At 40.9% G+C, this 115343-nt stretch carries 101 protein-coding genes, 4 tRNA genes and 5 pseudogenes (1 of these 110 running past the window's edge); 84 read left to right on the top strand and 26 right to left on the bottom strand.

The features are described 5' to 3' along the window. The 5 genes from carB to secF form a co-directional block, all read left to right on the top strand. On the top strand, positions 1-2041 hold the 3' portion of the coding sequence (gene carB / locus HNW13_RS08935) for a carbamoyl-phosphate synthase large subunit (protein ID WP_192115821.1). Its footprint begins 1181 nt before the window's first position; the window shows 2041 of its 3222 coding nt (coding positions 1182-3222); the start codon falls outside the window, past its left edge; it ends in the stop codon at positions 2039-2041. A 231-nt stretch (positions 2042-2272) separates the two neighbouring features. Beyond that, entirely contained in the window at positions 2273-2749 is a 477-nt protein-coding gene (greA, locus tag HNW13_RS08930) for a transcription elongation factor GreA (RefSeq protein ID WP_101085763.1), read from the top strand. A gap of 458 nt (positions 2750-3207) precedes the next feature. Beyond that, positions 3208-3924, top strand: coding sequence for a hypothetical protein (locus tag HNW13_RS08925; RefSeq protein ID WP_192115822.1), 717 nt, complete (start codon positions 3208-3210; stop codon positions 3922-3924). A 136-nt stretch (positions 3925-4060) separates the two neighbouring features. Beyond that, positions 4061-5872, top strand: a complete 1812-nt coding sequence (secD, locus tag HNW13_RS08920) for a protein translocase subunit SecD (protein ID WP_192115823.1) — start codon at positions 4061-4063, stop codon at positions 5870-5872. A gap of 4 nt (positions 5873-5876) precedes the next feature. Next, complete coding sequence (secF, locus tag HNW13_RS08915; RefSeq protein WP_192115824.1) at positions 5877-6800, top strand: protein translocase subunit SecF; 924 nt, start codon at positions 5877-5879, stop codon at positions 6798-6800. 67 nt (positions 6801-6867) lie between these two features. Here the strand turns inward: secF and yhbY are convergent, their stop codons facing one another. Then, a complete protein-coding gene (gene yhbY, locus HNW13_RS08910) occupies positions 6868-7167 on the bottom strand; it encodes a ribosome assembly RNA-binding protein YhbY (protein ID WP_011636455.1) in 300 nt (99 codons plus the stop codon). Between the two features lie 90 nt (positions 7168-7257). Here yhbY and rlmE point away from each other — a divergent pair, with 90 nt between their 5' ends. The 15 genes and pseudogenes from rlmE to HNW13_RS08835 all read left to right on the top strand — a co-directional run bounded on the left by rlmE (position 7258) and on the right by HNW13_RS08835 (position 21620). Then, positions 7258-7887 (top strand): 23S rRNA (uridine(2552)-2'-O)-methyltransferase RlmE, encoded by a 630-nt coding sequence (rlmE, locus tag HNW13_RS08905; protein WP_101085754.1) that lies wholly within the window; start codon positions 7258-7260, stop codon positions 7885-7887. Between the two features lie 45 nt (positions 7888-7932). After that, the gene (ftsH, locus tag HNW13_RS08900; protein WP_101085752.1) at positions 7933-9906 is read left to right on the top strand and encodes an ATP-dependent zinc metalloprotease FtsH; all 1974 of its coding nucleotides are present in this window, start codon (positions 7933-7935) and stop codon (positions 9904-9906) included. Between the two features lie 69 nt (positions 9907-9975). Beyond that, a complete protein-coding gene (folP, locus tag HNW13_RS08895; RefSeq protein ID WP_101085750.1) occupies positions 9976-10809 on the top strand; it encodes a dihydropteroate synthase in 834 nt (277 codons plus the stop codon). Positions 10810-10863: 54 nt separating this feature from the next. Beyond that, positions 10864-12201 carry a phosphoglucosamine mutase gene (glmM, locus tag HNW13_RS08890; RefSeq protein WP_192115825.1) on the top strand — a complete coding sequence of 446 codons (1338 nt, stop codon included), beginning with the start codon at positions 10864-10866 and terminating at the stop codon, positions 12199-12201. Positions 12202-12340: 139 nt separating this feature from the next. Continuing rightward, positions 12341-13123 carry a triose-phosphate isomerase gene (gene tpiA, locus HNW13_RS08885; RefSeq protein WP_011636460.1) on the top strand — a complete coding sequence of 261 codons (783 nt, stop codon included), beginning with the start codon at positions 12341-12343 and terminating at the stop codon, positions 13121-13123. A gap of 4 nt (positions 13124-13127) precedes the next feature. Further along, positions 13128-13463, top strand: a complete 336-nt coding sequence (gene secG, locus HNW13_RS08880; RefSeq protein WP_059746473.1) for a preprotein translocase subunit SecG — start codon at positions 13128-13130, stop codon at positions 13461-13463. A gap of 13 nt (positions 13464-13476) precedes the next feature. Then, a tRNA-Leu gene (locus HNW13_RS08875) sits at positions 13477-13563 on the top strand. 81 nt (positions 13564-13644) lie between these two features. Continuing rightward, positions 13645-13720 (top strand) — tRNA-Met (locus HNW13_RS08870). A gap of 169 nt (positions 13721-13889) precedes the next feature. Continuing rightward, entirely contained in the window at positions 13890-14345 is a 456-nt protein-coding gene (gene rimP / locus HNW13_RS08865) for a ribosome maturation factor RimP (protein WP_041413431.1), read from the top strand. 31 nt (positions 14346-14376) lie between these two features. Next, positions 14377-15876, top strand: coding sequence for a transcription termination factor NusA (gene nusA, locus HNW13_RS08860; RefSeq protein ID WP_101085745.1), 1500 nt, complete (start codon positions 14377-14379; stop codon positions 15874-15876). Positions 15877-15901: 25 nt separating this feature from the next. Continuing rightward, a complete protein-coding gene (infB, locus tag HNW13_RS08855; RefSeq protein ID WP_162022527.1) occupies positions 15902-18547 on the top strand; it encodes a translation initiation factor IF-2 in 2646 nt (881 codons plus the stop codon). Between the two features lie 66 nt (positions 18548-18613). After that, positions 18614-19045, top strand: a complete 432-nt coding sequence (rbfA, locus tag HNW13_RS08850) for a 30S ribosome-binding factor RbfA (RefSeq protein WP_101085742.1) — start codon at positions 18614-18616, stop codon at positions 19043-19045. Next, the gene (gene truB / locus HNW13_RS08845) at positions 19045-19998 is read left to right on the top strand and encodes a tRNA pseudouridine(55) synthase TruB (RefSeq protein WP_192115826.1); all 954 of its coding nucleotides are present in this window, start codon (positions 19045-19047) and stop codon (positions 19996-19998) included. The genes rbfA and truB overlap by 1 nt, the downstream gene beginning before the upstream one ends. 142 nt (positions 19999-20140) lie before the next feature. Further along, the gene (rpsO, locus tag HNW13_RS08840) at positions 20141-20410 is read left to right on the top strand and encodes a 30S ribosomal protein S15 (protein ID WP_011636467.1); all 270 of its coding nucleotides are present in this window, start codon (positions 20141-20143) and stop codon (positions 20408-20410) included. 202 nt (positions 20411-20612) lie between these two features. Then, positions 20613-21620, top strand: a pseudogene (locus tag HNW13_RS08835) (IS3 family transposase). A 46-nt stretch (positions 21621-21666) separates the two neighbouring features. Here the strand turns inward: HNW13_RS08835 and HNW13_RS08830 are convergent. Beyond that, positions 21667-22191 (bottom strand): GspH/FimT family pseudopilin, encoded by a 525-nt coding sequence (locus tag HNW13_RS08830; RefSeq protein WP_192115827.1) that lies wholly within the window; start codon positions 22189-22191, stop codon positions 21667-21669. A gap of 128 nt (positions 22192-22319) precedes the next feature. Beyond that, positions 22320-22841, bottom strand: coding sequence for a GspH/FimT family pseudopilin (locus HNW13_RS08825; RefSeq protein WP_347813082.1), 522 nt, complete (start codon positions 22839-22841; stop codon positions 22320-22322). Between the two features lie 424 nt (positions 22842-23265). Here HNW13_RS08825 and glnB point away from each other — a divergent pair, with 424 nt between their 5' ends. The 3 genes from glnB (at position 23266) to HNW13_RS08810 (ending at position 25911) form a co-directional block, all read left to right on the top strand. Next, positions 23266-23604 (top strand): nitrogen regulatory protein P-II, encoded by a 339-nt coding sequence (gene glnB, locus HNW13_RS08820; protein WP_101086390.1) that lies wholly within the window; start codon positions 23266-23268, stop codon positions 23602-23604. Between the two features lie 78 nt (positions 23605-23682). Beyond that, positions 23683-24969 carry an NAD(P)/FAD-dependent oxidoreductase gene (locus tag HNW13_RS08815; protein ID WP_101086391.1) on the top strand — a complete coding sequence of 429 codons (1287 nt, stop codon included), beginning with the start codon at positions 23683-23685 and terminating at the stop codon, positions 24967-24969. A 240-nt stretch (positions 24970-25209) separates the two neighbouring features. After that, a complete protein-coding gene (locus HNW13_RS08810; RefSeq protein ID WP_011638325.1) occupies positions 25210-25911 on the top strand; it encodes a SapC family protein in 702 nt (233 codons plus the stop codon). A gap of 157 nt (positions 25912-26068) precedes the next feature. On the opposite strand, the gene HNW13_RS08805 is transcribed toward HNW13_RS08810, so the two are convergent. Both HNW13_RS08805 and HNW13_RS08800 read right to left on the bottom strand, forming a co-directional pair. Then, positions 26069-26144: transfer RNA gene (locus HNW13_RS08805), tRNA-Thr, on the bottom strand. A gap of 6 nt (positions 26145-26150) precedes the next feature. Then, positions 26151-26226: transfer RNA gene (locus HNW13_RS08800), tRNA-Phe, on the bottom strand. 1036 nt (positions 26227-27262) lie between these two features. On the opposite strand from HNW13_RS08800, the gene HNW13_RS08795 reads away from it, so the two are divergent. Continuing rightward, positions 27263-27820: a cytochrome b gene (locus HNW13_RS08795; protein ID WP_192115828.1), complete on the top strand. Its 558-nt coding sequence runs from the start codon at positions 27263-27265 to the stop codon at positions 27818-27820. Between the two features lie 117 nt (positions 27821-27937). Then, entirely contained in the window at positions 27938-28513 is a 576-nt protein-coding gene (locus HNW13_RS08790) for a YceI family protein (protein ID WP_192115829.1), read from the top strand. A 90-nt stretch (positions 28514-28603) separates the two neighbouring features. On the opposite strand, the gene HNW13_RS08785 is transcribed toward HNW13_RS08790, so the two are convergent. Together HNW13_RS08785 and mutY are read right to left on the bottom strand one after the other, a co-directional pair. Further along, complete coding sequence (locus HNW13_RS08785; protein ID WP_101086395.1) at positions 28604-28882, bottom strand: oxidative damage protection protein; 279 nt, start codon at positions 28880-28882, stop codon at positions 28604-28606. 34 nt (positions 28883-28916) lie between these two features. Continuing rightward, complete coding sequence (gene mutY / locus HNW13_RS08780; RefSeq protein WP_192115830.1) at positions 28917-29990, bottom strand: A/G-specific adenine glycosylase; 1074 nt, start codon at positions 29988-29990, stop codon at positions 28917-28919. 234 nt (positions 29991-30224) lie between these two features. On the opposite strand from mutY, the gene trmB reads away from it, so the two are divergent. The 5 genes from trmB (at position 30225) to HNW13_RS08755 (ending at position 34863) form a co-directional block, all read left to right on the top strand. Continuing rightward, positions 30225-30941, top strand: coding sequence for a tRNA (guanosine(46)-N7)-methyltransferase TrmB (trmB, locus tag HNW13_RS08775; protein WP_101086397.1), 717 nt, complete (start codon positions 30225-30227; stop codon positions 30939-30941). A gap of 35 nt (positions 30942-30976) precedes the next feature. Then, entirely contained in the window at positions 30977-31303 is a 327-nt protein-coding gene (locus HNW13_RS08770) for a YggL family protein (protein ID WP_101086398.1), read from the top strand. A gap of 6 nt (positions 31304-31309) precedes the next feature. Further along, entirely contained in the window at positions 31310-32224 is a 915-nt protein-coding gene (gene glsB / locus HNW13_RS08765; protein ID WP_101086399.1) for a glutaminase B, read from the top strand. 474 nt (positions 32225-32698) lie between these two features. Further along, complete coding sequence (locus HNW13_RS08760) at positions 32699-33511, top strand: YggN family protein (protein ID WP_192115831.1); 813 nt, start codon at positions 32699-32701, stop codon at positions 33509-33511. A 410-nt stretch (positions 33512-33921) separates the two neighbouring features. Then, on the top strand, positions 33922-34863 hold the full coding sequence (locus HNW13_RS08755; RefSeq protein ID WP_192115832.1) for a LysR family transcriptional regulator: 942 nt from the start codon (positions 33922-33924) through the stop codon (positions 34861-34863). Between the two features lie 454 nt (positions 34864-35317). Here HNW13_RS08755 and HNW13_RS08750 read toward each other — a convergent pair whose 3' ends face one another. The 9 genes from HNW13_RS08750 to HNW13_RS08710 all read right to left on the bottom strand — a co-directional run bounded on the left by HNW13_RS08750 (position 35318) and on the right by HNW13_RS08710 (position 43808). Next, positions 35318-37174 carry a DUF885 domain-containing protein gene (locus HNW13_RS08750; RefSeq protein WP_192115833.1) on the bottom strand — a complete coding sequence of 619 codons (1857 nt, stop codon included), beginning with the start codon at positions 37172-37174 and terminating at the stop codon, positions 35318-35320. 201 nt (positions 37175-37375) lie between these two features. Continuing rightward, positions 37376-38515 carry a radical SAM family heme chaperone HemW gene (gene hemW, locus HNW13_RS08745; RefSeq protein WP_192115834.1) on the bottom strand — a complete coding sequence of 380 codons (1140 nt, stop codon included), beginning with the start codon at positions 38513-38515 and terminating at the stop codon, positions 37376-37378. Further along, entirely contained in the window at positions 38516-39202 is a 687-nt protein-coding gene (gene rdgB / locus HNW13_RS08740; RefSeq protein WP_192115835.1) for an RdgB/HAM1 family non-canonical purine NTP pyrophosphatase, read from the bottom strand. A 230-nt stretch (positions 39203-39432) separates the two neighbouring features. Continuing rightward, positions 39433-39831, bottom strand: a complete 399-nt coding sequence (locus HNW13_RS08735) for a DUF4426 domain-containing protein (RefSeq protein WP_242445147.1) — start codon at positions 39829-39831, stop codon at positions 39433-39435. 113 nt (positions 39832-39944) lie between these two features. Beyond that, a complete protein-coding gene (yggU, locus tag HNW13_RS08730; RefSeq protein ID WP_101086406.1) occupies positions 39945-40244 on the bottom strand; it encodes a DUF167 family protein YggU in 300 nt (99 codons plus the stop codon). A gap of 20 nt (positions 40245-40264) precedes the next feature. Then, positions 40265-40813 carry a YggT family protein gene (locus HNW13_RS08725; RefSeq protein WP_101086407.1) on the bottom strand — a complete coding sequence of 183 codons (549 nt, stop codon included), beginning with the start codon at positions 40811-40813 and terminating at the stop codon, positions 40265-40267. Between the two features lie 235 nt (positions 40814-41048). Beyond that, positions 41049-41867, bottom strand: coding sequence for a pyrroline-5-carboxylate reductase (gene proC, locus HNW13_RS08720; RefSeq protein ID WP_192115836.1), 819 nt, complete (start codon positions 41865-41867; stop codon positions 41049-41051). A 404-nt stretch (positions 41868-42271) separates the two neighbouring features. After that, positions 42272-43021, bottom strand: coding sequence for an IS5 family transposase (locus HNW13_RS08715; protein ID WP_124011573.1), 750 nt, complete (start codon positions 43019-43021; stop codon positions 42272-42274). A 100-nt stretch (positions 43022-43121) separates the two neighbouring features. Further along, the gene (locus HNW13_RS08710; RefSeq protein ID WP_192115837.1) at positions 43122-43808 is read right to left on the bottom strand and encodes a YggS family pyridoxal phosphate-dependent enzyme; all 687 of its coding nucleotides are present in this window, start codon (positions 43806-43808) and stop codon (positions 43122-43124) included. 27 nt (positions 43809-43835) lie between these two features. On the opposite strand from HNW13_RS08710, the gene HNW13_RS08705 reads away from it, so the two are divergent. The 48 genes and pseudogenes from HNW13_RS08705 (at position 43836) to HNW13_RS08470 (ending at position 97759) form a co-directional block, all read left to right on the top strand. Continuing rightward, positions 43836-44873, top strand: coding sequence for a type IV pilus twitching motility protein PilT (locus tag HNW13_RS08705; RefSeq protein WP_059744125.1), 1038 nt, complete (start codon positions 43836-43838; stop codon positions 44871-44873). A 12-nt stretch (positions 44874-44885) separates the two neighbouring features. Continuing rightward, positions 44886-45998, top strand: coding sequence for a PilT/PilU family type 4a pilus ATPase (locus tag HNW13_RS08700; protein WP_192115838.1), 1113 nt, complete (start codon positions 44886-44888; stop codon positions 45996-45998). A gap of 281 nt (positions 45999-46279) precedes the next feature. Then, positions 46280-47383, top strand: a complete 1104-nt coding sequence (locus tag HNW13_RS08695; protein WP_192115839.1) for a hypothetical protein — start codon at positions 46280-46282, stop codon at positions 47381-47383. Positions 47384-47510: 127 nt separating this feature from the next. Next, complete coding sequence (locus tag HNW13_RS08690) at positions 47511-48044, top strand: glutathione peroxidase (protein WP_101086412.1); 534 nt, start codon at positions 47511-47513, stop codon at positions 48042-48044. 302 nt (positions 48045-48346) lie between these two features. Further along, complete coding sequence (hemH, locus tag HNW13_RS08685) at positions 48347-49360, top strand: ferrochelatase (protein ID WP_192115840.1); 1014 nt, start codon at positions 48347-48349, stop codon at positions 49358-49360. A 274-nt stretch (positions 49361-49634) separates the two neighbouring features. Continuing rightward, positions 49635-49964: a stress response translation initiation inhibitor YciH gene (gene yciH, locus HNW13_RS08680; protein ID WP_059744130.1), complete on the top strand. Its 330-nt coding sequence runs from the start codon at positions 49635-49637 to the stop codon at positions 49962-49964. A gap of 33 nt (positions 49965-49997) precedes the next feature. Further along, the gene (locus HNW13_RS08675; RefSeq protein WP_101086414.1) at positions 49998-50558 is read left to right on the top strand and encodes a YqgE/AlgH family protein; all 561 of its coding nucleotides are present in this window, start codon (positions 49998-50000) and stop codon (positions 50556-50558) included. 269 nt (positions 50559-50827) lie between these two features. Further along, positions 50828-52383, top strand: a protein-coding gene (locus HNW13_RS08670; RefSeq protein WP_192114312.1) for an IS3 family transposase whose coding sequence is annotated in 2 segments (ribosomal slippage) — positions 50828-51281 and positions 51281-52383 — 1557 coding nt in all. Because the reading frame shifts where the segments join, the coding sequence is not laid out codon by codon here. A gap of 300 nt (positions 52384-52683) precedes the next feature. Beyond that, positions 52684-53103 carry a Holliday junction resolvase RuvX gene (gene ruvX, locus HNW13_RS08665; RefSeq protein ID WP_192115841.1) on the top strand — a complete coding sequence of 140 codons (420 nt, stop codon included), beginning with the start codon at positions 52684-52686 and terminating at the stop codon, positions 53101-53103. Between the two features lie 1256 nt (positions 53104-54359). Continuing rightward, the gene (locus tag HNW13_RS08660) at positions 54360-55220 is read left to right on the top strand and encodes an HAD-IIB family hydrolase (RefSeq protein WP_192115842.1); all 861 of its coding nucleotides are present in this window, start codon (positions 54360-54362) and stop codon (positions 55218-55220) included. 1 nt (position 55221) lies between these two features. Then, entirely contained in the window at positions 55222-56442 is a 1221-nt protein-coding gene (locus HNW13_RS08655) for a glycosyl transferase (protein WP_192115843.1), read from the top strand. Between the two features lie 27 nt (positions 56443-56469). After that, the gene (locus HNW13_RS08650) at positions 56470-58215 is read left to right on the top strand and encodes a sugar phosphorylase (protein WP_192115844.1); all 1746 of its coding nucleotides are present in this window, start codon (positions 56470-56472) and stop codon (positions 58213-58215) included. A gap of 616 nt (positions 58216-58831) precedes the next feature. After that, a complete protein-coding gene (locus HNW13_RS08645) occupies positions 58832-59389 on the top strand; it encodes a DUF4136 domain-containing protein (RefSeq protein WP_192115845.1) in 558 nt (185 codons plus the stop codon). A gap of 575 nt (positions 59390-59964) precedes the next feature. Then, a complete protein-coding gene (gene rfaH / locus HNW13_RS08640; RefSeq protein ID WP_192115846.1) occupies positions 59965-60477 on the top strand; it encodes a transcription/translation regulatory transformer protein RfaH in 513 nt (170 codons plus the stop codon). An 821-nt stretch (positions 60478-61298) separates the two neighbouring features. After that, positions 61299-64031: an SLBB domain-containing protein gene (locus tag HNW13_RS08635; protein WP_192115847.1), complete on the top strand. Its 2733-nt coding sequence runs from the start codon at positions 61299-61301 to the stop codon at positions 64029-64031. A gap of 182 nt (positions 64032-64213) precedes the next feature. Further along, positions 64214-64591, top strand: a complete 378-nt coding sequence (locus HNW13_RS08630) for a four helix bundle protein (protein ID WP_192115848.1) — start codon at positions 64214-64216, stop codon at positions 64589-64591. A gap of 393 nt (positions 64592-64984) precedes the next feature. Further along, positions 64985-65908 (top strand): Wzz/FepE/Etk N-terminal domain-containing protein, encoded by a 924-nt coding sequence (locus HNW13_RS08625; RefSeq protein WP_243756252.1) that lies wholly within the window; start codon positions 64985-64987, stop codon positions 65906-65908. Between the two features lie 261 nt (positions 65909-66169). Beyond that, positions 66170-67255 (top strand): dTDP-glucose 4,6-dehydratase, encoded by a 1086-nt coding sequence (gene rfbB, locus HNW13_RS08620; protein ID WP_192115850.1) that lies wholly within the window; start codon positions 66170-66172, stop codon positions 67253-67255. A 51-nt stretch (positions 67256-67306) separates the two neighbouring features. Further along, complete coding sequence (gene rfbA, locus HNW13_RS08615) at positions 67307-68176, top strand: glucose-1-phosphate thymidylyltransferase RfbA (protein ID WP_192115851.1); 870 nt, start codon at positions 67307-67309, stop codon at positions 68174-68176. A 2-nt stretch (positions 68177-68178) separates the two neighbouring features. Then, entirely contained in the window at positions 68179-69054 is an 876-nt protein-coding gene (gene rfbD / locus HNW13_RS08610; RefSeq protein WP_192115852.1) for a dTDP-4-dehydrorhamnose reductase, read from the top strand. Beyond that, a complete protein-coding gene (rfbC, locus tag HNW13_RS08605) occupies positions 69055-69603 on the top strand; it encodes a dTDP-4-dehydrorhamnose 3,5-epimerase (RefSeq protein WP_192115853.1) in 549 nt (182 codons plus the stop codon). A gap of 9 nt (positions 69604-69612) precedes the next feature. Continuing rightward, positions 69613-70017 carry an FdtA/QdtA family cupin domain-containing protein gene (locus tag HNW13_RS08600; protein ID WP_192115854.1) on the top strand — a complete coding sequence of 135 codons (405 nt, stop codon included), beginning with the start codon at positions 69613-69615 and terminating at the stop codon, positions 70015-70017. Continuing rightward, a complete protein-coding gene (locus tag HNW13_RS08595) occupies positions 70017-70478 on the top strand; it encodes an acyltransferase (protein WP_192115855.1) in 462 nt (153 codons plus the stop codon). The genes HNW13_RS08600 and HNW13_RS08595 overlap by 1 nt, the downstream gene beginning before the upstream one ends. A gap of 1 nt (position 70479) precedes the next feature. Then, the gene (locus tag HNW13_RS08590; protein WP_192115856.1) at positions 70480-71592 is read left to right on the top strand and encodes a DegT/DnrJ/EryC1/StrS family aminotransferase; all 1113 of its coding nucleotides are present in this window, start codon (positions 70480-70482) and stop codon (positions 71590-71592) included. Positions 71593-71611: 19 nt separating this feature from the next. After that, positions 71612-72544 carry a glycosyltransferase family A protein gene (locus HNW13_RS08585; RefSeq protein ID WP_192115857.1) on the top strand — a complete coding sequence of 311 codons (933 nt, stop codon included), beginning with the start codon at positions 71612-71614 and terminating at the stop codon, positions 72542-72544. Next, complete coding sequence (locus HNW13_RS08580) at positions 72541-73785, top strand: oligosaccharide flippase family protein (protein ID WP_192115858.1); 1245 nt, start codon at positions 72541-72543, stop codon at positions 73783-73785. The genes HNW13_RS08585 and HNW13_RS08580 overlap by 4 nt, the downstream gene beginning before the upstream one ends. After that, positions 73779-74951, top strand: a complete 1173-nt coding sequence (locus HNW13_RS08575) for a glycosyltransferase (protein WP_192115859.1) — start codon at positions 73779-73781, stop codon at positions 74949-74951. The genes HNW13_RS08580 and HNW13_RS08575 overlap by 7 nt, the downstream gene beginning before the upstream one ends. Next, positions 74952-75839: a glycosyltransferase gene (locus HNW13_RS08570; protein WP_192115860.1), complete on the top strand. Its 888-nt coding sequence runs from the start codon at positions 74952-74954 to the stop codon at positions 75837-75839. It abuts the gene before it with no gap. Then, the gene (locus tag HNW13_RS08565; RefSeq protein WP_192115861.1) at positions 75839-77044 is read left to right on the top strand and encodes a hypothetical protein; all 1206 of its coding nucleotides are present in this window, start codon (positions 75839-75841) and stop codon (positions 77042-77044) included. The genes HNW13_RS08570 and HNW13_RS08565 overlap by 1 nt, the downstream gene beginning before the upstream one ends. A 177-nt stretch (positions 77045-77221) precedes the next feature. After that, entirely contained in the window at positions 77222-79000 is a 1779-nt protein-coding gene (locus HNW13_RS08560) for an acyltransferase (protein WP_192115862.1), read from the top strand. A gap of 580 nt (positions 79001-79580) precedes the next feature. Continuing rightward, a pseudogene (locus HNW13_RS08555) lies at positions 79581-80498 on the top strand (ISAs1 family transposase); the annotation flags it as partial. A gap of 560 nt (positions 80499-81058) precedes the next feature. After that, positions 81059-82309 carry a group II intron reverse transcriptase/maturase gene (ltrA, locus tag HNW13_RS08550; protein WP_192115081.1) on the top strand — a complete coding sequence of 417 codons (1251 nt, stop codon included), beginning with the start codon at positions 81059-81061 and terminating at the stop codon, positions 82307-82309. Positions 82310-82391: 82 nt separating this feature from the next. Further along, positions 82392-82577 (top strand): annotated as a pseudogene (locus HNW13_RS08545) (ISAs1 family transposase); the annotation flags it as partial. A 222-nt stretch (positions 82578-82799) separates the two neighbouring features. Beyond that, entirely contained in the window at positions 82800-83933 is a 1134-nt protein-coding gene (locus tag HNW13_RS08540) for an NAD-dependent epimerase/dehydratase family protein (RefSeq protein WP_192115863.1), read from the top strand. Positions 83934-83959: 26 nt separating this feature from the next. Further along, complete coding sequence (locus HNW13_RS08535) at positions 83960-84964, top strand: lipopolysaccharide biosynthesis protein (RefSeq protein WP_192115864.1); 1005 nt, start codon at positions 83960-83962, stop codon at positions 84962-84964. 8 nt (positions 84965-84972) lie between these two features. Beyond that, on the top strand, positions 84973-85923 hold the full coding sequence (locus HNW13_RS08530) for an NAD-dependent epimerase/dehydratase family protein (RefSeq protein ID WP_192115865.1): 951 nt from the start codon (positions 84973-84975) through the stop codon (positions 85921-85923). Next, complete coding sequence (locus HNW13_RS08525) at positions 85920-86468, top strand: sugar transferase (protein ID WP_192115866.1); 549 nt, start codon at positions 85920-85922, stop codon at positions 86466-86468. The genes HNW13_RS08530 and HNW13_RS08525 overlap by 4 nt, the downstream gene beginning before the upstream one ends. A gap of 299 nt (positions 86469-86767) precedes the next feature. Further along, positions 86768-88702, top strand: a complete 1935-nt coding sequence (locus HNW13_RS08520; RefSeq protein WP_192115867.1) for a nucleoside-diphosphate sugar epimerase/dehydratase — start codon at positions 86768-86770, stop codon at positions 88700-88702. A gap of 98 nt (positions 88703-88800) precedes the next feature. Next, the gene (gene galU, locus HNW13_RS08515; RefSeq protein WP_192115868.1) at positions 88801-89688 is read left to right on the top strand and encodes a UTP--glucose-1-phosphate uridylyltransferase GalU; all 888 of its coding nucleotides are present in this window, start codon (positions 88801-88803) and stop codon (positions 89686-89688) included. 220 nt (positions 89689-89908) lie between these two features. Next, a complete protein-coding gene (gene glmM / locus HNW13_RS08510; protein ID WP_192115869.1) occupies positions 89909-91258 on the top strand; it encodes a phosphoglucosamine mutase in 1350 nt (449 codons plus the stop codon). Between the two features lie 254 nt (positions 91259-91512). Next, on the top strand, positions 91513-91755 hold the full coding sequence (locus HNW13_RS08505) for a type II toxin-antitoxin system RelB/DinJ family antitoxin (protein ID WP_192115870.1): 243 nt from the start codon (positions 91513-91515) through the stop codon (positions 91753-91755). Next, positions 91745-92029: pseudogene (locus HNW13_RS08500) on the top strand (type II toxin-antitoxin system RelE/ParE family toxin). Before HNW13_RS08505 ends, HNW13_RS08500 begins: the two are co-directional and overlap by 11 nt. Positions 92030-92414: 385 nt before the next feature. Further along, complete coding sequence (rfbB, locus tag HNW13_RS08495) at positions 92415-93494, top strand: dTDP-glucose 4,6-dehydratase (protein WP_192115871.1); 1080 nt, start codon at positions 92415-92417, stop codon at positions 93492-93494. An 83-nt stretch (positions 93495-93577) separates the two neighbouring features. After that, positions 93578-94456 (top strand): glucose-1-phosphate thymidylyltransferase RfbA, encoded by an 879-nt coding sequence (rfbA, locus tag HNW13_RS08490; RefSeq protein ID WP_192115872.1) that lies wholly within the window; start codon positions 93578-93580, stop codon positions 94454-94456. A 2-nt stretch (positions 94457-94458) separates the two neighbouring features. After that, the gene (rfbD, locus tag HNW13_RS08485; RefSeq protein ID WP_192115873.1) at positions 94459-95337 is read left to right on the top strand and encodes a dTDP-4-dehydrorhamnose reductase; all 879 of its coding nucleotides are present in this window, start codon (positions 94459-94461) and stop codon (positions 95335-95337) included. After that, the gene (rfbC, locus tag HNW13_RS08480) at positions 95334-95882 is read left to right on the top strand and encodes a dTDP-4-dehydrorhamnose 3,5-epimerase (RefSeq protein ID WP_192115874.1); all 549 of its coding nucleotides are present in this window, start codon (positions 95334-95336) and stop codon (positions 95880-95882) included. The genes rfbD (HNW13_RS08485) and rfbC (HNW13_RS08480) overlap by 4 nt, the downstream gene beginning before the upstream one ends. Before the next feature lie 328 nt (positions 95883-96210). Then, on the top strand, positions 96211-96537 hold the full coding sequence (locus HNW13_RS08475) for a helix-turn-helix transcriptional regulator (RefSeq protein ID WP_192115875.1): 327 nt from the start codon (positions 96211-96213) through the stop codon (positions 96535-96537). Next, positions 96530-97759 (top strand): type II toxin-antitoxin system HipA family toxin, encoded by a 1230-nt coding sequence (locus HNW13_RS08470; protein ID WP_192115876.1) that lies wholly within the window; start codon positions 96530-96532, stop codon positions 97757-97759. Before HNW13_RS08475 ends, HNW13_RS08470 begins: the two co-directional genes overlap by 8 nt. Positions 97760-97813: 54 nt before the next feature. Here HNW13_RS08470 and HNW13_RS08465 read toward each other — a convergent pair whose 3' ends face one another. Further along, on the bottom strand, positions 97814-99049 hold the full coding sequence (locus HNW13_RS08465) for a type II toxin-antitoxin system HipA family toxin (protein WP_192115877.1): 1236 nt from the start codon (positions 99047-99049) through the stop codon (positions 97814-97816). Continuing rightward, positions 99049-99306, bottom strand: coding sequence for a helix-turn-helix domain-containing protein (locus tag HNW13_RS08460; protein ID WP_192115878.1), 258 nt, complete (start codon positions 99304-99306; stop codon positions 99049-99051). The genes HNW13_RS08465 and HNW13_RS08460 overlap by 1 nt, the downstream gene beginning before the upstream one ends. 484 nt (positions 99307-99790) lie before the next feature. Between HNW13_RS08460 and HNW13_RS08455 the strand changes: the two genes are divergently transcribed. The 3 genes from HNW13_RS08455 (at position 99791) to HNW13_RS08445 (ending at position 102805) form a co-directional block, all read left to right on the top strand. After that, a complete protein-coding gene (locus HNW13_RS08455; RefSeq protein WP_192115879.1) occupies positions 99791-101140 on the top strand; it encodes a HipA domain-containing protein in 1350 nt (449 codons plus the stop codon). Then, on the top strand, positions 101137-101418 hold the full coding sequence (locus HNW13_RS08450; protein ID WP_192115880.1) for a helix-turn-helix transcriptional regulator: 282 nt from the start codon (positions 101137-101139) through the stop codon (positions 101416-101418). Before HNW13_RS08455 ends, HNW13_RS08450 begins: the two co-directional genes overlap by 4 nt. 205 nt (positions 101419-101623) lie before the next feature. Continuing rightward, the gene (locus HNW13_RS08445) at positions 101624-102805 is read left to right on the top strand and encodes a J domain-containing protein (protein WP_192115881.1); all 1182 of its coding nucleotides are present in this window, start codon (positions 101624-101626) and stop codon (positions 102803-102805) included. A gap of 127 nt (positions 102806-102932) precedes the next feature. Here HNW13_RS08445 and HNW13_RS08440 read toward each other — a convergent pair whose 3' ends face one another. From HNW13_RS08440 to HNW13_RS08420, 5 genes are all read right to left on the bottom strand, one after another. Beyond that, positions 102933-104099, bottom strand: a complete 1167-nt coding sequence (locus tag HNW13_RS08440) for a DUF3596 domain-containing protein (protein WP_192115882.1) — start codon at positions 104097-104099, stop codon at positions 102933-102935. Between the two features lie 326 nt (positions 104100-104425). Further along, positions 104426-105682: a hypothetical protein gene (locus HNW13_RS08435; RefSeq protein WP_192115883.1), complete on the bottom strand. Its 1257-nt coding sequence runs from the start codon at positions 105680-105682 to the stop codon at positions 104426-104428. 12 nt (positions 105683-105694) lie between these two features. After that, complete coding sequence (locus HNW13_RS08430; protein ID WP_192115884.1) at positions 105695-108574, bottom strand: site-specific integrase; 2880 nt, start codon at positions 108572-108574, stop codon at positions 105695-105697. A gap of 4 nt (positions 108575-108578) precedes the next feature. Beyond that, on the bottom strand, positions 108579-110162 hold the full coding sequence (locus HNW13_RS08425; RefSeq protein ID WP_192115885.1) for a site-specific integrase: 1584 nt from the start codon (positions 110160-110162) through the stop codon (positions 108579-108581). Beyond that, positions 110159-110608: a hypothetical protein gene (locus HNW13_RS08420; protein ID WP_208062840.1), complete on the bottom strand. Its 450-nt coding sequence runs from the start codon at positions 110606-110608 to the stop codon at positions 110159-110161. Before HNW13_RS08420 ends, HNW13_RS08425 begins: the two co-directional genes overlap by 4 nt. Before the next feature lie 1303 nt (positions 110609-111911). On the opposite strand from HNW13_RS08420, the gene HNW13_RS08415 reads away from it, so the two are divergent. Next, positions 111912-112700, top strand: a complete 789-nt coding sequence (locus HNW13_RS08415; protein WP_192115887.1) for a hypothetical protein — start codon at positions 111912-111914, stop codon at positions 112698-112700. 456 nt (positions 112701-113156) lie between these two features. On the opposite strand, the gene HNW13_RS23490 is transcribed toward HNW13_RS08415, so the two are convergent. Genes HNW13_RS23490 through HNW13_RS08405 form a run of 3 tightly spaced genes read right to left on the bottom strand, consistent with a single transcriptional unit; the run spans position 113157 to position 113975 of the window. Then, entirely contained in the window at positions 113157-113399 is a 243-nt protein-coding gene (locus HNW13_RS23490) for a hypothetical protein (RefSeq protein ID WP_243756272.1), read from the bottom strand. Next, a complete protein-coding gene (locus HNW13_RS23485) occupies positions 113300-113602 on the bottom strand; it encodes a group II intron maturase-specific domain-containing protein (RefSeq protein WP_243756227.1) in 303 nt (100 codons plus the stop codon). The genes HNW13_RS23490 and HNW13_RS23485 overlap by 100 nt, the downstream gene beginning before the upstream one ends. A gap of 28 nt (positions 113603-113630) precedes the next feature. Beyond that, entirely contained in the window at positions 113631-113975 is a 345-nt protein-coding gene (locus tag HNW13_RS08405) for a reverse transcriptase domain-containing protein (protein WP_208062838.1), read from the bottom strand. Between the two features lie 523 nt (positions 113976-114498). On the opposite strand from HNW13_RS08405, the gene HNW13_RS08400 reads away from it, so the two are divergent. Then, positions 114499-115029, top strand: coding sequence for a mobile mystery protein A (locus HNW13_RS08400; protein WP_243756226.1), 531 nt, complete (start codon positions 114499-114501; stop codon positions 115027-115029). Next, positions 115026-115343, top strand: a pseudogene (locus HNW13_RS08395) (mobile mystery protein B); the annotation flags it as partial. The gene HNW13_RS08400 and the pseudogene HNW13_RS08395, both read left to right, overlap by 4 nt.

Here is a 115343-nt window from a genome sequence, read left to right as displayed (position 1 = left end):
ATTACAAAAAGCGTTACGTGGCCTTGAAGTGGGTCGTAACGGTTTTGATTCTCTGGTTGATTTACAATCACCAGAAGCCATGCAACGTATCCGTCATGAATTAAAAGAGCCAGGTTGTGACCGTATTTGGTATATAGCCGATGCATTCCGTGCTGGTTTAAGTCGTGATGATATCTTCACTCTGACTAACGTTGATCACTGGTTCCTCGTTCAAATCGAAGATTTGGTTACCCAAGAAGCGAAAGTCGCTGAGCTTGGTATGTCAGGTTTAGAGCAAAACTACTTACGTCAATTAAAGCGTAAAGGTTTCTCTGATTTACGTTTAGCTGATGTGTTAGGTGTGAGTGAAGGCGAAATTCGTAAACTACGTCATCGCCATGAAATTCATCCGGTATACAAGCGTGTAGATACGTGTGCTGCTGAATTCTCAACTGACACGGCTTACATGTACTCAACGTACGAAGAAGAATGTGAATCTAACCCATCGAACCGTGACAAAATCATGATTTTGGGTGGCGGCCCTAACCGAATTGGCCAAGGTATTGAGTTCGATTATTGCTGTGTCCATGCTGCATTAGCATTACGTGAAGACGGTTATGAAACCATCATGGTTAACTGTAACCCTGAAACGGTATCAACCGACTACGATACATCTGACCGCTTATACTTTGAACCTGTAACGCTAGAAGACGTACTCGAGATTGTGCGTATCGAAAAGCCAAAAGGTGTAATCGTCCAATACGGTGGCCAAACTCCGCTTAAACTCGCGCGCGAATTAGAAGCCGCAGGCGTACCGATTATTGGTACCAGCCCTGATGCGATTGACCGTGCAGAAGACCGCGAACGTTTCCAACAAGCCATTCAACGTTTGAACATGAAGCAGCCAGAAAATGCGACAGTGACAACTGTTGAAAGTGCTGTGATAGAAGCGGAAAAAATAGGTTATCCGTTGGTTGTACGCCCGTCTTATGTGTTGGGTGGACGTGCGATGGAAATCGTATACGACAAGCAAGATTTACTACGCTACTTCAATGAAGCGGTTAAAGTATCTAATGCATCACCAGTATTACTTGATCACTTCTTAGATGATGCGATTGAAGTGGATATCGATGCAGTGTGTGACGGTGATACTGTGGTGGTTGGCGCCATTATGGAGCATATTGAACAAGCAGGAGTTCACTCTGGTGACTCAGGTTGTTCATTACCACCTTACACCTTGAGTGCTGATATTCAGGCCAGAATGCGTGACCAAGTGTCTAAACTGGCTTTTGAATTAGGCGTGATCGGTTTAATGAACGTGCAGTTTGCGGTAAAAGATAACGAAATCTATATGATTGAAGTTAACCCGCGTGCAGCTCGTACAGTACCATTTGTGTCTAAAGCGACAGGCGTGCCGTTAGCTAAAATTGCAGCTCGAGTGATGGCTGGCCAAAGCTTAATTTCGCAAAACTTTACTAAAGAAGTGATTCCACCATATTTCTCGGTAAAAGAAGTGGTATTACCGTTTAATAAGTTCCCAGGTGTTGACCCGCTATTAGGCCCAGAAATGCGCTCAACCGGTGAAGTCATGGGCGTGGGTGATACTTTTGCTGAAGCCTATGCCAAAGCACAGCTTGGTGCTACATCTGAAGTGCCTAAATCGGGCCGTGCGTTATTATCTGTGCGTAACAGTGATAAAAAACGCGTTGCCGATTTAGCTTCTAAGCTGATTGAGCTAGGTTATGAAATTGATGCCACTCATGGTACCGCGATTATTTTAGGTGAAGCAGGGATTAATCCTCGCTTAGTTAACAAAGTGCATGAAGGTCGTCCACACATTCTTGATCGTATTAAAAATGGTGAATATACCTACATTGTTAACACCACTGAAGGTCGTCAAGCCATTGAAGACTCACGTCAGATCCGTCGTGGAGCATTGCGCTATAAAGTGAATTACACTACGACATTAAATGCTGCCTTTGCGACGTGTTTAGCGCATTCTGCAGATGATCGTATCAAGGTGACGTCTTTACAAGAGTTACACAAACGCATCAAAAGCTAATTTTTATGGTGCGTTAACGATTAAGGTCGCCTTTTGGCGACCTTTTTTATGACATTTTGATGATGGATGACTAGCAAGTCTGTAAAAGCTTAGGTAAGCTGTCTGCCATCATCGAAAAGATGCATCCTAGATACGCACGCTAAGTCGATTGCGTACTTCCAACTGAATTTTTACTGTGTTGACTTATCGTCAGCACGGGATGCTTTTGTTTTTAAAGGAGACAAAGACATTATGAGTAAGGTCCCAATGACTGTAGTTGGCGCTGATCAATTACGTAAAGAACTTGAATTGTTAAAGTTCGATCGCCGTCCAAAAATTACTGAAGCAATTGCTTCAGCACGCGAATTAGGCGATTTAAAAGAAAATGCTGAATATCATGCAGCCCGTGAAGATCAAGGCATTTGTGAAGCACGTATTCGTGACATCGAAGGCAAGTTATCTAACGCTCAAATTATTGACGTCACAAAGTTAGAAAATACTGGCCGAGTCATTTTTGGTACAACAGTAACTATTTTGAACATAGATACTGATGCTGAAGTGACGTATCGCATAGTCGGTGATGACGAGGCGGATATTAAGCAAAATTTAATTTCTGTTAATTCACCTATTGCACGTGGATTAATTGGTAAAAGTGAAGGCGATGAAGTATCGATTACCACTCCAGGTGGATTGACTGATTATGAAATCATAACGGTTAAATATCTTTAAGTATTGTGAATAATCGAGTGTGCCTTTTTCTTAACCATTTGTTTTAGTTATTGTATTAAACTAACTGCTTAAGCATTTATCATACTTTTATGCACAACCCAATACCGATATAATGGCCACTAGCCAGACATAGCACTAAATAGAATACTGTTTAGTGCTTTTTTATATCCATCGTAGAGTTAATGCATGTGCTAGATATGATAGAACATGTAAAAAAATTCATTTGCAGATTAAAGGTGCAATAGATATTATCGTTTAAGTTTACATTGTTGTTACATTTTACCGTATGAGCAATAATATTCTTTGAACAATCTGTTAGAAAATCGTTTAAAAACTAATTTGTTAGATTACTTTATTAGGCAGTGTTGTTAGATGATTTTATTAGATAGTGTTTTTGACATGTTAATTTTAGAATTTTGAATTTTAGAAATTGTGTAGCTTGATTAAATAAGGTCATTATGACGTTTCCATGGGCTCGTATACTACTAATGCTGGTAATTGTGGGGTTGTGTTCAATCTTCCTCCTCAATAGCCGTGTGTTAGTTTTAGCATCGATGCCATTTGCTTCGTCTACTTCTTATTCTTGTTCATATAATGTGGATTCGCTGACAGATGATCGAATTTGTGAACAACCAATAAGTTCAGCCCCTGTTAATATCACCTTGGCGTCAGTTAAATCAATAGACAGTTCAATCGACAATTTAGCCAATAATTTAGAAAATAATTTAGAAAATAATTCAGCAGATAGCACAATTGATACTCTCGTTAACAGTCCAGTAGATTCAAATCAACTAACTGCGTTAACCAATACGCTTATTGATGTTAATAGCACATTGTTGGGCTACGTTGGCGAACCTTCATCAACCAACCCAGTCTCTGAAAAATCTGTCTCTGAACGTTCGGTTTCTGAGAATTCTAGTTCAAACGATATTCATTTTGTTCCTACCTATTCAGCGCGTTACCTCAGTATTGTTCAATATCAATCGGATGAATCAAAACCTAATTATCTATTGGCCTATGAATTTGTTTCTCCGCCAGTACCGAGTTTAACCATAGGTTATCAAATTAACTTTAGTCCGCAATTGGACTGGGTATTATCAACAGCTTCAGCCCCTTCAAGACTTTCCGCTTGGAAAGAGTCTAATTTACTTTTCGTTCACGCTCACACCTGTTAACTACATTATATTGATTAAAAATGTCATTAGCCTTGCTAATGAGTTTTGCTGTGGGTAGATGAATTAGGTCAATGCCTATCATCACTCACATACATTTTTATCGAGGTTTTACCCCGATGTAGTGAGATCAAGTGTTATGAAATCAAAATCGAATACCAAACCGTTAAATCAATATGCTCAGTGGAAATACTGGCTATTAATTTGCACACTCATCATCTTATTTATGAGTGCATTGCCATCTTGGTATGGTGAAGACCCTGCCGTACAACTTGCCGTTAAACCGACCCAATCATTAACAGTGGAACAAATTCACCATGTGCTACAACAAGCGGGCATAAATAGTAAGCGTATCGAACAACAACAAGATAATTTACTTGTGGTGTTAGATGATCCCGATATGCAAACCCAAGCTAAAAAGACCTTAGCACAACAGTTTGAACATCAGGCTCAAGTGACCTTAGCGTTAGCTCCAGCGGCCCCAGATTGGTTATTAAATTTAGGCGTTAAACCGATTAAACTTGGTTTAGATTTACGCGGTGGAGTGCAGTTTCTACTGGATGTGGATCTTGATTTAGTGTTTCAAAACCAAGCCGTATTCGTGAGTGATGCTGTAAAGCAATTTGTCAGAGAGCAGCATATCAGCGGTGTAATGGTGCGTTTTGGCACTGGAGCGGAACTGACGGTTAACAGCGCCAGTGATGATGCTCGTGGTCAAATAAGACAATTTATTGCTCAGCAATACCCTCAATGGCAAGTCACAGGGCATCAACAAACTTTGAGTATCAATCTTTCCCAAAGTGAACAGCTCAAATTAACCAACTTAACTGTACAGCAAAACTTGCAAATTATGCGCAGCCGTATTGAAGAACTTGGTATTACCGAAGCGCTAGTTCAACGTCAAGGAGAGAACCGGATTAGGATTGAGTTACCAGGAGTGCAAGATCCTGCCACCGCTAAAAATGTTATCGGTGCAACCGCTAGTTTGGCATTTTATCCAGTGGTGCAAGCTGACTCTCTTTATGCTGTTGTGATGAATGATGAGCAGAATAAGCCTGTCTATGTGTCAAAAAAACCAGTACTTGGTGGTGATCACATTATTGATGCTCGAGCCACTACTGGCGATTTTGGTATGGCGAAAGTCAATATCAGTCTTGATGCGGAAGGTGGCAAGTTAATGTCAGATTTTTCGCGAGATAATATCGGTAAACCTATGGCAACAGCTTATAGCGAATACAGCCGTGATGAACAAGGTAAAGCCAAACAAACCACTAAAATTATCAGTGTTGCAACCATTCAGAGTCAACTCGGTAACCGCTTTGAAATCACTGGAGCAGGTAGCCATCAAGAGGCGCAGCAATTAGCTTTGTTATTAAGAGCTGGCTCTATGACTGCACCTGTAACCATAGTGGAAGAACGTACTATTGGGCCTAGTTTAGGGGCCGAGAATATTGTTAATGGTTTTGCTGCTCTAGCCTTAGGTTTATCGGCTACATTACTGTTTATGGCTTGTTGGTATCGCCGTTTAGGTTGGGTTGCAAATGTAGCGTTAATCGCCAATTTGGTGATGTTATTTGGATTGTTAGCGCTCATTCCTGGAGCGGTATTGACCTTACCAGGTATTGCCGGGTTAGTGCTTACTGTCGGTATGGCAGTCGATACTAACGTACTTATTTTTGAGCGAATAAAAGAAAAGCTTGCGGAAGGTCGTAGCTTTGCCAATGCGATTGATGTGGGATTTGATAGTGCGTTTTCAACCATTTTTGATGCTAACTTCACCACGATGATCACCGCAGTGGTGTTATTTTCGATTGGTAATGGCCCTATTCAAGGCTTTGCGTTGACCTTAGGTTTGGGGTTATTAACCAGTATGTTTACCGGTATTTTTGCTTCACGCGCATTAATCAACTTAGTTTATGGTCGTGACACTCGTCGCGCTATTAAGGTGTAATTTTATGAACTCAACTCAAACAAATTATTCAACAGACAAGCTCAAATACTTAACTAAGTGGCGTTATGCATCGAGTCTGATTTCGATTGTATTAATGCTGTTATCGTTAACCGCGATAGGAATAAAAGGGTTTAATTGGGGCTTAGATTTTACCGGCGGTGTGGTCACAGAGATTCAAGTGGATCATCACATCACTGCCAGTGAAATACAGCCATTAATGACTGCAGCATATCAACAAGAGATCAGTGTTATTTCAGCTAGTGAACCAGGCCGTTGGGTATTACGATATGCCAATATACCTGATGAGAATCAACGCCCAGAACTGGGTGAAGTATTGGCGCCATTAAAGACTGACATCAACGTGTTAAATAGCAGTATCGTCGGACCACAAGTAGGCCAAGAGTTGGTTGAACAAGGCAGTTTAGCTTTATTAGTCGCCATGCTATGTATTATGGGGTATCTAAGTTTTCGTTTTGAATGGCGTTTAGCGTCAGGTGCACTGTTTGCTTTGGTACATGATGTGGTATTTGTGTTGGCTTTTTTTGCGTTAAGCCAAATGGAATTTAATTTAACTGTATTAGCCGCAATAATGGCAATTTTGGGGTATTCACTCAATGATTCAATTATTATTGCGGACAGGATCCGGGAGCAGTTAGTGGCTAAACCACAGTGGAATATAACTGACATTAACAACTTAGCAATTAAATCAACCTTTTCCAGAACTATGGTCACTTCAGGAACTACATTGATAACGGTTGTGGCTTTATGGATTCTGGGTGGGGCACCGCTTGAAGGTTTTTCTATCGCGATGTTTATTGGTATTTTAACCGGTACTTGGTCATCGATTTCAATTGGTGCTACCTTGCCTGAGTTTCTAGGCTTAAAGGCAGAGCATTATCAAGTTATCCCAATACCTGATCATCCCTGATTAACGATAATTCATCTCCAATAAAAAAGCCGCTGTAATCAGCGGCTTTTTATAAAAGGGTGCGAAATTATTTGGCTTTAGGCAAAGCAATTTTCATTTCAGCCGAATGACGGAAAATAACTAACACATGACCGATAAGTTGCACTTTCGTAGACTGGGTTTCACGTACAATGGCGTCAACGATGGCATTTTTTAGCTCTCTGTCTGCAGAGGCTACTTTCACTTTAATCAATTCATGATGTGTAAGAGCGCTATCAATTTCAGCCAGAACACCTTCAGTTAGTCCATTGCCACCAAGCAGCACCACTGGTTTTAGACTGTGCGCCAGACCTTTTAAATGCTGTTTTTGTTTGGTTGTTAAGTTCATTTGTACCAACTTTTGCTGAGTTACTGTTGAAAAACGGGTATTCTACCCTTATATAGAGCTTATGTAACTCTGAATCGTTGCGGAATTTAAATGACAACCAAAAAACGTACGGCGAGCTCAACTCGCTGGATGCAAGAACACTTTGATGATCACTATGTGAAATTAGCCCAAAAACGAGGCTTACGTTCACGAGCAGCATTCAAGTTAGAAGAGATCCAACAAAAAGATCACTTAATAAAACAGGGTATGACAGTAGTTGACTTAGGTGCTGCTCCCGGTGGTTGGTCACAAGTGGCTGTTAAACTTACTGGCGACAAAGGTAAAGTGATTGCTTGTGATATTTTACCGATGGATCCTATTGTTGGCGTTGATTTTCTTCAAGGTGATTTTAGAGAGGATAAAGTACTGCAGGCATTGCTTGAGCGAGTAGGTCAAGATAAAGTGGATGTGGTACTATCAGATATGGCTCCGAACATGAGTGGTTCGGGTGCTGTAGATCAGCCAAGAGCTATGTATTTAGTTGAATTAGCGCTAGATATGTGTCATCAAGTGTTGACGCCTAACGGCTGTTTTGCTGTTAAAGTCTTTCAGGGGGAGGGCTTTGACGACTACATAAAAACAGTCAAACAGGCATTCAAAGTAGTAAAAACCCGTAAACCAGACTCCTCTAGAGCGCGCTCTCGAGAAGTCTATCTAGTGGCGACTGGTTACAAGTTGTAGTAGTCTAAAGTTAATAATCGCAGGACTGTTAAGAGGTCGAGTAATTTGAGTGACATGGCTAAAAATTTAATACTCTGGGTTGTCATCGCTGTTGTGCTGATGTCAGTTTTCCAGGGTTATTCCCCCTCTTCTTCGAATTCGCAGAAGATGGATTATTCCGCCTTTTTGGACAATGTTCGAAATGGTCAAGTTAACAAGGTCGAAATAAAAAGCGATCAACGAACTATTGAAGGGACTAAACGTACCGGCGAGAAGTTCACCACAATTATGCCTATATATGATCAAGATTTAATCAATGATCTTCAAACTAAAGGTATTGACTATAAAGGCCAAGAAGCTGAAGAATCTGGTTTCTTAACTCAAATCTTTATTTCATGGTTCCCAATGTTACTGCTAATTGGAGTATGGATATTCTTCATGCGTCAAATGCAAGGTGGTGGCGGTAAGGGCGCAATGTCATTTGGTAAGAGTAAAGCCAAATTGATGAGCGAAGATCAAATTAAAACCACTTTTGCAGACGTCGCTGGTTGTGATGAAGCAAAAGAAGAAGTGAAAGAACTGGTTGATTATTTGCGTGACCCAACTAAGTTCCAAAAATTAGGCGGCCGTATTCCTACGGGCGTGTTAATGGTTGGGCAACCAGGTACAGGTAAAACCTTGCTAGCGAAGGCTATTGCTGGTGAATCTAAGGTGCCATTCTTTACTATTTCAGGTTCTGATTTTGTGGAAATGTTTGTCGGTGTTGGTGCATCTCGTGTGCGTGACATGTTTGAACAAGCTAAAAAATCTTCTCCTTGTATCATCTTTATCGATGAAATTGATGCTGTAGGCCGCCAACGTGGCGCTGGTGTTGGTGGTGGTCACGATGAGCGTGAGCAAACATTAAACCAGTTACTGGTTGAGATGGATGGTTTCGAAGGTAATGAAGGCGTTATTGTCATTGCGGCAACTAACCGTCCAGACGTACTCGATTCTGCATTACTTCGTCCAGGTCGATTTGACCGCCAAGTCGTCGTCGGTTTACCAGACGTGCGTGGTCGTGAACAAATCCTTAAAGTACACATGCGTAAAGTACCTTTGTCAGACGATGTTAAAGCAAGTGTTATTGCCCGTGGTACCCCAGGATTTTCTGGTGCAGACTTAGCAAACCTTGTTAACGAAGCTGCGTTGTTTGCTGCTCGTGGTAATCGTCGTGTAGTCGGTATGGAAGAGTTCGAGCGTGCTAAAGATAAAATCATGATGGGTGCTGAGCGCCGTTCTATGGTGATGTCTGAATCGGACAAAGAGATGACGGCTTATCATGAAGCCGGACATGCTATTGTTGGTTGCTTAGTGCCAGAACATGACCCTGTACATAAAGTGACCATTATTCCGCGCGGTCGTGCATTAGGTGTGACGTTCTTCTTACCTGAAGCTGATGCTGTTAGTCAAAGCCGTCGCAAATTAGAATCACAGATTTCAGTTGCTTACGGTGGACGTTTAGCCGAAGAGCTTATTTACGGAAGCGAACAAGTCTCTACCGGCGCTTCGCAAGACATTAAATACGCGACATCAATTGCACGTAACATGGTTACGCAATGGGGTTTCTCTGACAAGTTGGGGCCTTTACTCTATGCAGAAGAAGAAAACGAAGTTTTCTTAGGTCGCAGTATGGGTAAATCAAAGGCTATGTCAGGTGATACTGCGTCATTAATTGATTCAGAAATCAAAATGTTTATCGATAAAAACTATCAACGTGCACAAACCATGTTGACAGAAAATATGGATATCTTACATGCGATGAAAGATGCACTGATGAAGTACGAAACGATTGATTCGTTGCAAATTGACGATTTAATGCATCGCCGTGAAGTGCGTATGCCAGCTGAATGGCAAAAAGATGAATCATCTGACGATAAAGATAATGGCAATACCACGCCCAAATCTGAAATTGAAACGCCAGTAGATGACGCTAAAACCGACGCTAAAGTCGATAATAAAGCTGATACTAATGATGCGGATGAATCACCAGCTAAATAAATAATTTAGTGAATAAAGAAAACCCCGCAAGGGGTTTTCTTGTTTTTAATCTACTGTAGGAAAATACCATTGTTTCAATTAACTCATGCCAATAAAACGCTCGACTTGTCAGCCCCTGTAGTAATGGGAATTGTAAACGTGACACCAGATTCGTTTTCTGATGGTGGCGAATACATCGATTTCGAACAAGCTTGTCGACATGTTGATTATATGGTTGAACAAGGTGCATTAATTATAGACGTCGGCGGTGAGTCTACTCGCCCTGGAGCAGCAGAGGTTTCTGTTGAGCAAGAGCTTGCACGGGTTATTCCTATTATTGAATATACTGCAAAAACACACGACGTATGGATTTCGATAGACACTAGTAAACCAGAAGTGATGGAACTGGCGGTAAATGCCGGTGCTAATTTGATTAATGATGTGCGCGCATTACAAATGCCTGGGGCTTTAGCAATGGCTGCGACGTTAGATGTGCCAATTTGCTTGATGCACATGCAGGGCGAGCCAAAAACAATGCAAGATAAACCTGAGTATCAGGATGTAATTGATGAGGTTGCCGCTTTTTTTGAATTGCGTATAGCTTACTGCGAAGCAGCCGGAATTGAGCGCGAACGCTTAATTCTTGATCCAGGTTTTGGCTTTGGCAAAACTTTAGCGCATAATTACCGCCTGTTAGCTGCGTTGCCAAAATTGCATGAGTTTCACTTACCTTTACTGGTGGGCTTATCACGTAAAAGCATGATGGGTGACCTGTTAGCGCGTGATACCGATCAACGTCTTGCGGGGAGTCTCGCAGGGGCATTGATTGCTGCTCAGCAAGGTGCGCATATTATACGTGTCCATGATGTACCCGAAACTGTCGATGTACTTAAAGTGATGTCAGAAACAATGGCCTACTTGTAGTGGCAGCGGCACAATAACGTTATAAGTACAGTGAAATCACTTAAGTAGGGATCTGTGAAACAAAGAAAATTTTTTGGAACCGATGGTATTCGCGGCAGAGTCGGGGCGGGTAAAATGACCCCTGAACTGGCATTGAAGCTCGGTTGGGCTGCTGGACGAGTATTGTCTCGAAATGGCACTCAAAAAGTGATTATTGGTAAGGATACCCGTATTTCAGGTTACCTATTTGAATCGGCGTTAGAAGCTGGATTATCAGCTGCTGGATTAAACGTGTTATTACTTGGCCCAATGCCGACCCCAGCAGTGGCTTATTTAACTCGTACTTTTCGTGCAGAAGCTGGTGTGGTAATTAGTGCTTCGCATAATCCTTACTATGACAACGGTATCAAGTTCTTCTCTACCGATGGCAGTAAGCTTGATGATGCAATTGAATTAGAAATTGAGGCTGAACTTGAAAAGCCGTTAGTGTGTGTTGAATCTCACTTATTAGGCAAAGCTCGTCGAATTGAAGATGCTGCAGGGCGTTACATCGAATATTGCAAAGGCAATTTTCCTGCCGACCAAACTCTTGAGGGCTTAAAAATTGTCGTCGATTGTGCTCATGGTGCAACGTATCATATTGCCCCTAATGTATTCCGTGAATTGGGTGCTGACGTGGTTGCTATTGGCGATAAACCCGATGGACTCAATATCAATGATAAAGTCGGCGCAACATCAATGGCTAAGATTTGTGAGACTGTATTGGCTGAAAAAGCTGATTTAGGGATTGCATTAGATGGTGACGGCGATCGTATTATGATGGTTAATCGTCATGGTGAAGTAGTCGATGGTGATCAGATCCTGTATATTTTAGCGGTAGATGCTCAAAAACGTGGTATTTTAAAAGGTGGAGTGGTCGGCACCTTAATGTCTAATTTAGGTTTAGATTTAGCGTTGCAAGCACTTGATATTCCTTTTGTTCGCTCTAAAGTCGGTGACAGATATGTCATGGAAATGCTGAGGGAGAATGAATGGCGTATAGGTGGTGAAAACTCTGGTCATATTCTCAACCTAGATCATGGTACTACCGGTGATGGTATTGTTGCAGGTATTTTAGTGTTAGCAGCGATGCGTCGTCAAAATGCGTCGCTTGAACAATTAACAGAGCCGATGAAGATGTTGCCTCAAGTATTGGTTAATGTCCGCTTTGAAGGGGACTCTAATCCGTTAGATACCGATGCGGTGAAAACTGCGCAAGCTGAGGTTGAGTTGCAATTAGGTGCTCGCGGACGGGTTTTATTACGAAAGTCGGGTACCGAACCGTTAATCAGAGTGATGGTTGAAGGTGATGATCATCCGCAAGTGCTTGCACATGCAAATCGTATTGCTGACGCGGTAAAGGCAGCATGTTAATCATTTGAATATTCAGATATGTTGTTGCTCGCTTAAAAAGTAGACGCTTCGACACTTTATGTGAAATATTCCCCTTTTAGCTCTTGTAACTTGATAAGTGGTTCGCTACTATTCACGCCGCTTTCAGAGGAGACAGTGAATGGCACTCAGACGTCCTATGGTCGCTGGCAACTGGAAAATGAATGGTAATTCAGCACTAGCAGAAGAACTATTTAAGAAGTTTGCTACAAAGCTCCAAAATGATTCCGCTGAAGTGGTTTTATGCCCGCCTTCAATTTATCTTGAAAGTGTTAGGCAGCTGCTTGAAGCCAATAAGCAAACCTTAGATGGTGCGCTTGTTAGAATGGGTGCACAAAATCTTAGTCAACATGATTTTGGTGCATATACCGGCGAAATATCCGGGCAGATGCTAAAAGATTCTGGATGTCGATATGTTATTATCGGCCATTCCGAACGTCGCCGTATGTACGGAGAGACGAGTAATATCGTGGCAGAGAAGTTTGCCGCAGCACAAAAATATGGTCTGACACCGATTTTATGCGTAGGTGAATCAGGGCCAGCTCGTGAAGCAAGACGTACCTTTGAGGTGATTGCGGAAGAGCTTGATATAGTAATTGAAAAAAACGGTACCATGGCTTTTGATAACGCAATTATCGCCTACGAACCTTTATGGGCTGTAGGGACAGGTAAAAGCGCAACACCAGAACAGGCACAAGAAGTACATGCGTTTATTCGCAGTCGCCTCTCTGAAGTATCTCCCTTTATTGGTGAGAATATCAGAATTCTATACGGTGGTAGCGTCACCCCAAGCAATGCGGCAGATATATTTGCCCAGCCTGATGTTGATGGTGGTCTGATTGGCGGTGCAAGTTTGAACTCAAGTGAGTTTTTAAGTTTATGTACCATAGCAATGAGCGCGTAATTATATGTACGAAGTTCTGATAGTTGTATACTTGGTGGTAGCTTTAGGTCTTATTGGCTTAATTTTAATTCAACAAGGAAAGGGTGCCGATATGGGCGCATCTTTCGGAGCCGGTGCCTCAGGCACTTTATTTGGCTCAAGTGGTTCAGGTAATTTCCTGACTCGCAGTACTGCAGTATTAGCCATTGGCTTTTTTGCATTAAGTTTAGTGATTGGTAATTTAAGTGCTAATCATACTGAGCAAAATGATCAGTGGAAAGATTTAGGTCCAGCAGCAGAGCAAATCATTGATGATGCGCCCGTTCAGACCGAACAGTCAGAAACGAAAATTCCTGACTAGTATACCAGGTGTCGCCGAGGTGGTGGAATTGGTAGACGCGCAGCCTTGAGGTGGCTGTGTCTTAACGGACGTGCGGGTTCAAGTCCCGCTCTCGGCACCAGATTTAAACTAACAAATCATGGATTGAGTTTGATTAGTTATTGCAAGATATAGTGTAAATCAATATACTTGCATCAGTTGACGCGGGGTGGAGCAGTTGGTAGCTCGTCGGGCTCATAACCCGAAGGTCGTCGGTTCAAATCCGGCCCCCGCAACCAGCTCCTTGTGATTTAATTTCGTAAGAGAATAAATCACAATTTACAGGTTTTATAATAAAATAACCTCGTGATTACGGGGTTTTTTGTTATATGAACTTTTAAATATCCGTGTTAGATGCGGGTTGCAATGGGGCTATTAGCCCTTTTTTTGTTTTTTTGGGGGTCATTTTTGGCAACAATAGAATCCAAGCTAGTTGAAATGTTAACAGTACCTGTTGAAGCTCTAGGCTTTAAACTATGGGGCATTGAGTATATTCAAGCTGGTCGTCACTCAATTCTTCGTGTGTTTATTGATCACGAGAATGGCATCAATATTGAAGATTGTGCAGAAGCCAGTCGTCAAGTTAGCGCAGTTATGGATGTTGAAGACCCTATTTCTACAGAATACACATTAGAAGTATCTTCACCTGGCGTAGATAGACCGTTATTTACCGCCGAGCAATATAGAGCTTATATAGGTGAAGAAACAAAAGTACAATTGACTATGCCTGTTGCCGGTAGTCGTAATTTAAAAGGCGTCATCAGTAGTGTTGATGGGCAAATGCTCACTATCACCGTTGATGGTAAAGACTTGATTGTTGCTTTGGATAATATCCGTAAAGGCAACGTTATAGCTAAGTTTTGATAGTTTCAGGTGAAGAACGAGGCAAGACCAAATGAATAAAGAGATCCTGCTAGTCGCAGAAGCGGTTTCCAATGAGAAAGGCCTTCCGCGCGAGAAAATTTTCGAAGCGCTAGAAATTGCACTGGCTACCGCAACAAAGAAAAAATATGAAGGCGATATCGAAGTTCGCGTTGCTATTGATCGTAAAACAGGCCATTACGACACTTTCCGTCGTTGGATGGTAGTTGACGATAAAGGCGAAGCTCTGGAAAATCCATACAGCGAAATTACGTTTGAAGCCGCTCGTTATGAAGAACCAGAGATTCAAGTGGGTGAGTTTATTGAAGATCAAATCGACTCAGTTGCATTTGACCGTATCACCACACAAACCGCGAAACAAGTTATCGTACAAAAAGTACGTGAAGCTGAACGTGCACAAATTGTTGAACAATTTATTGAACGTGAAGGTGAGATTGTTACTGGTGTTGTTAAGAAAAGCACCCGTGAAAGCGTAGTTGTTGATTTAGGTAACAATGCTGATGGCGTGTTATTTAAAGAAGATTTAATCAGCCGTGAATCTTTCCGTCCTGGTGACCGTGTGCGTGCATTATTGTACTCAGTACGTCCAGAGGCACGTGGTGCGCAGTTATTTTTAACCCGCAGTAAATCTGAAATGTTAATTGAACTGTTTCGGGTTGAAGTACCAGAAATTTACGACGAATTAATCGAAGTAATGGGTGCCGCTCGTGATCCAGGCGCTCGTGCTAAAATCGCTGTGAAATCAAATGATCGTCGCATTGACCCTATTGGTGCTTGTGTTGGTATGCGTGGCGCACGTGTACAAGCCGTATCAAACGAATTAGGTGGCGAGCGAGTCGATATCGTGTTGTGGGATGATAATCCTGCACAATATGTGATCAATGCCATGGCGCCAGCTGATGTTGCATCTATCATTGTGGATGAAGACAACCACTCGATGGATATTGCTGTAGAAGCTGACAGTTTGGCACAGGCTATTGGTCGTAATGGCCAAAACGTACGTTTAGCCACTCAACTTACTGGTTGGGAACTAAACGTAATGACAGTTGAAGACATGAACAAAAAACACCAAGCCGAAAGTGCAAAAGTGATTGATTTGTTTGTAGCTTATCTGGATGTAGATAAAGATTTTGCAGCCGTATTGGCTGATGAGGGATTCACTTCGCTAGAAGAGATTGCTTATGTCCCAGAATCTGAACTATTAGCAGTAGAAGGTTTCGACGAAGGAATCGTTGAAGCATTACGTGAACGTGCAAAGGCGGCAATCTCTACAAGAGCATTAGCGTCGGAAGAAGCGTTAGATGGTGCAGAGCCAAGTGATGATTTACTAGCATTGGAAGGATTAGAAAGACATTTAGCTTATGTTCTTGCGAGCAAAGGCGTAGTGACTTTAGAAGACTTGGCCGAGCAAGGTATTGACGATTTAATTGATATTGAAGAATTAACAGAAGAAAAAGCAGGCGAGCTCATCATGGCTGCCCGCAATATCTGTTGGTTTGGCGAAGAAGCATAAGTCGATCAACAGGGGGATCTAATTGATGGCAGATACAAGCGTAGAAAAATTAGCAGCGGAAGTGGGAAAATCGGTTGATCGATTAATCGAGCAATTCTCACAAGCTGGTATGAACAAAAAACAACTCGATACTGTTTCAGAAAAAGAGAAGCAACAACTTCTTGATTATCTAAAAAAACAGCATGGTGCAGATTCAGTTCCGACTAAAATGACATTGCAACGTAAAACGGTGTCTACGTTAAGTGTTGCAAGCACTGGCGGTCAGTCGAAAGACGTGAAGGTAGAAGTACGTAAAAAACGTACTTTTGTTAAGCGCGATGATGCAGAATTAGCAAAACAAGCTGAATTAGAAACTCAAGCAAAAGCCAAAGCAGAAGCTGAAGCCCAAGCAAAAGTGGAAGCTGAAGCAAAAGCAGCTGCAGAAGCGAAAGCGAATGCAGAAGCGAAGAAAAAAGCGGAAGCAGAAGCCAAATTGAAATCAGAAAAAGTAAAGTCTGAACCTAAAGTAACTAAAGTTGCTGACCCAGAAACTGCAGCAGCAAAAGTTGAAGCAGATCGTTTAAAAGCGACTCAAGAAGCAGTGCTTACTCAAAAGCAAAAAGATGAAGCCGCTAAAGCAGCTGAAACTGCACGCCTCCTTGCTGAAGTAAACTCAAAGCGTTGGGCTGAAGAAGAACGCCAACGTTTAGATGCTGAAAAGAATGGCGATCACCACATCACAACCTCTAAAGTTGCTCGTGCAGCAGAAGACAGTTCAGATGCTGATGATGAAAAACGTGGTCGTCGTGCGCGCAACAAAAACGCCAACAAAAAACGTGGCGGAAAAGATGCTCGTGACGGTCGTGAAAAACACATGCGTAACCGCAGTACAGCACCTGAATCTATGGCACACGGTTTTAATAAACCTGCTGCAGCTGTTAGTCGTGATGTGCGTATCGGTGAAACCGTAACCGTATCAGAATTAGCGCATTTAATGGCAATTAAAGCCACTGTTATCATCAAGCAAATGATGAAAATGGGCACTATGGTAACGATTAACCAAGTACTTGACCAAGAAACAGCCCAAATGGTTGCTGAAGAATTAGGTCATAAAGTGGTGCTTATTCGTGAAAACGAACTTGAGCATCAAGTACTGAAAGATCGCGATGACAATATCCAACTAGAGTCTCGTGCTCCAGTTGTGACTATCATGGGTCACGTTGACCATGGTAAAACGTCATTACTTGATTATATCCGTCGTGCGAAAGTTGCTGCTGGCGAAGCCGGTGGTATTACTCAGCATATTGGTGCATACCACGTTGAAACTGAAAACGGCATGATCACTTTCCTTGATACTCCTGGTCACGCGGCGTTTACGTCAATGCGTGCTCGTGGTGCTAAGGCGACTGATATTGTTATTTTGGTTGTTGCTGCCGATGATGGCGTAATGCCACAAACGATTGAAGCGATTCAACATGCTAAAGCGGGTAACGTACCGTTAATCGTAGCTGTTAACAAAATGGATAAGCCAGATGCTGATCCAGAGCGCGTTAAGAGCGAACTGTCTCAACATGGTATCATGTCAGATGATTGGGGCGGAGATAACATGTTCGTTCACGTTTCAGCCAAAACTGGTATGGGCGTTGACGAATTGTTAGAAGGTATCTTACTTCAATCTGAAGTATTAGAACTTAAAGCAATACGTGATGGTATGGCAGCGGGTGTTGTTATAGAATCAAAACTTGATAAAGGTCGTGGCCCAGTGGCTACTGTCTTGGTTCAAGAAGGTACGTTACGCCAAGGTGATATCGTTTTATGTGGTTTAGAGTACGGTAAAATTCGTGCGATGAAAGACGAAAACGGTCACGCTATTACCGAAGCTGGTCCATCTATTCCAGTAGAGATTTTAGGTCTTTCTGGTGTGCCTTTAGCTGGTGATGAAGCGACAGTTGTACGTGATGAACGTAAAGCTCGTGAAGTTGCATTGTATCGCCAAGGTAAATTCCGTGACATTAAGTTAGCGCGTCAGCAGAAGTCTAAGCTAGAAAACATGTTTGCGAACATGGAAGAAGGCGAAGTACAAGAGCTGAATATCGTACTTAAAGCTGATGTTCAAGGTTCTCTTGAAGCGATTTGCGAATCTTTAGCTAAACTGTCTACAGATGAAGTTAAAGTGAATATTATTGCTCGTGGTGTAGGTGCATTAACCGAAACCGACGCAACATTAGCAGCAGCTTCAAATGCGATTCTTGTTGGTTTCAACGTCCGTGCTGATGCACAGGCTCGTAAGACCATTGATTCAGAAAGTGTTGATTTACGTTATTACAGCATCATCTACAATCTAATTGATGAAGTTCGTGCTGCAATGACAGGTATGTTAGCGCCTGAATTTAGACAAGAAATTATCGGCCTTGCAGAAGTTCGTGATGTGTTTAAGTCACCTAAAATCGGCGCTATCGCTGGTTGTATGGTTACCGAAGGTATTGTTAAACGTAGCGCACCAATTCGTGTACTACGTGATAACGTGGTTATCTTCGAAGGTGAACTTGAGTCATTACGCCGCTTTAAAGACGATGCACAAGAAGTCCGCAATGGCATGGAATGTGGTATCGGTGTGAAGAATTACAATGACGTCCGAGTGGGCGATCAAATTGAAGTCTTCGAAATAGTCGAAATTGCTCGCAGCTTATAAGTACCAATGGAAGGGCGGCTTTAGCCGCCCTTTTTGATTGTAGACCTAACGATATGGCATATCATCATGGCAAAAGAATTTAGTCGTACCCGCCGTATTGCACAACAACTCCAGCAAGAACTGGCAATGGTGTTGCAACGCGATATGAAAGATCCTCGCATTGGTTTTGTCACAGTAAATGACGTCGACGTCTCTCGTGATTTAAGTTATGCAAAAGTTTATGTGACTTTTTTTGAAGAAGACACTGAACTTGTTCAACAAAAAATTGATGCGCTGACTGTAGCCGCGCCTTATGTACGTACTTTAGTTGCTGGACGTATGAAATTACGTGTTATGCCTGAATTACGTTTTATTTATGATAGTTCGCTAGTAGAAGGCATGCGTATGTCTAACCTAGTCACACAAGTCATAAATAAAGATAAAGCCAAACAGCAGCAATTTACGCCTGACGCACCTGATAACAGCGAGTCTGTTGATGGTGAAAAGGAGCAAGATTAATGGCTCGTCGCCCTAAAGGTCGCTTCATCGACGGAATCGTATTACTCGATAAAGATACTGGCATGAGCTCTAATTTTGCCCTGCAAAGAGTGAAGCGTTTTTTTAATGCCAATAAAGCTGGCCATACAGGTGCTTTAGACCCGTTAGCAACAGGTATGTTGCCTATTTGCCTCGGAGAAGCGACTAAGTTCTCTCAGCATCTATTAGATTCGGATAAGCGCTACCTGGTGACCGCTAAATTGGGTCAACGTACTGATACGAGTGACTCTGATGGGGAAGTCGTGCAAACGCGCCCTGTGAATGTGACTCAAGCATTACTAGATGAAAAGCTCGCGTTTTTTCGAGGAACCACTCAGCAAATACCGTCAATGTATTCGGCATTAAAATACCAAGGTCAACCTTTGTATAAATATGCCCGTGAGGGGATTGAAGTTCCACGTGAGTCACGGCCAATTACCGTATTTGAGCTAAATTTTATTAAGCTTGAAGGTGATGAACTAACCCTAGACATTCATTGTTCTAAAGGGACTTACATACGTACCATTATTGATGATTTAGGTGAAATGCTTGGATGTGGAGCACATGTTATTATATTGCGTCGTACTCAAGTTGCCGAATATCCTTATGAAAAAATGGTTACCTTAGCGCAATTAGAAGCACTACTTGAACAAGCTCATAGACAAGATGTTGCTCCTCAGACCCTAATGGATCCGTTATTGTTACCAATGGACACTGCAGTGGCTAAATTTGCTGAAATTAACTTGCCTGAGGCGATGTTATATTACGTCATGCAAGGACAAGCAATTCAAGCTGCGGGACTTAAGCCTGATGAGTTAGTTCGTATCACTATTGGCGATGAACGTCGATTTGTTGGTATGGGTATCATGAATGATGATGGTTTATTAGCGCCAAAACGTTTGATTGTAATCCACGATAATGATACTGCTGAGTAGTCGAGTCGGTTTCGTCGTTGGCTTTTTCAGATAAATAATCGAATTTTATTGCGGTTAACTAACAATCTGGTTAGAATATCGCGCTCACTCTGGCTGAGTTAGTGATCGGCTAGAGATACATTTACTTTTTTTGGAGATACACATGTCACTAAGTGCTGAAACAAAAGCAAAAATTTTGGCTGATTTTGGTCGCTGCGAAAACGATACTGGTTCAACTGAAGTTCAAGTAGCTTTGTTAACTGCTCAAATTAATCACCTTCAAGGTCACTTTAAAGAGCACATCCATGATCACCACTCTCGTCGTGGTTTATTACGTATGGTTAGTGCACGCCGTAAGCTTTCTGCTTACTTAAAGCGTACTGACGTAGCTCGTTATACTGCTATGATCCAGAAGTTAGGTTTACGTCGTTAATTCGACATCTGCTTACTTTTGTAAGTAGTTTAACCGTAAAGAGGGAGGCCATAAGCCTCCTTTTTTTATTGCCTAAAATAATGAACTCGCCTCAAAATATTGCCAATCTTGTATCTATCAGTTGTCTTTGTAGTGGCATAGTTATTTTGGTCACCTAAGTAGAGGTGATATTATTACCTCGTAGATGACTTCAGGTGAACACATAAGATCGACAACCAGAAAAACATTTAGTGCTGAATTCAAACTTGAAACAGCCCAATTAGTCCTCGATAAAAACATAGCATCATCGAAGCTGCAAAGGCGATGATCGTGGGTAAATCCACCATGGATAATTGGCCAGACAGTTAACACTAGAACGCCAGGGTGGCACTCCAAAAGCCTCTCCCATAACCCCTGAACAAATTGAAATTCGTCAGCTTAAAAAACAAATAGCTCGTCTTGAGGAGCATAATCTTATCCTAAAAAAGGCTACAGCTCTCTTGATGTCAGACTCGATGAACAATTTTCGCTAATCAGCGCACTCAAGCAGAGCCACTCTATTCTCACAATTTGTAATGCATTCAAAGTGCATTCAAAGTGCATCTAAGTAGCTATAAATATTGGCTAAAAAGGAAAGAACATATTAATGCGGACTTTGCCATTTTTTACAGTGAGGTGAAGGCCGCGCATCGTATTAGTAATGGCTCTGCCGGTGCTCGAACGATAGCGCAATTAGTGACTAATAAAGGGATTGGTCTCAGTCGTTATCGAGTGCGTAATCTAACGGAAAAGCTAGACTTATTTTATCGTGAACCTGTGGGATGGGCGTTGTCATTATCGCCAAATAGCGAGCTGACGTGCAAAGCCTTGAATTTGGCGTTTGAGTTAAGGGGTAAACCTGATAATGTGATCTATCACAGCGACTAAGGTTCACATTACACAAGCTTGAAATTCAGACAATTATTATGGCGTCTTCAAATTGAGTAAAGTATGAGCCGTCGCGGGCATTGCTGGGATAACGCATCAATGGAGCGTTTCTTTTTGAAGTTTGAAATATGAATGGCTACCCGCCAGTGGTTATGGGGATTTTACCGAAGCAGACAAAACGATCACAAATTACATCACTGGATATTACAGTGAAACTAGACTCCTTTGTAATGATGGGTTAACGCCAAATGAGTCAAAATGTTTATATCGGAATGGCTCTAAAACCGTGGCTAATTTAACTTGACCACGACACATCAAATAAAAAGATATTACCAATGTAAGTCTTTTTACTAACTGCAAGTAACGGTGGTGCTAACTTTAGACATTCTGCCTGACGAATTTATATTTACGGCCTCAGATGAACTACTGTCCGCGCTGCCAGGGCAATATCGAAAAATGCCATTGAGACCATTAGCCATCATTCCATCAGGATTAAAAGTATACCGCGTTAGATCTGACTTTATAATATCGTTACTATTAAATGCATCCACTTTACGTAAGATCACATCAGCAATTCCATTGGTTGTATCCATTGTTCCAGTAACGCCATTATCGATGAATATACTAAAACCCTGGGCCCAATTACTGCCACAAGTTGTAGATGTCATAGGGCAAATAGAAACTCTGCTACCGTAACTAACCGCTTGGCTGCGGGCAAAGACAAACGATGAATCAATAGTGCTTATCACACTTCTCGCTCTAATGCCTTCATAAAGCGACTTAAATGCGGGAACTGCAACGGTCATGAGTATTGCTGCTATCACAACAGTGACCATCACCTCTATTAAAGTAAACCCAAACGTTAATTTTTTCATGCATAAATCCTCTGCTATATAAAGCAGAGTATAACTAAGCGCAGCATGAATTACAGTGTTTTATTGACCATTTTGACCGAACTACTGATTTGATATTTATTCAAATACCCTATTTAATTCCTACTTTGTTAAAGCTTACATTTAATATTTTTCTTTTTCGACATTCTTACCCTTCCTGCTTGATTTACAATGACGGCTTTTGAGTATTTACTGTCAAATTTTCCTGGGCAGTACGTTAATGTGCCATTAGTACCAGAAGCTAATCCATCGGGTTGGAATCTAATCGCTGCACGATTGTAATCAATATAGTCATTTTCATGAAAAGGAGCCGTTTGTTGAAGTAAGCGATCATTGGCATCAAGTTGATTTTTTTGCCCATGATCAATAAATACGCTTAATCCAATACTCCAATCTGCTGAACACAGATTATCGATTAAAGGGCAAACCGTTACTCTAGAACCATAACTTATGGCCATATGTCGACCTAACTGTATCGTCTGTTGAATAACTTGAATATTACTCTTTGCTCGTACTTGTTCAATTACTCCAGAAAAAGAGGGGATTGCGATGAGTGACATTATTGCGGCAATCAATGTGGTGACTATAACTTCAATCAGGCTAAAGCCTTTTGCTTGGATAGGAAATTTCACTGTTGTTCATCCTTAAACGTCGTTAGCTGCGTCCTGCAGTAAGATTAAATTAGTATAGAAAATAACCAGTAGCTTTGCTGAGAAATATCTTTTCATAAATACGTAAAATAGCCGCGACAATTAGCTTCGCTTTCAAGTAAGATATTTGGACGATGTTAGCGAGTATATAAATTGCAATGAGGACATGTGCTTAATCAACTTCAGTATGGGGTTATCAATGGTGATTAAATTGCTTTTGTCCTGTTTATTGTCGTGGATTGTCTTGCAATAGGCACCATATTGACGTGCAAATGTGACTTGTTAGTAAAACAAATGGCAAATTCGATATTGCAGATTTGAAATAAACCATTTTCTTATCGATTTATCCCATCTCTTATCCCGAGTTGAGGTTAATCAAAAACTTAGCCGATGACAGGAGTATTTAATGAAAAAAGTCGAAGCGATTATTAAACCGTTTAAACTTGATGACGTGCGTGAGGCACTTGCTGAAATTGGCATTACTGGTATGACGGTATCAGAGGTTAAAGGCTTTGGACGTCAGAAAGGCCACACAGAGCTTTATCGTGGTGCAGAATATATGGTTGATTTTTTACCTAAGGTAAAAATTGAATTAGTGATCCAAGATGACATTCTGGAACGTGCGATTGATGTTATCGTTGATATAGCCAGAACAGGTAAAATTGGTGACGGTAAAATATTTGTAACTGATATCGAACGCGTGATTCGTATTCGCACTGGCGAAGAAAATGAAGAAGCAGTATAAGGCCCATAAGGGCCTTTTTTTATAACTGTAAATATTGTGTGATTATGTTGTTGGTATAAGGTAATTCCGAGGTAGTGTATGGTGCAACGAATTGTTATCGTGGGTGGTGGGGCTGCAGGGCTAGCATTGGCTTCAAAATTGGGCCGGAAATTTGGTAAAAATCCGTTAATCGACATTAGTTTGATTGATAAAAATACCGTCCACATATGGAAACCTAAATTACATGAAGTCGCTGTTGGTGTAATTGATCAATCAATCGAAGGCCTACAATATCGAGATCACGGATTAAAGAATGGTTACCGTTATATTCGAGGTGCCATTGAGCAATGCGATCCGACGACTAAGAAAATTCAACTTGCTCCTGTGTATAACGATGAAGGCGAGATGATCATTGCCGCGCGCAATATTGAATACGATACTCTTGTTCTAGCCTTAGGGGGCGTATCAAATAGCTTTAATACACCAGGAGCCGAAAAACACTGTATTTTTTTAGACAGTCTAGACAGTGCTAATCTGTTTCATCATAAGCTGATGGATGCACTGTTACAGCTTAATGAAACCCAAGATCAATTAGGTATCGGCATTGTTGGTGCGGGTGCTACAGGTGTCGAGCTTGCCGCTGAGCTCCATCATGTTATTGAATCAGTAAGAGAGTACGGTTATCAAAACATCTCTAAAGATCATTTAGATATAAATTTAATAGAAGCATCCCCAAAAATACTCCCTCAATTGCCAGAGCAAGTCAGTACAAGAGCGCAAACTGTACTGTCAAAATTAGGGGTTAAATTGCATTTAGGTGTGCAGGTTAAAGAAGTAACCAAAGAAGGCTTTGTTACTGCGACAGGGGAGACGATAAAAGCCAATATCAAAGTGTGGGCGGCAGGTGTTAAAGGTCCCAAAGTATTTGAAAATTTCACTCAACTTCCCGTCACACCACGTAATCAAATTGATGTAGATGATTGCATGCGTGTAAAAGGCATTGATGATATTTATGCTTTAGGCGACTGTGCTCAATTAATTTTACCATCAGGTAAGCCGGTACCACCAAGAGCCCAAGCCGCGGCTCAAATGGCAGATCGTCTCTATGCCAATATTTGTTTGAAGATGAAACAGCAGCCAGAAAAGCCTTTCGTATATAAAGACTATGGATCACTAGTATCACTGAGTCGTTTTTCGGCGGTTGGGAACTTAATGGGAAGCCTCCGTTCAGGAGATTTTTTTGTTGAAGGACACATTGCTCGTTTGATGTACATCTCTCTGTATCAGCGTCATTTAGCCAGCTTGTATGGCTGGTTCTCGGCTTCTGTATATCGTATTGCCCAAAAGCTACTGCGCTGGCAACGTCCTAAGCTCAAGTTACACTAGGCGAGTAATCACATAGAGAGTTGAGCTACTATCAATATAAACGAATAGGCTTTGTTAAACACAAAGCCTATTTTGCACAAGAATTGGTCATTTGACGTTTATTGACGCAATTTAACTTAAATCTACTTGAATTTAAGATTTAACTTGGTAGTTTCAGTTATTAATTATTTGTTAACACAACGTATGACAATGATGTTGTACTTATACCATAAAAGATAATCAGTGCTTCAAGGAGCCAAGATGCCTAACCAGATTACATTATTAGAACAAACCAAGCATGGTGATTTAAAACTGACTCCAAGTGATTTTTCTCACGTGGCGGAGCAGCACATTGTGCCGGTTACCTTGCACGAAATTAACCGTGCTGCCACTGAGTATCCAATCGTATTTGTTAAAAACAGTGACACTAACGAATTTCAATCAGTTGCGATGTTAGGTCTAAAACCAGGTCAAAATCTAAGTGTGAAAGATGGTAAGTGGCAAGGTTTGTATATTCCAGCTGTTGTTCGTGACTATCCCCTTGGTTTAGTGGTTAATCCAGACGTTAAAGATAAAGTATGGATTGGTATACGCGAAGATGCCAAAGAAGTGACTAAAACAGACGGCCAAGCATTATTTGAAGATGGTAAAGAAACTCCATTTTTAGAAGCGCGTAAGCAAGCTTTGATTAGCCACTATGAACAAGATCAAGCGACTCGCGGTATTTTAGGGTTTCTAGATGAAAAAGGGCTGTTGATTAATCAGACTCTCACTGTTGATGTAGCGGGTGAGAAGCGTAATATCAATGGTTTATACCTTATTGATGAAGCTAAATTAAATGCACTAAGCGACGAAGAGTTTATCGAGCTTAAAAAGCGCGGTCTACTAGGCCCAATTTATGGCCATTTGGGTTCTTTAAACCAAGTTAATCGTTTAGCCCGTGTTGAAGTACTCGGTAGATAGTCTTCGGGCTTCCCCAAACAAAACCGGCACTCAATTGAGTGCCTGTTTTGTTTGGGGAAGTTAAACTCAATAAATACAATATCTGAATTAAGATGTTTAGATTTGACTAAATAGCAGATGCAAAAAAGCCACTCATTGAGTGGCTTTTTTGTTTTTATGGTGCCGGCACCAAGAGTCGAACTCGGGACCTACTGATTACAAGTCAGTTGCTCTACCAACTGAGCTATGCCGGCTAAATATGGTGCCCGAACCCGGAATCGAACCAGGGACACGAGGATTTTCAATCCTCTGCTCTACCGACTGAGCTATTCGGGCAACTAACTAAGCGTTAGTTAATCACTGCAGACTAGGTATTAACTTGGTAATCAATGCCCGTCTCGTCTGGAGTGCGCACATAGTATAGTGATGGTTTTTATCGTGCAAGTGGTTTTTCAAATGTTTTTACTCGTTCGGCTAGTTAATGTGCAAACTGGTGGTTTTTTATCGATTTTCATCATTAAAAGTCGTTTATAAGCGCTAATCGACAAAAATAAAGTCATAGAAGTTTGTTGACGATTAAATAAAATAACTAAAGAGAAACCAAAAAATGAATTCGTCATTTGTTTTTTGCTCAGCACTAGACCCGTTTGATTTTTAACTTATGGTTAGTGTCCTAGTTTTAATTGCAAGTTCAAGAACGGTAAGCTTGAGTTGTTAGGCTGATGAATAACTTATTTACATGTAAATGAGTGAACTTTTTGTAGCGTCGTTTATCTTAATTTATGTGAGCTGAAATGCTAGGGCATTTACTCAACGGGATAGAGGTGCTTCGGATATGGTTATTTAAGGCCATACGATCTTTCAAGCTCAATTTTACCGTTAACTGTGGTGACTATTGATACCAGACAGAGCTATGGTATGTCGTTATTCGTTATTCGTTATTCGTTATTCGTTATTCGTTATTCAGTAAGCATTAAGCAGTAAACAGTAAACAGTAAGCGATAACGTCGTAGAAAGAAGCCACAAACGCTGCCCGAAGAGTTCAGTTCAATCTTTATAGAATATGTTTGTTACAGTGCATAAGCGTAGTTAGAGACTTAATGTCTAACACTGCGCTGTCTTTTAATATAAAAAACTAAGCCGTTTATCTTGAAAATATTTAGCCAAGAAAGATCAATACATCCTAGATGCTATTTGATAATTAGTGACTACAATTGAGACATGTTTAATAAGTAGTTGCTTAATTATTTGGTTGTTCTCTATTTTAATACCTGTTACTTCTATTTTATAGAACGATTTTGGCTATTTTTACTGATTTTCTTTCCTAAAATTAACGTTAAAATGTTGTGACTTTTTTAGAGGAAAGTAAGACATGTTAAAAAACACTTCAGCTGGCTATGGCTTAGTAACCATTTTTTTCCATTGGTTGTCCGCCATCGCAGTTATTGGTCTATTTAGTGCTGGTTATTGGATGGTAGATCTTACCTACTACAGTAGTTGGTACCAAACTGCGCCGCATCTGCATAAAAGTGTCGGTTTGCTTTTACTTGGGTTAACGCTATTAAGGCTAGCTTGGCGAGGGATATCACACACTCCGAGCCCATTATCGAATCATCAGCCTTGGGAAAAACGCTTGGCAAAGTGGGCACATACTGTTCTTTATACGCTAATGTTACTTATTATGAGTTCAGGAATTATGATTTCGACAGCCGATGGTCGAGATATTTGGATTTTTGACTGGTTTGCCGTGCCATTTCCTAATGCTTTTATTGATGATCAAGCTGATATAGCGGGGTTAATACATCAATACCTTGCCTATAGCTTAGTTGGTTTGGTTATGTTGCATGCAGCTGGTGCGATTAAGCATCATTTTATTGATAAAGATAACACCCTTAAAAGAATGCTGATGCCAAATCGTATTAGCAAATAATCGAATTGTTTAACCGTTGAATTGTTAACCGTTGAATATATTAACCGTTATGTTTGATGAATATCTCAATACCTCTTTATATATCTACTTGTTATTAACTTAAAGGAATAAAAAACCATGAAAAAACACCTTATAGCAGCACTTATCAGTACAACGTTTATGTTACCTGTTGCTGTTAATGCTGCCGACTATGTTATCGACACTCAAGGTGCGCATGCATCAATTCAATTTAGTGTAAGCCATTTGGGTTATAGCTTTGTGGTTGGGCGCTTTAATGAGTTTTCTGGCGACTTCAGTTTCGATGCTGACAAAGTCGCAGATGGCAAAGTGAATGTTAACATTAATACTAACAGTGTTGATTCTAATCATGCCGAGCGTGACAAGCATTTACGCAGCGAAGACTTTTTAAATACCAGTAAATTCCCTGAAGCCTCTTTTTCATCAACCTCGATTGTTGATAAAGGCAATAACCAGTTTGTGATTAATGGTGACTTTACCTTAAATGGTGTGACAAAGCCGTTAACCATTGATGCCGTTGCTATTGGTGAAGGTAAAGATCCATGGGGTGGATATCGTGCTGGTTTTAGCGGCACAACCACTTTTGCGATGAAAGATTTTGGTGTCAAAATGGATTTAGGTCCAGCTTCTGCTAACGTTGAATTAGCATTGGTAGTGGAAGGCGTTAAACAATAAGCTGTCGGATTTAGTCATTGATAACCAAAAACAAAGCCGCTAAGTTAAGCGGCTTTGTTGTTTAATATAGTTATCTATTATATTACTAGGTTATTCATCTTCAGCAGGTGGAACATAGCCTTCAATTTCAACGTCTTTACCTTCAAATAAAAAGTGAGTCATTTGCTCTTCAAGAAATTTGCGGTCATCAACATTCATCATATTGAGCTTTTTCTCATTAATGAGCATGGTTTGTTTCTTTTGCCATAAGCCCCAAGCTTCTTTACTGATATTGTCAAAAATACGCTTACCTAATTCGCCTGGGTAAAGCTGAAAATCTAAGCCGTCAGCTGATTTGTTTAGGTGTTGACAGTGAACTGTGCGAGCCATGATGATTCCTTACTAACTTTAATTACACTAAAAACTAATATGTCGCGAAAAGTACGGCTAAATTAGCCAAAATACGTTCTGTGGCGGCTGCCAACCCGACTTTCGCAGGTTGCTCTATGTTATACCAGAGAGCCGAGGTTTGTTCCATGATGCCTGTTGCTTGATCGACAGATAGTTCAACTAATACTGGTTGAATATCAAGATGGAAATGACTGAATGTATGCCTAAACCCTGCAAGCCCTTGTTCTGACTCTGTCAAATTATGCAGCGTTAAATAATCTTCTAATTCTGCTTGCTGTTCAAATTGCGGAAAACACCATAACCCCCCCCAAATACCTGCTGGTGGGCGTTGGATAAGCTGAACTTTTACAGAATCTCCGCTGTTGTCGACTAATACCAGCATAAAAGCTGATTTTTCTGGCGTCACTTTCTTAGGTTTTTTACCGGGATATAGACTTTGATGACCCGTCTGTTGAGCCACACAATCAATTGCTACAGGGCAGGCTGCGCAATTAGGTTTACTGCGAGTGCAAACACTTGAACCAATATCCATCATTGCCTGGTTAAACTTTTCAACGTTTTTGGCAGGTGTGAACGTATCGGTTAATTGCCACAATTGTTGTTCAACGTTTTTTTGCCCTGGCCAACCTTCAATAGCACCATGTCGGGCCAATACTCGTTTTACATTACCGTCTAAAATAGGGTGGTGTTGACCGAGCGACAAGGATAATACTGCGCCAGCAGTTGATTTACCGATTCCAGATAACGCGAGCACATCATCAAACTGAGTAGGAAACTCGCCATTAAAAGCATCACGAATATGTTGGGCTGCTTTATGTAAATTGCGTGCTCTGGCGTAATAACCTAGGCCAGTCCACAAATGCAGCACCTCATCTTGATGAGCATTAGCAAGATCTACCACGCTGGGGAAAAGCGCCATAAATTTTTCATAATAGGGAATAACCGTCGCGACTTGGGTTTGCTGGAGCATGATCTCCGACACCCAAACACGGTAAGGCGTTTTATTGATCTGCCAAGGCAGTGATTTACGACCATGTAGGTCATACCAAGCGATGATACGCTCAGAAAATGGAGTCAGATTTTTCATGGGCGCAGTGTAGCCATAGCCATTTTATTACACAAGTGGCACTGCTATTTTAAATCACACGTTTGCACTAAATTAGCGTAAACATGTGCAATGAGTTTAGGTATAATGCCCAACTGATTTTAAAATTGATCTATTACAGATAGCAAATGCGTAATGTGTTGATAAATAGTGGCTGCTTAACGGTTAGACATTTAGTAACACAGCACAACAAAGTACGCAGACAATGAGGCAAAGATGAGCGACGTTACCACAGCTGAATTTAACGAAGACGGTAAGTATATTCGTAAAATCAGAAGTTTTGTTTTACGCGAAGGCCGTTTAACCAAAGGCCAATCTCAAGCAATTGAAGCACATTGGCCAGCAATGGGACTTGATTATACCCCACAAGCATTGGAGTTAACTCAAGTGTTTGGTCGCGATGCTGATACCGTGTTAGAAATCGGTTTTGGTATGGGGGCATCATTAGTCCAAATGGCAAAAGCTGCCCCAGAGCAAAACTTTATTGGCATAGAAGTTCATAAACCTGGTATTGGTACGTGTCTTTCTGATGCAGGTGCAGCTGAAGTGACTAACTTACGTGTATATCATCATGATGCAATGGAAGTGCTAGAGCACAGCATTGTTGATGGTTCACTTGAGCGCGTACAATTGTTTTTCCCTGACCCATGGCATAAAAAACGTCATCATAAGCGCCGGATTGTACAAGCTGAATTTGTACAACTTATCCGCCGTAAGCTTAAAATTGGTGGTGTATTTCATATGGCAACCGATTGGGAAAATTACAGCGAGCATATGTTAGAAATAATGAATGCAGCAGAAGGTTATAAAAATCAATCAACAACTGGTACAGTTGTCGAACGTCCAGAGCATCGTCCGCTTACCAAGTTTGAAGCAAGAGGCCACAGACTCGGTCACGGCGTATGGGATATCATGTTTGAGCGTACTGCTTAATCACAACTACACTTTCAGCAATCGGAGAATACACCATGGCGCAAAATCGTAGTCGTCGTTTACGTAAAAAATTACGAGTTGATGAGTTTCAAGAATTAGGCTTTGAAATCAACTGGACTTTTGATGAGTCGGTATCTGAAGAAGATATTGATAACTTAGTTGATCAGTTTCTTGTTGAGGTCATTGAACCTCGTCAATTAGGTTTCCACGGTGGTGGACACAAGCAATGGGAAGGTATTATTGCTACCCAAGCTATCGGTAAATGTACTGATGAAGATACCGCAGCAGTGAATGCATTCTGGAAAGACAAGCCAGTTTCTAACCTCGAAGTGAGTGATTTGTACGATATCTGGTGGGGTTAAGCTAAATTGCCTGAGCAATTATTACTTCAACAAGCCGTCGATAAAGTAAGATCGCTATTGGGTAAAGGCAAGGTTGCAGGATATATTCCTGCGCTTGCCTGCGTTGACCCTAACAAAATAGGGATTGCCGTTACTACCCTTGATGGCCAAACAATTGGTGCCGGTGATTACCTTGAGCCTTTTTCAATTCAAAGTATTTCTAAAGTCTTTAGCCTTACTCAGGCACTTAATTTATATACTGAAGATGAAATTTGGAGTCGTGTGGGTAAAGAACCCTCAGGGCATTCATTTAACTCGCTGGTACAGGTCGAATTAGAACGCGGTAAACCTCGCAACCCTTTTATTAATGCCGGTGCGCTAGTTATTGCTGACTTGTTGCAAGCCCGTTTAGGGGCGCCTAAGCATCGTATGCTTGAGGTTGTGCGTCAATTGAGCCAGAACCCGACGTTAGCCTACGATAAAGTTGTGGCGGATTCTGAGTTCCAGTTCAGTGCACGTAATGCATCTATTGCCTATTTAATGAAGTCATTTGGTAATTTTGAAGGCGACGTCAATACCGTACTTAAAAGTTATTTTCATTATTGTGCATTAAGAATGAATTGCGCTGACTTGTCCCGTGCGATGTTCTATTTGGCTAATCGCGGTAAGACACTCGATGGTGACAGCTTAGTGTCACCAGTGCAAACTCGGCAACTCAATGCATTACTGGCGACATCTGGATTATACGATGGCGCAGGAGAGTTTGCTTATCGAGTAGGTATGCCCGGTAAAAGTGGCGTGGGGGGCGGCATTATTGCGGTTATTCCTGGTGATATGTCTATTTGTGTGTGGTCACCTGAGCTAGACAATAATGGTAACTCGCTTGCGGGCACAGCCATGTTAGAACATTTAAGCCAACAGTTAGGCCGTTCAATTTTTTAGTTTATACAAGGGCTAATCTTTCGCGGTTAACGTTGTTCGACCTTAACGTACTCACTCTTTGTATATCAAATCTGAATCTATAATATTGACTCAAAACGTTTAAAAGTCATTTTACTGCCCACTTGGGCAGTTTTAGTGGCTTCTTTTCGCCTAGGTTATTGCTTACTTATCTAGAACAATCACACGTCGTATACGCTTACTTGTCTAGCAAAATACAAACTGCAGTAAAATTCATCCTGAAGCTCAGCGGGCCCTAGATAGATTAATTATTATTGAGATTGGTAAAATAGACTATTTATTGGTTTATTTTACGAATACACTTCCGCTATTGTATATTCATTAGCTTATATATTGTCTTATTTTATCATTAATCTATTAAAAGTCATGTAGTTATAACTATTGGCATAGCTTGTGCTTTATAAAGCTCATATACGAGCTAATTATTGATATATGTATAGCAAAAGGATTTTTATCATGACCAAACAGAAGTTGATTTGTAGTGTAGCGTTAACCAGCATGTTATTCACAGTAGGGGCGCTAACTCCCGCCATGGCAAAAATGTCCATTAATGATGAAAAGTGCAATGTGACATTAAACTATGACGTTACTGTTGAACCAAAAAAATTGCAGATTAGTGATAATGGATCCGAGAAATATCGCGTCGAACTCAATCAACTATATGTAGACGGTAAAAAAGTCACCTTAACCGCTAAACAACAAACGTTACTCACTCAATATTCTGATGAGCTATCTCGTCAAGTACCTGAGGTAATTGATTTGGTTGGTGATGTTGTCGTAATGGCATCTCAAGCAGTCAATATGGCATTAACCCCAATATTTGGCGACGCCACTGGTAGCCAAATTGATAAGCTAATGACAGGGATTCAAACACGCATTGACACCATGGCGTATCAGCAAGGCGATAAATTTTATTTAGGTTCAACAGACTCTTCAATTGAACATGCATTTAATGAAGAGTTTGAACAAGAGATAGAACAAATGGTCACCAACTCAATGGGATCATTAATGATGACATTAGGTAGCCAGATCATGTCTTCTGAAGGCGGTTCATTTGAAGAAAAAATGAATACCTTTTCACAAAAAATGGACAATGTCGGTAAAGACATCGAGCAACAACTTGAGTCGCAATCACAAGGCCTTGAACAACGAGCCGATAAAATTTGTGATAATTTCGAAGGATTATTAGTGTTAGAAAGCCAAGTGCGTAAATCCATACCAGAACTTGCACCTTATACATTGGCCAAGCTAGGCGAGCTAAAAGAGTAAATTTATTTTGTTCAACCTGTCTTCCCGGACACCTGACCTTCCCCTGTGCTCTTTTTGAAGACACAGGGGCTTTTTTTTGGGGCCAATTCTAGCTGGTTTACCGCTATAGCTCGTGTTGCTTTGTTCTGATAAAAAAATTGTCAATTATAAATATAGAGCCATAGAGGCTTTTTTTGTTATACTCGTGAGAATTATTACAAAATTACACTCTACTTTAGATGTGGTTATATTTCAGAATCTTCATTTGTTAGTGTTGATTAAAGATATTAGTTTGTTTTGATGCTCATTTGGCAGCAACAATCATAATATCTGAGTGTCGATATTGATGCTAAGCAAGGTTTAGTTACCAGCAATGGCTAACAGATATCTGAAATTTTTATTAATGTCGTAACCAGCTTAAGGCGACTTTCATGTTAGAACTGTTAGAACCTATCGCAATTTTTACTCATGTTGCACGTGCAGGAAGTTTTAGTGCTGCAGCCAGACGTCTTGGCATTTCTAAATCTAAAGTAAGTACTCAAGTTGCAGATCTTGAACATAAACTTGGTGTGCAACTTATTCAGCGCACAACCCGCAGTTTAAGCCTTACTGAAGCCGGTAATTTATTGTATCTGCAAGGTGAAGAACTCCTTCGTGATGCAGAGCAGGCCGTTTCAAGTGTTCACAACTTAAATGATGCAACTCGTGGTGTATTAAAAGTTGGGATATCACAATCATTTGGCACCATGCACATTATTCCAGCTTTACCAGCATTTATGGCAAGGCATCCAGAGCTTGAACTACAAGTGAGCTTACTTGATCATAAAGTCGATGTTGTCAGTGAAGGCTTAGACTTATTGTTAACCATGTCTGAGCAATTGCCGCTGGGTATGGTGGCAAGACCGTTAATGAAATGTCAGTTCTTGTTAGTCGCATCACCGGGTTATATTGCCCAACATGGTAACATTAGCCGCCCAGAACAATTGGTTGAACACAATTGTTTGGTGTATCAAGGCGAGTGGCATGAGCACAGCATGTGGCAATTTAAAAAGGGTGACGATTATTGCGAAATAGGTGTATCAGGCAATTTCCGTGTCGATAATGCGCCAGCATTGAAATCGGCCGCAGTAAGTGGTTTAGGCATTGTCTATTTAGCCAGTTACTTAATGGAAGATGAAATCGCTCAAGGAACATTGATTCCTTTGTTACCTGATTGGCAGTTGACTCACAATCTTCCATTACAAGCTGTGTATCCTCGTCGTAAACATCTAGCTCCAAAAGTCAGTGCGTTCATTGATTTTATTAAAACGCACATCAGCAGCCCACCTTATTGGGATGCTAAGTTCGATCATTTGTATAAACTTCGTAAGTAAAAGTGGAAACATTATTTCAAATTTAGAACAAAGCCGCAACTCACCTTGCGGTTTTGTATTAAGTGGTTGATTTTAAAGTGCTTAAGGTGTTGATTGATTAGTTTATTAGTAAGTTGCTAATCAAGGGTTTAGCAATTTACATTTGTTAACTAGTTGAACTCTGTTCTGATATCAATACAATAGTACTCAGTTGATTCGAAATGATTTGAACCCTACGTTTTTCTGAGAAATGACCCCTTTTCAGTGAGATGTACAAATCGGCAAGGTAGCAAATTTTGAGTCAGTGTTGGCAATGGTTTTCGAACTAAAATAATGCCAACCTTAAAACCATCATCCTAATTTATTTGGTTTACCCCAGACTTTGTTCTGGGGTTATTTTTTTGTGGAAATTGATAAAGCAAAACGGCAACCTCAGGTTGCCGTTTTATGTTTCGAGTGGATTAATGATTAAAAATTACAGCGATTGAACCTGCTTAATCCACTTATTTACTTGCTCTTCAAGTATGTCTAATGGCAATGGTCCATTTTTAAGGATTACAGTATGAAATTCGCGAATATCAAACTTGGCTCCTAGCGCCTTTTTAGCCTGCTCACGTAGTTGTAATATTTTAATCATACCTACTTTATACGCAGTAGCTTGTGATGGCATAACAATATGGCGTTCGACCATTTTTATCGCATCAGACTCAGCGTTTGGAGTATTCTCAACGTAATAGGCAATAGCCTGCTCACGAGTCCACTTTTTAGCGTGTATCCCAGTATCAACCACTAAACGGCATGCGCGCCATAGCTCCATCGATAAACGACCAAAGTCAGAGTATGGGTCGGCATATAAGCCCATTTCCTTCGGGAAATATTCTGAGTAAAGTCCCCAACCTTCAATATAAGCAGTGTAACCGCCAAATTTACGGAATTTTGGAATGCCTTGCAGTTCTTGGGCAATAGCAATTTGCATGTGATGTCCTGGGATCCCTTCATGGTAAGCAAGCGCTTCCATCTGATACTTTGGCATCGCTTCCATTTTGTATAAATTAGCGTAATAGCTTCCAGGGCGAGAGCCATCTGGTGCAGGTTGATCGTAAAATGCTTTACCTGCTGATTTTTCTCTAAACGCTTCTACCTTTCGTACCACTAATTCGGCTTTAGGCTTAATCGTGAACACTTCGTCTAAACGAGACTCCATAGTATCGATCAGCGATTTTGCTTGGGCGAGATATGCCGTTTTGCCTTCATCAGTTTCTGGGTAATAAAATTGCTTATCATCGCGCATGAACACAAAAAACTCTTGTAAGCTGCCGGCAAAGTGTACCTTTTTCATAATGACTCGCATTTCATCATGAATACGCTTAACTTCAGATAAGCCAAGATCATGGATAGTGTCTGCGGTCATATCGGTTGTAGTGGTGCGGGCGAGGGCGTTATTGTAAAACGCTTCTCCGTCAGGCAGTTTCCAGGCTCCATCTTGAGTATCGGCTCGAGCTTCAAGTGACTTGGTATAGGTGATTAACTGCTCATAGGCAGGTTTTACCTTAGTCAGTAGAGCTTGTTTTACTTCGACTAATAAGGCTTGTTTGTTGCCATCGGTTATATCGAGTTTATTTATCTTACGGTTCGCGTCAGCCCATAACGCGCTGTCTTTTCCAGTCTCTGTAAATGGGGCGCCAGTGATAATGTTTTTACTATCGGAAATTACATATGGGAAAACAAATTTTGGCGCGATAATATGCTTTTTAGCGCGAATTTCTAATGAGGTCTCTAATTGTGCCAGTAGTGTTGGTATGCCGTTCAAACGGCTAATATAAGCTTTAGCATCACTTTCATCGGTTATTTGATGTTGGTTAATCAATAATGAAGCTACCACAGAATGGACGCCATACATTTGGTTAATCGGATAGGTGTGATAACGCCATTTATCGTCGCTAATACTGTGTTCTAAGCTGGCCTTCAACAGTTCATAACTGAGCGCAGCTTGTTCATTTAGTTTATTGGCATCAAGGCGAGTTAATCTTATTAGTTGCTGTTTACTGCGGGCTAAATCAGCATCTGCAGCAGCATCAGACAAGTCATTCCACTTGCCGTAATCTTGTTTGATACCCAGGTAAGTTTGGTTAACCGGATTTGCCATCACATTTTCCATAAAAATGGCTTCAAACAATACGTTGGCTTTTTCTGATTCAGTTTGTTGGCTTGATGTCGCTGTACTTTCTTGTTGGCTCAATTGCGGCATGTTGTGCAAGTTCGCCATGGCTGATGCGCTTAATAAGCTTGATAACGCGACAGCAACGAGAGTTGTTTTAGTTTTAATAGACATTGATATCTTCCCAAAGTACCTAAGTTATAAGCGCATATCCTAATCAAGCTTTGCCTAAATGTGTGAATAGAAATGTTAGAAAGTGTGTATTTAAGGTAAGTAAATTGTGGCGCTAGAAGCAGATTTTTGATTATTGACTCGCAGTTAACGGTTTAAAAAGAAAACCGCGAGTCATATTATTTTATTCAATCGACTGGTAAATTAAATAAACTGAGACAGCAAATCATTTACAAACATGTGGCCTTTAGACGTCAATTGCCAATGCGTTGTGGTTTCTGTCAATAATCCCCGTTCAATTGATTTTTGCATTCCTTGTTTTACTACCTCAGCTGATTGGCCTGTACGCTTCTCAAATTCAGTTTTAGGGATTGGAGTCATCAACCTTAGACGGTTCATTAAGTATTCTAATGGGCGGTCTTCTTCAACGACATCTGTGGTTTCAAAGGTATATTTATCCGCAGCGAGGTAGCCTTTAGGGTGCTTTATTTTTACGGTACGTACAATCCGATTTGAGCCGGGCAGGGTGATTTTACCGTGGGCGCCGCAACCGATGCCAAGGTAATCGCCAAATTTCCAATAATTAAGATTATGGCGACATTGGAATCCAGGTTTTGCATAGGCTGATATTTCGTATTGCTCATAACCTAATGCCGCTAAGCGCTGCTGACCTTGCTCGTATATTTGCCACAGATTTTCATCGTCTGGTAATTGTGGCGGTTTTGAATGAAACAAGGTGTTGGGTTCAATGGTGAGTTGATACCAAGAAAGATGCGGTGGAGCTAAAGCCGTTGCCGTGTCGATATCGTGCATGGCTTCGTCAAAGCTTTGGTTCGGTAAACCGTGCATTAAGTCGAGATTAAAACTTAAATAATCTGCTTGCTTGGCTTTTTCTGCCGCCACTTTGGCTTCATCCTCATTATGGATACGTCCTAGCAGATTAAGTTTTTCTTTTGAAAAACTTTGCACCCCAATAGATAAGCGCGTGACACCCGCTGCACGATAGGCACTAAAGTCGTCGTGCTCTAATGTGCCAGGATTGGCTTCCATGGTGATTTCAATATTATCTTCAAAAGGGATTAACGCTTGCGCGCCTTCAAGTATGCGTTGAATTTGACTAGCATCAAATAACGATGGCGTGCCACCGCCGATAAAAATGGTATGCACCTTTCGACCTTGAACATACGCCAAGTCTTGTTTTAAATCTTCTAATAATGCATCGACATATTGTTGCTGTGGTAACTCACCGTTTTGGCCGTGGGAGTTAAAATCGCAATAAGGGCATTTTTGCACGCACCAAGGAATATGGATATACAAGCTAAGTGGGGGTAATTGCAATATCATTTATTGGTGGCCGCCAGAAGTATTGTTCGATGTACTGTTCGATAAAATGATACCTTGAGCTTTCATGGCACTCACTAATAACTCAAGTGCTTTGCCTCGATGGCTATGGGCATTTTTCTGTTCACGAGTTAGCTCTGCTGCCGAGCACTCAAAACCTTGCGGAATAAATACGGGATCATAACCATGGCCTTGCTCGCCTTGTGGAGCATGGTTGATTGTCCCTTCCCATGAAGCCTGGCAAATAATAGGCGTAGGATCTTTTGCATGACGCATATAAACCAGTACACATTGGAAACGGGCACTTCGAAGTGTTTCGCCTTGCAATGCATCAAGTAGCTTGAGGTAATTGCTGGTTTCGGTTGCATTGGCTCCTGAATAACGGGCAGAGTAAATCCCTGGTTGGCCTTGTAGTGCATCAACTTCAATACCTGAGTCATCTGCAATTGCAGCTTTACCGGTTATTTCAGCGGCATGGCGAGCTTTAATGATGGCGTTTTCTACAAATGTAGTGCCTGTCTCTGCAACCTCTGTCACGTTAAATTGATTCTGTGGTAATACTTCAATATTAAATGCTGTCAGCATTTGATCAAATTCGGCAAGTTTGCCTTTGTTGCCACTGGCAAGAACAATTTGTTGTTTGACTAAGGTATGCATAAGTTTTTTAGATGAGAGTAAATTTGCCGTCATTATACTCTAACTACCCCCTAGGCCGCTATGCGGATAGTGCGCTTCGCTTCTAGGGCATGACTTCGTCACTGCTAAGATCCTAGGCCGCTACGCGGATAGTGCGCTGCGCTTCTAGGACGTGACTTCGTCACTGCTAAGATTGAGTCGCTGGGCGATTAGGCTGTTGATTTTATAGGATCTAGCCGCGAAGCGTCCTAGCAGCGCAGCGCTCTAGGCTTTTTATCGATGATTTAATCTACATAGAATTTTTGTTTGAATTTCAATGAGGTGTTTAGCTGGTTGCCGTGCTTAATGGCTATGGTGAAATTAACATCTTGATCATCACGATAAGGCACTTCTGCGATGTAATAGATGGATTTCCCTTCGCGAATTTCTTTAAAATCCAGAGTTACGCGAGCATCAATTAAGTTATTGGCGATTCCTGAAATTTCAACTGGGACAGCTGGGTGTCCTTCTAGATTCGTATTGAGCACGGTAATGTTCACCAATCCATTGTAACTACTGCGTTCTATTCCATAGGTTTTTGCTATTTCTGGGGTAATAAAGGTGCTACTGAGCGCCATGTAATGAATATCAAAATTACCAACTTGTTGTTTTTGTTCTGCTTGAGCGTAGCCGATACTGGTCATCGTTATCAGTGACAACAATAATATTTGTAATAATGGGCGACATAAACGCAATGATTGGAACATAATTTAGTCCTTAGCGGGCATGAGCTATAACGTTATTATAGGAGAAACAGTCACAAAAGGGCGGCTATTTCAGGCGGAATAATCTGCGGTTGGCATATTTTAATTTGCTTATGACGACCTTGTTCACCCTTAAGGATATGAACCTGACTTTTAGCCACTTTACAGGCTTTTGCAAGGTATTTAGACAGATAAGCATTTGCTTTACCGTCAATCGGTGGCGCTGTGATAGCTATTTTTAATTCGTTACCGTGCAAACCGACAATTTGATCGCGGCTGGCTTTGGGTTGTACATACACAAAAAGCAGCAAGTCACCTTGCTGCTCATCGTTAATATAGCTGACTGGATTCATTAGTTAGATTTGTTCGACATCTAAATAATTGACCAAAACGGGATATATTGCGCACACAACATATTAATGAAATTCATCGCAATAAATACCACTAATACAGATAGATCTAAGCCACCAATAGCGGGTAGCACTTTGCGTACTGGCGCTAAAATAGGTTCTGTTAATTGGGTCATCACCATCACAATTGGGTTATAACCTTGGTTGAACCAACTCAATACTGCGCGGATAAGTAACATCCAAAAAAGTAACACGCCAGCTTGTTTTACGACAGAGATCACTGAGAATAATAACAAGGTAACAATATCTACAGTTGCCCCTGCAATGAAAGTAAGCACTAACATTTTGACCAACACGACAATCAGTGCCAGTACCATCGATGAAGTATCAAAACGTCCTACAGACGGTAATAGTCGACGCATTGGTGCGATAATCGGTTGTGTCGCTTTAACCACAAATTGGCTAAATGGATTATAAAAATCCGCTCTTGCAAGCTGCAGCCAAAAACGAAGAATGACGATCATTAGGTATAAGTCAAACAGAGTGTTGACTAAAAAACTCATTGCATTCATGTATGTTGCCTTACGTTGATGTGATTTAGTGCTTAATCTTGTACTTACATTAGAGCGCAGATTAGAGTGTGAATTAGCACTGAAATTAACTGCGTCAATATTTAACTGTACGACTAACTGAGTTAATAATATAACGGATTATCACTCAGATTTGGTGTTTATAAGCTTAGTTTAACGCAACTATTTTACACCAAAGAGGTTAACCGTAAGTTAAATAATCGTTCATCTCATAACGTTAGAATGTTTTAGCCATTTCTTGGGCTCTAGCAACGCAGTTTGTCATAGCTTTATCGACCAATTCGACTAAACCGCCTTGTTGAAACGTTTCAACGGCTTTAGCTGTAGTTCCGCCCTTTGACATAACATTTTGACGCAGTTCGGTTACCGATAACTGTTGGTTTTGTATCACCATTTGCGCGGCCCCCAAAGCGGCTTGCTCGGCAAGGAGTCTTGCTTTGTCTTCAGCCATCCCCATGTTGACGCCAGAGGCGATCATTGACTCGATAAACAAGAAGAAATAAGCCGGAGAGCTGCCTGCAAGGGCTATCACTTGATCTAATTCCGCTTCTTTATCAACCCAAACCACTTTACCGCCGCTTTGCATTAAAGTTTCACAAATCCCTTTGTGCTCGGCAGAAATACTGTCATCAGCATAAATACCTGTCATACCATAGCCAATTTGAGTCGGAGTATTAGGCATGGTGCGAATAAGTTTAATAGGTTGCTTAAAGTAGACTTGATAACGAGACGCTGGAATACCTGCAGCGATAGTGATGATTAACTTATTGGCTAAATCCAGTGAACTTAAGTCTTCACAAACCGTTGCCATTAATTGAGGTTTTACGCTTAACACGATGACATCAGCAGTTTGTGCAGCTGCATGATTATCGTGGGAAACTTGAATCGCAAAATAGTGCTGCAACGCATCCAATTTACCCTTGCTTGGATTGGTTGCATGAATAAGGTCACTAGGATAGCCATGCTTAACTAAGCCACTAATAATGCTACGAGTCATATTGCCCGCACCGATAAAACATACTTTTGCTTGAGTCATTAAGTCTGTATCCAATTAAAGAGTGAATTTATGTCCAACTGCAGTGTATGTTACCTAATTCAGCCCTAGGACGCTACGCTTCTAGGTTCTAGGGCGGACTGCGTCCTGCTAGGCCGCTACGCGGATAGAGCGCTACGCTTCTAGGTTCTAGGGCGGACTTCGTCCTGCTAGGCCGCTGCGCGAATAGAGCGCTTCGCTTCTAGGAACAGCTTCGCTGCTAAGATTGAGTCGCTTCGCGACTAGGCTGTTGATTTTATAGCATCTAGCCGCGAAGCGACCTAGCAGCGAAGCGTTCTAGGCTGTTGCTATAGATTTTATAGCGACCTAGCAGCGAAGCGTTCTAGGCTGTTGCTATAGATTTTATAGCGACCTAGCAGCGAAGCGTTCTAGGGGCTGTTGATCTTTCACATTGGCAGCCAAATTATAGAGCAAGCTAGAGCCAGCAGGCTTTCAAAATTAATTTTCAATTTATCATAGCGGGTAGCTATCGCTCTAAAATGCTTGAGCCGAGCAAAAGCATTTTCAACTAAATGCCGATATTTGTATAAACACCAATCGATATCGCCATTTCCTTGCTTCGAATTTTGTCTTCTAGGGATCACTGGCTTTGAACCACATTCACGCACTTTATCTCTAATCGCTTCACTGTCGTAGCCTTTGTCTGCAATAATAAAATGACTTTGTGGCAATAATTCAATAAGGGCATTAGCTGCTTTGCTATCATGAACTTCTCCACCTGTAACAATGAATTCTATCGGTAAACCATAGCTATCTACCGCGAGATGGATTTTGCTTGTATTACCACCACGACTTAACCCAATTGCTTGATTTTCATCAGATGATGCACCTGAACTGTGTTGATGGGCTTTTACATAACTTCCATCAATAAATTCCCATTCAGTATCACTATTAGTCGATAATGTTTTGAACAGCCTAAGTAAAATACCTTTTCTTGACCACAGTAAAAATCGACGGTAAATGGTATTCCATAAGCCAAAATATTCAGGTAAATCTCGCCAAGGGCAGCCAACACGCAATCGGTAAAGGATACCTTCCATCGTAAATCGATGCTCTTGCTTGTTATAAACTCTATCATCAAGCAGAATAGCTTTTAGCTTCGACCACATCTCATCAGTGAGCATTAATCGGGGCATGGTAATCTCGTTGTATTTGTTTTTGGCGAAGTGAATTATACGAGATTACCTTCTTCGCACAAAATTCAAACAAAGATCAACAGCCCCTAGGCTGTTGATTTTATCTTTCACCAAAGATCGCACTGCCAATGCGTACCATGGTTGAGCCATTAGCGATGGCGATGTCCATGTCGCCGCTCATACCCATTGATAAGGTGTCGACGTTAGGATATTGCTGCTTAAGTTGGTCAAAAAGTTGCTTTAATTGGCTAAATTCTTGTTGTTGAAGTTGTACGTCATCAGTCGCGGTTGGGATAGCCATTAATCCGCGCAGCTTAAGATTGCTCAAAGAGGCGATAGTAAGTGCTAACGTGGCGACATCCTCAGGATTAACGCCCGACTTTGATTGTTCCTGGCTAATATTGACTTGAATGCACACGTTTAATGGCGGCTTGTTATTTGGACGTTGCTCATGCAAACGTTGAGCAATTTTGGCGCGACTTAAGGTATGCATCCAATCAAAATGTTCGGCAACAATTTTGCTTTTATTCGATTGCAACGGGCCAATAAAATGCCACTCGATATCTGGGTAATCAGCCTGCAAGGCAGTAATTTTAGTTTCGCCTTCTTGGACATAGTTTTCACCAAATAGACGTTGCCCCGCTTGATAAGCGGCAATGATGTCGCTGATCGGTTTGGTTTTGCTCACTGCTAATAGGCTTATTTCGGCCGATGAACGTGAACACTTTTGCGCCGCTTGACTAATTCTACTCTGGGCGATTGATATTCTGTCTGCTATTGTTGTCATAATGTTGGTTAAATGGATGTCTCTACAATGGAAATCACTGAATTACTCGCCTTTAGTGTAAAACACAAAGCATCAGATCTACATCTTTCAGCAGGCGTTTCTCCTATGATCCGCGTTGACGGTGAGGTAAGAAAAATTAATTTACCTGCGTTAGATCATCAAGGCGTTCATAGTCTTGTCTATGACATCATGAATGATAAACAACGTAAAGACTATGAAGAACATCTAGAAATCGATTTTTCATTCGAAGTGCCTAATCTAGCGCGTTTTCGTGTTAACGCCTTTAATCAGTCGCGTGGCGCTGGCGCGGTATTCCGTACCATTCCGTCTGACATTTTGTCGCTTGAGCAATTGGGCGCGCCAGAAATTTTTAAGAAAATCGCCAGTTTCCCACGTGGCTTAGTATTAGTAACCGGGCCTACTGGTTCGGGTAAATCAACCACATTGGCTGCGATGGTCGATTATGTAAATGAAAACCGACATGACCATATTTTAACCATTGAAGACCCTATAGAATTCGTACACCAAAACAAGCAATGCCTAATCAACCAGCGTGAAGTTCACAAACATACACATAGCTTTAATGCAGCCCTAAGAAGTGCATTACGTGAAGATCCGGATGTTATTCTTGTGGGTGAAATGCGCGACCTCGAAACCATTCGCTTAGCCATGACCGCCGCTGAAACGGGTCACTTAGTATTTGGTACTTTGCATACTACTTCAGCTGCCAAAACTATTGACCGTATAGTCGATGTATTCCCTGAAGGTGAAAAGAGCATGGTTCGTACCATGTTGTCAGAGTCGCTTCAGGCGGTTATTTCACAAACATTGATCAAGAAAATTGGTGGTGGCCGAGTGGCTGCTCATGAAATCATGATGGGCACCCCAGCGATTCGAAATCTTATTCGTGAAGACAAAGTCGCACAAATGTATTCAGCTATTCAAACGGGTATGTCTCACGGTATGCAAACCCTTGATCAATGTCTGCAAAACTTAGTTAATCGTGGGTTAATTACCCGTGAAGATGCGATGCAGAAGAGTTCGAATAAACAAGCTAATTTCTAAGGAACTGGGATCATGGATGTTCGTCCGTTTTTAAATATGATGGTGGAAAAAAAGGCGTCTGATTTATTTATCACTGCTGGTTTTCCACCCAGTGCCAAAATCGACGGAGAGCTACGTCAACTATCCGATAATCGATTAACACCAGAGCAATCATTAGTGTTTGTTGAGTCGTTGATGAGTGACGTTCAAAAGAAAGAATTTCACGACACTAGTGAGTGTAACTTTGCATTTGCAGCCAAAGATTTAGGTCGTTTTCGTGTCAGTGCCTTTTGGCAACGCGAATCAGCCGGTTGTGTTATGCGCCGTATCGAAACCCAAATACCTGAAGTTGATGACCTAAAGCTACCCCCTATTTTGAAAGACTTGGTCATGAGTAAGCGTGGTCTTATCATTATGGTGGGTGGTACCGGTACTGGTAAGTCGACTTCGTTGGCTGCGCTAGTGGGATATCGAAATGCTCATGCTCGCGGACATATTCTGACCATTGAAGACCCAGTTGAGTTTGTGCATAACCATCGTAAAAGTATTATTACTCAGCGTGAAGTGGGTATTGATACCGACTCATTTGATGCCGCGCTTAAAAGCTCTTTGCGTCAAGCGCCAGATGTCATTCTGATTGGTGAAATCCGTACTCAAGAAACTATGGAGTTTGCGTTGTCATTTGCCGAAACGGGTCATTTATGCATGGCAACCTTGCATGCAAACAACGCTAACCAAGCACTCGATCGCATTATGCATTTAGTACCGGAAAGTAAGCACAATCAACTGTTGTTTGATTTGTCGTTAAATTTACGTGGCATCGTAGCGCAACAGCTTATTCCGAAATCAGACGGCACTGGGCGCCGCGCCGCCATTGAGGTGTTAATTAATACCCCTCGAGTGGCCAGTTTGATTGCTAAAAATGAGTTGCATTTACTGAAAGAAACCATGGGTAAGTCACGCGAACAAGGCATGCAAACTTTTGACCAGGCATTGCTAGATTTATATGTAGAGGGTGAGATTAGTTACGCCGATGCATTACATCATGCCGACTCGCCAAACGATTTACGTTTAATGATTAAATTGCGAAATAATGAAGCGGCTTCTTCAGGATCAATGGAAGGCATTACTCTCGACATGGATTAGTGATGTTTTGAGCCAATAAATGAGTGAATTAGTGATGTTTTGAGCTAATAAATGAGTGGATTATCAATCGAACCATTGGTTATGAGAGGTCGTAAGTAACATCTTACGGCCTTTTTTTGTTATCATGGTCGTTATCATTGTTATAATTACTCCTGTTGTCGTGGACATTTCGATGACAAAAGTACATTAAAACCTTTATTTAGTAACCTTATCCGTATAAACACATTATACGTTACTCATTTTTATCACGCTTTATAACATTGTTCTTTCAAGGATGTTTCATGCAGTTATGGCAAAAAATCACCGTCTTTTCTTCGTTAATCTTACTTCCGCTTTCGGCATCGGCTGTACCTGTCACCGATGAAGTTGATATTGGCGGTGCAGTTCGGGTGAACTACGGTTGGAAAGATTACGACGACAACGCCAAGCTTGAGTTTGAATTGTTCCGTGCTGACGTTAATTACAAGAGCAAAGATGGCTTATTCGCCTCAGCTCAGTATCGTTGGTATGAAAACATGGACGTAGTGCATCATGCCTACATGGGTTATCAATTTGATGACGCCCAATCAGTGCAAGTGGGTGTAACCCAAGTCCCATTTGGTTTATTGCCTTATGCTGCTCATTCATTTTGGTTCGGCGCAACCTATTATCTTGGTTTTGAAGATGATTACGATGCTGGTATCCATTACAAAAATGAACAAGATGGTTGGCGCTATGATTTAGCTTATTTTGTTAATGACGAAATTGGCGACGGTTCTAATTATGATCGTTACTCATTTGATGCGGCCACAACAGCCGATTCACCATATGAAGAGGCAGGACAAATCAACGCTCGAGTTGAACGTGAATTTACTTCTGGTGAAGTCACTCATAAGTTAGGTGGTTCATTACAATACAGCCAATTAGATTTTATGGCTGATGCAGCTACCGTAGTAGGTGAAGACACCAATGGCCTTGCCGCTGCAGCGCATTGGCAACTTGACTGGAAACAATGGCAATTACAATTACAATATATTCATTATGACTATGATATAGACAACAGTGAACGTATTGCGTTGAGTGCATTTCAATATCCATTTGAAATTGCTGCGGAAGCCGATGTTGCTACCGTTAACATTGCTAAATCGTTTGACGTTGATTGGGGACCAATCACTAATTTAAATTTTTACAACGATTACAGCCAGGTAATGGCATCGGGTCAAGGACTTGATGATTCTATCCAGAATGTGACTGGTGTTGCCATCACTGCAGGTAAATTTTATTCTTATGTAGATTGGATTGCCGGTAAAAATATGTGGTTTGTTGATGGTGCAGGTGTTGGTATCGATAACGGTGATACATCATGGCATTCACGTTTAAATATTAATATTGGTTTTTATTTCTAATCATTTATGATCTGAAAAAAGCAGTACTTCGTACAGTCCTGTTATATCTAATAGGCATCGATAAATTCGTTTATCGGTGTCTATTTCTATCTATTCTTATAAACTTTGAGTAAAGGACAAACTAACAATGATTAAATACCTAACGGCAATTGGCTTATTGGGATTAAGTTTTGGCTCCGTGGCTGCAAATTGTCCTGATTATCTCAATGTTGACGCTCGTAAATTACACTCAACAGAAAACGTCAATTTATGTGAACTCACCCAAGGCAAAGCCGTATTAATCGTTAATACTGCATCCCATTGTGGATTTACCCCTCAGTTTGAAGCACTTGAAGCATTACACAAACAATATGCCGACAAAGGTTTAGTAGTGATTGGCTTTCCATCAGATGATTTTTTCCAAGAAGAAAAAGACGAAGCTAAAACTGCCGATGTTTGTTTCATTAATTATGGTGTTACGTTTACCATGGTGGCAACATCACCTGTTAGAGGCGGTGAGGCTAACTCAGTATTTAAATACTTAGGCGACAAAACTGGCGAACCTAAATGGAATTTCTATAAATACGTAGTTTCCGCTGATGGCCAAACCGTACAACAATTCAGTTCTCGTGTGAAACCTGATAGCGAAGAATTGAAAAAAGCGATTGAATCAGTTTTGTAATCGTTAGCTAAACAGAGTTGTTTAGCTTAGCGGCTAAATAAAGCGGATAAATAAAGCGACTAGATAGAGCGACTAGATAGAGCGACTAAATAGAGCGACTAAATAGAGCTGCTTAATAGAATGACCTAAGCGAGTTAGCTAGGGTAAATAAATATTTGCCGAGTGCGGGTTAATTTGATGATAAAATCGATACCTAGCGCTCTTTTTGTTTTAAATGAATGCGATACAATTTTGATTTAAGCTCATGAGATATCCAAAGTGAGCTGTATTTATAAAACCATATCAATAACGGAGAAGATACTTTGGCTAGATTTTCAGGGTTAGATAAAGACACCGGCCACAAAGCTCGTGGCAAAACTGGTGTATTATTATTGAATCTAGGTACACCAGATGCACCTACTGCATCAGCTGTTCGCATCTATTTAGCTGAGTTTTTGGCGGATCCTCGAGTAGTCGAAATTCCAAAGCTGATATGGATGATTATTCTTCATGGGATTATTTTACGTATTCGTCCTGCTAAATCAGCAGCCTTATACAAACAAGTCTGGACCGACGAGGGCTCTCCTTTACTGGCTATCAGCCAACGTCAACAAGCCAAACTAGCCAAACATCTACACGCGCAAGGGTACGATGCAAGTGTACATTTAGCGATGCGTTATGGTTCGCCATCAACGTCGAGCACCTTACAAGCTATGCATAAACAAGGCGTAGATAACCTAGTTGTTCTGCCTTTATATCCGCAGTATGCTGCGCCAACAACGGGTTCAGCATTTGATGCTTTAGCTAAAGAATTAATGAAATGGCGATATATCCCGGCACTGCATTTTATAAACACCTACCATGACAACCCAGATCTTATTGATGCGCTTGCAGCATCTATCCAAAAAGATTTTGATCAGCACGGTAAACCGCAAAAACTAGTGATGTCTTACCATGGTATGCCTGAGCGTAATTTGCATTTAGGCGATCCCTATTACTGTTTCTGCTTGAAAACGACTCGTTTAGTGGTCGAAAAATTAGGCTTAAGTGAAGACGATTACGTTGCAACATTCCAGTCTCGCTTTGGCAAGGCTAAATGGTTACAACCTTATACTGACGCAACAATCGCCAGCCTACCAGCCAAAGGTATCACCGACATCGCCGTCATCTGCCCAGCATTTAGCGCCGATTGCCTAGAAACCCTAGAAGAAATCAAAGGAGAAAATCGTCACGTATTTGAAGATGCCGGCGGTAAAAACTTCAGATACATTGAATGCCTAAATGACAACGACGACCACATCAATATGATGGCCAATCTGGTAAAGCCTTTTCTATAGTTATAGGGCGTGACTCTGTCACTGCTAGGGCGCTTCGCTGCTAAGATCTTAGGCCGCTACGCGGATAGTGCGCTGCGCTTCTAGGTCGTGACTTCGTCACTGCTAGGGACAGCTTCGCTGCTAAGATCCTAGGCTGCAAGGCTGTTGATTTTATAGAATCTAGCCGCGTAGCGTCCTAGCAGCGCAGCGCTCTAGGCTTTTTCGCCTTTCACTGCTCGCCTCTGCTTTTATGATTTGTTAAACTCAAATAATGTTTTACTGCTAAAGAAATAATATGAGAATAGATCCCAATATCGCATTAGTTTATAGCACTGATAAAGGTCGTATTGATCAGCCAAAGCCACAAGCTGAAGTACCCACTGGCGACGGTATAGTGCGGATCCATAAAGACAGTAAAGGGCGTAAAGGTAAGGGCGTAAGTGTGATCAAAGGGCTCGAATTAGATGAAAAAGCCTTAAAAGACCTTGCGCAAAAATTGAAGAAACAATGTGGCTGCGGTGGTACAGTGAAAGACTTCTGCATTGAAGTACAAACTGACAATCGCGAACAAATAAAATCCATATTAGAAAAGTTAAATTTCACTGTGAAATTAGCGGGTGGATAATACAAAACGCTAAAACACTATTGGGGATAGCATATGGATAATTTCAAAGACCACTTTTTAATTGCAATGCCATCGTTAGATGACACATTTTTCGAGCGCTCGGTGATATACATTTGTGAGCATGATAAAAAAGGTGCCATGGGCTTAATGGTTAACCGTCCAATCGGTGTTGAGGTTGAAGATCTGCTTGAACAAATGGAACTCTATCTATCGCCAGAGTTTTTATTCTCCTTAGACAGTCAAGTGCTCATTGGCGGCCCTGTCGCCCCCGAACGTGGTTTTGTGTTACACACGCCTCAAAAGCACTGGGTTAACAGCACTGAAATTAGCGAAGAGACTATGTTAACCTCCTCGCGAGATATATTAGCCTCGATTGGTTCTGATAAATCACCCGAAAATTTTATTGTTGCGCTAGGTTATGCTGGTTGGAGTAAAGACCAGCTTGAACAAGAAATTGCCGACAACACCTGGTTAACGATTAAAGCGACACCAGAGTTATTATTTAACGTTGAGCCTGAACAAATGTGGCTAATGGCTACCCAACAGCTCGGGTTTGATATTTGGCAAATGTCCAGCCAAGTCGGACATGCTTAAAAATAGGTCGCTGCGCTTCTAGGGCGGACTGCGTCCTGCTAGGGTCGCTTCGCTTCTAGGGCGGACTGCGTCCTGCTAGGGTCGCTGCGCTTCTAGGACGGACTACGTCCTGCTAGGGTCGCTGCGCTTCTAGGACGGACTGCGTCCTGCTAGGGTCGCTGCGCTGCTAGGGCGGACTGCGTCCTGCTAGGGTCCCCCTGTGTCAGGATTGTTGTCACCCCTTAAAATCATCCAATAATTAAATAGAGGGGGCGGTCAATGAGAGCTCAATGGCACGATATTCATCTGAACGTAAAGAAGCAGTTTTAAAGAAGTTATTGCCTCCCCACAATATGACCGTCATGGAAGTGGCACGTAGTGAAGGGATCGCCTACCAAACCCTGTATCATTGGCGCGATAAAGCTAAAAAAGAGGGTCGCCCAGTGCCAGGTAAAAAATTGACCAGTAATGATTGGTCGGCCGAAGCTAAGTTTGCCGTTCTCATTGAAACAGCGCCAATGTCTGAAGCTGAAGTAAGCCAATATTGCCGAGAAAATGGTTTGTTTCGAGAACAAGTTCAGCAGTGGAAACAAGATTGTTTAGGGGGCTTTACGACAAGTGAAGTTCAAGCCAAAACGATTAAGCAGCAAGCCAAATCAGACAAAGCAGAAATCAAATCCCTGCAACGAGAGCTACGCTACAAAGAGAAGGCGTTAGCAGAAACAGCGGCTTTACTGGTGCTTAGAAAAAAGCTCAATGCGCTTTGGGAGGACGACAACGAGGAGAGTTAACGCCTTTGCCTAAGCGCATAACATTGGTGAATTTAATACAAGAAGCGTATGCCCACGGTGCACGTCTTTACAAGGCTTGCGCTGAAGCAGAGCTAAGTAAGCGGACGTATCGGCGCTGGTATCGAGCAGGAAAAGTACAAGCTGATTTAAGGCCCTCGGCGGTAAGACAGGAGCCAGCCAACAAGCTTAGTGATGACGAGGAAAAGCTGATACTGGCAACCTCGAATGAGGCAAGGTTTGCGAGTCTACCTCCCTCACAAATCGTGCCGACGCTGCTTGATGAAGGGGTCTATATCGCTTCAGAGTCGAGTTTTTACCGAGTGTTAAAAGCCAATGCTCAATTAAATCGACGTGGACGAAGCCAAAGCATAACAAAAAGAAGTAAACCAGATGCTTATGTTGCAGATGAGCCGAACAAAGTGTGGTCTTGGGATATCACTTATTTAGCTTCGGTCATCAAAGGACGCTTTTATTATCTATATATGTTTGAGGATATTTATAGCCGTAAGGTTGTGGGTTATGAAGTCCATGAACGTGAATGTGGTGAGCTAGCGGCCGAGTTAATGCAACGCAATATGCTGCGTGAGCAATGCTTTAAGAAGCCACTGGTATTGCACTCAGATAATGGTGCTCCGATGAAGTCGTTAACAATGAAAGCCAAGCTTGAAGAGTTAGGCGTTACCGCGTCATTAAGCCGCCCGAGTGTCAGTAACGATAACCCTTACTCCGAGTCGCTGTTTAGAACATTAAAGTATCGGCCAGAATGGCCTAGCTCTGGCTTTAAAAGCATCACCGAAGCACGAGAATGGGTCGAAGTATTTGTGACTTGGTACAATACTAAGCATAAACACAGCAAGCTCAACTTTGTGTCACCGAGTGAGCGTCATGCGATGCAAGACAGGACTATTTTATCTAAGCGTAAGATAGTGCTAGAGGAAGCGAGGTCAAGAAATCCTAAACGCTGGCCAAACGGTATAAGGAATTGTGACGCTGTAGGTGAAGTCACACTGAACCCAGATAAGAAGTCTGAAACAGAAACAAGAAATGCAGCTTAAAATTTAAGTAAAGAGTGCCAACTACCTTGAAAAACACCGGGGTCGCTTCGCTGCTAGGACGGACTGCGTCCTGCTAGGGTCGCTTCGCTTCTAGGACGGACTGCGTCCTGCTAGGGTCGCTTCGCTGCTAGGACGGACTACGTCACTAGGGTCGCTGCGCTGCTAGGACGGACTACGTCCTGCTAAGAACTGCTTTGCTGCTAAGATTTTATAGAATCTAGCCGCGAAGCGTCCTAGCAGCGTAGCGCTCTAGGCTGTTGCTTTTAAAGCGTCCTCTAAAGATTAAACCAAGAGATAAACATGCAACCACAAACCGTTTTAGGGTTCGACTACGGCACCAAAAGTATTGGTGTCGCTATAGGTCAAGCCATTACAGCTAGCGCCACACCTTTATTATCAATCAAAGCGGTTGATGGGGTCCCTAATTGGGATGATATCGACAAATTATTGAAAGAATGGCAACCAGATCTTGTTGTTGTCGGTTTACCGTTAAATATGGACGGCACCGAGCAAGAGATGACTCAACGAGCTCGAAAATTCGCTAATCGAATTAATGGTCGTTTTGGCGTTAAAATTGCCACCCAAGACGAACGTTTAACCACTGCAGATGCTAAAGCCCGTTTATTTGAATTGGGTGGTTTTAAAGCGTTAACCAAAGGTCAAATTGATGCGGTGTCAGCGGTGTTAATTATTGAAAGCTATTTCGAAAACCAGTATTAATCTAGATGCTAGATGCTAGATTCTAGGCCGCTACGCGGATAGAGCGCTGCGCTTCTAGGGACAGCTTCGCTGCTAAGATTTAGTCACCAGATTCCAGTATTAATCTAGATGCTAAGTGCTAGGCCGCCACGCGGATAGAGCGCTGCGCTTCTAGGGACAGCTTCGCTGCTATGATTTAGCCACCAGACTCAAGTACCGTTAGAGTTACTAGGTCTTTTAGCTTTTATAGCATCTAGCAGCGTAGCGCTCTAGTCATCTAGATTTTAAATTCTAGACCGCTACGCGGATAGAGCGCTTCGCTTTTAGGAACAGCTTCGCTATTATGATTTAGCCACCAGACTCAAGTACCGTTCGAGTTACTAGGTCTTTTAGCTTTTATAGCATCTAGCAGCGTAGCGCTCTAGCATCTAGGCTCTATCGCTTGTTACCGCTCACCTTCCTTTTTTTTGCCCCAAAATGGTGCAACCTTTATTCATTGTTGCACATATCTTCTTATCCTGGTCAATACACCTTTTCATATCATCGTTTTTATTCTGAAAATAATATCAAAAATATCAATGGGTAAACTCTATTTGTGCCATTAAGGTGCAAAGTTATTACGTTTGGCACATATCCTGAATCTACCTAATCAGTTAATTGAGTTACAGCAACAACAGAAATAGCTATGACAGACGATAACGAGCGGACGTTGCGCTTACTGATAGAGCGATGACAGGCGATAACAAGCAAACGCTGCACTTACGAATTTAGTGATAACAAGCGAATGCAGTGCTTATGAATTTAGTGATGACAGGCGATAACAAGCGAATACTGCGCTTATTGATAGAGCTATGACAGGCGATAACGAGCGAACGTTGCGCTTACTGATGGAGCTATGACAGGCGATAACAAGCGAACGCTGCGCTTGCTGATAGAGCTATGACAGACGATAACAAGCGAACGCTGCGCTTGCTGATAGAGCTATGACAGACGATAACAAGCGGACGTTGCGCTTACTGATAGAGCTTGACCGACGATGACAAGCGAACGCTGCGCTTGCTGATAGAGCTATGACGGGCGATAACAAGTGAGGGCCATAACAAACGGATGGTGTGGAAACGGGCGAACGTTGGCTTTTAGCTTTTATATAATCTAGCCGCGCAGCGAATTAGCTTCTAGGCTTTACGCTTGTCACCGCTTGATATCGCTCGTCACCGTTTATACCGCTTGATAACATTCTTGATAGTCAGCATTCAATGATTGAAAAGGGATACGATATGACAACACGACCACTTATCTTTACCGACATCGATGGCACTTTACTGGACCATTTTGACTATAGTTTTAGTCATGCAATTGAAGTGATTGAAGCATTGAATGAACGCCATATTCCTATTATCGCTAATACCAGTAAAACCTTTGCTGAAATGGCGAAGTTACAACAAACCATCGGGTTTAACTCACCATTTATATCTGAAAATGGTGCAGTCGTTTATATTCCAATTGGGTACTTTGACCAACAGCCAGAGGGGACATTCACCCAAGGATATTATTGGATAAAAGAGTTTTGTCAGCCGCGACAATACTGGCTTGAATTGTTAAACCAACATGCACAGGCATTTAACGATGACTTTATTGGTTTTTCATCTTTATCAGTTGAAGAGTTATGTGAGATAACCGATTTGTCACCCGATAATGCCAAATTGGCTTTGATTAGACATTATGCCGAGCCAGTACTTTGGCAAGGCAATGAAGTTAATAAACAAGCCTTTATTGAGTTGATGACAAGCGTTGGTGCACATACCCTGCAGGGGGGACGCTTTCTACATGTGGGCGGAGATAGCGATAAAGGCAAAGCAATGAAATGGTTAGCCGATATCTATTCCAAGCAATATAGCGCTCCGGTGACTACTATTGCACTTGGTGACAGTGGTAATGACAATGCCATGCTCGAAGCTGCTGATCTTGCAATACAAATTAAGTCACCAGTTCATCCATTTCCCGTATTAACGACCCAAAAACAAAGTATTCAAAGCAGTGAGTGCGGCCCTAAAGGTTGGGCCGAATGCATTAAGCAAACTCTATTGTCTTCATCGGCTGAATCGCAGCTAAACCAACTACCATTTGGAGGGGCGTAACATGGCCGACTTTTATCAAAATGGCATTGTCACCACAATGCATAATTTAACCCGACGTACCCATGAAGAGCTTGAGCAAGACTTAATCAAGTTTTCAAAAACGCGTCCGTTAGGATTAATTTTGCCATCTCTGTATTCAGAGCTAGAAGGCGCCGCACTTAAAGATATTGTCAGTAAATTAAAACAGGTGCCGTATTTATCCGAAATTGTAATTGGATTAGATAGGGCCGATCTGAAGCAGTACAAACACGCGCTAAGCTTTTTTGGTGAGTTACCGCAGCATCACCGAATACTATGGAATGACGGCCCGCGCTTACAAGCGCTGGATGCAAAGCTACAAGCGTTAGGCTTAGCCCCTAAAGAGCTGGGTAAAGGTCGAAATGTCTGGTACTGCATGGGCTATATTTTGGCTTCAGGCAAAACAGAATCGGTTGCATTGCATGATTGTGACATCGTGACCTATGAAAAATCATTACTCGCTAGACTGCTTTATCCGGTCGCTAATCCACAGTTTAACTATGAATTTAGTAAAGGGTATTATGCACGTGTGTCTAATGGGAAAATTAATGGCCGAGTGTCACGTCTATTAGTAACACCGTTAATTAAAGCGCTTAAAAAAGTGGTTGGTTACAACGAATATTTAGAATACATGGACAGTTTTCGTTATCCATTAGCGGGTGAGTTTTCATTTAGACGAGACGTGCTCAACGACCTACGTATACCAAGTGACTGGGGCTTAGAAATTGGTGTGCTATCAGAAATGCAACGTAATTATGCCCATAATCGCATTTGTCAGGTCGATATTGCCGACAATTACGATCATAAACATCAAGACTTATCATTGGATAATGAAGAAGCGGGCTTGTCTAAAATGTCGATTGATATCACCAAAGCATTTTTCCGAAAATTAGCCACTCAAGGTAATACTTTTAGCACCGAATCGTTTCGAACCCTTAAGGCAACTTATTACCGTATTGCCCTCGATTATGTCGAAACCTATCATAATGATGCATTAATGAATGGCTTAACCACCGATATACATTTAGAAGAAAAAGCGGTTGAAATGTTTGCCCAAAATATTGTCACGGCAGGGCAACGCTTTTTAGATAATCCAATGGAAACCCCGTTTATGCCAACATGGAGCCGAGTCGTGAGTGCCATGCCCGACGTGCTTGAACAGCTTAAAGCTGCTGTTGAAGCCGATAATGCCGAGTTTAGCTAATATCAAAATCGACCAAGAGGACACCCTATGTCAGTAATGGATGGATTACAGCAAAAGCTGCAGCAACAACTTAGCTGTATTTACAACGATGTCGACATTAGCACAAGTGTGCCAGCATTGGCTGATCAGCTCATCGATATCATGCGTATCACCGAGTATTGTCAAGTGCCCGAACCCTTTGTAAATCATTGGTCTGAAAAAGACATTATTATGATCACTTATGGTGACAGTGTGATCCAACAAGGTGAGCGGCCACTCACCACGCTGGCACAATTTATCGACAGCTATTTAAGTTGCATCAATGCTGTGCATATTTTACCGTTTTTTCCTTACAGTTCAGACGATGGTTTCTCGGTTATCGACTATTCAAGTGTTAACGAAGGCCTTGGGTCATGGGCGGACATCAGTGCTATTGCCACTAAAAGACGATTGATGTCAGATTTAGTGATCAATCATTGTTCTAGTCGGAGCTTATGGTTTGAGAATTTCTGCAAAGGTGAGGGAATAGGCCATGACTATTTCTTCACTGCCAATCCAAATGATGACTTAAGTGCGGTGGTTCGGCCAAGAACGTCAACACTATTAAGACCAACAGAGACACCTAACGGAACTCAACATGTGTGGTGTACCTTTAGTCATGATCAAGTTGATTTTGATTTTCGTAATCCACAAGTATTAATCGAGTTTGTTCGCATCATTCGTCAATATTTAGATGCGGGTGTGAGTATTTTTCGCCTCGATGCAGTGGCTTTTCTATGGAAAATAGTCGGCAATAAATCAATTAACTTACCGCAAACCCATGAAGTTGTACGTTTATTGCGGACATTAATTGAATACGCCCAACAAGATGCCATCATCATTACCGAAACCAACATTCCCAACACTCAGAACTTAACGTATTTTGGTAATGCTAACGAAGCACATTGTATATATAACTTTTCCTTGCCGCCTTTATTGATCAACAGTCTTATTACCGGCAGTTGCTTATACTTAAAGCGCTGGCTTATGAGTATGCCGCCCGCACAAGACGGCACAACTTACTTTAATTTTATTGCTTCTCACGATGGAATTGGTTTACGCCCGGCAGAGGGCTTACTCGACGAAGCTGAGATTGATACTCTGGTAGACACCATGAAACAGTTCGGTGGCCAAATTTCATCAAGAACCACAGAAGATGGCCTGCAAAAACCTTACGAAATGAACATTGCCCTGTTTGATGCTTTACAAGGCACAACTAAAGGTAAAGACCAGTGGGGAATGCAACGTTTTGTGTGTGCTCATACCATTATGTTAGCGCTCGAAGGAATTCCAGGTATTTATATTCATAGTTTACTGGGAACTCGCAACGACTATGAAAAACTGGCCAATACTTCCCATAATCGGGCCATTAACCGTCATCGTTGGGATCTCAATCAATTAACGGAACAACTAAATGATGCCAACAGCGATCATAGCCAAGTGCTAACCGAGCTGACCAATTTAATCAATATTCGTACTCAGCAAATTGCATTTCATCCCAATGCCACTCAATTCACCTTACATCTAGGGTTACAGCTATTTGGTTTTTGGCGTCAAAGTCGTAATCGTAAACAAAGTATCTTCTGCATCAGTAACGTATCTGACCAAATCACCGATCTGCCCATTAACGAATTGAACCTTATTATTGCGGAAAACTGGGTTGATCTATTAAGCGGACAGCCAATAGAAGACATCACCCAAACAATGTCACTGCAACCCTACCAAACAGTGTGGATAAGCAATGTACGTATCTAGGGCGGACTATGTCCGCTAGGTGCTAGGAGCTAGGTGCTAGGTGCTAGGTGCTAGGTGCTAGGAGCTCGCAGGCTCGCCAGAGGACGGACTACGTCCTGCTAGAACAGCTTCGCAGCTAAGATTGACTCGCTGCGATACTAGGCTGTTGATTTTATAGCATCTAGCCGCGTAGCGTCCTAGCCGCTCGCAGGTTCGCCAGAGGACGGACTACGTCCTGCTAAAACAGCTTCGCAGCTCAGATTGATAGGCTGTTGATTTTATAGCATCTAGCCGCGAAGCATCCTAGCAGCTCGCAGGTTCGCCAGAGGACGGACTATGTCCTCTGGCGTCGTTGCGCTACTAGGTTCTAGCAGCTCGCAGGCTCGCCAGAGGGCGGACTACGTCCTGCTAAAAACAGCTTCGCAGCTAAGATTGACTCGCTGCGCGACTAGGCTGTTGATTTTATAGCATCTAGCCGCGTAGCGTCCTAGCAGCGTAGCGATCTAGGCTCTTGGATTGTCATCGCTCTTTAACACTATTTCCGTTTGTTATCATTTGTTATGAAACCTTGTTAACTTGACAACGCCTTTGCTCTCTATAAGCTAATAGCTATTAACGTCTTGTTTTTGGAGCCTGTATGAAAACCTTATTTATCGCTGCGGCAGTATTAGCATTGAGCGCATGTAGCACCTTGAAATCTACTTCAGACTTCGATCCATCGGTATCATTTGAACAATATAAAACCTATTCATGGGTAGAGAAAAAAAATGAAGATGCGGGCTATCATTTAGACGGACTCATGGACCAACGTGTCCGTGCTGCTGTCGAAACTCAATTAAGCCAAAAAGGCATCAGCAAAGCCAACAAACAAAATGCCGATTTATTAGTTAACTACATCACCAAAGTTGATAAAAAAATCAATATCGACACCTTTAATAGTAACTTCGGCTATAACCCATATTACGGCCCTCGTTGGGGATTTGGCGGCAGTCTTCATAGTGAAACGACTGTGCGTGAATATGATGTTGGCACATTAATGGTCGACTTAGTTGATAACAAAACGGGTAAGTTAATTTGGCGTGGTACTGTGGCCGATACCGAGCGTGAACAAAGCACTCCAGAAGAGAGAATTAACACTATCAATCAAGCAATTGGTACTGTAATGATGAATTACCCACCCAAGCCGAATAAGTAACCTTTAGCACAACATAAAGTATCTAATGAAAGCCTCGTTTATCGAGGCTTTCTTTTTTGTCGGCTAGAAATATCTATAGCGCCTCAAACTGACATTAATGACTAACATCAAACAGAATTTATCGATTTAATAATCGGCAAGTCAGATTTGGATTGTCATAACTGGAAGTGAAATAATATGATAAAAGGCCGTCAATTCTTTGTTAAATCTGTTTAGGTATACAAAATATCAACGGATTTTGAGACTGTGCGTTTGCATTTGGTAACCGCCAACGTAAGCCGATTGATATTACTAAGCTCTTTTAATTATACATAAAGCAAAATTAACCGAGTGGCGTGCGCTAAAGGTGTTAAGTCAATGTAGAATGATAAATCAATTAGTTACTTCTAAATGTAGATTTTAAATGATGGTGTTATTGCTTAATATAAAACCAGACGGTGACTTAAACGCTGTATTTATAGTCATTAAGGCCTATAAACCCATTCAAATAGGTAAGTAATTTTGTTAATATCCCAAGCCGTGAATGGGATGTCACTTGCTCAAACTGATGAGCAAATTTAAACAAGCGAGTAATAATGAAATCTTGGTATTTATTGTATTGCAAACCACGTCATGAAGTACGTGCACAGCAAAATTTGGCTTTACAAGAAGTCGAGAGTTATTTACCTGTGATAACCCAGCAAAAAATGGTCCGCAATAAACCGCAAATGGTTACGGCACCACTTTTCCCTAGCTACCTGTTTATCTATTTTGATCCTCTTGTCACCAGCGTCAGCAAAATCCACAATACACGTGGTGCTAATCGTATTGTTGGCTGCCGAGAAGATATGACTCCCATTGACGACAGAATTATCTCAGCGCTTAAAAGGCGTGTTGAAGGTTATGTGCCAGAAGAGGTCAAACCGTTAGGCAAAGGCGATAAAGTCAAATTTGTCGATGGACCGTTTAAAGACCTTGAAGCAATATTTGACGAGAGTAATCCAGATAAACGTTGCCATGTGTTATTTAACATCATGGGACAACAGAAAAGGATTTTAGTCGAGTTGACGAATTTACAAGCTGTACCAAATAATGACCAAACAACATAAATAGCGAATATGACTAAATAACTAAGCTGTCAGATAATGGCGACAGTCTTTGTAGGATATTGTCCATTCATAAGCTGAATGACGCTGATTTATAGCGTTGTTTTTGGTCTTAAAGGTTGAATATTAACCGTTTAGATGGTGTTTAGGCTATTTTGCAACAATTTTGAAACGTTCTGGGGGTTTTACTCAAGCATCTATGCTGATTTTTGAGTATAATTCCGCGCTTGATTAGCGATTGTTACAGTTTAAAGCTAATAAAAATTAAAGATTCGCGTAGCGAAGGGCATATTGGAAGCCGTAATCCATGGGCGGTAGCGTGTCTGAAATAGAGCGCTTCGCTGCTAGGACGACCTTCGGTCTTCTAGGGCGCTTCGCTGCTAGGACGACCTTCGGTCTTCTAGGGCGCTTCGCTGCTAGGACGACCTTCGGTCTTCTAGGGCGCTTCGCTGCTAGGACGACCTTCGGTCTTCTAGGGCGCTTCGCTGCTAGGACGACCTTCGGTCTTCTAGGGCGCTTCGCTGCTAGGACGACCTTCGGTCTTCTAGGGCGCTTCGCTTCTAGGACGCTTCGTTTCTAGATGCTATAAAATCTTAACAGCAAAGCTGTCCTAGCAGGACGAAGTCCGTTCTCTGGCGAGCTTGCGAGTTCCTAGAACCTAGTAGCGCAGCGACACTAGCAGGACGAAGTCCGTTCTCTGGCGAGCTTGCGAGTTCCTAGAACCTAGTAGCGCAGCGACACTAGCAGGACGTAGTCCGCCCTCTGGCGAGCCTGCGAGTTCCTAGAACCATCTTAATTACAAAAAATAATATTGGAGATATCTGGTGCTACATAAAACCAAAAACGTGTTACTAGCTGGCTTATCGGCCTTTATTATTTTAACCACACAAGCACATGCCGTTACCCCAACACCGCAAATGATAGAGCAGTTTAAACAATTGCCTAAATCAGAACAGGAAAGAGTTGCGCGTCAGTATGGTTTAGACCCTTCCATGTTGTCAGGCAGTGCCAATAGCTCTGTTAGCGTAACAAACCCTACTGTTGTTGAGCCTCGTCAAAACCAATCAAGTCAACAATCAGATACAGCTAAAAAGAACGAGTATGACTTCAAACAAGACAGTGATAAAAATGAATTAAAACGTTTCGGCTACGAAATGTTTGCCGGCGAACCAACGACCTTCGCACCTGTGACGGATGTACCTGTACCAAGTGATTATATGGTCGGTCCTGGTGATGTCATTAAAGTTCAGTTATACGGAAAAGAGAGTAACGAATACAGTTTAACTATTAATCGTGATGGCACAGTGCAAATTCCCGATTTAGGCCCTGTATCAGTCGCTGGGCTAAGCTTTTCAGATTTACGTCAAGAATTGTCTAAGCGCATTAAGCAGCAAATGATTGGTATTGAATCAAATATCACCATGGGTGAATTACGTTCTATTCGCATTTTTATCGCTGGTGATGCCTACAAACCAGGCTCATATACCGTATCAAGTTTATCAACCATTACTCAGGCGTTATTTGTTGCTGGTGGTGTAAACGAAATAGGTAGTCTTCGCAACGTACAAGTTAAGCGAAGCGGTAAACTAATAGGCTCATTTGATTTATATGATTTACTGCTCCGAGGCGATGCGTCAGGAGACATCAATCTGCGTTCTGGCGATGTAGTATTCATCCCATCAATCGGTGGCTTAGTCAGTGTTGCTGGTGAAGTGCAACGCCCCGCGATTTACGAGCTGAAAAAGAATGAAACCATTGCAGATGTTATCAATATGGCTGCTGGTATCAAACAAGGTGCTTATCCTAGAAATAGTAGTATCGAACGATATAATGCCAATGGTTTAAAAACCATTATCAATGTCGATTTAACCTCTGCAAATGGCAATAATACCTTAGCAAAAGCTGGAGATTATATCCGGGTTAAAAATGCTTCTAATCAATATGAAGATGCTATTACTATCGTTGGTGCAGTAGTTCGCCCAGGTAAATACCAGTGGAAGCAACAACGCATTAGCGATGTGTTGCCTTCAATTTGGGGCGACTTATTATTATCTGCTGACTTAGACTATGGTTTAGTGGTTCGTGAAATCAACAAACATGGCGACATAGAAACATTACAATTTGCGCCTGGTGAAGCTATTACATCACCCAATTCTATTCAAAACATTGCTCTACAGCCTCGTGATAAAATAATGATATTTAACTTCAGTGACGATACTCAAAATCGTTTTGAACTGAATTCATTAGTTAAAAAGCGTGTCAGTAAAGTTGAATCATTAAAAGGTGACTCACTGCTGAATGCCGATCTGTTTAAAGCTGGATTTGAAACTTTAGATAATACTGTAGCTAGCAAATATACCAATCAAATAGCCGGTGTTGCATTAAATGGGCAAGCATCAGAAGAGCAAACCTTGGTTAGCAGTGAAGTCGCTAAAATGCTATCGAATCTATTTGAAGACCGTGACTTAATCAAACTCAGTAACGTTATGTCACGTAAAGAACTACTTTACCCGATAGTGACTAAATTAACTCAGCAAGGTAATTCACAGCATGGCATTATGATTGTTGCTATTGCAGGTAAAATTCGTCACCCAGGTGTATACCCGTTAACAAACTCTGCCAAAGTAACCGACTTAGTTAAGGCTGCTGGGGGCTTGTTAGAAGGTGCTTATGTTGAACGTGCAGAACTGACTCGTACTCATACCACATCGACAATATCGGATATCATCCACAAACAAATTAATCTTTACGCGGCAATCAACGGTAATCAAGAAGACAATATCGAGCTAAAAGGTCGCGATATGGTCACCATTCTCACCACTCCAGAATGGCAAGAAAGAAAGGTTATCGAAGTCAAAGGTGAAGTTAAATTCCCTGGTACTTATAACATCAGACGTGGTGAGACGTTATCAGATGTTATCGCTAGAGCGGGTGGATATACAGAGTACGCTTATCCCTCTGCGGCAGTATTTGTACGTGAATCAGTGAGAATGCAAGAGCAGATTGAAATTAAAAAGTTAGCAGACCAACTTCGCCGAGACATCGCCACACGCGGTGTATCAAAAGATGGCTTAAGCATTAGTTATTCTGATGCACAATTAATGCTAACTGATTTAGAAAACATAAAAGCAGTTGGCAGATTAGTGATTGATTTAAACGCGCTTAAATTGGGCATTAAAGAAGCTGATGTTCAACTTGAAGACAGCGACGTACTTTACGTGCCAACCATTAAGCAAACTGTTGCTGTTATGGGCGAGGTTCAACATCCTTCAACGCATAGATTTAAAGACGGTTTAACCTTAGACGACTATTTGGTTATGTCTGGTGGCCCTAGAGAGCGCGGTGATGAAGACCGAGTTTATGTCATCAAAGCTGATGGTTCAGTGATGATGCCAACTCAAAGTATTTGGTTTAATACCGACTCACAAATTTCGGCCGGCGACACTGTTATTGTACCGCTAGACACTGAGTACAAAGATAACTTAACCCTATGGTCGCAAGTCACGCAAATTATATATAACACTGCTGTCGCATTTGCCGCTGTCTCAGGGATCTAGCCTTCTAGGGTCGCTTTGCTACTAGGCCGCTTCACGGATAGTGCGCTTCGCTTCTAGGGACAGTTACGCTGCTAAGATTTAATAGCAGGCCGAAGGCCGTTCTAGCAGCGAAGCGTTCTAGAATCTAGCTTCTAAACTCCTAGATTCTAGATACAAGATACTCAACTTCAGAAGGAACTGATATGCGTTTCGAGCAATTGGATGTGTGGAAAAGAGCTTCTAGATTGTCTTGTGAAATTTATCGGTTGACTGAGTCAGTCAGTAACTGGGGCTTCAAAGATCAAATTACACGTTCAGGATTATCTGTTCCCTCAAACATCGCGGAGGGAGAGGAACGTGAAACCCTAAAAGAAAAGATAAGGTTTCTGTATTACGCAAAAGGGTCTCTAGGTGAGCTTGTAACTCAGTTATATATCGGAGCAGAAATCGAATACCTTGATAAACAAATAGCTATGTCGATGGTAAAAGAAGCCAAAGAGTTAGCCAAAATATTAGGTGCTCTTATCAAACAAAAACAAGCACTGATTAAAGAAGATAATGCCGACTACACAATAGATTAATTTAACTAAGCGGTATGCTTTCTGTTTTTTATAGAAGCGAAGCTGATATCTTTTGACCTTATAGCAGCGCAGCGAACTAGCCGCGAAGCGTCCTAGAATCTAGGCTTTTGCTTTGCTTGTATAGCAGCGAAGCGTCCTAGAATCTAGGCTTTTGCTTTTATGACAAGCGATCTAACCAGTAATACACTCAACACTTAACAGATTTCTGCTGGTATATTTTGACCTTATAGCAGCGAAGCGATCTAGTCGCGAAGCGTCCTAGAATCTAGGCTTTTAGCAGCGAAGCGTCCTAGAACCTAGAAGCGTAGCGCTCTACTTTCAAGAAAAATAAGACATATGACTAAACAAAATCTGCAAGCTACTTATAACGCAAACTTTGCATCATCACAACCAATGGGCAGCGTTGAAAACGACGAAATCGATTTGCGCGAGCTTTTTGCCGTTATTTGGCAAGGAAAATGGTTAATTATTGCCATCACTGCAGTGTTTGCTATCGGTGCTGTTATTTTTGCTATCAACCAGCCCAATATCTATAAGTCCGAAGCGCTGTTAGCGCCTGCAGACTCAGAGCAAGGTGGTGGTGGTTTAGCAGCGCTTGCAGGCCAGTTTGGTGGTTTAGCAAGCATGGCAGGCATCAACCTAGGCGGTGGCGGTGGTGTTGATAAAACCCAAATGGCTATCGAGGTGATGAAGTCTCGTCAATTTACCAGTGACTTTATTCAACAACATCATATTTTGCCTGACTTAATGGCGGCAAAAAAATGGAATATGGCTGATAACACAATTAGCTACGATGGTGAGTTATATAATAAAGCTGACAAAACATGGCTTCGTATTGTCGATGCACCGTTTAAGCCTGAACCATCAATGCAGGAAGCGTATAAGGTTTTCAGTAAAATTATTGCCGTTAATGCTGCAAAAGAAACTGGCATGGTAACCGTTTCTGTAGAACATCTTTCACCGGCAGTAGCTCATCAATGGGTTAATTGGTTAGTACAAGACATTAATAAAGAGATGAAAGACCGTGATGTTGCAGAAGCGACTCGCAGCACAACATTTTTGAAATCTCAAATCGAACAAACAAATATTGCCGATATTCGCTCAATTTTATATAAGTTAATAGAAGAGCAAGCGAAAACAATTATGTTTGCTGAAGTTCGCGATGAGTATGTATTTAAAACGATTGATCCAGCATTAATACCAGAAGAGAAATCAAAACCTAAGCGAGCTTTAATCTGTGTTTTAGGCACAATGCTAGGCGGTATGTTGGGTGTCATGTTCGTATTAATTAGATATTTTGTTAGAAAAGAGAATTAAGACTCTTTGCTTTTATAGTTTCTAGCAGCGAAGCGCTCTAGCAATCTAGGCTCAACTCTTTATGAGCCTATTGGGACGGTTTCTAAGAAAACCGTAAAACCTAGGTTCTATGCAGGTTAGCGAAGATTGACCTGTCTCAAAATGAATTAAAAGTGTCTCACCATGATTTATAAGGCTGAGATCGGAAACTGTATCTACTCAATTCACCTCGCCTAAATCGACCTCTATTTAGGCGACTTAAGACCTCTCGGAAACATACAAATGAAAATTATAGTCACAGGTGGAGCGGGTTTTATCGGCTCTGCAGTAGTGCGTCATATCATCAATAACACTCAAGATAGCGTCATCAATGTTGATAAATTAACCTATGCCGGTAATCTTGAATCATTAGTGAGTGTTGAGTCAAGTGAACGTTATGTTTTCGAGCAAGTCGATATTTGCGATCGCGCTGAATTAGATCGAGTGTTTAAACATCACCAACCTGATGCCGTGATGCACCTAGCAGCAGAGTCTCACGTTGACCGCTCTATCACTGGACCATCTGATTTTATTCAAACCAATATCGTTGGCACTTATACATTACTTGAAGCCACTCGCGAGTATTGGAACTCATTATCAGCTGAGGCCAAGCTAGCCTTTCGTTTTCATCATATCTCAACAGATGAAGTCTATGGTGATTTACCACACCCTGATGAGCAAGGCGGCCTGAGCTCTGATGAAGCGCTGCCATTATTTACCGAAAACACGTCTTATGCACCAAGCAGCCCTTATTCAGCATCAAAAGCATCAAGCGATCATCTAGTCAGAGCATGGTTACGCACTTACGGTTTGCCAACGTTGGTGACTAACTGCTCCAATAACTATGGTCCTTATCACTTCCCTGAAAAGTTGATCCCACTGGTTATTCTCAATGCGCTAGAGGGTAAGTCGCTGCCTATTTATGGTAAAGGTGATCAAATTCGTGATTGGCTCTATGTAGAAGACCATGCTCGTGCACTCTATAAAGTCGTCACCAGTGGCAAAGTGGGTGAAACCTACAATATTGGCGGCCATAACGAAAAGCAAAATATTGACGTAGTAAAAACCATTTGCAGTATTTTAGATACATTAGTGCCTAAAGATACCCGCTATGCGGATCAAATTACTTATGTAACAGACCGACCAGGTCATGACCGTCGTTATGCCATTGATGCCAGTAAAATGAGCAATGAATTGCACTGGGAGCCTGAAGAAACCTTTGAGACTGGTTTACGTAAAACCATCGAATGGTATCTAACCAATCAAACATGGTGCCAACATGTACAAGATGGCAGCTATCAACGTGAACGTTTAGGCATTAATTCTTGATAGTGTAGTTTTTGATACTGGGCATGTTTTACGTATAGAATTAGAGGATTTATGAAAGGAATTATATTAGCTGGCGGTTCAGGTACACGTTTATACCCACTGACACGAGGGGTATCAAAACAGTTATTGCCAGTGTATGACAAACCCATGATCTACTATCCACTGTCAACATTAATGCTTGCTGGCATTAGAGACATATTGGTTATTACTACGCCAGAAGACAATGAAGGTTTTAAGCGTTTATTAGGTGATGGTTCTGATTTTGGGATCAATCTAACATATGCAGTACAACCTTCACCTGATGGTTTAGCGCAAGCATTTTTGATTGGTGAAGAATTTATCGGTAAAGACAGTGTGTGTTTAGTATTGGGTGATAATATTTTCTATGGTCAATCCTTTAGTAAAACCCTAAAGAATGCGGCTAATAGAGAAGACGGTGCCACAGTATTTGGCTATCAAGTTAAAGATCCGGAACGTTTTGGTGTGGTTGAGTTTGATAACGATATGAAAGCCGTATCGATAGAAGAAAAACCAACGAAGCCCAAATCGAGTTATGCTGTCACAGGCTTATATTTCTACGACAACAGTGTTGTCGAAATGGCAAAGCAAGTTAAGCCGTCACATCGCGGTGAGTTAGAAATTACTACCTTAAATGAAATGTATTTGAACAACGGTAACTTGAATGTTGAGTTGCTCGGTCGCGGTTTTGCATGGTTAGATACGGGTACCCACGAAAGCTTACACGAGGCGTCATCTTTTGTGCAGACTATTGAGAATGTGCAAGGCCTTAAAGTCGCCTGTTTAGAAGAGATCGCATGGCGTAATGGTTGGTTAAGTGCGCAGCAACTAGCTGAATTGGCTAAACCGATGATGAAGAACAACTATGGTCAATATTTAGCGCGTTTAGCGAACGAGGCTTAAGTATGAAAATATTGATAACCGGTAAAAATGGCCAAGTCGGCAGTTGTTTAGTTGACCAACTAAGCATCATGCCTGATGTCACCTTGTTAGCATTAGACCGTGTGCAGCTCGATATCACTGATGCTACTCAAGTAAATAAAGTCGTCGCAGAGTTCAATCCAAATATCATCATTAATGCTGCTGCCTATACTGCCGTTGATAAGGCCGAACAAGAAAGTGAATTGGCCTATAGTATTAATCGTGATGGACCACATAACCTAGCGGTTGCAGCGAATGAAATAAATGCCACCATCATACATATCTCAACAGATTATGTTTTTGCTGGAGATAGTCTTGAACCTTATGCTGAGTCTGATAAGACCAATCCTCAAGGTGAGTATGGGCGCAGCAAACGGGCCGGTGAACAAGCGGTTGAACGAGCTTGTTCACGACATATTATATTAAGAACCGCCTGGGTATTTGGTGAACACGGCAATAACTTCGTTAAAACCATGCTACGCCTTGCTAAAACCAGAGATACCTTAGGGGTTGTTGCCGATCAGTCTGGTGGCCCAACCTATGCCGGTGATATTGCAACAGCCATAGTGACTATCTCGAAACAGATTGTTAATGGTAATCAAGCGTATGGGATATACCATTTTTCTGGTTTCCCCCATGTAAGTTGGCATGTTTTTGCTGAAAAAATATTTGAAATAGCATTGGAGCAAAATGTACTTGTCCAACCTATTCAAGCTAATCCAATAACAACACTAGACTATCCAACACCAGCTAAACGCCCTGCAAACTCACGTTTAAATTGTGACAAGATCCATAATACATTTGGCATTAAGCAGAGCGACTGGCAAGCAGCGTTAGTGCGAATTAAAGAGTATTCATAAATGAAAGTAATCGATACCACAATTGCAGACGTGAAGATCATAGAGCCTGCCGTATTCGGTGATGAACGTGGTTTCTTTATGGAAACGTGGAGTCAGCAAAAGTTTGAAGAACTTGTAACAGGTAAAGAAACAAATTTTGTTCAAGACAACCACTCTAAATCATGTAAAGGCGTGTTGCGCGGTCTTCATTACCAAAAACAACCTAATGCTCAAGGAAAACTGGTGCGTTGTGTTGAGGGTGAGGTCTTTGATGTAGCTGTCGATATTCGTAAAAACTCATCGACTTTTGGTCAGTGGGTTGGCGTTAATCTATCTGCAGAGAATAAACGTCAATTGTGGATCCCTGAAGGTTTTGCTCATGGATTTCTAACGTTAAGTAAAACTGCTGAATTTGTATACAAAGCAACTAATTATTATGCACAAGAAAGTGAGTGTGCAATTAAATGGAATGACACAGATATTAATATCAACTGGCCTTTCCATGATGTGAGCTTATCAAGTAAGGATAAGGCCTCAGGTTCCTTTGAGAATGCTGAGATATTTATCTAAGGGAAATAAATGCAAATTAAATTAATCCCACTTCAGGCCCATGGCGATGCGCGTGGATCATTAGTTGCCTTAGAAGAAGGTAATAATATTCCATTTGAAATTAAGCGTGTCTATTACATGTTTAATACTAAAGAGGAAATAAGAAGAGGATTCCATGCTCATAAGCAGTTAAAACAAGTGGCTATTGCAGTTCGGGGGTCTTGCCAATTTCTATTGGATGATGGTAGCGAAAAAGTAGAAGTCATGCTTAATAACCCTGCTGAAGGTTTATTAATCGAATCCTTTATGTGGAGAGAAATGTTTAATTTTTCTGAAGATTGCGTATTAATGGTGCTGGCAGATCAGCTCTATGATGAAAGTGATTATGTTAGAAATTACGACGACTTCATCGAAACGTGTAAAGGAAATTCATAATGTTCATTCATGCATTGAGTGATGTGCAATCATCTACGATTGGTGAAGGGACTCGAATTTGGCAATTTTCAGTTGTATTAGAAAATGCCAGGATCGGTACCGATTGCAATATATGCTCACACTCCTTAATAGAAAATGATGTTTTGATAGGCAATAATGTCACAGTCAAATCAGGTGTATATATTTGGGACGGAACGACGATAGAAGATAACGTATTTATTGGGCCATGTGTTGCTTTCACCAATGACAAAATTCCTCGTTCAAAAGTTTATCCTGATGAATTTCCAAAACTTTTGATTAAAGAAAATGCTTCAATAGGTGCTAATGCTACTTTATTGCCTGGGATCACCATTGGTAAATTCGCTATGGTTGGTGCAGGAGCCGTCGTTACCAAAGATGTGCCTGATTATGCTGTTGTAGTAGGTAATCCAGCCAAAATCCTTCGTTATCTTGAGAAATAATATGATTAATTTTTTAGACTTAAAAGCAATAAATGCTCAGTATCAGCAAGAGTTAAAAGACGCTTGCGCAAGGGTCATAGATTCGGGTTGGTACATCATGGGAAATGAACTAACGCAGTTCGAAGATGAATTTGCAAACTATTGTGGAACGAAGCATGCTATTGGTGTTGCTAACGGTCTTGATGCATTAGTTTTAATTCTTCGTGCTTGGATAGCGTTGGGTAAATTAAAAAAGGGTGACGAAGTTATTGTACAGGCCAATACCTATATAGCTTCAATATTAGCTATTACCGAAAATGACCTAGTTCCCGTATTGATTGAACCAAATATTGATACATATAACTTAGATCCTGAATCAGTTCTTGCTGCCATTACAACAAAGACTAAAGCTATTTTGCCGGTGCATTTATATGGACAATTGTCTCCAATGCCGGAGTTGATGGCGATAGCAGAAGAACATGATTTATTAGTGTTAGAAGACTGTGCCCAGGCCCACGGAGCTGAACATAAGGGCAAGCGAGCTGGAAATTGGGGACATGCTGCTGGTTTTAGTTTTTATCCGGGTAAAAATTTAGGCGCTTTAGGTGATGCGGGTGCTATCACAACTAATGATGATGAATTAGCACAAACGTTAAAAGCCTTACGGAACTATGGTTCGCATAAAAAATATGAAAATCTTTATCAAGGAATGAACAGCCGTCTTGATGAAATTCAAGCTGCGTTTTTACGCATAAAATTGACTCATTTGGAGACAGAGACGGCCCGTCGTCAACAAATTGCGAGGTTATATAGACAAGGTCTTGCTGGCATAAGTGTAATAAAATTACCGAAGATCGATGAAGAAAGCCAACATGTATGGCACCTATTTGTGTTAATGACAGAGAACCGAGATGCGTTATCAAGTTTCTTGGCTGAACGGTCTATTCAGACCTTAATTCATTATCCTGTGGCTCCTCATAATCAACAAGCCTATGCCGGTAAAATAGTGCATCCACCTTTGCCATTAACGGAAAAAATCCATCAGCAGGTTTTGTCGTTACCCATTAGTCCAACTATGACCGACGCCGAAGTACATGAAGTAATTCATTCTATTAAGCATTATTTTACTCATTAATATCAGCGAATACTACCGTATGACAAATCCCAGATTCAGTGTGGTCATTCCTCTCTATAACAAGGAAGACCACATTATAACCAGTGTCCAAAGTGTATTGTCTCAGTCCTTTGACGATTTTGAGATATTGGTCGTAGATGATGGCTCCATTGACAACTCTATCGCAAAACTTGGTGACATTACCGATCCAAGACTTATAGTATTTAGTAAGTGTAACGGGGGGGTGTCATCTGCCAGAAACTACGGTATAAAACATGCTAAAGGTCAGTATATCGCTTTTCTGGATGCAGATGATGAGTATGAAGTTAATTTTCTGCAGGAAATAGCTTTATTATTTGAAGGTTTTCCTCAAGCTGATGCCGGTGCTTCAGCGTATTTTAGATGTAGGGGGAACCAAAAAACGTCATCATTTATACCCGCTAATATACCCATATCAGGTAGCATAATTAAAGGTTTTTTTAAGTATTGGGCTCTAGATTCATTTTTTTGCGCATCATCAATCGCTGTAAAGGCAAGCTATTTTTATGAGCATGATAAATGGTTTCCTGAAGGGGAGAATATGGGCGAAGATCAGGAAATCTGGTTTCATATTGCAGAACAAGGCTTATTAGCATATTTGCCTGAATGTCTTTCAAATTATCATATGGGTTTAGAAAACAGCTTAACAGCTACAAATAAGTTGACCAATGAGCTGCCATTTATAGCTCGGCTTAGAAAGCGAATAGTCAATGAACCTGAAGACTCCGCGAAAATGTTATTCCTTCAAAAATATGATATCGAACGTGCAATTAATAACGTGTTGATCGGAAACAAGTCTGAAGCATTTAAATTGTTAAGAGTACATGGATTGTCTTTTGATTTTATTAAATTAAAATTAATGCTAATCATTCTTTTACTGAGCCCGTTTTCTGCTGTTCGTGTTCTGAGACGTTTAAGAAGACAAGCGAAATGAAGCCTGGTAGTAATTTTAGTAACCTTTTATGGGCTTTGTCAGAAAAAGTGTTGACAATATTATTAACACTAATAACGACGGCAGCTGTGGCGCGTTATTTTGGTGTTGAACTCTTTGGTTCATATCAATATGCGATGTCTGTTCTGTTTGTCGCAACATCTTTAACGTGGTTATGTCCCGCAGAGGCGCTTTTTTCTAAAGTTAAGCCCGATGGCACCATTGAAAATAGCATTATCGTCACATCAATTATTTACCGCTTTACGGTTTCCATTTTAGTCTGGCTAGGTGTTTTTGTATATGTAATGCTATACATAGAGTCCTCATCACAGTTGGCTTTCATTCTAATTCTTACGATTACTCTAATTTACTCAGAACCACTTGGTGTATTTAGATTTCTCTTAGAGTGCCAAGGTTATTATCACCTTACTGCAAGGGTGAGACTTTTTTCATTAATAACCAAAGTAACATTAACGTTAATCTTTGTTTATTTTTCACTTCATCCTGTAGTAGTCATTGCGCCTATTGTAATTGAAACAATGTTAGTGTCTGGTTTGTGTTATTACCTCATCAAAAAATATGATAAAAAATTGAACGTGAGCTTTCGTCATTTCGATAAGAAAATTGCAAAAAAATTTTTCTTCGAAGGTGTAAAGCTTTGGTTTGGTCTTGTATGTATGAACTTTTTTTTAAAATTAGACAGGCTTATATTGCAAGACAATGCAAGTGAGAAAGTATTTGGGTTGTACTCGGCCGCATTCAGTGTATTAGAACAATTAACATCGCTATCAACGATGATATTTGCTGTTCTTGGTCCAGTATTAATTTATAGAGCCTCGGCACTTGAACTTGAAAAAAACACACTTAAGCTATCTGGTCTAATGTTCTGTGCAGGAACCATAGGCGCTACAATCATGTATTTTTTATCTGATTATTTCATCGTACTTGTTTATGGCGATGGTTATCTTGAATCCGTTGCTATGTTTAAAATGTTAGTTTTTGTTGTTCCGTTAGTGTTTTTTGATTCTGCATTGAATGCTTTTGTTATAAAAAACAAATCAGCTCTATTTTTCTTCTTTAAATGGCTGTCGGTTCTGTTAACAGCATATATCGTTATGAATACATATCTGGATAGCCAAGGCTGGATTGCTGGAGTTTATGGATATTACGCAGGTTTTATCATGGCAGTACTTATTTCATTGTGTTACTTTTATTTCTACAAGAATAGGGGCGTGTCATGCTAATGATAAATACATTGAAAATGAAAGTTAAGAAAAATAGAACCCTTTTGAACTTTTATGAGTTATGTTTTCAGAAAGATATTATAAATTTATTTAATAGTAAGTTTAATAAAAAGGTTCTTTTTAGTTATAGTACCTATCACTTTAATAAAAAGAATTATTTATCTCATTCAAATTATCAAGAATCAAATGCTATAGCCGCTATTTTTGATGAAATGGAATTCAGAATTGATATTATTAATAACAATCGGTTAACAAAACTAGATGTATCGTCTTATGATATAGTATTTGGCGAAGGCTTGCCTTTATACCAAGCAATAAGTTTACATCATTCACCTAAAACGATTTATTACGGAACGGGATCGCATCCATTTCATTGTTCTGAACAGTCCTACAAACGTTTAATTTCTTTTTATCATAAATATTCGTTTATGGCGCTTTCTTCATTACGAACTAGCGATACTCGATGGGGGTTAGCGGCGTCAATGGCCGATGCTGTAATTTGCATTGGAAATGAAGTTACCAAGAGCACTTTCACTGCCCGTGGTGCAAATCATGTATACACGGTCGACCCAACGTATCATCCACGACCAGATGCAGAAGCTATTGGTCATTCAAAGAATTTTGATGAGTGTCGAAAGTCTATGCTTTGGTTTGGCAGTTATGGCTTATTACATAAAGGGTTAGATTTAGCTGTAGAGGCATTTAAAAATCACCCAGATTGGACCTTACATATTTGTGGCTATACACCAGCTGAAAAAGAGTTTTTGGATGCCATTGAGTTACCATGTAATGCAATTGTTCATGGATTTATCAACGTTTTCGATGATGAATTTAAAACACTCGCCAGTCAATGCGGGTTTGTCCTTTTGCCCTCTTGTTCAGAAGGCACTGCAACAGCTGTCATTACTGCCGTAGGTAACGGTGCTATGATCCCTGTTGTAACAAAAGAGTGTGGTTACGATGTAGGTTCATCTGGTTATATTATCGAACTATCTGCTGACGATATTGAAAGGCAGCTTGATCAACTAGAACAATTGGAAAGCTCACATTTAAAAGAGCTGGCTATAGCAGCACAGACAGACGCTATTCAGAAATACACCATTGAAAATTTCCAAACTCGGATCAAAATGAGTTTAGTTGAAATCATTAATAAAAGGTCCCAGTAAATGAAACCCCTCGTAAGTATTCTAGTTCCGGTGTTCAACCATTCGCAATTTATAGAAGAATGCCTTGATTCAGTATTAAATCTTGATTATTCAAATATTGAATTAGTACTCTGTGATGATGGTTCAAAAGATGATTCTTTTGAAAAAATTAAAAATTGGTTAGATAAACATAAATCTGTTCGTGCTAAAGTATTAACTCAAGAAAATCAGGGTGTATGCAAAACACTCAATAGATTAATCAAGGCATCATCTGGTGAGTATATTTCAATATGCGCTAGTGATGACACTTTAACTCATGATAGCATTCAAAAAAGATGTGATTTTTTGATGAAACATGTCGACAAGCATGCCGTAATTGGCGATGCTTTTGTAATAGATGATAAATCAAATGTTATACATAGTTCAGCCATGAAAGCTTTATATTCTGCAAATTATGATAATCTTAAAAATAATATTAGTCGAGAATTAGTATTAAGATGGTCAGTCGTTGGTCCAACAATCATGATCAGACGGTCCTCATACAATATAATTGGCTTTTATGACGAAAATTTGATAATAGAAGATCGTGAATTTTACTTGCGTTTATTAAAGATTAATGGTCTTGCATTCATACCTACTAATGTCGCCAGTTATCGTGTACATAACGCTAATGCAAGTAGGAAAAGTATTAACTCTAAATTAATAATTTCAGAACAGGTTGCTATATCTAATTTGATCCATAAAAACGAATTTGATTTAATTTGTAACGTTTTTCTCCGTAGTCATATGATAGATATTTATTTCACTAATCTTGGCAGAAATAGTTTTATTTATTACTCTTTATTTATATTTAGAGTAATTAGAAGGCTGGTGTTTAATCTATTTCGATTTTATAAAAGATTTAAGTAATGCTACAATACATTAGCTTCCTATTATCTCTGATTTCATTTTTGATAATTTCTAGTAATATTTTTAGAGATGTTAAAAAAAATAAACAATACGTACTTTTAAATCCATTTTTTTGGGCAGGTATTTATTTGATATTTTACTTTATCCTACCTTCTTTTTTTGTTTTTAAAATTGATTTTTATTTTAACTGGAAGCTTGAAGAAAGCTCAATTCTCTATTCATCTATACTGATATTTATCTTTTCTATTAGTATAGCAGTACCCTATATTTTCTGTACATCTTCATTCCGACTCTCAAATGAGTCTGAAAATCAAGAAGGTGGAATAATAACCTTTGTTATTTGGCTGTTGATAAGTTTTTATTTGATTTATGTATTTTATGTCACAATTAAAAATTATGACTTTATGCACATTTTTAATTATTCTGGGGAGGTCGGTGATACGTTTAAATTGAAAAATCTGGCATATTTGATGATATCAGTCTCAGTATTCATGTTTTGGAAGTTCAAAAGGATTGTAATATTTTTGCCAGCAATTTTTATTGTTTCTTTAGATCTTTTAAATGGTTCAAGAACAATAGCTTTTATTTCTCTTGTTCCTATATTTATTAGTATCTGCATATACAAAAAGTCTTTATTTATCATCCCTGGAATTATTATTTTATCTCTATTGTTGTTTTTAGGTATTATAAGAAGTGATAATGTTGTTAATGGTGTGCCTTGGTATTTAAGTGCTATTGGTGAATTTAGAGAAACCTATATAACACTTCCGCTATTTATTGCTGATAATAATTATGTTGGCTCCGCTAGTATTTTCCATCTATTGGGTGCAATTAGTGTAGGACTATTATATTTTTTTAGAGGAGATATTATTGAACAATATCAATTTGCAGGACATAGTATGTATTTGATGATAGACCGAGGTTATGGTTTAGGATCGAATTTATTAATTGAAAGTGTTTATTATGGGTATTTTTGTTTAATAGTAACAATATTAATTTTCCCATTGTTTTTGTATTTATTTAAACGGTTTATTGAACAGTCTTCATTACCCGTTGCGATCATTAATACTTCTATTATGATTATATTTTTGAGATTGATATTTAGAGAGGGACTTTATCCGAGCATAGGGACTTTGTTACTGGTTTTATTAGTTTACTTTTTTCCTATTTATATCTTAAATAAGTTTAGTTGGAAAAATAAGTAAATATTTAAGTTTTTAGGCTTTATATAAAGAATATCTATTAAAAAATATTTATATTTATTAAAAAACTTCTAAGGTTATACCCTTATCTTTCTCACTACAGCAACACTGATTAATTTGCCATGTGAGATTGATAAATTATTTTAAACAACTTTAATAATTATATCGGCATAAAAAAACATGGATTACAGAAGAGAAATTGATGGACTTCGAGCGCTTGCTGTTGTCCCCGTGATATTATTTCACGCTGGTATTGAGGTATTTAAAGGTGGTTTTGTAGGAGTAGATGTTTTTTTCGTGATTAGTGGCTACTTAATTACTACCATCATTTTGTCGGAACTTGAGCAAAAAAACTTTTCGATTGTAAAATTTTACGAGCGACGAGCTCGACGTATTTTACCTGCGTTATTTATTGTGATGCTTTCGTGTCTAGTAGTCGGTTATTTTACATTAATGCCTGATGAGTTTAAAAACTTAGGTCAATCATTGGTTGCTACGTCTCTATTTTCTAATAATATTTTTCTTGCTATCACAAGTGGTTACTGGGATTTGGCCAGCGAATTTAAACCTTTACTTCATACTTGGAGTTTAGGCGTCGAAGAACAGTATTACGTATTTATTCCATTTATTCTTTTATTTGCCTGGAAATATTGTAAATCTAGGATACCTTTAATTTTAGTCTGTGTTTTCATCGGCAGTTTCATTTTTGCTGTATGGTTTATGGCGGTTTCTCCACAGTGGGCATTTTATATTTTACCCGCACGAGCCTGGGAAATTTCTATTGGTGGCTTGGCATCGCTTTTTTTGCGTTCTAATTATCAAAATTTAGTATCTAATAGAGCATCCAATTTATTGAGCTTTATCGGTTTACTGTTTGTTGTTACTTCTATTTTTGTTATTGATAAAACTATCTCATCTCTGGTTTTCTATCTGTTAATTCCAACTATCGGTGCTACGTTAATTATTGTTTTTACTAGAGTAGGTTCTTTTACTCACTTCTTTTTAGGTCATCGTTCGTTAGTTTTCTTGGGTTTACTTAGCTATAGTTTATACCTTTGGCATCAATCAGTTTTTGCTTTTCTTAGAATTTACTCAGTTGAAAAGCCAAGTATATTTGCTTTCATTGTCTCGATAGTTGCTATTTTTGTACTCTCATATTTATCGTGGAAGTTTATTGAAACACCTTTTAGAAATAGAAAGTTAATAAATCGATACAAAATTTTTTATTTTTCCATCGTAGGTAATATATTTTTTATAGCTTGTGGGTTTTACCTAAACATAAGTTACGGGGTGCCCAGTCGAGTTTTCAACTCAACGATTAGGGTAGAAAATATAGATAAGCGAATTTATAATGAAAAAGTTTTTGCATACAAGTTAGACTCATTTAGTAATGACAGACGTAAAAAACTGCTTATAATTGGTGACTCTTTTGCAAGAGATTTTACTAATATTACTCTTGAAACTTATAATATTCAAAATGTTGATATTATTTATCGTGACGACATAGGTAGATGTATCTTTCCTTATAAAAACTCACTGTCAGAACAACTTTTTTCTAAAGCTAATGTAATCATTTTTTCTACTCGGGATTTTAAAAATGATTGTATAGCCAACGATATTAAATATGCTGAAAATAATAAAAAAATTATTTTTTATGTTGGAACTAAAAACTTCGGATACAATTTAAATTGGCTTATTAGGTTTGACGATATCGAACGACGTAATAGGTACAATATTATTTCTGACAATGTACTTGACATTGAGTATGATATGCGTGATAAAATTCCACCAGAGAATTATATTTCCCTTTTGTCTTATACGCTTGTGTCTAACAAAGTACCAATTACAGATGACTTTGGCCATATAATTAGCTCCGATAGGGAACATCTTACGATGTATGGCGCAATATACTTCGGTCAAAATCTGTTAAATACACCTTACTCGGATATTTTTAAGTAATTCTGAATCCCGTGTACAATTTATATCATTGTGTTTTTATATGTAAATTTATCTATATTTTTTACTTTATATAATACCTACTTTAGAGTTAGGGTAGGACTTGATTTAATTCACTATAAATTATTTATATAGCTTTGTATTATATCTTTAGTCCTACACATATTCGGTGATTTATTTCTAGTTATTTCTAGCTTAAGATTGTCTCGCCTATACTAGACTTTATTTTTAAAAGTATCTAATTTATACTTTCGATATATTCGACTAGTTTATATTGTCTGTTTATCTGGCTATTCATTTTAAACTTTGACTTTGACTTTGATGGATTAGTTAACATATTAATATCCATTTTATAGTGAAACTTGGATTTTTCCTATGCCAAAATTTCTTCTAGTCTAAAAATGGCAGGTTTTATAGTAAAATTATTTTGTCCTATAGTTAATGTGATTAATTTACTTTAATTATTCTGTTAAGTATTCAATAGGTCAGGGCGAGATTGTGAATGTTTTTTGAATAATTTGACTCACTATTTGACGTTAACATCTCGCTATGATCTTATACTCCCTTTTTTCGGGAGCACACCATGCATATTGACCACTTCAAAGAGCATTTCCAAACAATAACAGACCAGCGCCAGGGGGCTAAAGTGACCTATTGCCTCTTTGAGGTGCTGTTTGGTTCGCTATGTGCCGTTATCGCAGGCGCTAAAGGCTGGTTTGACATTCGCGAATACATTCTTGGGCATCATGATTGGTTTCAAAACAACAACCTCTTCATGAACGGCATTCCCGCTGATGACACGATTGCTCGTATTATATCAACCATTGAACCTGAGCAGTTTCACCAATGTTTTATCAATTGGATGTCTTCGATACACACCCTTACTGAAGGCCAAGTCATTGCTATCGATGGAAAAACGCTTCGAGGGTCATACAATCGTGAAGATAGAGCCAGTACCATACACATGATTAGTGCTTATGCTTCATCAAACAAATTAGTGCTTGGTCAGCTTAAAACAGAACAAAAAAGTAATGAGATAACAGCTATTCCTGAGTTGATAAAAATGCTCGATATCAAAGGGGCGTTAGTGACTATCGATGCGATGGCTTGTCAAACAAAGATAGCAAAAACCATTGTGGACCAAGGTGGTGATTATCTGCTTGCCGTTAAAAGTAATCAGGGAAAGCTGCGCGAAGCAATAGTAAAGGCCTTCGCATTTCAGCGAGCTAACAATACGGACAAATCCGTAATTGAACACGGTCACGGACGTACTGAGTGTCGACAGTGCTATGTTATTGATAGTAAAAACTTACTCGGTGACTTTTCAAAGTGGAAAGGGCTAAAAAATATCGTTATGGTTGAAAGTTGTCGCCTTGAGAAAGGAAAACCAATCGAACTTGAGTATCGTTATTACATTAGTTCTAAGGAGTTAAGTGCTGAGCAAGCAGCGATAGCTGTCCGAGAACATTGGGGCATAGAATCGATGCACTGGGTGCTTGATGGTGTGCCACAGGCACATAGGTTTGCAGCATAAGGATATGTTAAAAGCTTATGGCTAAGCTTGAGAAGAGATGATGGTTTGGCCCATCGAAGTCTGCTGTCGGAAGCTGGCTTCAAACCGCTTCAAGCTGCGAATATTAAGAGTGTTCGTGGTGAGCGTTGAAGAAACGAGCATATTTAAATGCTCAGGTGAGAAATGAGAAGACGAGTTATCGAACCCATGATGACGCATCGTAAACCAAAGACTCGACATCAAAAGCCAGTAGCGTCTAAGACTGGTGATAAATTTACAGGTTGCTCCGAAGGCTGTGTAAGTGGTGTCCGGTGTAAAGTGGGCGTGATCTCATTTTCAGGCTCTTTTCAGGAACTGTGGGAACCAGTCGTCAGAATGTTAAGGGAGAAATACAAATCACTAAAATGGTAAGTATGAGAGTACCAATGTCTGGCACTGGGGCGGAACGACCTGTAGTAGTGAAGAAGCATTTGTAATGAATGTGGAGCGAAGGGGTCGTGTTAAACAGTATTCATTTTATATCCAACTGTTAAGCAGGAGGAGATATCTTGACGAATGCACATCGATTCAATATTGATAAATGGCAAGTTGTTAAAGCCTATCAATTAGTAAAAGCGAATAAAGGAGCCGCAGGCATTGATAAGCAATCAATGGCTGATTTTGAAAAAGACTTAAAAAACAACCTTTATAAAATCTGGAATAGGATGTCTTCTGGTTGCTATTTTCCACCCGCAGTTAAAGCTGTGGCGATACCAAAGAAATCAGGTGGTGAGCGGATACTCGGTATCCCTACGATCCAAGACCGTATCGCCCAAATGGTAGCGAGACTTTCATTTGAGCCTTTGGTTGAACCTGAGTTTCTTAATGACTCATATGGTTATAGACCAAAGAAATCAGCGATAGATGCAGTGCGGGTGACAAGAAAACGCTGCTGGTATCAAGACTGGGTTCTGGAATTTGATATAAAAGGGCTGTTTGACAACATTTCACACGATTTGCTAATGAAAGCAGTACGCAAACATACGGGTTGCAAATGGTTGCTGCTGTATATTGAGCGATGGCTACAAGCGCCTATGATAAAAGCGGATGGTGAAATAATTGAGCGAGCGCAAGGGACGCCACAAGGTGGTGTCATTAGTCCAGTGTTAGCCAACTTATTTCTCCACTATGTTTTTGATAAATGGATGCAAAAGAATCATGCCAATGTTAAATGGTGTCGATACGCAGATGATGGGCTTGTTCACTGTGATAGTGAGAAGGAAGCTCAACAAATGTTAGTAGAGCTTAAAGAGAGGTTTGAAGCCTGTGGGCTTGAGCTTCACCCAACGAAAACCAAAATTGCGTATTGCAAAGATGGTTCAAGAAAAGGTAAGCACGAGAACATCAGTTTTGACTTTTTAGGGTACACTTTCAGACCACGTCTTTGTCGGAATAGACAAACACAGGGTATCTTTATCAGTTTTACGCCCGCAGCGAGCAGAAATGCTCAAAAAGGGATGATGAAGAAAATTAGAATGCTAGGTATCCGTAAGCGAACAGATTTAAGTCTTGAGCAAATAGCCCGGTGGATCAACCCAATCATCAATGGTTGGATAAACTACTATGGCAGCTTCTGTCGTTCTGAGTTGTACAGGGTCTTCCGCGAGGTAAACAAAGCGTTAATCTGGTGGGCGAGGCACAAGTACAAGAAACTTCAACGACGCAAAACGAGAGCCGGTAAGTTTATGGAAAACCTTGCCTGCACTCATCGTTACTTGTTTGCCCATTGGCGAGCAGGAATGAGAGGGTCGATGGTTTAATGGGAGCGGTATGAGTCGAGAGGCTCACGTACCGTTCTGCGAGGGGCTGCTGGGGAAGTTCCAGCGGTCTACTCTCCTCTGTATGAGTGAGGATGCATGTCAAATATACAACGCACACGGGACGGAAAATCTATCATGTCTGCGTCATATGAGCTTGAATATTTTACGAGCAGAGCCGACGAAGATAAGCATTGTTGGAAAGCAAAAGCGATGCATGATGAATCCATCGATGCTTGAAGCAGTATTAAAGGTAGGATTTAGTGGTTAGGTTAAAAATTAAATACTCATGCGGTAGCCCTGTTCAATAGGTAGATGATATTGTTCTTGAAAATTTAAGTTAACAGCCACAAATATAAAATTGAAGTTGAAAAGTTAATTGCAGTTTTTTATGTTAATAATTCCATGGTTTTATGGTTTTATGGTTTTATGGTTATTTTTGTTTTAGTTTATTTTAAAGTTACACTTTAAAAATTTATAATTAGGTAATATTATGAGAAATGTGTTGATTACTGGCGGTGCGGGTTTTATTGGTTCTAATTTAGCGCTTAAGTTAGTAGAGAGTGGATCTAATGTCACTGTTTTAGATAACTTGTCACCTCAAATACACGGCGACAATCCAGAGTTATCTCCTCTATACCGGTCAATCTTAGGTAAAGTTAAATTTATTAAAGGTACTGTTGAATCTCGTCAAGACTGGAATGATGCATTGGTGGGAATAGATACCGTTGTGCATCTTGCTGCTGAGACAGGTACCGGTCAATCAATGTATCAGATTAAGAAATATTCCGATGTTAACATCGGTGGCAGTGCAATTCTGTTAGATTTGATGGCTAATGAACCACATAATATTTCTAAAATGGTGATAGCTTCATCTCGCTCTATTTACGGTGAGGGAAAATATTTATGTAAGCAACATGGTATTGTTTATCCTAATGCTCGTAGTGCTGAAGATATGAAGTTAGCAGATTTTAATGTTAAATGTCCGGTTTGCTCTGTGAGTGTAGAGTTACTCGCAACTGACGAAGAAAGTAAAATTCATCCGTCTTCTATTTATGGCGTAACAAAACAAGTTCAAGAACAGATGTTTATGATTACAGGGCAAAGCCTAGGTATTCCAACCGTTTCATTAAGATTTCAAAATGTTTATGGCGCCGGTCAATCATTATCTAACCCATATACAGGGATTTTATCTATTTTTTCAACCCGTATTAAAAATGGTAATGATATCAATATTTTTGAAGATGGTTTAGAAAGTCGTGACTTTATCTACATTGATGATGTTGTTGAGTCTATTATGCTTTCTATTTTTAAAGATGAAGCAAATTATCAAATATTTAATGTTGGTTCAGGTGTTTGTACCGATGTATTAACAGTTGCAGAAACTTTGAAGAATGTTTATCAATCTAACTCTTCGGTATCAATTAGTGGTAATTACCGTGTTGGTGATATTCGTCATAATTTTGCAGATCTAACATTAATTAGATCAAAAGTCGGTTTCGAGCCTAAAATTGATTTTTTAAATGGAATAAAAAAGTTTACAACTTGGGTCAATAAGCAAGAAATACAAAAGGATTTATATGAAGCTTCTATTCAAGAAATGAAGTCCAAAGGTTTGTATAAATAATTTCAATTCGATAAGTTTGAATAATTATGTTAAAAAATAAAAGAATACTTTTTATTGCACCATCTTTTTTTGGTTACGAACAAGATATTATTGATGAATTAACAGCGTTAGGCGCTGAAGTTGACTATTTTGATGAGCGTCCGTTTACATCATCAATAGCTAAAATATCCAATCGAATTAATTTTAAGTTTTTTATTAATAATGAAATTTACAAATATTTCAATAATATTATTAATGAAAGTTTAAAAAACAAATATGATTACTTATTTGTTATTGCTCCGGAGACAATGGATAAAGAGTTTGTTAACAAAATAATCGCTACAAATAAAAATATGGTTTCTATATTATACATGTGGGATTCTTTTCGCAACAAATCAAATGCTAGACGAGTTGTTCACTGTTTTGATAAGGTTTTTTCTTTTGATCCAACTGATCGTGAGGTTGTTGATAATGTAAGGTTTTTACCGCTTTTTTATAACAATGATTTTAGGCATGAAATCGATGATACTAAGTTAGACGCTCATTATGCAGCCTCTTTTATTGGCACAGTTCATAGTGACCGAGTTAAACTGGCTAAGAATGTTCTAAAATTATATAAAGACAAAGGGTTGAATACATATAGTTTTTTTTATTGTCCTAGTAAGTTGCTTTTTATATTAAAAAAATTGTTCACAAGTGAGTTTAATTTTATATCGTATAGTGATGTGTCATTTAGGCCAATGTCTAAAATTCAAATAAAAAATATTTTACTACAATCAAGTTCAGTTATAGATATTCATCACCCCAAGCAAACTGGATTAACTATGCGGACTATTGAAATGTTAGGGTTAAATAAGAAGTTAATTACTACCAATTCAGACGTTAAAAGTTATGACTTTTTCAACAGTAATAATATCTTTGTTATTAATAGGGATAATGTAGTTATCTCTGATGAATTTTTTACATCTTCATATATAGAAACTGTTCCGCGCAGTGATAACAAATATTCTATACGTAATTGGATACTACACTTATTTAACGATAATTTGTGAGGCTGGTATTGTCTAAATTAATTTCTACAAGTTTTGATCCTAAATCGGTTTTGCTTACTGGCTCTAGCGGGTTTATTGGTTCTGCTGTAAACCAACTACTTGAATATAAATGTGTAATTTCTGTACGAAAGCTAGATTCGAATTGCATTAATTTATCTAAGCAACTCATTAAAGACACTTCAGATCTAAATATGTCGAATGATGTGTTTAGCAATATCAAATATGTTATTCATTTAGCTGGTCTTGCTCATTCTAATTTATCTTTATCAAGTGATTATAAGTCCGTAAATGTCGATTTGGCGCTCAATTTAGCAAGGAATGCCGCTAGTGCTGGTGTTAAGCGTTTTGTGTTTGTTAGCTCAATTGGTGTAAACGGTACAAGTACTCAAAAAAATGCATTTTGTGGACATGATACTGCGAATCCCCATAATGCTTATGCTCAATCTAAATACGATGCCGAAGTAGGCTTAAAGACAATTGCTGATGAAACCGGGTTAGAAGTCGTCATTGTTAGACCTACACTAGTTTATGGGCCTAGTGCCCCGGGAAACTTTGGTTTATTGACTAAGTTAGTTCGAAAACTGCCTCTTTTACCCTTTGGCCGAGTCAATAATATGCGCGACTTTATTGCGGTTCAAAATCTAGCTGATTTGTTGGTCACTTGTGCAAATCATCCTGATGCAGCTGGTCATACTTTTTTAGCTTCCGATGGTGAAACCGTTTCTATTAAAGAGTTTACTAATGCGATAGCTAAAGGCCTAAATAAAAAGTTAATTCAACTACCTGTTCCTGTTAGTCTTATGAAATTTGTCGCTGGATTAGTTAGGAAGTCGGCAATGGCGGAACAGTTATTAGGTAACTTACAGGTTGATTCCTCTAATGCTCAAGATGTCTTAGGGTGGATCCCTCCTTATACAATGGAGCAAGCAATGGCTTCACTTTCAGAGAATAAAAAATGATTCGTATTATAGATTTTTTAGCAGCCTTCTTTGGTTTGCTTTTACTTTGGCCTGTTTTATTTATCGTTACCGTTATTGGCATGTTTGATACTGGCTCACCAATTTTTGTTCAAACTCGTGTTGGTAAGAATAAAAAAGCCTTTAAATTGATCAAATTCCGCACTATGTCTGTCGAAACAAAATCAGTTGCCAGTCATTTAGCTAGTAATGCTTCAATTACAAAGCTAGGTAACTTTTTACGAAAAACCAAAATTGATGAATTACCTCAATTAATCAATGTTGTTAAAGGTGAAATGAGTTTAGTTGGTCCTCGTCCTAACTTGTTTAACCAAGAAGAGTTGATTAAAGAGCGTGATGCGTTGGGTGTTTACGATGTTCTGCCAGGTGTAACAGGTTTGGCCCAAGTACAAAATATTGATATGTCTACGCCAGCCTTATTAGCAAAAACTGACAGGAAGATGATTGATACACTTAATATCAAAAACTATTTTAAGTACATTTTGATGACAGTCACGGGTAGTGGTTCTGGCGATGCTGTAAAATAGCGCTATCTATTGGTGAACAGTTGCTAAGTGATTAACTTGATTAGGGTTGTTTGAATTCACTGTGTCTCAATGTCAGCGAAACAGTGAAAAAGCTGTCTCTACTACTATGTTGATGATGTATCGCAAGGTGAGTGAGCATTGACTTGTTATGATGGTTTTTGTCGGCTGAGTATTAGCATCGTACTTTATGGTTCATCGATAAAAGCAACTTGTGCTAAACTGGCCCACCTCAGATTACCCGACGTCTAGCCGTGTTGTAAGATGTAAATATGATGAATTTTATTGATTTGGAGCGAAAAATGGAGTTTTTGCAATTTTTGTTTGGTTTAAAACGTGCTCATAAGCGCTTAGTGAGTCTCACTGTTGATGCCGTATTTCTTTGTGTAGCATTTTGGACCGCATTGCTGGTGCGCATCGACGATTTTGTCGTGTTAGCGAATACTCACTATTGGCTGCTTCTGTTTATTGTCGTGCCAGTAAGCTTAACTGCATTTGCTAAGTTAGGCTTATACCGTGCGGTATTGCGTTATATGGGATCACAGGCATTAACGGCAATTGGCGTCGGGGTGATCTTCTCGACGGTGTCATTAGTGTTGTTCTCTTTTTATCTTGACGCGCAATTGCCCCGGACGGTACCCATTATCTATGCCGCGTTTTCACTGGTGTTTATCGGTGGTTCAAGGGCGATAGTTCGATCAATGGTTGGCTCTGGGATGAAACGTATTGGTGAGCCGGTGATCATTTATGGTGCAGGTGTGAGTGGTCGTCAGTTATTGACCTCACTAGTGCAGAGTCACGAGTATCATCCCTTTGCGTTTGTCGATGATGACATTTCATTACATGGAACGGTTATTCAAGGGGTTCATGTTCATTCTCCATCTATTATTCGTAAGTTGATCAAGCAAAAATCAGTCAAAAAAGTGTTACTTGCAATGCCAAGTGCCACTCGAGCTAAACGTCAGGCGATATTGACTCGTCTTGAACCATTAGCCGTTCAGGTGCTCACTATTCCTGCAATGTCAGATCTCGTCAATGGCACTAAGCTTTACAGTGATATCAAGGAAGTTGAAATTGATGACTTACTGGGTCGTGATGCAGTAAACCCTCGCGAAGATCTGTTGTCTGCCAACATTAAAGATAAAGTGGTCATGGTCACTGGTGCCGGTGGATCGATTGGATCTGAGTTGTGTCGGCAGATTTTAAAGCAAGCACCTAAAAAACTGGTTTTGTTCGAGTTATCTGAATTTGCCTTGTATGCTATTGAGCGTGAGTTAAATGCAATAGCAAAAGAACTCGGTTTGAACGTCAGAATATTGCCTATGATGGGCTCTGTTCAGCGGGAGAATCGAGTACAAGCCATTATGGAGTCGTTTGGAGTACAGACGGTTTACCATGCCGCGGCATATAAACATGTGCCCTTGGTTGAGCATAACGTCGTTGAAGGTGTGCGTAACAATGTATTTGGCACCCTTTATACGGCTAGAGCAGCGATTGCAGCCAAGGTAGAAACGTTTGTGTTGGTGTCTACCGATAAAGCCGTGCGCCCAACCAACGTGATGGGCACCACCAAGCGTATGGCTGAGCTCGTTTTACAAGCATTGTCACGTGAGCAAAATAAAACCCGTTTTTGCATGGTGCGCTTTGGAAATGTGCTTGGCTCATCGGGCTCGGTTGTGCCGTTGTTTAGAACCCAAATTGCTAATGGCGGCCCGGTAACCGTTACTCACCCCGAAATTACTCGATTTTTTATGACAATACCAGAAGCATCCCAGTTAGTTATTCAAGCTGGCGCTATGGGCAAGGGCGGTGATGTCTTTGTATTGGACATGGGAAAGTCGGTTAAAATTGTCGATTTAGCTAAAAAAATGATCCGGTTAAGTGGTTATGAAGTTCGCAGTGATAAAAATCCTGAGGGTGACATTGCGATTGAATTTAGCGGATTACGTCCAGGTGAGAAATTATATGAAGAATTACTTATTGGTGATGATGTTACGGGTACTGAACATGAACGCATCATGACAGCCAATGAGCTGTATTTAACCTGGGCTGAGTATTCTGTCATTTTAGACCGCTTAGATATGGCTTGTCATAATTTTAATCATGAACTTATACGTGATATTTTACTCAAAACGCCTACTGGTTTTGCGCCAACTGATGGTATTTGTGACTTGGTATATCAGCAAAAAGCTAAAAATTCTGATGCGGCCAAAAAAGTGATTAATCTCGTATCTTAACTTTCCGATTAACAGATTTTTTTTCTATTTACGTATGTCATTAATCTATAGTTAGACTGAACTAACATGAGATCAGACTCTTTTTAGAAGGATTTTAGATGAAAGTTGTAATTCCTGTAGCGGGTTTAGGTACCCGTATGCTGCCAGCGACCAAAGCCATTCCTAAAGAGATGTTGCCTTTAGTTGATAAGCCGCTTATTCAATACATTGTGAATGAGTGTGTAGCTGCGGGTGTGAAAGAAATTGTATTAGTGACTCACGCCAGTAAAAACGCCATTGAAAACCACTTTGATAAATCTTATGAGCTTGAATCTACGTTAGAGAAGCGCGTAAAACGTCAGCTACTTGAAGAAGTACAAGCGATTTGTCCTAAAGACGTGACCATTATGCATGTGCGTCAAGGTGAAGCGAAAGGCTTAGGGCATGCGGTGTTATGTGCTTACCCGTGTATTGGTAATAACCCATTTGCGGTCGTGCTACCTGATGTTGTTCTGGATGAATATACCGCTAACCAAAAAACTGAAAACCTAGCCGCGATGATAGCGCGTTACAGAGCAACATTTGCTAGCCAAATTATGGTGGCTCCAGTACCTGAATGTGACGTCAATAAATACGGCATAGCCGATTGTAATGGTGTAGAGATAACACCGGGTGATTCAGCTAAAATCAAAAGAATGGTTGAAAAACCTGATGTTGGTCAAGCGCCGTCTAATCTTGCGGTTGTGGGTCGTTATGTATTATCAGAAAAAATCTGGCGATTGCTGGCTAAAACACCTGCGGGTGCAGGTGATGAAATTCAGTTAACTGACGCGATTGATATGCTGATTGAGCAAGATACCGTTGAAGCGTTTAACATGACGGGTAAGTCCCATGATTGCGGCGATAAACTGGGTTATATGAATGCTTTTGTTGAGTATGGTTTACGCGATGCTAAGTTGGGTGCAGATTTCAAAAAAAGTGTTGAAAAGATTCTGCTTGAACAGTAACACTTAATTATCATGTACTTTTTAAACCAACTCTTGTGTAGTTGGTTTTTTACTTTTTGGTGTTAAAGGGCCAGGACGTGACTTCGTCACTGCTAGGACGCTTCGCTTCTAGGGCGCTTCGCTCCTAGAACCTAGAACCTAGAACCTAGAAGGATGTAGTCCGCTCTCTGACGAGCCTGCGAGTCCGCCCTAGACACTTTTTTATTTTTGGAGTTTTTTAATGTCTCGTAAGTATTTTGGCACCGATGGTGTTCGTGGAAAAGTGGGGACGTTTCCTATTACGCCTGATTTTGCAATGAAGTTAGGTTGGGCGGCGGGTAAGGTTTTAGCCTCAACCGGTACACAAGAAGTGTTGATTGGTAAAGATACCCGCAGCAGCGGTTATATGCTTGAATCGGCCATTGAAGCTGGTTTGTCTGCTGCTGGCGTGAACGTAGCGTTAATTGGCCCTATGCCTACGCCAGCGGTGGCGTATTTAGCGTCTACTTTTAGAGCTGATGCCGGGGTGGTGATCAGTGCATCCCATAATCCTTTTTATGATAATGGGATTAAGTTTTTCTCAAATTCTGGCACTAAGCTTAATGACGAACAAGAGCTTGAAATTGAAGCGTTACTCGACCAAGCGTTAAATCATAATGCGATGGAATGTGTTTCATCTGAATTGTTAGGTAAAGTCCGCCGCATTACTGATGCCGCGGGTCGTTACATTGAATTTTGTAAAGGTGTGTTTGCTAAAGACTTAACTTTAGCGGGTCTTAAAATTGTGGTCGATAGTGCTAACGGTGCTGCTTACCATATTGCGCCGAATGTATATCGTGAGTTGGGTGCTGAGGTCATTAGCATTAATGATAAGCCTAATGGCACTAACATTAATGATCATTGCGGTGCGACCCATTTAGACAGTTTACAAACAGCAGTGATGGTACATGAAGCAGATTTGGGCATTGCGATGGACGGTGATGCAGACCGAGTGATGTTTGTTGACCATAATGGCCACGTAGTGGACGGCGATCAAATTTTATATATTTTGGCAAAATCTGCCAAGCAGCAAGGCACCATGATCGGCGGGGTGGTCGGCACGTTAATGTCTAACCTTGGCCTTGAGATCGCGTTAAAAGAAATGGATATCCCGTTTAAACGCGCCAAAGTGGGCGACCGTTATGTGGTTGAACAATTAAACGCTACCGGATGGCGCATTGGCGGTGAAGGTTCAGGTCACATTTTACACCTTGATCACGCCTCTACCGGTGATGCTGTTGTGGCGTCATTATTAGTGCTGCAAGCGGTATTACAATCTGGCGAGTCATTAGCTGAGATAGTATCGGGTATGAAAAAGTTACCGCAAGTACTGCTTAATGTGCGTTTAATCGCTAATAATGCCGATGAAATTATTGCTTCAGTCGCCGTAAAACAAGCAGTGATTGAAGCCGAAGCGGTACTTGCTGATAACGGCCGTGTGTTATTACGTAAATCGGGCACTGAACCGCTTATTCGTGTGATGGTTGAATCAACCGATCCTGAAATGTCACTAGCACAAGCAGAGCATATCGCTAATGCAGTTCGCGCCTAACGTTTAGGTAATGACCTGAAGACTAGCTTGTTCGCCACGGTCTAAACGTGGCGAACCTAAATTTATCTAACTGCTATGTTGAGGTTTATTAAAGCAGCAAATTTCATACTTACTCGATACCGTTGAGCATTCATAATATAGTTTGATATTATTGGCGCTTCGCTCTAGGGTCGCTATCTGACAACATTTGGCGCTTGCTATTTGTACTGCAAAATCATACGGTGTAATTACATTTGTAAATACGGAGTCAGATTATGGGAACCATTAATATTCGTGTCGATGATGAGCTAAAAACACGCTCTTATGCGGCCTTGGAAAAACTTGGTGTGACGCCATCAGAGTTGCTACGCCAAACATTAGAATATGTAGCGCAAAGAGGGGTACTGCCATTTAAGCCTGTACTGTTAACCGATGAGGACCAAGCCCTTATAGAGTTAGCAAAGGCTCGCTTGGCCGATCCACAACCTGGCGTGAAGGTTACTTTGGATGACCTATGAATTAGAGTATGATCCCCGAGCTTTGAAGGAATGGCACAAGTTGGGTGGTACCGTTCGCCAGCAGTTTAAAAAGAAGTTGGCTGAGGTGCAGGTTCACCCTCGTGTCGAAGCTAATCGGTTACGGGAATTACCAGACTGTTACAAAATCAAGTTGCGTAGCGCGGGTTATTGATTGATTTACCAAGTGCAAGATGAGCTGATCACCGTTTTTGTTGTAGCCGTTGGAAAAAGAGAAGGCGCTGAAGTTTACAAAGATGCTGATAAACGTTTGTGATTTAAGGATAGGGCTATATATCCATGTTCATTTGTAACATTTATGGTAAATATTTTAATTTGTAACTAATCAGAAGGTGCATTGAAACATTTTTATCCAAATGTGAGCCTGAACCTAGAAATAACAAACTTTATTATCAAAAAATGACGTTCGTCCTCAAATAAATTATCAAACTATAGCGTTGTTATCGCTCATGATAACCTTAATCTTTTAGCAAACTATTATATAAACGCACAACAGTGCAGATAAAACGTCCTAAAAATAGATCACTATTACTCTAAATGCTTTCATAAGACAGAAAGCAATAATTGCCGTTATTCATGATTAAGTCTCTGTAGAATCTACTTTTAGACAATTTCAGATATTTGGAAGCGCCAGTATAAAAATGAAAATTTTAGTCACCGGTGGCGCTGGTTTTATCGGCTCTGCAGTAGTGCGCCATATCATCAATAGCACTCAAGATAGCGTCATTAATGTGGATAAACTGACCTATGCAGGTAATCTTGAATCGTTAGCGAGTATAGCGTCAAGTGATCGATATGTTTTCGAGCAAGTCGATATTTGCGACCGTGCGGAATTAGACCGAGTGTTTAAACAGCATCAGCCAAATGCCGTAATGCACCTCGCAGCAGAATCTCATGTTGATCGCTCCATCACTGGTTCATCAGACTTTATCCAAACCAATATCGTTGGCACTTATATGCTGCTTGAGGCGACGAGAGAGTATTGGAATACCTTGTCATCTGACGCTAAGCAAGCATTTCGCTTTCATCATATATCTACCGATGAAGTGTTCGGTGATTTGCCTCACCCAGATGAGTTGCAAGGCCATAGCCCAAATGAAGCGTTAGCATTATTTACTGAAAACACTGCTTATGCGCCAAGTAGCCCTTATTCTGCATCAAAAGCATCAAGTGACCACCTAGTGAGAGCATGGTTACGCACCTACGGCTTACCTACTGTGGTGACTAATTGCTCTAACAACTACGGCCCTTATCACTTTCCTGAAAAATTGATCCCATTGGTGATCCTTAATGCGCTAGAAGGCAAGCCGCTTCCTATCTACGGTAAAGGTGATCAAATTCGTGATTGGCTTTACGTTGAGGATCATGCGCGCGCACTTTATAAAGTGGTCACCAGTGGCAAAGTCGGTGAGACCTATAATATTGGTGGGCATAACGAAAAGCAGAATTTAGAAGTGGTACAGACTATTTGCACTATCTTAGATGCTCTAGTGCCTAAAGACACGCCTTACGCTGAGCAAATCACTTATGTGACAGACCGCCCCGGCCATGATCGACGCTATGCCGTTGATGCGAGTAAAATCAGTAATGAATTAAACTGGCAACCACAAGAAACTTTTGAAACGGGTTTACGTAAAACCATCGAGTGGTATTTAACGAATCAAGATTGGTGTCAACATGTCCAAGATGGAACTTACAAAGGTGAGCCGTTAGGCATTTAATCTCATTACTGCAATTATTGATCTGTTGTCCTAGATTTATGATCCAAAACCTAGGGCCTTTTCATCTAGGAACTTATTTACACATGAAAGGCATTATTTTAGCGGGCGGCTCAGGGACTCGTTTATACCCACTCACGAGAGGGGTATCCAAACAGTTATTGTCCGTATATGACAAGCCAATGATCTATTATCCACTGTCAACATTAATGCTGGCTGGGATCCGTGAAGTGTTAATTATTACCACCCCAGAAGACAGCGAAAGTTTTAAACGTTTACTCGGTGATGGTTCTGATTTCGGCATTCGGTTGAGTTATGCATTACAAGTATCACCAGACGGTTTAGCGCAGGCATTTTTAATTGGCGAAGAATTCATTGGACATGACAGTGTTTGCTTGGTGTTAGGTGATAACATCTTTTATGGGCAATCCTTCAGTAAAACATTGCAGAATGCCGCTAGCAAGGACGGTGGCGCCACAATATTTGCCTATCAAGTTAAAGACCCTGAAAGATTTGGTGTGGTCGAGCTTGACGTCAATATGAATGTTATATCGATAGAGGAAAAGCCCGCTAAACCTAAATCAAATTATGTTGTGACGGGTTTATATTTCTACGACAACAGCGTTGTTGAAATGGCAAAACAAGTTAAGCCATCACATCGCGGCGAGTTAGAAATAACCACGTTAAATGAAATGTATTTAACCAAGGGTAACTTGAAGGTAGAGTTGCTTGGTCGTGGTTTTGCATGGTTAGACACAGGCACATATGATAGCTTGCACGAAGCGTCTTCTTTTGTGCGTACTATAGAGAATGTGCAAGGGCTTAAAGTGGCCTGTTTAGAAGAAATAGCCTGGCGCAACGGTTGGTTAAGTACGGATGATCTTGCTAAATTGGCTGCACCGATGATAAGCAGCAACTATGGTCAATATTTAGCGAATTTAGCTGGTTCGGTTAACGAGGCTTGAGTATGAACATATTGGTCACAGGTAAAAATGGCCAAATTGCTAGGTGTTTAGTTAAGCAACTTAATACTCTACCAGATGTCACCTTGTTGGCATTAGATCGTGACCAGCTTGATATAACAGACCCTATTAGGGTTAATAAGGTTATTGCTGAGTTTTCACCCAATATCATTATCAATGCAGCTGCTTATACCGCAGTTGATAACGCGGAACAAGAAAGCGCATTGGCCTATGCTGTTAATCGTGATGGCCCTAAACACCTAGCTGTTGCAGCGCATCAAACTAATGCCACTATTATCCATATTTCTACCGATTATGTTTTTGCTGGCGATGCTCTTGTCGCTTATGTTGAGACTGATAACACCGAACCTCAAAGTGAGTATGGCCGAAGTAAACTCGCTGGCGAACAAGCAGTTGCACGAGCGTGTTCACGGCATATTATACTCAGAACCAGTTGGGCATTTGCTGAGCATGGGCATAATTTTGTCAACACTATGCTGCGTCTTGCTAAAACCAAAGCGTCTATAGGAGTTGTTGCCGATCAGTTTGGCGGCCCAACCTATGCGGGTGATATTGCCAATGCCATAGTGACAATTGTGAAACAGCTCGTTGATGGTCATCAAGCCTACGGGATATACCATTATTCCGGTTTTCCTTATGTCAGCTGGCATGCTTTTGCGACAAAAATTTTTGACCTTGCGGTAGCGCAAGGCGTATTGAAACAGCCCATTCAAGTTACCCCTATCACAACGTTAGACTATCCCACCCCCGCAATGCGCCCAGAAAACTCACGTTTAAATTGTGATAAAATCAATCAAGAATTTGGTCTTGTGCAAAGTGATTGGCAAGCCGCATTAGTCAACATTGAAGAGTATTCACGATGAACGTCATCGCTACACAAATTCCAGATGTGAAGATTATAGAGCCCACCGTGTTTGGCGATGATCGTGGCTTTTTTATGCAGACGTGGAGCCAGCAACAGTTTGAAGCACTCGTGACAGGCAAGCCTACCATTTTTGTTCAGGATAACCATTCCAAGTCGAACAAGGGAACATTACGCGGTTTACATTATCAAACACAACACACTCAAGGAAAGCTGGTACGTGTCGTGAGCGGTGAAGTATTTGATGTGAGCGTCGATATTCGTAAAGGCTCACCTACCTTTGGTCAATGGGTCGGCGTTTACTTATCTGCCGCTAATAAACGCCAGTTGTGGATCCCAGAAGGCTTTGCCCATGGTTTTTATGTAACAAGCGACCAGGCTGAGTTTATTTACAAATGTACTGATTATTATTGCCCTGGATCTGAAGAGAGTATTGCCTGGAATGACCCCGCTATTGGCATTCAATGGCCGTTAACTAACCCACCTTTATTATCAAATAGAGATGCTCACCACAGTGTATTGCTCAAGCACGCACAATGTTTATAGCATTTAGATGCGCTTCGCTGCTAGGACGCTTCGCTGCTAGGACGCTTCGCTGCTAGCTGCACCTCATCCTGGATAGAGCGGGATATCACTGAGCGAATGTGATCAACGACTCGGCTCTTAAAACGAGGTATTTTGTAAACTCGCTACTCTAATTACTGCCCATTGTCCCATCTGCCTACAGCAAGTGAGTGCGCTATAGTTTATCTATAATTACGCATCTTAATAGCTCTTATGATATACAATAACTAATCACTTTTGTGTTATTTTGGTTAGGGTGATATGTTTTTATATATAATTTTTCTTCAGTGATGCATTAAGACGTATTGAAATGAGCTATGTAACAGAGCAGATATTAGAAAGCCTTCGAGACGCTCGGGTACGTAAGGGGTTTAGCCAGAGAGAGCTGAGCGCTCGTTCGGGTGTACCGCAAAGCCATATATCGAAAATCGAGTCTGGTGGCGTTGATTTAAGAATGTCCAGTTTGATTGCACTTGCCCGTGTACTCGACCTAGAGTTATTTGTCGTACCTAAAAAGTCTGTTCCTGCCATCAAGTCGATCATTCGAAGTAGTAACGGTACTCATAATAACGGTCTTAGCGATGAAAGTGAGCAAATGTCGCCAGCATACCAGTTAGAGGAAGACGACGATGACTAATAATGTCTCTACGTTAAACGTTTTGCTCTATGGTGAACCCATCGCAACGATCACTAATGTGGGCAATGACAGAACGCTATTTGCCTTTATGGATCCGTACGTTAATGACGAATCACGGCCCGTGTTAGGGCTTGGCTTTAAAGATTCGCTAGGTGGCTTGCTGACCAACTTCAAACCTACCCAAACCAAGTTAACCCCATTTTTCTCTAATCTTTTGCCAGAAGAAACCATGCGTAATTACCTGGCAGAGCGTGCCGGTGTGAACCCTGCGCGGGAATTTTTTCTATTGTGGGTGCTAGGGCAGGATTTAGCTGGCGCGATCACGGTTGAATCGGCCGATGGTGAAGCGCTGCCGCCTAATGTGCATCAAGACATTGAAGGTGAAACGAAAATTGAAGCTCCAATGCGCTTTTCATTGGCGGGTGTGCAGTTGAAGTTTTCAGCCGTACAACAAGTAAACGGCGGTTTGACCATTCCTGCTACGGGTAAAGGTGGCTCTTGGATTGTGAAATTGCCGTCGTCTCGATTTGAAGCTGTGCCAGAAAATGAATATTCGATGATGGAATTGGCTCGAATGTTGGGAATTAAGGTGCCAGAGACTCAGCTACTTTCCATTGACCAGATTGCCAATATTCCAGAAGGCATTGGCAAATATGGCAGCTCTTTTAAAAATGCTCAGGCTTTTGCGATCAAGCGTTTTGACCGTGCAGATGGTCAAGCTGTGCACATTGAGGACTTTGCGCAAGTTTTTGGTGTCTATCCTCAAGATAAATACAAAAAAGCGAGTATGCGGAATATTGCTCAGGTTATCGGCATCGAAGGTCAAGACGAGGACATCGCAGAATTTACTCGCAGGTTAGTGTTCAATACGTTAATTGGCAATGCCGATATGCATTTGAAGAATTGGTCTGTGATTTATAAAGACAAGCGCACCGCATCGATTGCACCTGCTTATGACTTTGTCTCGACTATTCCTTATATCCCAGATGATAGTGCGTCGCTCAAGGTTAGCCGTAGCAAAAAATTCAGCGATTTCACGTTGGATGAGTTATCACACTTAGCCGCTAAGGCCATGCTGCCAGAAAAATTGGTGTTAGATACCGCCAAGCAAACCGTAGCAGGCTTCCATGAGGTATGGGCGAAAGAAAAAGCGCATTTACCACTTACCAAGTCGATGATTGAAGCAATCGAGACACACTTACGAAGCATACCGCTACGCTAAAATGAGAAAAGATTGCCGAGTAAAGTCTGGTTTTATTCTTATCGGTCAAAAGACTCACTCAAACTTCTTCTTGCGATCATGACGGTAATTTTTTGTGGTATAAGTTGGGGTCATAGCACTTGATATCGATTGTTCAATAGACTCTCGCAATCCACTAAATAACCGCACTTCCTCAGAACGCTTCAAATAGTCCATGATGCCATCACTGATGTACTCAATAATTTCCTTAGCCTTTCTGATCCGAAATTCCTTACCCTCAGCTAATTTCAGCAAGTGAGACTCGTCTGGGAACGTTTTACTGCCAGCAAGCTTAAGCGCCATTTTGTTATCTATGGTGTCGTATATAAGCGTATGAGTAATATCAAATGGAGGAGACACAAAAATCCTAGACATATCCTGTGAGTATAGCAACGCAAAATTTTTCAAATGAGCATCACCATTACCGATGAGGCAGTTAAATACGATGTACCGGTACATTGTCTCTATTTCCACTTGGCTATTGGTGTACAGATAAACAGCCTTGAGTAATGTCTCATAACTACCACTGTACTTAGCATCAGGATCATTTGGCTTCTTTAGCAGCGTGGTGAAATCCTCATAACCAAGCTTCATCCCCTCTGACGTTTTGTCAAAACGCTCAACTACAAAAGTCTCAAAATTCTCTGCAAGGTAAGTCGCTGGAGGTTTCAAGCCACAATGGTTCGCCGCCCCCATGCAAACGTATTCGTTCACTGTTAGTAGTGGGAATTCCTGGTCAAACGACTTAACGATCAAGTCCTTTTGCTCAACGGTTCTATCGGTTATAGCGCCACCAACACCAGGAATACTGACTTTAGGCTGCATACCCGCGAGTGAGTTTCGCAGGTAATATTTTTCCAGTAATTGAGGGAACAACGGTTCAGTACTTCGATACGTCAGAATATCATTAAGGGATATCGACTCGACCTCAGGCATTTCTAATTCACTCTGATAAGACAACATACCGATACTGTGATCACCCTGAAGTGCCAACAAGTACATGTCGTTAACCTTGGCATAGCGCGCAAGCTTTTCAGCAATAAAACGGCGATTAAAACCCTCTGGCAAATTTTGCGCGAACACAGGATGCAATGCAGAAGATGAGTAACCATCCAACCCCTTTTTCGTCATAGTAAGCGACACATGCTTAGCATCCTGAATTGGTTGGTAATGATGCACAGAACCATACGTCAACACACCTAACTCAGCATCATCAGCACCAACAACAACTATGCGGTTGATTTTAGATGGGAAACTAATTTCAGTAGCCATTAGTCATCTTCCTTAAATATGCTATCAATCTCATCCCAATCTGGTAACTCATGAGTCTTTGGAGTCACACTAAATTGCAAATCAATTGCATCAAGCAAACGCTCAAAAATATCAAATGAACCAGTGAACCGACCATTCTCAATTTCAGAAATAGTAACCTTATGAATACTCGTCAATTCAGCGAGGCGCTGCTGGGTATAACCTAACGCTTTGCGGCGTTGACTAACAGCTGTACCAATCTCTGCTCTACTGCCCATACATCACCAATAAGTTAGCCATATAGCTAACATCATAAACTAAAGCATCTAAGTTAGCTATATAGCTAATATTGTTTAAGCTAGATCACCATAAAATCACCAAGTTAATCCTAAAGAAGCAATTTAGTGAGCCAGAGAAGCGATAGCTATCTTTGAAAAAATGGAAAACGATAATGGTGAGTAGTAAAGAACTTTAGCCCCTAAACCGTTCGGTTACATTTGTTATATAACATTTAGCTGCCTGATAGGCAGCTACGCTGATAAATTATATAAAGGAAAATGCCTAGCAGATGGAGTTTATCCTCTGGCGAGTAGGATTTCCTAGGATCTCGCTCTTTTACTTTGGGCGTTCTGTAGTCGCAAACTGGCGCTTGATTTTTTGAACCTAAATCGTGTCAATAAGTAGTGTAATAGCTATTTTATGTGCTAATATTGTTTCAATAAGTGGTTTTTACTCTCTTTGTTGAACCGAAATGGATGCATAATGTCGAAAGCAATTACGATTCAAATTAACTACGCTTTTGAGTGGCATGATGTTGCGACTATCGAGTTTGCAGAACACCTTGATTCAAGCTTTTGTCGACTGGACTATGAAACAGATCATGTATTTGCACACTATAATGATTTTGCAGAAACCGCAGCCTGCGTCACTTTGCCAAACGACACCATGCCCTATCGAAATAATAAAAACTGGTTTCGTTTTTTAGATGACATTATTCCCGCAGGCTCAAGTCGTAAATACTGGCTACGAACACTGCGCTTGCTCGATGAAGATAAGCTTACCAGGAATTTTATCCTGTTATCTCAAGGTACTATCGCACCGATAGGCAATATCAGGGTGAAAGAGTCGGTACCTGCCGCTATTACCAACCCAATACCGGTAACGTTTAGCGTTGAGGATGTCTGTAGGCTTGAAGTCGACTTTATCGAATACGCACAGGCCAATGGAGCCGCTGCTAGCGGTGCGTCTGGTGCAGGTGGTGCTGCGCCTAAATTACTTCTTCGTTGTGATCCATATGACAGAGTGTGGATCGATACCTTTCAGGATAATCCAAGCAATCTAGACACCCGATACTTAGTCAAATTTCCAAGAGGAAGCGCAAGTATCGACCACGATATTTTAAGGGCTGAGTTTCACTTCTATCACGAACTTAAAGCGCTTGGTTTCGATACTATACCCACTGATGAAATGCGCTTGATAGCGAGCGAGCGAGGTCCATCACTTTGGTTGCCGAGGTTTGATGTTGCAACAATAGGCAATAAACAGCAACTGCTTGGTATGGAGTCAGTTTACTCTGTGTTAGATATTGCTCCTGCTACTATGATGGAGCATGGCGAGGTGATCCGCGCTTTAATAGAAGTGTTTACTTTAAAAAACGATAACAGTGAAACAACAACGTTTCTCGATGCAGAGAATGGAATCGCAGCGTTTGTTATCGAGTGGGTTCGCAGGGACTTGCTTAATATTGCTTTTGGTAATTCCGATAATCACGGTCGTAATACGTCATTCATCAAGCAGAACAACCGTGTATCCCTTGCGCCTATCTACGACTTTGCCCCCATGAAAGCCGATCCAAAAATGATATCAAGGACTTTTATATGGGGGGGAGGACTTGAATTAGGTGGACAATATGACTTTGTTAACATCGCCAATAGTCTTGCTGATCTTATTGAACCAAAAGAGCTTTTAGATGCATTGGCTCAAACAGCAATAGAATTAGTTGAACTCAAGCAAAGGCTGGGAAACCGAGGTGTTCCCCAGTCTATTCTCTCTTTCCCAAGTATGGGGTATGAACATTTAGAGCAGAAATTCAAAACCTGGAAACTACTATGACAGAAAAGGCCAAAATGTTAGCCCAAGAGAATCGTCATGGCCGACTACCACTTGCTGCAAAGCGTCAAAAATTGCCGAGCTCTGTCAAAGATGAGCTTATGAAAAGTATTTGCATTGAGCTTATTACCAGTCAGATCACGATGGGTAAGGCTTTGCAGAGGTTGCGTACTGAAATGCTATTCGCAAATCAAGAGCAATATGCCAAAATGGTCGGCATTACAAGGAAGACATTATCTGAGATTGAGGGAGATAAATCGAAAGCTAGCGCTTTAGTTTAGGCAAAGCCCTAAGGGGGGTTGGACTGGAGTTATTGGTCTTACCCAGAGATAAGTTTTTACAGGGTGAAATCATCGGTTATGAAAGCGCAACTGACGGTTCTGGCGCAAAAGTATTACCGGGATGATGTGTCAAAGGTTGATAAAACGGTATCATTCTTGATAATAGACTCACTTAAATCAAAAAAGCTTCAATACGGTACTCTGCATGACATTAATGGCCATTATCGACAACTCTGAGCTCAACACATCTAACAAACAGTGGCAAAAGCTCGACAAATTGTGGCAAGACGTCGAGAAAAAACAAGCGCGTAATCAACGCTATCGCGCAAAATTAGATGGTTTTTATGAAGAGTTTAAACCGCTAATCGAGTCAAAAGAGCATGTTGTGTGTGCTGCGACCGGAAAGTGGATCCAACATTTACTAACTTTTGTGCCACGCAAAACGATTAAGGGTAACCAAAGGGTTGAACTTTATGGTTGGATTGAAGAGGAGCTCACTATACTTGAGGCCAACCCATTTAATCCCATTAGCACAACTGATTTGCGAGAGTTTTTTACTTCGTTATTGATTGATTTTCAATCGACGATGCCAAAGCAAACGGTGAGTGATGAAGAGCTTGAGGCGCTAAGGGAAGATCTGTTTGGCATGTTTGGTGAGTGGTTGCCTTTAAGCAACGAAGAGCTTATTGATATGATACATCATCCTGAACGTTTTCAAGCGTATATTCATGACATGCTCAGCCAAAGCAATAACGCAGAAGCTCAAGATGAACATCAAGATGATGTTGAGTGGGATGAACCAGGCTGGGACATGGGTGATGACTTTTCATTCGAAAACGATGACTCTGAATTACCGATGAGCACTGCGTTATTTGAAGATAAAGCGATGACGAAACTGTATCGACAACTCGCGAATCAACTTCATCCTGATAAGGAGCAAGATCCTGCGCAAAAAGCCTTAAAGAAGGACTTAATGCAGCTTCTTTCTCAGGCTAAAAAAGGTAAAGATGCGCTCGCGTTACTGATGATGGCACAGGAACATTTGCCCGAATATAAACTCATCGCTGATGAGGGCATGATAAAGCGAGTGGAAGCCGCGTTATATTCAAAAATAGCATTACTAAACCAAGATCATCAATTTATGCAGCATGGCAACGACATTAAATCGGAAATTTGGCGTCGTTTTGGCGGTGGCGGAAAGGCGTCGCGCGCAAAAACGTTGCAACAGTATGGCGATCTGCTGATCATTGAAGCTGAAGCATTATACGCTAAGATCAATAACGTCACGACGGTGCAAGCCCTGCGTGAACAGTTAAGTCAGCGAATGCATCAGCAGGAATTGAATGACATGATGGGGTTTGGCATGTTTGAAGATTTTCTAGATTAGATTTTGTTTGTCGAGATGTCATCGCTGACGTTTTAAGCGTTTGGCATGCTCACTTCATCTATTATGATGGGGTCTTAATCCAAGCCACTATAGACCTTGTCACTGGGTCTATAGTGGCAAAGGTTTTTTAGCCCAGTCCCTCGCTTTTCATTAATGAGTCAAATGCATTACCATCAAGGCGAGAAGCATTGGCAACATAGGGGGCATAGACTTCAAACAGTAGTCGGGTGTCGCTATGTCCTAGCATATGGGAAATGTATAGCGGGTTCTCATGAGCCGCAATATGCAGCACTGCGGCTGTATGGCGTGTTTCATAAGGTCGACGGAGTCTTAAGCCTGCGGCTTTTAAGGTGGGGAACCACAATTTACGACTTATAAAATGCGTTGAAGGTGGTAAGCCTGTCGGCGCGATAAATACAAAGTTAGATCGTCCGGTTTTAACGGCTTGAATACGTTTAAACGCATCAAATACGGTGTCACACATCTTAAGCTCACGGCGTGATTTTGGTGTTTTTACATCACACACTTCACCATTAACCCAATTTTGACGAACGCGAATTAATCGATGGTCAAAATCAATGTGGTCCCACTCTAAACCATGCACCTCACAGCTGCGCATGCCCGTCCAGAAGCGAATGATAAAATAGTCCTTCCACTTTTTAGGCACACTCGCAAGAAACTTGCGCACCTCATCGATGGTCATGGGGTTTGACTCTGCTTTTTCTTCTTTGAAGGCCTTATAACGTCTCAGTGGATACTCAAACTTATACTCTTCTGCCGCTAAGCTGATAATGGCAACCAAAGGCCAGAGGATGAAGTTAATTCGCCGATTAGACAATAAACGAGAACCGTCTTTTTTTACCCCTTCACTTAAGTCCTGACGAAAGTAATCCACCTGTGACAGCGATAGTTCGTTGACTAATGTGTTGCCGAAGTGGGGGATAAGGTATTTATCCAATGCACTGCGCACCGAATCTCGATAGCTGTTTTTCCAGGTGGCTTTTTTTCGTTCAAACCACTGGTTCGCAAAGTCATCAAAGAAGGGGTATTGACGGTCGGGGTGAGTGGCGCGTTGCAGTTGTTCAAACTTGACCACTTTTTTGCTGTTTGGGAAGTAGTCGCGGTATTGGAAGGTGCCTAAGTCAATTTCGGCACTCATTTTTTTTAGTGTGGCTTTGGCGTTGTTGAGGTTTTTAGGGGTGGCCATCAATTGGGTGCCTTCACGAAAACGGCAACCATAAAGATGTAAGTCGAACTGAATACGCCCATTGGGGCGAATGCGAATATGGACCATGAAAGGCCTCCATCAAATAGATCTGTCCCTACCCGATGGAATTCGTTAGAATTTAGCCATCGGCTGGGCTTGGATTAATAGCTAGGGCAGCCGGTACGGGGGAGAGTGGTTGCCGCCACTCTCTCCCAACTGCTATTTAAGGGTGACCTAACTTGTAAAACGCGCAAGTTAATCACCTCAGTGTGTCTTCCCAATAGGCTAAAAATATAGCTTATTCGTTAACCAGTTCTAGTTATATACCCAGTACTGTGTATTTGTCCAGTGTTTTATTGTACTTATTCAAACAACACATCAACATAATGCGCCACGCCCGTTTTATTCCGAAATCAAACATCCTTAAAACCAAATAAATCATCCTGGCTATGTGTATCGCCATCAGCATTCTGCTGTTTTAGCATGATCTCTAGTCTGGCTTTCGACTGCAGTACCAGTTCCATTTTCGGGGAAGCATATTCGATATCTGTGATACTTTGGTAAGGCTCGGCATTATCTCTGTCGTTATAAAACCCCAACTTTAGCCCTCCTTGCTCATTAATTAATACCGCGATTTTCATTTGTTCAGCATTGGTAATATCTTTAATTCGCACATGATTTAGCTGACTCAGATTGATGCTGTATAACGAGGGCTTGTGACAATCGATGTGTTTTGTGCGAATAAAACGGTTACTGCCGGTCTCTTCAACTAAGCTGGCAAGCATGACATAGTCTTTATCGATATAGAGTAGTGCTTGATTGGCTTTTTTGAGTGGCGTAATCGACAAATATTTTTTGAGATCTTCTTTAAAATCATAAACGTTGATGAAAATTTTTACCTCGACCCGATACGCTGTTTCTTTTTTTAATCGATATTCACGCAGTGATGCTAACGAACTTGAGTTCACGCTGTGACCATCACTAAATATTGCGCGTTCATCATCTAGATAATACAGGATCTGTTCTGCATCAGTGTTATGACAGATCCGTTCTAGTTGTACCACGCTATCTTTGTTCAGCAATATGCCATGTGTTACTTCCATATTCTCTGGTAGCGCACAGGTCTGAATATTGTTGTCACGCTCAATACGGACTTTTTGTAGCTCTTTATTGAGCTCAAACACATCAAACGGCTGATGGGCCTCGGCGACGTCAAGGATCACCCTCGCCGAATCAGTAGGTAATGACTGGTAAGCTTGGTTTTTATGCTGTTCAAGAAAAGCAAGATGCTCCTCGATTGGCGGTTTAGCTTGAATGTATAGACGAGATACTTGTGCCATCAGGCCATTGAGTATCGGTAACTTTTGCTGTTTACCATACTCGACTTCGATAGTGATTGGGTTTCTATTTAACGTGTTATCTAGTTCAGCCCGCCACCATGTACTGAAGCTACTTGCACATAACGACCATTGACCTTTTTTGAGTCCCCAGTCACTGCTAAGTGGCAATTGAACCATAGAGGGAAAATCGCTCTGACCTCCGATTAAATAGCCCAGTTCTTTGTTCTCTATCACCACAGTGACATAAGGAATAGGATCTCTATCACTGATAGCGTTAACCAGGTGGCTAATGCCTTGTTTACGGTCTGCATTGAATTCAAGTTTTGGCATGGTGGGATCCTTTTAAGTCGTGATAGTTAATAGATCAGCAAAATACTGCGCTAGTGGGCGTTTGAATATTATTGCTGAAAATGGTGTGTGCAATATGATGTTAAGACTGGTGTCACCAACGGGTATAACGTTATACAACACTGTGTCTTGCTTGCGAGCAAAGTGGCTTTTGACCAATTCAAGCTTATGACTGTTAAGGCTTTTTCGATTTTGCACTAAAGTCAATTTTGCATTGAATGATTTGAGAAACCCTTGATGACATAAGCTCTGAAATGCTTTAAGTGTTCGTTGGTTGCAGGGGCAATTAAATACAATATCTAGCTTGCCTGGCTCATCCGGTCTTGCTAAGTGTTCACTTATGAACGCTTCAGCAATCGTTGCTCCGCCTAAGTGCTTCATCGCGGTGCATTGCTTTTTATCCAACACTAACCCTTGGTGTTGCCCCAACAGCATCCACGCTTGGCTCAGGGACCTCATTGTAAGCTCTCCAGTTGTTAACTTGCGCATTGCTTGACCATTTATAAGATGAAATACTTGCCCGTTGTGCCATTGTCTTGGTGCGTTAGCAGTCCAAATTTTTAACCATTCATTGTCATCCCATTGCTGTTTAAGCATGGATGCTGGCTGTTTTGGGACGATTCTTTTTAGCAGTTGCGCTTCGCTATAGTAGGGGCGGTAACATTTTTTAGCTTGTTCAGGCAATGAGGCGTATTGAGGACTAAGTTCAGCAAGTACCCTGGATATATCATTTGAACCGGTTGGCATATCTAAAATGAAGCGTAATTCATCACGACTGTAGTAACATTTGTGTGGCTTAAATAGTGGAATGATCCGCTCAAGTCCATGTAAATAATGACGCCGTGTGGTTGCATAGTGGGCATGGCCAAATTGGGCGCTAATTACATCAAAAAGCAAGCAGTCGTTTATCTCGCTAAAATCACGCCCCTCTAGCCAAAAACTAAAGCGTGCTAAGCAGTTCTGTTTAGTCAGCATTGTTTGCATCGCTCTATCATCGAGCAAACAGGCCAAATGGTTATCTTCTCGTTCATAGGCTAAATGCAACCCCTGCAGATAGGTGAGCTCAACACCTGAATGGCGTAAATGATGAAAACGTACTTGCGTGCCAAACAGTCCTTTGAGCACCTGTGTTACCGGGTATAAATAATGACTTGCGCGTGACGCAATGGATTCACCACATAATGCCAATAGCGGTTGTGCGTGATCACTCTCTGCATGGATTTTAATGACAATGCGTACAAGTTTGGCTGCCACTTCTGGCATGACAATATACACATGGCGAGTTTGTCGATTTTTAGTTCGGCCTTCAGCAGTTTTTGTGATGGTGAGCTGAAAATGGTTATTCTGATTGAAGGCTTGACGAATATCCCCCACACGAAGGCGTAATACCTCGCCACGACGTAACGCACCATAGAAGCCAAATAAGGCTGCGACACTGGCAAACAGTCGTTGCAGAGCGTGGCCATTTGATGAAGATAGTAAGTGCTCGATAACTAGGTGTAACTGAGCAACACTCAGCCGAAAGGGATCAACTCGAGCAGGTAAACTAGGCTTTTCAAATTGACTCAAATCAAGGTGATCGGTCAATGGCTGTTGGGACACACTGCGTAAAAACTGGTAGAAATGCCAGGCCTGAGAGTCTTTGTCATTAAGGGTTTCAAATGCTTGCTGCGCCCATAGTGCTAATTTATCGGGCTCGCAAGCCGCTTGATACGTTAACGGAGCAAGGTTTTTGTAAAAGTTGCTGTAGCGGTCGACTGTGTCTGCTGGTAGGTTGTCACGTTTAACTCCGCCCTCAATAAATAACGACTCGCAGAAATGAAACAGAAGCTTAGGCAAGATGTTATCTTGAGTCCCACTGGGCACTAATGGGATTACTGCGGATGCGTTGTTTTTACGGCGGTAAGATTTGATTAATTCTTTGTGTGGCCAATGAAGCTTCCCCGACTTTGAATGAATGGCATCTTGGTTTTCTTGTCGCTGAAATACGATAGGTTGGTAGAGTGATTTTTTGATTGCGAGTGGCAACGTTGGGCTGAAATGTTGAGGTAACGTCGCAACATGGCGTAGAGGATCTGAAATATCGCGCAACAGTTCGGCAGGTACTTGATAATGATGGTGCCACAATGACTGAAACGTTCGTTGCCACTTCGCTTCTGAGCGCGGAACAAGATAATAAGGCTGCGCAGATAATGCACTATTTAATGCTTTTAAAAGGGCACTTTTTGTTGGTTCCTGAGTTTGCTGTAGCATATATTGTTGTAATAGCCGATAAGCAAACAGTGGCAGTGGTAACCGGGTAAAACTAGGCTGAGTGTCGTTAGCAAATGCCGCGATAGGCGTTGGGTGTGGCACCTTTAGGGTATATTGACCTTCAAAAAATGTGATTGGATCAGTACTACAGAGCACCGCTTGCCAGTAATTTAATGGCAGGGGCGCTACTTCTATGTAGAGCACGACCAGTAACCAAGCTAATTCACTCTGAGATCTACTTTTGGGGGCGGCGAGAAAGCGCTGGCGTTGCTGAGAGTAGCCTCGTAGTACTCTGCCAGCATCGTCGTTGAAGATTTGTATTTCACGCATCCACTCGAGTGCACGATCTTGACACCGCGCCTCTTCTTTTAGAGGCAGCACCCAATCACAGACTTCATAAAGAAATTGTAAGACTTGAGCTTTTGCTCGTTTGAGCCGACGTTGTCGCCCAGTTGGAATGTCGCTTATGGCATTATTTATTTGCTTGAGACTGACTTCACTGAGTTGACGTTGGCTGGCGTGTTGCTCAATCTGTAGACATACCCAATCGATATCGCTGCGTTTTTCTATCACTAGCCCCAAGTCATCATGGTAGCGCTGTAATGTACTGTAATTGAACATATCACTACTCCTCCATGATTGGCGCTAGCTGTAAAAAATCACTGATGCCGTTAAGGTGTTTTTTGAGTTTTCTTTGTGATGCTGGGAAATGCATATCACTGCCAAGGTGCTCACCGAAGGAGGAGTGTCCCATTAGTTGATCAACATCTTGAGTCGATAAGACTGGATCGAGTGATGCCCTTGCGTGCTGAGCAAAAAAATGCCGTAGTTGGTAGGGCACAACCTGAACACTTTGTATGCATTCAGACCAGTACTGCCTCATAAAATAACGCAGTGTCTTTGCTGTGAGAGGCTGCGGTTCACCTACTTCATTGATCTCAAACCACACCATTGGTGAGGGGGTAAACTTTGGGAAAAATTGATTGAGTTGCTGTTTGAGCTGTTCAAATCGCTGGATTGCTTGCTGCAGATAATCAGGGAGCATAATACTGCGCCAGCGTCCCTTGTCGCTAACAATAGCGTATTGAAAGTTAAAGCAGTAAGCCTGTTCAAGCGTAATCGCATGCGTCGGGCGAGCACCTGTTAATACGATGAACAGTAATGCGAGTTCATTCGCGCGAAAATTAACTAACTCACGTAAGGCGATCGTGGTGTACTGCGGGCGTGTCAGCTGTCGCCCTTGTTGATGTAAATGACGGAAAAAATGCCTTACTTTATCCACCTCCAACATCCGCTGTGACCCAATAGCAAGAGCTTGTGTTTTGACATAGGTTTTGGTTGCTTTAGTGAGATCGAGGTGAAACTCTGCAATGCGGCCCGCTACGAGTAAATGTTCAGGCAGAGGGTCATTTCTATGTAGCAGTGAACGTTCGTTAGCGGTGATGGGAAGCGGCACACTGAGCATCGGTTCGAGCTTCGGATCCATCAGTACTTGACGAAGTCTATCGAGATATCGGGTTTGTGCGTGAAAGATCTCGTAACGTAGCTGATCGCTGTCTTGGGATTGATAGGCACTGGCAGAGTGATGATGCAAGCCTGCTTCACCGAGCAATGTTCGTTTACTGAGTGTCGATAGGCTACTATCAAGATTGGCTAACGTTTTGAAGTAACCAAAAAGTCCATCACGGCGCATGCGGTATCGGCCTGATAATGAGGGTGGGGTTCGCCATTTTGTCGTTACCCAATCAATAAAAGCCTCTTTTTCATGAACGGATAGATCCCAATGCTCGATAGACTGGGTTAAGGCATGGCTAAAGTAAGCATTGAGCCCGTTCGGTAACGGCTGCCACTGCCATTTAATGCCATGTTGTGTGTCGTGTGCCAATGCATACTCGACCCATGAAATATTATTCATACGCACTCGCCGTAGTGCATTGGCTCTGCATGGTTCACTGCCAGTGAGAATGTCTATCGTGGGGATATCGTCAATAGTTTTGCAGTCCACAAGTTCGCCAGTGAGCCAAAGATAGACAAAATAAAACAAATGTCGATCGTAAGGGCTGATCTTTTTGTTAACGCTAGGGTGTCTTTGCGATTTTAATCGATGCAGAGCGGTAAGTAATGTTAACGCTACGCTCATCGGCTCAGGGAAGACTCCACCGCTATTTCGTTGACGTGCTTTACGTTTGATAGCACTTAGTTTACTCATGCTTTGCCTTTGCTCTTATCGTCATTGCGGGCTAGCTTCTTGTTGTCTAACCGTATTGCAGATGGCGATACCCCTGCAAATAGTGCTAAGCGGCTTTTCTTTGGCAGAGTATTGGCTGATATCGAATGGGTTGACTTAGCATTATTAAGTCTAGAAGCCAGCGTTTTTAGGTGTGAAGATTGATAGCTGTTTTGCAATGCTGGAAGGGTGAACATTAATGTCGTGATTGTTTGCTCGATGTTATCTGCTGAATGTTGGTATTCACATAAGCTCACTTTTTGTGATTGAGCACAGGGATGTTGTCTCAGTAGAGCAAACAATGGTTCGGGCGTTAAAAGTAGAAAATGCTCATGAGTTACAGATATGACATACAGAGTTATTGTTTTCAGCAAGATATGTATTTCATGCTCATGAAGATGGTCAATCACGCCGGCGGGGGACGGCACCGTTATCTCCTCGCGGAGTAAACTTGCGACCAAAGGATGGTACTCGAGGGTAAAACTGTTAATTAAGCGCTGTTTTGTTTTCATATTTACCATATTTTTATTCTTCATGCGCATATAGATGACGCTTACCGAAATTAATTTTTCATGTCTCTTATTTACTGTCTATTTGTACAGTAATTATTGGTAATTACAATAGATATACTATTTATATTTATTAATAAATCCTTTACTATTCATGATATTACACAACAAAAATGTTGTTTTTTATTGTGTAATAAACGATTTAGGTGATTTTGATTCATATTTTGGCGAAAGATAAATTGATTGGGATGATGAATTTAAATTGATGTGGATGCACTTATAGATTGTTATTGAGCTTGTCGTGGAGAGTAAATTGATAGTATCCCCCGAACCAATTATTGGCATCTCTGAATGAAATGGCATTACACCTTGTTGATTTTAAAAGTCTAATACAACGAAAATTACCTGATCACATTGTGGGAAAACCGGTTCCATCATAGTATTTTTTAACATTAGCAATCGTGGATTGCACCGTGCAAAAGCACAAAATTTTCAATACGAATAATTGATTACGGTATTTCTAGTCGAGGCATGATTATTCGCAAGATCCGCTAGAGCAGCGTTAAAGTCGATTTGACGACAAACAACAATTCACTGCACAACATAAAATCAAGGTCTCGACCTTTTTGTTTTTGTTTGTCGATCTTGTGCACCAGTTTGCTTGGGAGTCTTTGACAGGCCTATGGTGATTGCAGACGATTAATTAGTTTCTTACTTAGGCTGTTGTTGAATAATGTTAACTTCTTGACCTTTTAAATACTGTGGATGATATGGCTGATCGGTACACGTCTAACGAACCACACCTGTTTATCTAAATTTTTGCATTTAAAGGGATATTTAAATAACAATAGTCGTAAAACGCTGCTAAAAAGGTGACAAGATTAATGACTTGGCGCGTGACATAACCATTAACGAGTGTGGTAAATGACGCCAATCTGTTATCTGCCCTATGTCGCCGCATTCACTTTATAATAGGACTAAATTCCTATTTAAACCATTAATAGAATCAAAAGAGCATGTTGTGTGTGTTGCGACCGGAAAGTGGATCAGACATTTGTTAACGTTTGTGCCACGCAAAACGATTAAGGGTAAGCAAAGGATTGCACTTTATGATTGGATTGAGGAGGAGTTAACTATACTTGAGGCTAATCCATTTAATCCCATTAGTACGACTGATTTACGTGAGTTTTTTACTTCATTGCTGGTTGATTTTTAATCAATTATGCCAAATCAAACTGTTAGTGATGAGGAGCTTGAGGCTCTTCGGGAAGATCTGTTTGAAATGTTCGGTCAGTGGTTGCCTTTAAGCGACGAAGAGCTTATTGACATGATACATCATCCTGAACGTTTTCAAGCTTATATTCAAGACATGCTGAGCCAAGGCAATAACTCAGAAGCAGAAGATGATTTTGAGTGGGATGGACCAGATTGGAATATGGGTGATGACTTTTCATTCGAAAATGATGACTCTGAATTACCGATGGGCACAGCGTTATTTGAAGATAGAGCGATGACGAAACTGTATCGACAACTCGCTAATCTACTTCATCCGGATAAGGAGCAAGATCCTGAGCAAAAAGCCTTAAAGAAAGACTTAATGCAGCATCTTTCGCAGGCTAAAAAAGATAAAGATGCTCTCGCGTTACTGATGATGGCACAAGAATATCTGCCCGAATATAAACTCATCGCTGATGAGGACATGATAAAGCGAGTTGAGGCAGCATTATATTCAAAAATAGCATTACTAAACCAAGAGCATCAATTTATGTTGGATGGCAACGACATTAAATCAGAAATTTGGCGTCGTTTTGGCGGCGGCGGAAAGGCGTCGCGCGCAAAAACGTTGGAGCAATATGGCGATCTGTTGATAGTTGAATCAGAAGCATTATACGCTAAGATCAATAACGTCACGACTGTACAAGCCATGCGTAAACAGTTAAGTCAGCGGAACCATCAGCAGGAATTGAATAACATGATGGGTTTTGAGATGTTTGAAGACTTTCTGGATTAGACCATATTGGCTTGATACTGCGATAGATTATCATTACGTGATCAAGTTCATCAAAAGACTGACACCTCTAGGGCCTGTTGAACTTTGCTGATTGAATGTTGTTCGAGTTAAAAATGTGTTAATCGAGGCGAATGGATTGCTGCCTAGTCATCTAAGCAACAATCACTTCGCAAAGCATCATTCAACAAAGAGTAAAACGTTTTACCCAAACCCTTCCGGCAGCGTTTGTCGGCCATTTTTATTGCGTTATCGACTTTTTATGTAGAATAACTCCACCTCAACGTCTCTGCCTTGAATTTGTATATGTGTGTAATGGTCAACAATTCGCTGCAAAAAATGTCGGGTAGACGACACTTGTTGCCAAGTGCCGTCCCCCTAAGAACCCAGCGTGCAACTTTCACTGCACTAGGCTCAAGCCTCAAGCATCCACAAAGGTATCGTTAGATACCCAGCAACTTATAAAGCAGTGAGAGCAGGTTCGTTCCAAGCGTTACGGGCTTGCTTTTTTGACTTTCTCATAGCCAAGTATTCTTGGTATTGAGGGGCAAATGGTATAGCTGTACTTCGGATTTTTACATGCCTCTCAATAGGCACTTTGGCTATTTGGAATAGATTAAATTGGCAATCCATATCCATGACCTTCTGCCAATCGTGAAATTGCCACTGGCCTTTTCGGTTGATGAAGTATTTAAGATCCATGTTTTAGACTTTGTAGGATGACACCTTACTGCCCAGTGCCATAACGAATAGAATAGTTTGTGCCCAACATATCCGAATACTTGTTTAGCAACACAATGACGATAATAATTCGCCCACCCCCATAGTTTCGGATTTATAAGTTTGATAAGGTCGTTAACAGGGATGGTTGCGTGCTTTTTGATGAGTTCGTGCAGGTTACTCAAGAACAACAGCGTGTTGGATTTACTCGGTTTAATGAGCAATTTTTCCTTTGTACTTCCTATGATTAAACCCTAAGAAGTCAAAACCATTGCTGATGTGGGTAATATGCGTTTTCTCTTTGGAGAGTGTTAAGCCTCTTTCCGCTAAGAAATCAGCGATCAACGGTTTGATATCGTTCTCGAGCACTTCCTTTGAAGCGCAAGTGACGACGAAATCGTCTGCGTATCCAATAAAGTTGGCTCTGGCACCCTTTTTGAGTGCTGTAGACTTTATGCGCTGTTCGAGTCCTGCCAGAGTCATTAGCATCAAGGTTGGGGATATAACCTCTCCTTGTGGTGTGCCCTCATTAGTATGATAAAACAGCCCTTTAACCATAAAGCTAGATTTTAACCATTGTTCCTAGGTTCATCTGGTGATACAGATGGTTCACTCAAAAGCGGTGAACAGCGCTTCATACGACCTCACGTCGCACGCCCCAATGTGAGCTACGGCTCAAGTTGTGTTTTGGGGTGGTTACTGATTTTAAAATACAAAAAGTAATGGGTGATAAGAGGCAACACTTGACCTCATTGTCTTGCGCGAGCTACTCACCTCAGCTAGCCTTCAAGCACAAAAAGGCCGCTATTAAGTGGTTTTTTGTATCTTAATCCAATTACAATAGTTAATTTGATGTATCCTTTTTAAGATACAAAAGCATAATTAGTATCTATAATCTCATACGCCTAACAAAATATGTATCTCAATTAAGATGCATTTACTGTTAATCTGTAATCAAAATAAATGCAATACAAAATATTATGTATCTATAATGTGATACAAATATCACATTTGTGTCATCATATTGAAATACGCAAAATGGAAAGTGTATCTAATTTCGATTATGCTTAAGACATAAACAATGGAAAACGAGGTTACTATGTACTCTTTTCGAAGCAATCCGCACAAGCAACAACCCGTTAAGAAAACGGTTTTAAGACAGTACAGAGAACTGGTTGATGCAGTTAAGGGAACGCTAATCCCCTCAATACCTAAAGAGGGCTGGATTAGAACAGTAAGAAAAGCTCTGGATATGTCAGGCGCCCAGCTAGCAGATAGAGCTGGCATGACAAGAAATAGAATTTCAGTCCTTGAAAGGCGCGAGGCTGATGGCGACATAACTCTAAATCAGTTAAAGCAACTGGCTGAAGCTCTAGACTGTGACTTCTCATACACTCTAGAACCTAAAAAGGCTGTTTCTGACACAATGCAAGAGCGTGCGCTGATGATTGCGACAATAGAAGTAAAGAAAGCATCTAAAAATATGTTTCTAGAGGCGCAATCAGTTAGCAAAGAGAAAGAAAATATCTTAATAAATGAACTAGCCGAAGAAATTATGCGTGCCGGTGGGCGTAAGCTATGGGGTAAAAATAAGGAAGACAAAGTATTTTGATCATTGATGAACCAGAAGCTGCTACACCGCTTGATCCAGATGATATGGAAGGGTTGAAACACCCACACGTAACAACAAGAGAACAACTTAACGAACTTGAACAATCCAATATACTAGCAGGCCAGCAATGGGTTAGTGGTATCTCTGGCCTAACGCTGGATTCTATTTTCTCGGCTGAGTTCGTTCTTGCCCTCCATCAGCACCTATTTGGTGATGTATGGACCTGGGCTGGGGCCACTCGAAACAAAGAGTTAAGCATTGGCTGCGATCCTTTCCAAATCAGGCCCAAGCTCCACAACTTTCTAGAAGATGCT

This window comes from Shewanella sp. BF02_Schw (assembly GCF_014596695.2).
Classification (GTDB): Bacteria; Pseudomonadota; Gammaproteobacteria; order Enterobacterales; family Shewanellaceae; genus Shewanella.
This window is presented reverse-complemented; position numbering and strand designations above follow the sequence as displayed.

What these genes read in the sequence shown, in the direction of transcription:
- greA (WP_101085763.1), top strand. Translation starts at nt 2,273, where the DNA reads ATGAGTAAGGTCCCAATGACTGTAGTTGGCGCTGATCAATTACGTAAA.
- HNW13_RS08925 (WP_192115822.1), top strand. Translation starts at nt 3,208, where the DNA reads ATGACGTTTCCATGGGCTCGTATACTACTAATGCTGGTAATTGTGGGG.
- secD (WP_192115823.1), top strand. Translation starts at nt 4,061, where the DNA reads ATGAAATCAAAATCGAATACCAAACCGTTAAATCAATATGCTCAGTGG.
- secF (WP_192115824.1), top strand. Translation starts at nt 5,877, where the DNA reads ATGAACTCAACTCAAACAAATTATTCAACAGACAAGCTCAAATACTTA.
- yhbY (WP_011636455.1), bottom strand. Translation starts at nt 7,167, where the DNA reads ATGAACTTAACAACCAAACAAAAACAGCATTTAAAAGGTCTGGCGCAC.
- rlmE (WP_101085754.1), top strand. Translation starts at nt 7,258, where the DNA reads ATGACAACCAAAAAACGTACGGCGAGCTCAACTCGCTGGATGCAAGAA.
- tpiA (WP_011636460.1), top strand. Translation starts at nt 12,341, where the DNA reads ATGGCACTCAGACGTCCTATGGTCGCTGGCAACTGGAAAATGAATGGT.
- secG (WP_059746473.1), top strand. Translation starts at nt 13,128, where the DNA reads ATGTACGAAGTTCTGATAGTTGTATACTTGGTGGTAGCTTTAGGTCTT.
- nusA (WP_101085745.1), top strand. Translation starts at nt 14,377, where the DNA reads ATGAATAAAGAGATCCTGCTAGTCGCAGAAGCGGTTTCCAATGAGAAA.
- infB (WP_162022527.1), top strand. Translation starts at nt 15,902, where the DNA reads ATGGCAGATACAAGCGTAGAAAAATTAGCAGCGGAAGTGGGAAAATCG.
- rbfA (WP_101085742.1), top strand. Translation starts at nt 18,614, where the DNA reads ATGGCAAAAGAATTTAGTCGTACCCGCCGTATTGCACAACAACTCCAG.
- truB (WP_192115826.1), top strand. Translation starts at nt 19,045, where the DNA reads ATGGCTCGTCGCCCTAAAGGTCGCTTCATCGACGGAATCGTATTACTC.
- rpsO (WP_011636467.1), top strand. Translation starts at nt 20,141, where the DNA reads ATGTCACTAAGTGCTGAAACAAAAGCAAAAATTTTGGCTGATTTTGGT.
- HNW13_RS08830 (WP_192115827.1), bottom strand. Translation starts at nt 22,191, where the DNA reads ATGAAAAAATTAACGTTTGGGTTTACTTTAATAGAGGTGATGGTCACT.
- glnB (WP_101086390.1), top strand. Translation starts at nt 23,266, where the DNA reads ATGAAAAAAGTCGAAGCGATTATTAAACCGTTTAAACTTGATGACGTG.
- HNW13_RS08815 (WP_101086391.1), top strand. Translation starts at nt 23,683, where the DNA reads ATGGTGCAACGAATTGTTATCGTGGGTGGTGGGGCTGCAGGGCTAGCA.
- HNW13_RS08810 (WP_011638325.1), top strand. Translation starts at nt 25,210, where the DNA reads ATGCCTAACCAGATTACATTATTAGAACAAACCAAGCATGGTGATTTA.
- HNW13_RS08795 (WP_192115828.1), top strand. Translation starts at nt 27,263, where the DNA reads ATGTTAAAAAACACTTCAGCTGGCTATGGCTTAGTAACCATTTTTTTC.
- HNW13_RS08790 (WP_192115829.1), top strand. Translation starts at nt 27,938, where the DNA reads ATGAAAAAACACCTTATAGCAGCACTTATCAGTACAACGTTTATGTTA.
- HNW13_RS08785 (WP_101086395.1), bottom strand. Translation starts at nt 28,882, where the DNA reads ATGGCTCGCACAGTTCACTGTCAACACCTAAACAAATCAGCTGACGGC.
- mutY (WP_192115830.1), bottom strand. Translation starts at nt 29,990, where the DNA reads ATGAAAAATCTGACTCCATTTTCTGAGCGTATCATCGCTTGGTATGAC.
- trmB (WP_101086397.1), top strand. Translation starts at nt 30,225, where the DNA reads ATGAGCGACGTTACCACAGCTGAATTTAACGAAGACGGTAAGTATATT.
- HNW13_RS08770 (WP_101086398.1), top strand. Translation starts at nt 30,977, where the DNA reads ATGGCGCAAAATCGTAGTCGTCGTTTACGTAAAAAATTACGAGTTGAT.
- HNW13_RS08760 (WP_192115831.1), top strand. Translation starts at nt 32,699, where the DNA reads ATGACCAAACAGAAGTTGATTTGTAGTGTAGCGTTAACCAGCATGTTA.
- HNW13_RS08755 (WP_192115832.1), top strand. Translation starts at nt 33,922, where the DNA reads ATGTTAGAACTGTTAGAACCTATCGCAATTTTTACTCATGTTGCACGT.
- HNW13_RS08750 (WP_192115833.1), bottom strand. Translation starts at nt 37,174, where the DNA reads ATGTCTATTAAAACTAAAACAACTCTCGTTGCTGTCGCGTTATCAAGC.
- hemW (WP_192115834.1), bottom strand. Translation starts at nt 38,515, where the DNA reads ATGATATTGCAATTACCCCCACTTAGCTTGTATATCCATATTCCTTGG.
- rdgB (WP_192115835.1), bottom strand. Translation starts at nt 39,202, where the DNA reads ATGACGGCAAATTTACTCTCATCTAAAAAACTTATGCATACCTTAGTC.
- HNW13_RS08735 (WP_242445147.1), bottom strand. Translation starts at nt 39,831, where the DNA reads ATGACCAGTATCGGCTACGCTCAAGCAGAACAAAAACAACAAGTTGGT.
- yggU (WP_101086406.1), bottom strand. Translation starts at nt 40,244, where the DNA reads ATGAATCCAGTCAGCTATATTAACGATGAGCAGCAAGGTGACTTGCTG.
- HNW13_RS08725 (WP_101086407.1), bottom strand. Translation starts at nt 40,813, where the DNA reads ATGAATGCAATGAGTTTTTTAGTCAACACTCTGTTTGACTTATACCTA.
- proC (WP_192115836.1), bottom strand. Translation starts at nt 41,867, where the DNA reads ATGACTCAAGCAAAAGTATGTTTTATCGGTGCGGGCAATATGACTCGT.
- HNW13_RS08715 (WP_124011573.1), bottom strand. Translation starts at nt 43,021, where the DNA reads ATGCCCCGATTAATGCTCACTGATGAGATGTGGTCGAAGCTAAAAGCT.
- HNW13_RS08710 (WP_192115837.1), bottom strand. Translation starts at nt 43,808, where the DNA reads ATGACAACAATAGCAGACAGAATATCAATCGCCCAGAGTAGAATTAGT.
- HNW13_RS08705 (WP_059744125.1), top strand. Translation starts at nt 43,836, where the DNA reads ATGGAAATCACTGAATTACTCGCCTTTAGTGTAAAACACAAAGCATCA.
- HNW13_RS08700 (WP_192115838.1), top strand. Translation starts at nt 44,886, where the DNA reads ATGGATGTTCGTCCGTTTTTAAATATGATGGTGGAAAAAAAGGCGTCT.
- HNW13_RS08695 (WP_192115839.1), top strand. Translation starts at nt 46,280, where the DNA reads ATGCAGTTATGGCAAAAAATCACCGTCTTTTCTTCGTTAATCTTACTT.
- HNW13_RS08690 (WP_101086412.1), top strand. Translation starts at nt 47,511, where the DNA reads ATGATTAAATACCTAACGGCAATTGGCTTATTGGGATTAAGTTTTGGC.
- yciH (WP_059744130.1), top strand. Translation starts at nt 49,635, where the DNA reads ATGAGAATAGATCCCAATATCGCATTAGTTTATAGCACTGATAAAGGT.
- HNW13_RS08675 (WP_101086414.1), top strand. Translation starts at nt 49,998, where the DNA reads ATGGATAATTTCAAAGACCACTTTTTAATTGCAATGCCATCGTTAGAT.
- ruvX (WP_192115841.1), top strand. Translation starts at nt 52,684, where the DNA reads ATGCAACCACAAACCGTTTTAGGGTTCGACTACGGCACCAAAAGTATT.
- HNW13_RS08660 (WP_192115842.1), top strand. Translation starts at nt 54,360, where the DNA reads ATGACAACACGACCACTTATCTTTACCGACATCGATGGCACTTTACTG.
- HNW13_RS08655 (WP_192115843.1), top strand. Translation starts at nt 55,222, where the DNA reads ATGGCCGACTTTTATCAAAATGGCATTGTCACCACAATGCATAATTTA.
- HNW13_RS08650 (WP_192115844.1), top strand. Translation starts at nt 56,470, where the DNA reads ATGTCAGTAATGGATGGATTACAGCAAAAGCTGCAGCAACAACTTAGC.
- HNW13_RS08645 (WP_192115845.1), top strand. Translation starts at nt 58,832, where the DNA reads ATGAAAACCTTATTTATCGCTGCGGCAGTATTAGCATTGAGCGCATGT.
- rfaH (WP_192115846.1), top strand. Translation starts at nt 59,965, where the DNA reads ATGAAATCTTGGTATTTATTGTATTGCAAACCACGTCATGAAGTACGT.
- HNW13_RS08630 (WP_192115848.1), top strand. Translation starts at nt 64,214, where the DNA reads ATGCGTTTCGAGCAATTGGATGTGTGGAAAAGAGCTTCTAGATTGTCT.
- HNW13_RS08625 (WP_243756252.1), top strand. Translation starts at nt 64,985, where the DNA reads ATGGGCAGCGTTGAAAACGACGAAATCGATTTGCGCGAGCTTTTTGCC.
- rfbB (WP_192115850.1), top strand. Translation starts at nt 66,170, where the DNA reads ATGAAAATTATAGTCACAGGTGGAGCGGGTTTTATCGGCTCTGCAGTA.
- rfbA (WP_192115851.1), top strand. Translation starts at nt 67,307, where the DNA reads ATGAAAGGAATTATATTAGCTGGCGGTTCAGGTACACGTTTATACCCA.
- rfbD (WP_192115852.1), top strand. Translation starts at nt 68,179, where the DNA reads ATGAAAATATTGATAACCGGTAAAAATGGCCAAGTCGGCAGTTGTTTA.
- rfbC (WP_192115853.1), top strand. Translation starts at nt 69,055, where the DNA reads ATGAAAGTAATCGATACCACAATTGCAGACGTGAAGATCATAGAGCCT.
- HNW13_RS08600 (WP_192115854.1), top strand. Translation starts at nt 69,613, where the DNA reads ATGCAAATTAAATTAATCCCACTTCAGGCCCATGGCGATGCGCGTGGA.
- HNW13_RS08595 (WP_192115855.1), top strand. Translation starts at nt 70,017, where the DNA reads ATGTTCATTCATGCATTGAGTGATGTGCAATCATCTACGATTGGTGAA.
- HNW13_RS08590 (WP_192115856.1), top strand. Translation starts at nt 70,480, where the DNA reads ATGATTAATTTTTTAGACTTAAAAGCAATAAATGCTCAGTATCAGCAA.
- HNW13_RS08585 (WP_192115857.1), top strand. Translation starts at nt 71,612, where the DNA reads ATGACAAATCCCAGATTCAGTGTGGTCATTCCTCTCTATAACAAGGAA.
- HNW13_RS08580 (WP_192115858.1), top strand. Translation starts at nt 72,541, where the DNA reads ATGAAGCCTGGTAGTAATTTTAGTAACCTTTTATGGGCTTTGTCAGAA.
- HNW13_RS08575 (WP_192115859.1), top strand. Translation starts at nt 73,779, where the DNA reads ATGCTAATGATAAATACATTGAAAATGAAAGTTAAGAAAAATAGAACC.
- HNW13_RS08570 (WP_192115860.1), top strand. Translation starts at nt 74,952, where the DNA reads ATGAAACCCCTCGTAAGTATTCTAGTTCCGGTGTTCAACCATTCGCAA.
- HNW13_RS08565 (WP_192115861.1), top strand. Translation starts at nt 75,839, where the DNA reads ATGCTACAATACATTAGCTTCCTATTATCTCTGATTTCATTTTTGATA.
- HNW13_RS08560 (WP_192115862.1), top strand. Translation starts at nt 77,222, where the DNA reads ATGGATTACAGAAGAGAAATTGATGGACTTCGAGCGCTTGCTGTTGTC.
- HNW13_RS08540 (WP_192115863.1), top strand. Translation starts at nt 82,800, where the DNA reads ATGAGAAATGTGTTGATTACTGGCGGTGCGGGTTTTATTGGTTCTAAT.
- HNW13_RS08535 (WP_192115864.1), top strand. Translation starts at nt 83,960, where the DNA reads ATGTTAAAAAATAAAAGAATACTTTTTATTGCACCATCTTTTTTTGGT.
- HNW13_RS08525 (WP_192115866.1), top strand. Translation starts at nt 85,920, where the DNA reads ATGATTCGTATTATAGATTTTTTAGCAGCCTTCTTTGGTTTGCTTTTA.
- HNW13_RS08520 (WP_192115867.1), top strand. Translation starts at nt 86,768, where the DNA reads ATGGAGTTTTTGCAATTTTTGTTTGGTTTAAAACGTGCTCATAAGCGC.
- galU (WP_192115868.1), top strand. Translation starts at nt 88,801, where the DNA reads ATGAAAGTTGTAATTCCTGTAGCGGGTTTAGGTACCCGTATGCTGCCA.
- glmM (WP_192115869.1), top strand. Translation starts at nt 89,909, where the DNA reads ATGTCTCGTAAGTATTTTGGCACCGATGGTGTTCGTGGAAAAGTGGGG.
- HNW13_RS08505 (WP_192115870.1), top strand. Translation starts at nt 91,513, where the DNA reads ATGGGAACCATTAATATTCGTGTCGATGATGAGCTAAAAACACGCTCT.
- rfbB (WP_192115871.1), top strand. Translation starts at nt 92,415, where the DNA reads ATGAAAATTTTAGTCACCGGTGGCGCTGGTTTTATCGGCTCTGCAGTA.
- rfbA (WP_192115872.1), top strand. Translation starts at nt 93,578, where the DNA reads ATGAAAGGCATTATTTTAGCGGGCGGCTCAGGGACTCGTTTATACCCA.
- rfbD (WP_192115873.1), top strand. Translation starts at nt 94,459, where the DNA reads ATGAACATATTGGTCACAGGTAAAAATGGCCAAATTGCTAGGTGTTTA.
- rfbC (WP_192115874.1), top strand. Translation starts at nt 95,334, where the DNA reads ATGAACGTCATCGCTACACAAATTCCAGATGTGAAGATTATAGAGCCC.
- HNW13_RS08475 (WP_192115875.1), top strand. Translation starts at nt 96,211, where the DNA reads ATGAGCTATGTAACAGAGCAGATATTAGAAAGCCTTCGAGACGCTCGG.
- HNW13_RS08470 (WP_192115876.1), top strand. Translation starts at nt 96,530, where the DNA reads ATGACTAATAATGTCTCTACGTTAAACGTTTTGCTCTATGGTGAACCC.
- HNW13_RS08465 (WP_192115877.1), bottom strand. Translation starts at nt 99,049, where the DNA reads ATGGCTACTGAAATTAGTTTCCCATCTAAAATCAACCGCATAGTTGTT.
- HNW13_RS08460 (WP_192115878.1), bottom strand. Translation starts at nt 99,306, where the DNA reads ATGGGCAGTAGAGCAGAGATTGGTACAGCTGTTAGTCAACGCCGCAAA.
- HNW13_RS08455 (WP_192115879.1), top strand. Translation starts at nt 99,791, where the DNA reads ATGTCGAAAGCAATTACGATTCAAATTAACTACGCTTTTGAGTGGCAT.
- HNW13_RS08450 (WP_192115880.1), top strand. Translation starts at nt 101,137, where the DNA reads ATGACAGAAAAGGCCAAAATGTTAGCCCAAGAGAATCGTCATGGCCGA.
- HNW13_RS08445 (WP_192115881.1), top strand. Translation starts at nt 101,624, where the DNA reads ATGACATTAATGGCCATTATCGACAACTCTGAGCTCAACACATCTAAC.
- HNW13_RS08440 (WP_192115882.1), bottom strand. Translation starts at nt 104,099, where the DNA reads ATGGTCCATATTCGCATTCGCCCCAATGGGCGTATTCAGTTCGACTTA.
- HNW13_RS08435 (WP_192115883.1), bottom strand. Translation starts at nt 105,682, where the DNA reads ATGCCAAAACTTGAATTCAATGCAGACCGTAAACAAGGCATTAGCCAC.
- HNW13_RS08430 (WP_192115884.1), bottom strand. Translation starts at nt 108,574, where the DNA reads ATGTTCAATTACAGTACATTACAGCGCTACCATGATGACTTGGGGCTA.
- HNW13_RS08425 (WP_192115885.1), bottom strand. Translation starts at nt 110,162, where the DNA reads ATGAGTAAACTAAGTGCTATCAAACGTAAAGCACGTCAACGAAATAGC.
- HNW13_RS08415 (WP_192115887.1), top strand. Translation starts at nt 111,912, where the DNA reads ATGCCAAATCAAACTGTTAGTGATGAGGAGCTTGAGGCTCTTCGGGAA.
- HNW13_RS23490 (WP_243756272.1), bottom strand. Translation starts at nt 113,399, where the DNA reads ATGGATCTTAAATACTTCATCAACCGAAAAGGCCAGTGGCAATTTCAC.
- HNW13_RS08405 (WP_208062838.1), bottom strand. Translation starts at nt 113,975, where the DNA reads ATGGTTAAAGGGCTGTTTTATCATACTAATGAGGGCACACCACAAGGA.
- HNW13_RS08400 (WP_243756226.1), top strand. Translation starts at nt 114,499, where the DNA reads ATGGAAAACGAGGTTACTATGTACTCTTTTCGAAGCAATCCGCACAAG.